The organism is Winogradskya consettensis (assembly GCF_018332715.1).
Lineage (GTDB): Bacteria > Actinomycetota > Actinomycetes > Mycobacteriales > Micromonosporaceae > Actinoplanes > Actinoplanes consettensis.
In genome coordinates this window covers 1-112,369 of the sequence record NZ_BOQP01000042.1, presented here as the reverse complement: position 1 = coordinate 112,369, position 112,369 = coordinate 1, and the positions used below count along the sequence as shown (strand labels likewise).

The window sequence follows — 112,369 nt, the reverse complement described above, 5'->3', positions numbered from 1 at the left end:
GCAATCCCCGCCCCCGAAGCCGACGTGGTGTCGCTACGTCGTTCGGTCGCTCCGGGCAGCAGCCCTGGCCTGGGGAAGCTTCGCACGCTGGACGGTTCTCGAAGGTGAACCGTGCACGCCGCAGGTGGGGGGTCAGACGTAGAGGGACGTGAAGGGGGCCCAGGGGAGGTTTCGGGCGATGCTGAAGAGGCCCCAGGCGGCGATGAAGATGCCCAGGACCGTGGGCGTGAGGGTCAGCTGGGGGATCTTCCAGCCGAAGACCCGTTTCGCGGCCCAGGCTACGTACATGTAGATCAGGAACGGGACGGCGAAGACGAACAGGGCGTGGTGGCGGGCTGCCGCCGGGATGTCGCCGTGGAGCAGGAACCAGGCCGCGCGGGTGCCGCCGCAGCCGGGGCAGACGAAGCCGGTGGTGTATTTCAGCAGGCAGGTGGGGGCTGAGCCCGCGTCGGCCGCTGCCGGATTCGAGGCGAGGGTGTAGCCGACCGCGCCTGCCATGCAGACCAACATCGCCGTGGGCGCCACCCAGAGCGGGGAGGACTGCCATTTCGACTGGATGAAGCGGGAGACCCGGTCCTGCTTCGGCGGCGGGTACGGCGGGTAGCCCGCGTAACCCGGATAGCCCGCCCACTCCGCGCTGGGGGGTGCGGGGGGCTGCGGGGTGGCCGTGCTGCTCATGGCGGCCACGGTACACCCGGCGCAACAGCGCAGCTGTCCACCGATCAGGCCTGGAGAGGGGCCGGGTCAGGCTTTGAGGGCGGCGGTGAGCGGGCCGGCCAGGTCGCCTCGTTCGGGTGGGCTGATCGCGGAGAGGCCGAGCCAGGACGCCAGGCGGCGGAGCTCGACCGCCAGGGCAGCGGCGGTCTCGCCGGGATCAGCGGCGGGTTCCTGCCAGGCTGCGGGGATCTGCAGGACGCCGGCCTTGCGATCGGCCTTGAGGTCGAGGCGGGCGGCAAAGGTGTCGCCGAGCAGGAACGGCAGGACGTAGTAGCCGTAGAGGCGCTGGGCCGCGGGGACATAGATCTCGATGCGGTAGTTCATGTCGAAGAGTCGCTCGGTGCGGGCCCGCTCCCAGATGAGCGGGTCGAACGGGCTGACCAGGGTGGCGGCCTGGACGCGGCGGGGCAGTTTCGCCTCGTGATGCAGGTAGGTGGGGGCTTTCCAGCCTTTGACCGTGACCGGGAGCAGGACCTTGTCCTCGACCAGCTCGGCGACGGCCTGCTTGAAGCCGAGGACCGGGAGGCGGAAGTAGTCGCGGAGCTCCCCCTCGGCGGCGACGCCCAGGGAGCGGGCCGCGAGCTCGACCAGCGCGCGGAAGGCGTCCTGCGGGTGCGGCGTCGGGGTGTCGAGGACCTTCCGGGGCAGAACGCGCTCGGTCAGGTCGTAGCTGCGGGCGAAGGAGCTCGTACGCGTGGCAGCGGTGATCTCGCCCGAGTAGAAGAGCCACTCGAGAGCCTGCTTGACCACCGACCAGTTCCAGCCCCAGTTGTCCTTGGCGCGCGGGACGTCGTGCTCGATCTCGGCGGCGGTGATCGGGCCCCGGTCGCGGACCTCCCCGAGGACGCGGGCGACCAGCTCGGGCTGCTGGGTGGCGATCCGGACCATGTTGCCCCAGGCGTAGTCCTTGGCGCGGGCCATCCGCCAGCGGAACAGCGGCTGGAGGTCGACGGTGATCAGCGATGCCTCGTGACCCCAGAACTCGAACAGCTCGCGCGGGTTGCGGTAGGCGGCACGCTCCAGCAGCGCCGGGTCGTACGGCCCCAGGCGGCTGTAGAGCGGCATGTAGTGCGCGCGCTGGAGAACGTTGACCGAGTCCATCTGGATCAGGTGGAGCCGGCGCAGGACGCGGCGCAGGTGGCGCAGGTCGGTGGCGCCGCCGGGTGCGCGGTCGGTGAAGCCCTGTGCCGCCAGCGTGATGCGGCGGGCCTGGGCGACGCTGAGGGATTCAGGAACGGCCATCGTCGCAGGAGATTAGCCCACGGGTACGACAAGACGCCCCGTAACCCGGTGGTGACACTGCCGCGGCGGGCGTACATCGTGGATCTGTAGGCTGCCGGGCATGGCTCTCGGCTTCGTCCGTCCCGCCCGTCCCGAGGACGCCGCGGAGATCGCCCGCATCCAGCTCACGACCTGGCGTACGGCATATCGGCGGATGTTCCCCGCCCACGTGCTCGCGAACCTCGACGAGGCCTACCTGGCCCGGGGCTGGGCCGAGGCGATCGACGCGACCCCGTCACCCCGCCACCGGGTCCTGATCGCCGTCGAGCAGAGCGAGAGCGCGCAGACCGTGATCGGTTTCGCCGCCTCCGGGCCCGCCGACGAGCAGGCGCTGGCGCCCGAGGAGCCGGCCCTCCCGGACAACGTCGCCGCGATCACCGATCTGCTGGTGGAGCCGCGGTGGGGACGCCGCGGCCATGGCAGCCGGCTGCTGCAGGCCACCGTGGACCTGTGGCGGGAGGACGGCTTCGTCTCGGCGGTGGCGTGGGCCTACGAGGCGGACGACGCGATGCGGAAATTCCTCGTGTCGGCCGGCTGGGAGCCCGACGGTGTCGGCCGGGCCCTCGACGTCGACGACATGCTCGTCAACCAGCTGCGGCTGCACGTCTCCCTGGAACAGGGGAGCTAGAGCAGGGGGTCCAGCCCGACGGTGAGACCGGGCCGGCTCTGGATGGTCCGGACGCCGAGCAGCACGCCGGGCATGAACGATGACCGGTCGAGGCTGTCGTGGCGGATCGTGAGCGTCTCCCCGGTGGTGCCGAAGAGCACCTCCTGATGGGCGACCAGGCCGGCGGCACGGATCGAGTGGACGCGTACGCCGTCGATCTCGGTGCCCCGCGCCCCCGACATCTCCTCCTTGGTGGCATCCGGCATGGGCCCCAGGCCGGCCTCGGCCCGGGCGGCGCCGATCAGCCGGGCCGTGTGCGAGGCGGTGCCGCTGGGGGCGTCGAGCTTGCGCGGGTGATGCTGCTCGATGATCTCGGCGGACTCGAAATACTTCGCCGCGCGGGCCGCGAACTGCATCATCAGCACCGCGCCGATGCCGAAGTTGGGGGCGATCAGCACGCCGACCTCCGGACGGTCCGCGAGCCACGCGCGGACCTGGCCGAGGCGCTGCTCGTCGAAGCCGCTGACCCCGACGACCGCGTGGATGCCCCGGTCGATGGCCCAGCGCAGGTTGTCCATGACAGCGTCCGGCGTGGTGAGGTCGACCAGGACGTCGGCGTCCGTGGTGTCTTCGAGCTTGTCGCCACGGACGACGGTGGCCACCAGCTCGAGATCGCCGGCCGCCTCGATCGCCTTGCACGCCTCGGAGCCCATCCGGCCCCGAGCTCCCAGAACACCCACTCGGATCGTCACGCGGACACCTTATCGGCAGCGCGACGGCGGGCCCACCACCGCTCGGCGAAGCCCACGAGCAGGAAGATGCCCGCTACGTACGCCCACCCGACCAGCACGTCGATGACGTAGTGCTCGCCGGAATACACCAGGGTGAAGGTCATCGCGAGCGGATAGGCGAGCAGCAGCGGCCACCACTTCTTCGCCACCATCGGCAGGAAGAACGAGACGGCCATCATGGCGTACGCCGTGTGCAGCGAAGGCATCGCAGCGACCGGGTTGGCAGCGTCGACCTGCAGCGCGTTGAGCGAGTTGCCGGCGCTGTGCAGCCCGATGGCGTTCCACCCGTTCGTCGAGATGCGCTCGACGTGCTGCGGGAGCTGGCCGTAGAGGGATGCCCACCACGGCGGCGCGGCCGGGTAGAGGAAGTACGTGATCAGGCCGAACAGGCTGAGCGTGAACCACCGGCGCATGAACCGGGCCCACAGCTCGCGCTGGCGCAGCCACAGCAGCACACCGATCGTGGGCACCGCGAGGAAGTGCGAGACGTAGACGAGCGAGACCACGACCTCCCACCACTGCACCACGTCGGGCCGGTAGAGGTGTTCCTGGAGCCACACCGTGGGGACCAGATCGCCGGTCGCCCAGCCGAACATCGCCTCGTCGGCGTGGATCAGCGGGTAGACGTGCGGCGCGAACAGGTCGTCGGCGTACGCGCGGGAGACGTTGTAGAGCACCAGCAGCAGCGCGATCGGCAGCCAGTCACGCAGGAAGAGCAGGTGCTGGCGCCAGGGCAGGTCGCTGCGCCACGCGATGGTGGCGAGCCACAGCCAGCCGAAGGCGATGAGCGGGTCGCTGGTCGGCACGCCGATGAAGTACGTGCCGACCGCGAAGAGCACCGCCCAGATGGACATGCCGATGATGCGGCGCTTGCGGCGAGCCGCAGGGGCCGCCGTTTCCTCGACGGGGGGCGGGGGGCTGACGACGGTCACGGGGTCCCAGGTTAGCTGGCGGCCGCGAAGGCGTCGTCGTCGAACGGCCCGACCACCGCAAGGGACATCGGCTGGGTGAACAGGTCGGCGGCGAGCTCGTTGCATTCCTGGAGGGTGACCTCGTCGACCCGGGCCAGCAGCTCATCGACGCCCATCAGGTCGCCGTAGAGCAGCTCGGACTTCGCGAGGCGGCTCATCCGCGAGCCGGTGTCCTCCAGGCCGAGGACGTACGAGCCCTTGACCATGCCCTTGCCCCGCGCCAGCTCGGCCTCGGTGATGCCGTCGGCTGCCACCGCGGCCAACTCGGCGCGGATCAGTTTCAGCACCTCGTCGGCCTTGCCCGGCGCGCAGCCCGCATAGACGCCGAAGAGGCCGGCGTCGGCGTACTGGCTGCCGTAGGAGTAGACCGAATACGCGAGCCCGCGCTTCTCCCGGATCTCCTGGAACAACCGGCTCGACATGCCCCCGCCGAGGACGTTGTTGAGCACGCCCAGCGCGAAACGCCGTTCGTCGTCGCGGGTGATGCCGATCCCGCCGAGGACGAGGTGGGCCTGCTCGGTGTCCCGGTTACGGACCACCGTCGCCGGGCGCTGCGTCTTGTGGCGGGTCGTCGAGCGCGGTTTCGCCTGCTCGGGCTCGTGATCGAGCGGACTGCCCGCAAGTGCTGCCCGGACGAGCTTGACGACCTTGGCGTGCTCGAGGTTGCCGGCCGCGGTGATGACGATCTCGGACGCTTTGTACCGGCTGCGGTAGAACCGGTTGATCTGCGTACGCGTCATCGGCGTGATGGTCTCCTCGGTGCCGGAGATCAACCGGCCCAGCGCCGTGCCCGGACCGAAGATCGCCTCGCTGAAGACGTCGTGCACCTCGTCACCGGGCTCGTCGTCGTGCATGGCGATCTCCTCGAGGATCACGCCACGCTCGGTCTCCACGTCGGCCGGGGCGAGCACCGAGTTGGCGACGGCGTCACAGAGCACGTCGATGGCGAGCGGCAGATCGGCGTCGAGCACCCGCGCGTAGTAGCAGGTGTATTCCTTCGTGGTGAAGGCGTTGGTCTCGCCGCCGACGGCCTCGATCTCCGCGGAGATGTCGAGGGCCGAGCGCTTCTCCGTGCCCTTGAACAGCAGGTGTTCGAGGAAGTGCGAGGCGCCGGACATCGCGGGCGTCTCATCGCGGGAGCCGATCCGGACCCACACGCCGAGTGCGGCGCTGCGGGTCGTCGGGATCGCCTCGGTGAGGATGCGCAGGCCGGACGGGAGAGTTGTCCGGCGTACACCGTCTTGCAGGGAATCGGTCCTCATCCGTTTGAGGGCGGCGGCGGGCCGGCCGGATGGGGTAGTAACGCGGGCAGGCCTTTCGGCCTGCCCGCGGTTAGTGCTCGTTGTCATGTGGTGATTAGCCGCGGTCTCCGCCGCGGTCACCGGCGGGACGGGCACGGCGGCGGCGAGGCTCGCCACCCTCGGCCCGGTCGCCACCACGCTCGGCGCGCGGGGCGCGCTCCTCGCGGGGCTTGTCACCATCCGCAGCGGCGGCGGGGGCGGCCGGAGCCTCCTCGCCCTCGGGGCGGACCTTGTCCAGGTAGATCTTGCCGCGGTTGTCGATGTCCGCGATCGAGACCTCGACCTTGTCGCCGACGTTGAGGAAGTCCTCAACCTTGTCGACGCGCTTGCCGTCGCCCACCTTGGAGATGTGCAGCAGGCCGTCGCGGCCCGGGAGCAGCGAGATGAACGCGCCGAACGCGGCCGTCTTCACGACCGTGCCGAGGAACTTGTCGCCCATCTTCGGCAGCGTCGGGTTGGCGATGGCGTTGATCCGCTCCACCGCGGCGTCGGCCGAGGGGCCGTTCGTCGCGCCGACGTAGATCGTGCCGTCGTCCTCGATCGAGATGTCGGCGCCGGTCTCGTCCTGGATGGCGTTGATCGTCTGGCCCTTCGGGCCGATGACCATGCCGATCTTGTCGACCGGGATCTTCACCGTGGTGACCCGCGGGGCGTAGTCACTCATCGTGGCCGGGCCCTCGATCGCCGCGGTCATCACACCGAGGATCGTGGCGCGGGCCTCGTGGGCCTGCTGCAGCGCACCGGCGAGCACGTCCGACGGGATGCCGTCGAGCTTGGTGTCGAGCTGCAGCGCCGTGACGAACTCGCTCGTGCCGGCGACCTTGAAGTCCATGTCACCGAACGCGTCCTCGGCACCGAGGATGTCGGTCAGCGCGATGTACTGGGTCTTGCCGTCGACCTCGTCGGAGATGAGGCCCATGGCGATGCCGGCGACCGGCGCCTTCAGCGGCACACCGGCGCTGAGCAGGGCCAGCGTCGAGGCGCAGACCGAACCCATCGAGGTGGAGCCGTTGGAGCCGAGGGCCTCGGAGACCTGACGGATCGCGTAGGGGAACTCCTCGCGCGACGGCAGCACGGGCACCAGTGCCCGCTCGGCCAGCGCGCCGTGACCGATCTCGCGGCGCTTCGGCGAACCGACCCGGCCGGTCTCACCGGTGGAGTACGGCGGGAAGTTGTAGTTGTGCATGTAGCGCTTGGACTTCTCCGGGGAGAGGGTGTCCAGGGCCTGCTCCATGCGCAGCATGTTCAGCGTGGTGACGCCCATGATCTGGGTCTCGCCACGCTCGAACAGCGCCGAGCCGTGCACGCGCGGGAGGATGCCGACCTCGGCACTCAGCGGGCGGATGTCACGCGGGCCACGGCCGTCGATGCGGACCTGCTCGCGTAGCACGCGCTGGCGCACCTCGGACTTGGTGACCGAGCGGAACGCCGCGCTGATCTCCTTCTCGCGACCCTCGAACTGGGCGTCGAGCAGCTCGTGCGCCTTGTCCTTGACCCGGTCGAGGGCCTCTTCGCGCTCCTGCTTGGCGGCGATCTTGAGGGCCTCGGCGGTCTCCTCGCGAACGGCCTCGACGACCGCGGAGTAGACGTCGTCCTGGTAGTCGAGGAAGACCGGGAACTCCTGGACCGGCTTCGCGGCGATCTCGGCCAGCTCGCTCTGCGCGCGGCACAGCTCGCGGATCGCGGGCTTGGCGGCCTCAAGACCGCTCGCCACGACCTCTTCGGTCGGCGCGGTGGCACCGGCGGCGATCAGCTTGACCGCGTGCGGGGTGGCCTCGGCCTCGACCATCATGATCGCGACGTCGTCACCGACGACCCGACCGGCGACGACCATGTCGAAGGTGGCCCGCTCGAGCTCCTCGATGGTCGGGAACGCGACCCACTGGCCTTCGATGTGCGCCACGCGGGTCGAGCCGACCGGGCCGCTGAACGGCAGGCCGGAGAGCTTGGTCGACATCGAGGCGCCGTTCATGGCGACGACGTCGTAGGGGTGCGCCGGGTCGAGCGTGAGGACGGTCTCGACGACCTGAACCTCGTTGCGCAGGCCCTTGGTGAACGACGGGCGCAGCGGCCGGTCGATCAGGCGGCAGGTGAGGATCGCGTCCTCGCTGGGACGACCCTCCCGGCGGAAGAACGAGCCGGGGATGCGGCCCGCGGCGTACATCCGCTCCTCGACGTCGACCGTCAGCGGGAAGAAGTCGAAGTGCTCCTTCGGGTGCTTACCGGCCGTGGTGGTCGAAAGAACGGTGGTCTCGCCCAGCTGGACGATGACCGAGCCGCCGGCCTGCTTCGCGAGCTTGCCGGTGGAGAAAGTGATCTCACGGGTGCCGAACGCCCCGTTGTCGATCACTGCGGTGCGAGATTCGGTGCCGAGAGCTTTCTGCTCTGTCATGTGGTGCGGTACTCCTTCGTCGAGGACCCGGCGGTCTCTACAGCGCGGTTGCAGCGTGGCCGGTCTTCGATCGAAGTGCCCGGGATTCTGGCCCGGGAACCACTACCGAGGACCGGTGCCGTCAGAAGAACTGTGGCCGCGCGGGTCCGTGGGTTGAAGCTCGGGGGAGCAGCCCCGTTGGGCTACTCCCCCGATCAAGCTATCGGCGCAGGCCGAGACGCTCGATGAGCGTCCGGTAGCGCGCGATGTCCTTCTTCTGAACGTAGTTCAGCAGGCGGCGGCGACGACCCACCAGAAGCAGCAGACCACGACGGCTGTGGTGGTCGTGCTTGTGCACCTTGAGGTGCTCGGTGAGGTCGGCGATCCGCTTGGTGAGCATCGCGACCTGAACCTCGGGAGAGCCGGTGTCGCCCTCCAGGGTCGCGTACTCAGTCATGATCTTGGTCTTGGTCTCTTGATCGAGCGCCATGTTCTCCGTGATTCTGTGTTGCCGATTGACTCGGGCGGCCGAGTGACTCGAATTGCACGAGTGACCCGGTTTCCTCGCGGCCCGCGGCGTCGGGCAGGCGGGCGAGACCCTGGATCGGATAAGCCGATCCGGTGTCAACCTTACCAGCCGATTAAGGCAGCAGCTCGCGGGTACGTTGCACGTCCTCGTTGATCTGGGTGATCAAGGGCTCGATGCCGGTATATGTCCGCTGCTCACGCAGGTGCGCCACGAAGTCGAGCTCGACCCGCTCGCCGTAAAGGTCACCGTCGAAGTCGAGAACATAGGCCTCGACCCGACGCTCAGTGCCGGAGAACGTCGGATTTGTCCCGATGGAAACCGAGGCCCGGTGCGACTCGGCACCCCGCCGCATCCAGGCCGCATAGACGCCGTCCGCGGGGATCGCCGCGTAGCGATGGCACATCAGGTTGGCCGTCGGGAAGCCCAGCTCCCTGCCACGCTGATCGCCCCGGACCACGACGCCGGCCAGATTGTGCGGGCGGCCGAGCGCGGCAGCGGCGGCGGCGACATCACCGGCGGCGATGCAGCTGCGGATGTAGGTGGAGGAGAAGACCAGCCCGTCAACGGTGACGAGCGGCGCCTCCTCGACGGTGTAGCCGAACGTGTTGCCGAGCTTCGCCAGCATCGCCAGGTCGCCGGCAGCCCTGTGCCCGAAGCGGAAGTTGTCCCCCTCGACGACCACCGCGGCATGCAGGGCCTCGACCAGGACGTCGTGCACGAACTCCTCGGGGCTCAGCCGCGAGAACTCCGGCGTGAACGGCACCACGCACAACGCGTCGACGCCCAGCTGCTCGATCAGCTCGGCATGCCGTGCCGGCTCGGTGAGCACCGCCGGGTGCGAACCCGGGCGCACCACCTCGGCCGGGTGCGGATCGAACGTGACCACGACGGACTGCAGGCCGAGATCGCGGGCCCGTTTCACGGCGTGCCCGATGATCGCCTGGTGCCCGCGGTGCACGCCGTCGTAGACGCCGATCGTCACCACGGACCGCCCGAAACCGCCCGGCACCGCCTCGTAGCCGCGCCACCGCTGCATCTCCGCGCCCTCCCCTGTGTGCCGACCGATTTCACCTGCGTCGACCAGGCGTAAGAGTATCGGTCTCCCGGAGTGCCTGAAACGCTACAGTTGATCCCGATATGAGAGTGGGCTTGAGCTATCTCGTCCCGATCGCTGCGGAGTGCATGTTCGCGGCTCTGTTCCTGCGGGCCGGACTCGGCTACCTGCGGCGACGCGACCCGTTGCAACGCGACGTCACTCTGATCTTCCTGCCGTGCACCCTCTGGTTCGCGGTCATCCTGCTCCAGCCGCTGGACATCGTGCCGCCACTGTGGGTGACCAGCATCACACTGGCCGTGCTGTTTGCGCAGTCCTACCTGACCGTACGGCTGGCGGCCCGGCTACGCGCTGTTCCGCGCTGGATGAACTGGGCGGCGCTGGCGGTTTTCGTCGGCACAGCGGCTCCGATCGTCGCCGTCTCAGGCGCGGTCGTCTACTGGCGCTGGACCCTTGCGTCCGCCGGCTTCGTGCTGATCGAGGTGGCCGCCGCCTGGTTGCTGTTCGGCAAGGCCCGGACCAGGACCGGCGCGAACCGGGCACGTCTGACCGCAGCCGCGGCGACCACGCTGCTGTTCGCCGCGATGATCTCCCTGCTCGGCGCGACTGCCATCATCCAGAAAGAGGACCAGTTCCTCGCGCCCTATCGCGCGCTCGGACTGATCTGCAGCATCGGTTACCTGATCGCCTTCGCCCCACCCCGCTGGCTGCGCCGGGCCTTCTCGGCCACCACCGCCCAGTCCGTCAGCGAACGTATGTTGCGGGCCCAGGTCGACTCCGCCGAGGAGGTCTGGCAGACCTACGCGGACATCATGCGCGTGCAGACCGGAGCGGACGCGGTTGCCGTACTGATGCCGCGCTCCGACGGTCTTCTCGCTCCGATCGCGTACGCGGGGCCCAGCATCCGTACCCCGGAAGAGCTCGGTTTTGACGATCTGACGCAGCTGATCCGCGCGGGTCAGCCCGCTCGGCTGCGTGAGGGCGGCGACGCGCTGGTCGAACACTACGGCGACGATCTGGGCGATGACTTCGTGACGTTGCTGAGCATGCCGGTGCCGCCGGACGCGGAAGGGGCGGTGCTGCTGTTCAACCGGCACCGGAGCCTGTTCAGCGACGACGACCTGCGGCTGTTCGCACTGCTCGGCGGGCAGGCCGGGATTCTCGCGGAGCGGATGTCCGTGGTGACCGCGCAGCGCCGGCTCGCGAACGAGCTGAGCAGTTCCGTGGAGGCGCTGACCCGGGCCAGCCAGGCGAAGAGCGCGTTCCTGGCGAACATGAGCCACGAGCTGCGTACACCTCTGAATGCGATCATCGGTTTCAGCGATCTGATGCGTCAGGAGGAGCCGGACGGTGACCGCCGCCTGGTCCCCGCGGACTGGGTCGAGCACATCCACACCAGCGGGCGGCACCTGCTCGGGCTGATCAACGACATTCTCGATCTGGCGAAGGTCGAGGCCGGGCGCCTGGAGCTGCGGCTGGCGCCGTTGCGCATCGACACGGCGGTGCAGGAGCTGCTCACCGGCCTGTCGCCGCTGCTCATCACGAAGTCGCTGACGGTGGTGACCGAGCTGTCGCCGGCCACCGCGAGTGCCGACCGGGTGCGGTTCCGGCAGATCGTGGAGAACCTGCTCTCGAACGCGATCAAGTTCACGCCGGAGGGCGGCCAGCTGACCGTCTCGACGGTTCGCGACGGCGAGAACGTCATCGTGACGGTCGCGGACGACGGTGTGGGCATCGCCGCCGAGGATCAGGAACGGGTCTTCGAGGAATTCCAGCAGGTCGGCGATCCGGACCGGCAGCGGGCGGGCACCGGGCTCGGGCTGGCACTGACAAAACGGCTGGTGGAGGCGCACGGCGGGGAGATCTCGCTGCGATCCGAGCTCGGCTACGGCAGTGCCTTCTCCGTACGCCTACCGGGCGCCGTCGTCGTCCAGTCCCTCACCTCCACCAGCTCGGGCGAGGGTGCCCGGGTGCTGCTGGTGGAGGACGACCCGCAGTCCGCCGAACTGTTGCAGACCCAGCTGGAGCACGCCGGATACCAGGTGGACGTGGCCGGGACGGGCGAAGCGGGCCTGACCGCAGCCGGCGCCCGCCCACCCGACGCGATCGTGCTCGACGTCGCGCTGCCCGGCATCGACGGCTTCGAGGTCATCCGGCGGCTCAAGGCCGACCGGCGCCTCGCCGACATCCCGGTCTTCTTCGCCACGATCATCGACGAGCGGCAGGCCGGGCTCGCGCTCGGCGCCCGCGACTACTTCGTGAAGCCGGTCGACCAGGCCGCCCTGCTCGGCGCGCTGGCCCGTTCGGTGGCCGCCCGCCCCGCCGCCCCGCGGGTGCTGGTCGTCGATCACGACGACACCATCCGGCAGGCGATCGAGGACGGCCTGCGGGCCGGCGGCGCCGACGTGGTGGCCGTGGCCGACGGGCACGACGGGCTGGCGATGAGCCGCGAGAGCCAGTTCGACCTGATCGTCTGCGACATGCAGTCCCCGGCCGTCGACGGCTTCAGCATGCTGGCGGCCATGGAGCAGGAGCCGTCGACCCGGCGGACCCCCGTGCTCGGGCTCGCGTCGACGGCGGGCGAGGCCTCCCTGGTCGCGACCGCGATGGCCGGCGGCATCGTCGCCGACGCGATGGCCGGGGGCGCCGGCTCCGAGAAGCTCGCTCCGCTGCTGGGCGTACGCGGTGCGGAAGACGTGGACGAGAAGGAGAGCCCGTGACGGCCGACAATCCCCGAATCCTGCTGGTCGAGGACGAGGAGCTGAACCGTACGCTGGTCAAGGCCGTCCTGGCCCGGGCCGCGATCGCCGCCGTACGCGACGCCGAGGTCCTGGACGCCTCCAGCCTCGGCGCGGCGCGCACCCAGCTGAGCAGCCAGGACGTCGACCTCGTCCTGCTCGACATGAACCTGCCCGATGGCAACGGCCTGTCCCTGGCGAGCGAGCTGGCCGCCGGCAAGGTCGGCGCGGGCCGCCGCAAGCCGAGCGTGGTCGCGGTGACGGCGAGCGTGCTGCCCCAGGACCGCGCGGCCGCCATCGAGGCGGGCTGCGACGGCTTCCTCGACAAGCCCTACGCCGCCGCGGACCTGGTCGCCGTCGTGGCCGAGCACCTGTCGAAGCGCTAGAACAACTTTTCGGCGAGCGCCGTCACTGCCCTGATCAGGGTGTCGCGGTGCCGGTTGACGCGTTCCGGGTCCGCCTTCACGTCGCGGATCTCGGGGGCCGTGGCGCTCCACGCCTGTGCCATCGACAGGGTCAGCATCAGGACGTCCATGGCGTACTCGGCGTCGACGTCGCGGGCCTCGGCGAGCTCTCCGGCCTTGGCCAGGTGTGCTGCGAGCTCGCCCGGGGACGCATTCGGGCGCTCCAGAGCCTTCCACTGGGTCAGTCGCACCAGACCTCGATCGGCGACGATCTGGTCGTACAGCGCGCCGATGTATCCGGGCAGGTCACCCGGGGTGAAGGGCACCAGCTCGGCCAGCACCTTGAGCCTGGCATCGAGGACCGCGTCGAAGAGCCCGTCCTTGGACCCGAAGTACGCGTAGATGGCCTGCTTGTTGGCCGCCGCCGCCGCTGAGATCCGGTCGACCCGCGCTCCGGCGAGACCGCGCTCGACGAACTCGTCGTAGGCGGCGTCCAGCAGTCGGGTTCTCGTCGCTGCGGAGTCGTATGCCACATCGTTGACTCTAAACCAACTACCTGGTTGACATGCCGGGGCATCGCGGCCTACCTTCAATCCAACCGGTTGGTTTATTTACCGCCGGTGGAAACGAACCACGACCGGGAGATCAGTCATGCCTCTGCTCACCACCCCTTTCACCGCGACATCGACCGCCATCGAGGTGCTGACCGGCGTCGACCTGGCGGGCCGCCGGGTCCTGATCACCGGGGGCGCCTCCGGAATCGGCTTCGAGACCGCGCTCGCCCTCGCAGGAGCCGGAGCGCACGTCACCATCGCGGCGCGCGACACCACCGCCGGCGAGAGCGCAGCCAAGGAGATCCGGACCCGCACCGGGAACGACGACGTCGACGTTCGGCACCTCGACCTGACCGACCTCCCCGGCGTCCGGGAGCTGGCCACATCGTGGGCGGGGCCGCTGGACATCCTCGTCAACAACGCGGGCGTCATGGCCCTGCCGGAGCTGCGGCGTAGCACCGAGGGCTGGGAGTTCCAGTTCGCGACCAACCACCTGGGGCACGCGGCACTGACGCTCGGGCTGCACGACGCGCTGCGGGAGTCCGGGTCGGCGCGGATCGTCTCGGTGTCATCGTCGGCGCATCTCATGGCGCCGGTCGACTTCGAGGACATCCACTTCCGCACCCGGGCGTACGAGGCGTGGACGGCCTATGGGCAGTCGAAGACCGCGAACATCCTGTTCAGCGTCGCGCTCGCGCAGCGGTGGGCCGCCGACGGGATCACCGCCAACGCGCTGCACCCGGGCGGGATCATGACGAACCTGCAGCGGCACCTCGACGATCAGCAGCTGACGTTCGTGGGAGCGAAGGACGAGACCGGCCGGACCCTCGAGGTGCCGCCCGGCTGGAAGACGCCGCAGCAGGGCGCCGCCACCTCGGCCCTGCTGGCGGGGTCACCGCTGGTCGCCGGGATCAGCGGGCGGTACTTCGACGATGCCAACGAGGCAGAGCCGGCGGCCGTCGCGCCGTACGCCCTCGACCCCGAGCTCGCCGACCGGCTCTGGATCGCCACAGCCGAGATGCTGAAGAACTGATCAGGCCGGGGCGAGCACGATCTCGGCGCGGGCCTTGCCGTCGCGCTCGGCGACGATCGCCAGGACGTTGCCGTCCGGGTCGAAGACGGCGTAGGGGCCCTCGATGCCCACCGGCTCGAGCGGGCCGCCGTGGCTGAGCGTGCGGGTCTCCTCCGGAGTCGCCTCGCGCTGCGGGAAGGTCTGGCGCGCAGCGTCGGCCATGGGGAGCGACACCACGTCCGGGGCGCGCTCCTCCAACTGCTCCAGAGTCGCTGCCTCGGCCAGGGTCAGATCCCCCACCGCCGTGCGCCGCAGCGCCGTGAGGTGGCCGCCGACGCCGAGCTTGGCTCCGAGGTCGCGGGCGATGGCCCGGATGTAGGTGCCGCTGGAGCAGGTGACGTCGACATCGACGTCGATCGCGTCGCCGGTGCGGCGGATGTCGAGCACGTCCTGGCGGAAGATCGTGACGCGGCGGGAGGCGAGCTCGACCTGCTCGCCGTCGCGGACCCGCTTGTACGCCCGCTGCCCGTTCACCTTGATCGCGCTGACGGCGCTGGGCACCTGGTCGATCTCGCCGGTGCGGGTGGCGAGCTCGGCCCGGATCGCCTCGTCGGTGACGTCACCGGTCGGGGCGGTCGAGGTCACGTCGCCCTCGGCGTCATCGGTGACCGTGGACTGTCCGAGCCGGATCGTGGCCGTGTAGCTCTTGCTGGAGCCGATGACGTACGTGAGGAGTTTGGTCGCCCGGTTGACCCCGATGATCAGCACGCCGGTGGCCATCGGGTCGAGGGTGCCCCCATGACCCACCCGCCGGGTCTTGGCGAGGCGCCGGATCCGGGCGACCACATCATGGGAGGTCATCCCGGCGGGCTTGTCCACAACGATGAGACCGTCGACGTTCACGGCTCCACCCAACCAGACGGCGCTCAGCGGGTCGCGCCCACCACCGCCCATCGGGTTCCGCGCCACCGTAGTAAGAGGGCCACGAGCCGGACGAGGGTGAACATCGCCAGGCCGGCCCAGATGCCGGGGAGGCCCCAGCTCAGGGCGTACGACAGCCAGATGAGCGGGAGGAAGCCACCCAGCGCGCCCACCAGGGTCATGGTGCGCAGGTAGCCGACGTCCCCGGCACCGATCATCACCCCGTCGAGGGCGTAGACCACGCCGGCGAACGGCAGCATCGCGACGAACCAGGGCCAGACGATCGCGGCCTGGTCGTGCACCGCCCGGTCCGCGGTGAACAGGCCGGGGATGATGCCGGCGCCGGCCGCGGCGAGGACCGCGAAGCAGACACCGGCGATCCCGCCGACGAGGGTGACCCGGCGGGCGACCTCCCGGGCGGCCGGTTCGTCACCGGCTCCGAGCGCGGCGCCGACCAGTGACTGGGCGGCGATCGCCACAGCGTCCAGGGCCAGCGCGGCGAAGAACCACAGTTGCAGGGCGATCTGGTGGGCACCGAGCGCGGCGACCCCGAAGCGTGCGGCGACGGCGGTGGCGGAGAGCCAGCACGCCTGGAAGGCCGCACCCCGGATGAGCAGGTCGCGGCCGAGGACCAACTGGTTCCCGATCACCGACGGTACGGGTCTCAGCGGCGCCCGTTCCGCGATGATCGCCCAGAGGAAGAGGCCACCGGTGATCGACTGCGCCGCGACGTTGGCGATGGCGGAACCGGTGAGCCCCCAGTCCGCCGCGTAGACGAGCACCGGGCAGAGCACCGCGGACAGGACGTTGGCGCCGAGCACGAAGTACAGCGGGCGGCGGGTGTCCTGGACCCCGCGCATCCAGCCGTTGCCGGCCGCGGCGAGCAGCAGGCCGGGGATGCCGAGAACCGCGATGCGCAGCCAGCCCGCGGCGGCGTGAGCGGCCTCGGGGTCGCTCGCGAGGGCTCGGGTCAGGGGACCGGCGAAGACCTGGGCGAGCAGAACCAGCACGACACCGGTGGTCAGGGCGAGCCAGGAGGCCTGCACACCCTCCTCGACCGCGGCGGTGCGGTCACCCGCGCCGAAGCGCCGGGCCGCCCGACCGGTCGTCCCGTAGGCCATCAGGGTGCCGAACCAGACGGCGAGCGACATCACCGTCCCGCCGACCGCGACGGCGGCGAGCGGCACGCTCCCGAGATGACCGACCACGGCCGTGTCGACGAGCACGTAGAGCGGCTCGGCGGCGAGCACGACCAGGGCGGGAAGGGCCAGGGCGGCGATGCGGCGGGTGAGGGAGCGGTCGATGACCACGGCGGGCGGGCTCATGAATTCTCATGATGCCCGCTGCGCCGTAAGGAGCGCAATGCACTCCAGCCAGTTACACCTCTACTGCCGGGTGTCCATCGACGTCTGCAGGGCACGGCGGAGCTGCTCGCGGGCCTCGTCGGCGGGCTGGGGCTTGGGCTTGGGCATGGCGGCCATGATGGCGGTCCTTCCACAGAAATCGGTCGGGGCGAGCGTCGCGTGGACCGGCCCGGGATCACCGGACGGGCGGTGCGGCAACGCGGGGAATCCCCATAGGTTGGCCCTCACTCATGGTCATGGTTGTGACCGTGCAAAAACCAAATCACCGTTCACCCAAGTTATCGTTAAGTCCCGCCCTTTGCGCAGCCCATCCCAGCCAACGGGACACAAAAACGCGAAAAGCCAGCCCGAAGGCTGGCTTTTCATTGACGTTAGTGCTGCTAGATAGATGTTTGCAGGGACAGCTGGTCACGCACAGTGGCCATTACATCACTCGGAGTTCCGTAACCTGTGAAACCGGCCGCTAACCGGTGACCGCCACCACGGAGAGCTACCGCGACGGCGCTGACGTCCACCGCACCCTTGCTCCGCAGCGACACCGCCCACTCGCCCTCGGCCACCTGCTTGACGACTACCGAGACGTCCGCCTCGGCTACGCAGCGCACGGGGTCGATCAGGGCGTCGAGCACATACGGCCGCTGCTCGTGCCTCGCCAGGTCATCGAGGGTCGCGTAGGTCCACACCAGGCCGAGCCCACCCGCGGCCTCGGGCTCCAGCTCGGCGCGTGCGAGCACATCGGCGAAGAGCTTCATGGCGCCGAAGGGCCGGCTGTCGAAGATGCGGCGGGAGATCTCGGCCGGACGCAATCCCGTCGCGATCAGCCGGGCGGCCATCTCGTGCACCCGCGGCGTGGTCATGTCGAACCGGAACGACCCGGTGTCGGTCGACAACGCGATGTAGAGACACTCGGCGATCTCACGGTCGAGCGGGATGTCGAGCCGGTCCAGCAACTGCTCCACGACCACGGAGGTCGCGGCGGCGTGCGGGTCGACCAGCTGCACCCCGCCGAAGCCGGTGTTGGAGGCGTGATGATCGAGAACGATGCTCTCGCGGGCGCGATCCAGCCGGTCGGCGAGCGCGCCCAGCCGCGACTCGGCAGCCACGTCGAAGATGATGAGCAGATCGGGGTCGGCCCAGGCCTCCCCCGCCGCGACGAGCAGGTCGAGACCGGGCATCGCCGCGAACGGCGCCGGGACCTCGAACTCACCGGGGAAGGTCGCCTGGATGTCCGCCACGCCCAGGCTGCGCAGCCCCAGCGCGAAGCCGAGCATGCTGCCGAGCGCGTCCCCGTCGGGGTTGACGTGACAGATGAGCAGCACACGGCCGCCCGGGGCCAGCTCGCGGACCATCCTGACGGCCGCGGACCACTCCGCGTCCGGGATGGCCGCGGGCAGCGCCCGGGCGACCGTGTCCGTCACCGTTTCTCCTCGGCGCCCACTCGCTCGTCGGCGTCCTCGTCCTCGTCGTCCGTCTCGGGCTTGTAGGGGTCGGCGTCACCGGCATACTTCTTGCCGGCGGCCAGCCGCTGCACCTCGGCATCGCGATGCCGGGCAGCCTCGAGCAGGTCGTCGATCTCCTTGACGTTGTCCAGGACGTTGTCCAGCACGAACGTGAGGCTCGGCGAGTGCCGCAGGCCCAGCGCGTGGCCGACCCTGGTTCGCAGCATGCCCTTGGCGCTGTCCAGCGCGGCCGCCGTCGAGGCCTGCTCGGTGGGGTCGCCGAGAACCGTGTAGTAGACGTGCGCGTCGCGCAGGTCTCCCGTGATCCGGGCGTCCGTGACGGTCAGCATGCCGAGCCGGGGGTCCTTGATCTCGCGTACCAGCGAGGCCACGAGCTCCTTGATCCGCTCCGCGTGCCGCCGCGCCTTGGCCGGGTCCGACATATCGCCACCTCCGACAACCTTGCCTGCGGGGCTGCACCAGCCCCGCCTAACCCTGGAAGCCTACCCATGCCCGAGCGGCGCCGAACGTCGCGCCTACCGGTCAATCCTCATCGGTGAACAGCCGGCGCTTCACCGAGAGAAGCTCGATCTCGGGCCGGCCCGCGATCTGGTTCTCGCAGGTGTCCATCACCGCCCTGGCCTGGGCCGCCTCGGCAGCGACCACGGCCACGCCGATCTCGGCCCGGCCCAGCAGGTCGTGCACGCCGACCTCCGCCACGCTGACCTCGAACTTGCGCAGCATGGCGATGATCGGCCGCACGTAGGAACGCTTCTGCTTGAGCGACTGGGAGTCACCGGGGAGCAGAAGATCGAATATCGCAGTCTCCGTATACATCAGCGAGCACGATACGCCCGCCGTATGACAAGATCAGCCCGATTTCCTCGCCACGACGACATCGCGCTCGATGCCCTGGTCGACGCGGTGGCTCAGCTCCTCGTAGGCGACCAGCTCGAGACCGTTGGCGAGCAGGATGTCCTCGGCCAGTTCGCGCTTGGCGACCTTGGTGTTCCAGGAGAGGCCGAGGGCTCCACCGGCACGCAGCAACGGCAGCCAGACCGGCAGCGCACGCTCCAGCAGGTCGAGCGGGCGGCGGTTGATGCCACCCTCGTCGTCGTAGCTGCCGTGCGCGACGCCGTACGGCAGATCCGCGACCAGCACGTCGGCACAGTTCGGCTTGAGCAGCCCGTCCAGGTGGGTGGTATCCGCGTTGAGCAGGGTCATCTTCTGCACGGAGCCGGCCTTGTGATCCTCCTTGCTGGCCGCGAGCGTGACCTCGAGGCGGCGGGCGGCGCGACGGCCCTGACGGCGTACCGGGACGAGATCCGCGGTGTGCTTGAGCCGCTTGCGCTTCAGCCAGGTCTGGAGGAACAGCTTGTACGCCTCCACGTCCTTGCCGTCGATCTCCACGCCCAGGGCGTCGTAGCCGTACATGAGGGCCTGGTTGAGCGTGGTTCCGCGGCCCGCCAGGGGGTCGCAGACGGTGAGCTGGGCGTCGAGCATGCGCGGCGCCGATGCGGACGCGAGCAGGGTCAGGTTGAGCAGGAGCTTGGTGAACTGCTCGTTGGTCTTGCCGGCGTACTTGGGGATGGTGATCAGGTCGCTGTCATAGCGGGCCAGCGGCTCCAGCGTGACCGGGCGCAGCAGATCCTCGTCGACCCGTTCGAACAGGGCGTAACCCGAGGACAGGTTCGAGAGGTACGCGACGTCCCGCGGGGCGAGGTCGCCCAGGAACGTGACGTAGCCGACGCCACCGATCGTGGTCTCCGCGACCTCGGTGAGCGGCGCCGAGAGGACCGGGGAGAACGCGGCCAGCTCCGCGCGGGAGAGGCGGCCGGCCTGGTCGGCGTAGACGCGGTTGGCGGAGGGTGCGAGCAGCAGGGCGTAGCGGGACATCCCCGTAGTAAAGACAACGGCCCCCGGTGCTTTCGCACCGGGGGCCGCACTGCCTTGCTGGGCGTTACTTGCTGGGCGTTACGCCCGCGGCTTCTCGCGCATCTCGAAGGTCTCGAAGATGTCGCCGATCTGCGGCGTGCCGAAGCCCGAGAACGTCACACCACACTCGAAGCCCTCGCGGACCTCCGTGGCGTCGTCCTTGAACCGGCGCAGCGAGTTGATCGTGACGTTCTCGCCAACCACGACGCCGTCGCGCAGAACGCGAGCCTTGGCGTTGCGCTTGATGAGACCCGACCGGACGATCGTACCGGCGATGAGACCGATCTTGGACGAGCGGAAGACCTCGCGGATCTCCGCCGTGCCCTGCTCGACCTCTTCGTACTCCGGCTTGAGCAGGCCCTTGAGCGCCGCCTCGATCTCCTCGATGGCCTGGTAGATCACGCTGTAGTAGCGGATCTCCACGCCGGCGCGGTCGGCGAGCTCCTTGACCTTGTTCGAGGCCCGGACGTTGAACCCGATGATCGTCGCCGTCTGGTCCGACGACGCCGAGGCCAGGTTGACGTCGCTCTCGGTGATCGCACCGACACCGCGGTGGATGACCTTGAGCTGGATCTCGTCCGGAATCTCGATCTTGAAGAGCGCGTCCTCGAGAGCCTCCACCGAACCGGAGGAGTCACCCTTGATGAGCAGGGTGAGCGAGGTCTTCTCGCCCTCCTTGAGCTGCTCCATGAGCGTCTCGAGAGTGGCCCGGCCACGCGAGTTGGCGAAGCTCGCCGCGCGGCGGCGTGCCTGCCGCTGCTCGGCGATCTGCCGCACCGTGCGGTCGTCCTCGGCGGCGAGGAACGTGTCGCCCGCGCCGGGAACCGAGGTGAGACCCAGGACCAGGACCGGACGAGCCGGCTCGGCCTCGGCCACGGTGTTGCCGTTCTCGTCGAGCATGGCCCGGACGCGACCGTGCGCGCCACCCGCCACGATCGAGTCGCCGGCCCGCAGCGTGCCCTTGTGCACCAGGACGGTGGCGACCGCACCGCGGCCCTTGTCGAGGTGCGACTCGACCACGACACCCTGTGCGGGGCCGTCGATCGGAGCCGTGAGCTCCAGCGACGCGTCGGCGGTCAGCAGAACCGCTTCGAGCAGCTCGTCGATGCCGATGCCAGGCTTGGCAGCGACGTTGACGAACATCGTGTCGCCGCCGTACTCCTCGGCGAGCAGGCCGTAGTCGGTGAGCTGCTGGCGCACCTTGTCGGGGTTCGCACCCGGCTTGTCGATCTTGTTGACCGCGACCACGATCGGGACCTCGGCGGCCTTCGCGTGGTTGAGGGCCTCGACCGTCTGCGGCATGACGCCGTCGTCGGCCGCGACCACCAGGATCACGATGTCCGTCGCCTGGGCGCCACGGGCACGCATGGCGGTGAACGCCTCGTGGCCCGGGGTGTCCAGGAACGTGATGGCCCGCTCGACGCCGTTGTGCTCGAAGCCGACCTGGTAGGCACCGATGTGCTGGGTGATGCCACCCGCCTCGCCGGCGACCACGTTGGTCTTGCGGATCGCGTCGAGCAGCTTCGTCTTACCGTGGTCGACGTGACCCATGACGGTCACGACCGGCGGACGGACGACGAGGCGATCCTCGGCCACAGCGGCATCGAGGTCGATGTTGAACTGCGCGAGCAGCTCACGGTCCTCGTCCTCGGGGCTGACGATCTGGACGTCGAAGCCCAGGTGCTCGCCGAGCAGCAGCAGCGTCTCGTCGGAGCACGACTGGGTAGCCGTCACCATCTCGCCCAGGTTGAACATCTCCTGGACCAGCGAACCGGGGTTCGCGTTGATCTTGTCGGCGAAGTCGGACAGCGAGGCGCCACGCGACAGCCGGATCTCCTGACCCGAACCGCGCGGAGCACCCGAGCTCATCTGCGGAGCCGACAGGTTGTCGAACTCTTGACGCCGCTGCTTCTTCGACTTGCGACCGCGTGTCGGCCGGCCACCGGGACGCCCGAAGGCACCCGCTGCACCGCCGCCACGGCCACGACCGCCGCCACCCGGACGTCCGGGAGCGCCGCCGACCGGGCCACCGCCACCGGGACGGAAACCGCCACCGGCACCAGCGCCACCGCCGCCACCGGGACCGCCGCGGTAGCCACCGCCACCGCCGCCGCCACCAGCGCCGCCGCGGTAACCGCCGCCACCGGCACCGGCACCTGCGCCGCCACCGGGACGGAAGCCGCCGCCGCCACCGGGACCGCCGGGACGACCGCCGCCGCCACCGGGACCGCCGGGACGACCGCCGCCACCCGGACCTGCCGGACGACCGGGGCGCTGCGACGGCATGGACGCCGGGCTGGGCCGCGGCGGCATGGAGGCAGGACTCGGCCGCGGCGGCATGCCGGGCTGGTTGGGCCGCGGCATGGACGCGGGAGAGGGACGGCCACCACCGGCACCGCCGGAGACGCCGAACGGGTTGTTACCCGGACCACGGGCCGGCGGACGCGGAGCGCCACCACCGGGAGCCGGACGGCCACCGGGAGCGGGCGCACCGGGAGCGGGACGCGTCGCGGCCGGGGAACCCGGACGCGGCGGAACCGAACCGGGACCCGGACCTGCCGGACGCGGACGGGTAGTGGGGTCGGCCGGGGGCAGCTGCGCCCGGCGCTCGGCGTCGCGGGTGCGGGCAGCCTGAGCTGCCTTGACCGCGGCTTCCTGCTCGGCCTTGAGGGCCGAGGCACGAGCCTCGGCGGCCGCGACCTCGATGTCGTGAGCGCTCGCCGGCTTGGCGACCGGGCCCGGCCTGGGACCGGGACGGCCGGGAACCGGCGGCTTGGGACCGGGCCGCACGGTGGCGCCCGGAGCGGGTGCCGGGGCCGCGGGCGCACTGGGCGCTCCCGGGACCGGCGCTGGCCGCGGCGGCTGAGGCCGCGCGGTCATCGGGTTGGCACGGGGGGCGCTGGGCGCGGGGGAACTCGCCGCCGGAGCAGCGGGCGCCGGAGCGCTGCTGTCCGCGTCGAGGGCTCCACGCAAACGCCGGGCCACAGGGGCCTCAACCGTGCTGGATGCGGATTTGACGAACTCGCCCATCTCCTTGAGCTTGGCGAGAACGGTCTTGCTGTCGACCCCGAGCTCCTTTGCGAGCTCGTGTACGCGGGCCTTGCCTGGCACTGCACTCCTCACTTTGAGGTCGTGCGAGCAGCAAGCACCCGCAGCGACCTCACTCGTGCACTAGAAGCCTGGTCATTTCAGGGACTTCATCGTGTGCTCATTGCGGTCGTCCTACCTTGCTGGGTCGTGACGAGGCGCCAACGCCTCGTCATCGGTCGTTCCACGCGGCATGACCGCGCGGATGTGCTCGGCAAGCAAGCCGGTGTCAGCAACACCGGTGAGACGCAACGCGCGCCCGAAGGCGCGTCGCCGCTCCGCTTGCGCAAAGCAGGCCGGCTCGGAGTGCACGTGTGCTCCCCGACCCGGCAATCGACGGTCCGGATCGGGCTGAAGCTGGAAAATGTCTCCTGCTTCGACCGCGATGAACCGCAGTAACTCCGTGGCCGGCGCGCGTAAGCGACAACCGATGCAGGTTCGCACCGGGCCAGCCGATGAAAAGTCTACTCCTCGCATGTCGGTCCCGCGTATCCGGTCAGCTTCCGGTCTCGGCGGCATCCCGCTCCGCGGCCGGCGCCGGCTCGTTGTCGGGCCGGATGTCGATGCGCCAGCCGGTCAGCCGGGCGGCGAGCCGAGCGTTCTGGCCCTCGCGCCCGATGGCCAGCGAGAGCTGGAAATCCGGGACGGTGACCCGAGCGGTCCGGGTGGCCGCGTCAACGACCTCCACCCGCAGTGCTTTCGCAGGTGAGAGCGCGTTTCCGACGAACTGCGCCGGGTCCTCGGAGTAGTCGATGATGTCGATCTTCTCGCCGTGCAGCTCGCTCATCACGGCGCGGACCCGCTGACCCATCGGGCCGATGCAGGCGCCCTTGGCGTTCACACCGGGGACCTTGGAGTGCACCGCGATCTTCGTACGGTGACCAGCCTCACGTGCGATCGCCGCGATCTCGACCGTGCCGTCGGCGATCTCGGGCACCTCGAGCGCGAAGAGCTTCTTCACCAGCGCCGGGTGCGAGCGCGAAAGAGTGATCTGCGGCCCGCGGAACCCCTTGGCGACGTGCACCACGATCGCGCGGATCCGCGACCCGTGGTCGTACGCCTCGCCGGGCACCTGCTCGGACTGCGGCAGCACCGCCTCGATCTTGCCCAGGTCGACGGTGACGATGCCCTTCTCGGCCCGCGCGGCGTCCGCCTGCACGATGCCGGTGATCAGGTCACCGTCGCGGCCTGCGTACTCACCGAAGTGGGCCTCGTCCGTCGCCTCCCGCAGCCGCTGCAGGATGACCTGCTTGGCGGTCATGGCGGCGATGCGGCCGAAGTCGTGCGGGGTGTCGTCCCACTCCCGGACCAGCGTGCCCTCGTCGTCGAGCTCCTGCGCGAAAACCTGTGCCGCGCCGTTCTTGCGGTCGATCTCCACCCGGGCGTGGGACTCGGATCCGTCCGTGTGCCGGTAGGCGGTCAGTAGTGCTGTCTCGATCGCCGCGAGGATCGTCTCGAACGGGATCTCCCGCTCGCGCTCCAGGGCGCGCAGCGCCGCGAGGTCGATGTTCACTTGTCCTCGCCCTCCCCATTCTCGTCATCTTCGTCGTCGTCATCTTCAAGATCGTCGTCGTCTTCGTCGTCCTCGTCGTCCGGGAAGACGGCCTCGTCGAGTCGTTTGAACTCGATCTGCACCTTGCCGGGACCGAGGTCCGCGAACGCCACCGGCCGGTCGCCGTCCAGCACGATGCCGTTGTCGTCGGCGGAGGTGACCCGGCCGGTCACCGACTTGCCCGCCACGGTGACCGTGACCAGGCGGCTCACGTTGCGCCGCCAGTGCCGGGGCAGGGTCAGCGGCCGGTCGATACCGGGCGATCCCACCTCGAGCTGGTATTCACCGGCGAGCACCTCGCCGCCGGCCTCCTCGGCCGCGTCGAGCGCGTTCGAGATCTCCCGGGACACCACCGCGACGTCGTCGAGGCTGATGCCCCCGTCGGCATCGACGAGCACCCGCACCACGTGCCGGCGGCCCGCCCGCGAAAGATTGACCTCTTCGAGGTCGTATCCCGCGGTGGCGATGACCGGCTCGATCACGGCACGGACCCGCGCACGGGCGGCCACCAGATCGATCCGTGGCGCCGTGGGCGCCTGAGTCTCGGGAGCGGCCTGATTGCCTCGCCCACCACCGGAGCGGCGATTCGTCGGCCGGGCACCGGCGCGACCACGCTGCGTCATCGGGCCCAACCCTTCTGCTTGAGTACGGCGGGTAGTGAACCGCCCGCCGGTCTATCACCGGCAACACCGGCACGCCACCGGGGCCAAATCCCCGGCAGCTGACGCAGAGCGTAACGCGCCACGCCAGGTGACCGGTTAGCGCCGCACCGAATCGACGCCACGCGCAGGTCAGCGAGCCCGGTTCGCTCGTGATGGTGTTGGATTGCCACGTGAGAAGACGTCAGGTTCTCGGCGCGGTCGCGGGCAGCGCCGGTCTCGCCGCTCTCACCGGCTGCGGGCTGTTCGGTTCCGACCCCGAGCCGGCCCCGCCACCGGACGCGCTGCAGCCCGTGCTGGACGAGGCGCTCACCCTGGCGGCCGCCTACGAACGAGCCGTCGTGGCCTCCCCCGATCTCGCCGCGCGCCTGTCGCCGATGGCGCTGGACCACCGGGCTCACGCGACCGAGCTGGCAAAGCTCATCGGTGCGACGCTGCCGTCGGGCGGTGCGTCGGGCCCGCCGACCGAGTCGGGCACCGACGCGCTCGCCGAGCTGCGCAAGGCCGAGCAGTCCGCGCTGAAGACCGCTACGGCGGCCTGCAAGGCCGCGCCGGGCGAGCGTGCCGCGCTGGTCGGATCGATCGCCGCGGCTCGGGCCGCCCATGCGGAGGCGCTGCGATGAGCGGCGAGATCGCGGCTGCGCTGGCGGCGGAAGAAGCGGCCATCTACGCGTACGGAATATTGGGCGTGAAACTGACCACCAAGGGTGACCTGACCGAGGCGCGGTCGTCCGAAGCGATCCACCGTGACCGGCGTGACGCCCTGGTCCTGACCCTCGCCGCACTGAAGGCGAGCACCGCCCCCGCCCCCGCCGGGTACGAGCTGCCGTTCGAGATCACCGACCGTGACACCGCCCTCAAGCTTGCGATCCAGGTCGAGGACGGCGTGGCGCAGGCCTGGCGGGCCGTGCTCCCGGTGACGCAGGACGGTGAGCGTGCGACGGCGTTGAGCGCGCTGACCGATGCCGCGGTCCGGGCGGCGCGCTGGCGGCGGCTCGGCAAGGTCAGCCCGGCGACCCTGGCCTGGCCGGGGAGACCCTGACCATGCCACCGGACGAGATCGATCTGGCCAACCCTCGCTGGCACCTGGCCGTGCGGCTGCGCGACGTCATCCTCAAACGCTGGTCCGCCGAGGTCCGGGCGGTCGGGGTCAACGGCTCGCTGGCCCACGGGGACGACACCACCAGCAGCGACGTCAACCTCGTCGTCGTGACCTACCGGGCGGGCGCCGGGCCGCGCGCCACCCGGCGGCGGGTCGACGGGATCCTGGCCGACCTGGTCGTCGTCACCGGGGACGAGGTGCTGCGGCGAGCCGCGGAGATCACCCCGCGCTGGCCGCTCGAGGCGGACAGCTGGCTGACCACCCGTGACCTCTACGACCCGCGGGGCTGGTTCGCCGACCTGCGCGAGGCGCACCTGGCCAAGCTCGCGTCGGCCCGGCCCGCCGAGTTCAGCACACCCGCCCGGAGCAACTGGTGCGTCGCGTCGGCCGCGCACGCCCGCGCCGAACGACTGGCCGAGTGGTACGAGACCGACACCGCGATGGTGCTGATGGCCGAGGCGCGCCTGCACACCGCGATGGTCGCGGGTCTGCTCGGCCGCACCCATTTCCGCAACCAGGCCGACGCTGTCCGGCGCAGCGGGCTGGCCGGCGCGGACATGACCGAGCTCGGCGCGACACTCAGGGCACAGGCGGACGAGCTCGCGGCCCGGGGCAGGCCCGTGGACGGCCCGCTCAGCGCCCTGTTCGAATAGCAACCCGATCAGATCGGACGCGCTCAGTGCGCTATTTGAACAGCAGCCCGATCAGGTACGTCGCCGCCGCGGCGGCCGCGCCGAGCAGGAGTTGCCGTGAGCCGCTGCGCCACCAGTTCTGCCGGGTGAACCGCGCGACGAGCACCCCGGCGGTGAACAGCCCGGCCCCGCCGACTGCCAGCGCCAGCCACAGCGAGTCGAAGCCGAGCAGATAGGTGAGCAGCGGGACCACCGCACCGATCGAGAAGCAGACGAACGACGAGAACGCCGCCGTCCACGGGCTCGGCAACTCGTCCGGGACGACGCCGAGCTCCTCCTGGGCATGCACGCGCAGCGCCTGCTCCGGGTTGTCCTTGAGCACGTCCGCCACCTGACGGGCCAGGTCAGCGGGGAGCCCGCGGGCGGTCCACATCTCGACGAGCTCGGCGGCCTCACCCTCCGGGTTGACCCGCAGCTCGTGCAGCTCCTTGTCGAGCTCGGCCGCCACCTGGTCGTTCTGGGTGCGCACGCTGGTGTACTCGCCGAGCCCCATCGAGATGGCGCCCGCGACCAGCCCGGCCACGCCGGTGAGGATCAGCGTGGGCCGGCTGACCCCGCCACCGCCGACCCCGGCGATCAGGGCGATGTTGGTGACCAGGCCATCCATCGCCCCGAACGTCGCAGCGCGCAGCCAGCCGCCCGAGACATCCGCGTGGTGGTGCGGCGCGACGGCGGAGATCGTCACGGCAGCGTCAGGATCTCGAACCCGTCCTCGGTGACCACGAGGGTGTGCTCGAACTGGGCCGTCCACCGGCGGTCCTTGGTGACCACGGTCCAGCCGTCGTCCCACATCTCGTACTCGTAGGTCCCGAGGGTGATCATCGGCTCGATGGTGAAGGTCATGCCGACCTCCATCACCGCGTCGAGCCGCGGGTTGTCGTAGTGCGGGATGTAGAGGCCGCTGTGGAAGGTCTCCCCGATGCCGTGCCCGGTGAAGTCGCGGACCACGCCGTAGCCGAAGCGGCGCGCGTAGGCCTCGATGACCCGGCCGATCGCGTTGATCTGCCGGCCGGGAGCCACGGCCCGGATGCCGCGCATCATCGCCTCGTGGGTGCGCTCCACCAGCAGGCGTGCCTCGTCGCTGACATCGCCAACCAGGAACGTGGCGTCGGTGTCGCCGTGCACGCCGTCCTTGAACGCGGTCACGTCGACGTTGATGATGTCGCCGTCCTCGAGCACCGTCGTGTCGGGGATGCCGTGACAGATGACCTCGTTGAGCGAGGTGCACGACGACTTGGGGAAACCCTTGTAACCCAGCGTCGACGGATAGGCGCCGTGATCGACGAGGAACTCGTGCACCACCCGGTCGATCTCGTCGGTGGTCACACCGGGCTTGCAGTGCTCACCCGCGAGCTGCGTGGCCTGAGCCGCCAGCCGACCGGCGACCCGCATCTTCTCGATCGTCTCCGCCGTCTGCACGTGCGAGCCGCGCCACTCTTTCGGGCGCTTCTTGCCGACATACTCGGGACGGGCGATCTGCGGCGGCACCGCCCGCCATGGCGAGAGCTTTCCCGGGGTCAGCGGGGCACGAACGGTCATGTCCCCAGACTATCGCCGCCTCCACGCGCGGCACCGAGGGTCCGGTATCGGATGTTGCCGCCCCGATGCCCCTGTGTAATCGTGTCAGCGTGGATCAAGACTTCTTCTCGGTCACCACCTCGGTGGCCGGCGACCTCGTCACCGCCGTGGTGACCGGAGAGGTCGACATGTCGACGGCCCACTCCATGGTCGAGGCTGTGACCGGCCAGGATGCCACCGCCGCGGTCCTCGATCTGCGTGGAGTCACGTTCTTCGACTCGGCCGCGATCCACGCCCTGGTCCGGCTGGCGGAGCGTTACCCGGACGCGCTGCGGGTGCTGCCCTCACCCCAGGTCCATCGTGTGCTCGACATCTCAGGCCTCAGCGATCAACCCTGGCTCACGAACGGTTGACCGGGCCGGTCTCCCGGCCCGGGCGACCATGCTCACGAACGGTTGACCGGCCGTCTGAGCGTCACCGAGGTGCCGCTCTCCGAACGAACCACCGAAAGCTCCGACAACGCGCCGATCAACGCCAGGCCACGACCGCGGAAGCCGGGCCCGGTCGCCGGTCGCCAGCTGCCGGTGTCACGCACCGTCGCCACCACGGCGTCGTCGACGAGAGACACCTCCACCGTGATCATCGGCTCGGCCGGCTCGATCGGGTGCTCGATCGCGTTCGCCGCCGCCTCCGACACCGCCACCGTCAGGTCGAAGATGTCGTTCTCCGACACGTCGTTGGCGGTGAGGAAATCCTCCAGCCGCTTGCGCAGCACACTGAGCCGGGTCGGATCGGCGGGCAGCCGCAGCACGAACTCACGCGGCTCGGTGGCCTGCACGGCCAGCAGCGCGATGTCGTCGCGGCGGGGGCGCGCGGCGGCCTTCGCCAGCAGGTTGTCCAAGAGATCCTCGACATGGTCGGCGGGCTTGGCGAGATCGGCACGGACCTCGGCGAGTCCGGTATCAATGCCTTGGCGCCGATCCTCCACCAAGCCATCGGTGTAGAGCAACAGTCTTTGCCCCGGCGCGAGCGTGGCCTGTCTGGTCGGGTAGTGCGAGCTGCCCAGCGCTCCGATGGGCGGACCGAGCGCGGCGGTGTAGAGAAACACCCCCTCCTCACCCGGCGTCGCGACCACCGGTGACGGGTGCCCGGCGGAGGAGTAGTGCAATTCCTGCGTACGCGGATCGAAGCGCACGCAGACGACCGTGGCGAACTGCCGCCGGCCCAGGTTGTCCACCAGCCGGTTGAGGCGGCTCAGGGCCTCACCACAGTCGAAACCCTCGAGGATGTACGCCCGGAGCGCATTGCGCAGCTGCCCCATCATCGCCGCGGCCTGCACCCCCTTGCCCACGACATCCCCGATGACCAGGAACAGCTGATCGCCCGGCGCGAGGATGACGTCGTACCAGTCACCGCCCACCTCGGCCTCGGTGCTGCCCGGCAGATAGCGACTGGCCACGATCGCGCCCGGGACCCGCGGCAGCGACTGCGGCAGGAGGCTGTGCTGCAGCGTGCTGGCGATCCGGTGCTCGGCCTCGTAGAGCCGGGCGTTCTCCAGCCGCAGCCCGATCAGCCGGGCCAGCTGGGTGAGCAGCACCGGTTCGGCCGGTCCGTCCTCGCCGGACCAGACGCTGAGCTCACCGAGCGTCGCACCGGAGGTGTCGGGCAGCGCCAGCACCGTGTCGGGCGTGGCCGCGTCGGGCGCGCCACCGTCCACTTCGGCGCGGGCCCCCGGCGCGGTCACCACGACCCGGCCGGCGGAGGTCATCGCCCGCACGTGCCGTGCCGCGACGTCGAGCACCTCGGCCGTGGTCCGGACGGTGTTGACCGCCGCGGCCGCGTCGACCAGGCCACGCAGGCGGCTGATGATCTGGCGCCGGAGCAGCCCCAGCTCCAGGTTGGCGCGGACCCGCGCGGTCAGGTCCCGCGCCGAGAACGGCTTGACCAGGTAGTCGTCGGCACCGGCGTCGAGGCCCTCGACCGAGGACTCCTCACCCGCGCGGGCGGAGAGGACGAGGATCGGGAGGTCACGCGTACGCTCATCGGCCCGCAACGCCTTGATCAGCGCGAACCCGTCCAGCCGCGGCATCATGACATCGGTCAGGACCAGGTCGAACTGCTCCTCGCGGGCCAGCGTGAGCGCCTCCCGCCCGTCGTTGACCGCCGTGACGTCCCAGTACGGCTGGAGCAGCCGCACCACGTGGTCACGCAGATCGGCGTTGTCGTCGGCGACGAGCACCCGCCCGCGACGCGCGTCCTGCACCGCACCGGGGACCGCCGGCGCCGGAGGCTCGGGAACGGACTCCCCCGACCACCAGTGCGCCTCCTCGACATAGAGCCGGCCATGATCGTCGGGGGCGACGGCGCCCGGCCGCTCGACGATCCGATCGGCCGGCAGATGTGCCGCGCCGAGCGGGACGCTGACCCGGAACGTGCTGCCCACCCCCGGCTCGCTCTGCGCGGACGCCGTGCCGGCATGCAGCTCGGCCAGCTCACGGACCAGGGCGAGGCCGATGCCCGTACCCTCATGACTGCGGGACCAGGCACCGGTGACCCGGTGGAAACGGTCGAAGAGCAACGCCTGATCGCCCGCGCTCACCCCGACGCCGGTGTCCGCGACCTCGAGCCACGCGGACCCGTCCCGCTCGCTCAGCCGGACCGTGATCCCTCCGGAGCGGGTAAACTTCACCGCGTTCGAGAGGAGATTGAAGACGATCTTCTCCCACATCTCGCGGTCGACGTGCACGGGCGCCGACAGCGGCGGGCACCGTACGTCGAGCGTCAACCCGGCCCGCTCGGCGGTGGCACGGAAGGCGCTGGCCAGCCGCGCGGTGTAGTCGGCCAGATCGGTCGGCTGATAGGCGGCCCGCATCCGCCCGGACTCGAGCCGGGAGAAATCCAGCACGGTGTTGACGAGCTTCAACAGGCGCTGACCGTTGCGGCGCATCGGCTCCAGCCGCTCACGCTGCCCGGCGTCGAGGCCGGGCATCGCGAGCAGATCCTCCAGCGGACCCAGGATCAAGGTCAGCGGGGTCCGGAACTCGTGACTGACGTTCGAGAAGAAACCGGTCTTGGCAGCGTCGAGCGCCGCCAGCTCCGCGGCACGCCGGCGCTCCTGCTCGTACGCCCGCAGGTTCGCCACCACCCGCGAGATCTGCGCCGTGGCCAGCAGCAGGAAGTCTTGGTAGCCGTCGTCCATCGCCAGGAAGCGGCTCACCCCGACGACCAGCGCGCCGATGTTGCTGGTGCCGATGCCGACGGGGAGCACGAGTGCCTGGTCAGCGGCGGTCGCCGGCGGGGGATGTGCCGCGTCGCTCACGCGTACGGTGCCGGTCTTGTCGGTCTTGATCGCGGTCTCCACCGCCTGCAGCGCCGCACCCCGCAGTGGCCAGATCGCGGCAGGCGGCACCCCGTAGGCACCGGACAACGTCAGTCCCCCGGCGCCGGGATCATCCAGATAGAGCGCCGCGAACGGCACATCCGCGTCGTTCTCCCCGAGAATCCGGGTGGCCCGCGCACCGAGCGCGGCCTGATCGGGCGCATCCGCCAGCCCGGACCCGAGCCGGCTGAGCGCCCGCACCCGGCGGCCACCGAGCACCCGCTGCGTGGTGTCGCTGACAATGCAGAAAACGCCGCCGACGGTGCCGTCCGCACGCCGGATCGGGTCGTACGAGACGTCGAAATAGGTCTCTTCGAGAAAACCGTGCCGTTCCAGCATGAACGGGTGATCGGAGGCCCAGAAAGCCTCGTCCGCCGTCACAACTCCGTCGAACAGAGCCTGCAGCACATTCCACGCCTCCGACCACATCTCCCGGCCCGGACGGCCGAGATGATCGGGATGTTTACTACCCATCGCGGGGATGTACGCGTCGTTGTAGAGCCCGCAGTATTCAGGTCCCCAGAAAATGACGATCGGGGCCTTGGACGCCAGCATCCGCGCCACAGCATTGGCAAGCTCAGCCGGCCAGGACGCGGGCACCCCCAACGGGGTCGCCGCCCAGTCCAGCCCGAGCATCCGGCGGCCCATCTCGCCACCCCGCTCGAACGCCGCCCGGAGCTGCACACCAACCGGCAGGGCGCTGGCCATCCATCCTCCGCACCGTCAACTGTCCGCAACAGAACCTGCACGGTAACCGTAGCTATCGTTGCGCGCGTGACAACCTCGGCCCTGGACCGCGCCCTGACCGAATCGTCCCTGCGGCCGCTGCCCGCTGCGGCGGCCGAGTTGCTCCTGATCACGAACGCCCAGCCGCGGCTGGCCGCCCATCTGCGGGCCGTCCACGACGTCGCGTGGACGCTGACCGACCGGCTCGGGCGCGGCCGCCCCGACCTGGAATTCGACACGACGTCGGTGCTGTTCGGCGCGGCCACCCACGACATCGGCAAGACGATCCACAGTTCCGAGCTCTCGCAGCCCGGTCATCTGCACGAGGACGCCGGGCGGGAGCTGCTCCTCTCGTACGGTGTGCCGTGGCACCTCGCACGCTTCGCCGGCACGCACGGATCCTCGTGGCATCCGGACAGCACCGGCGTGGATCTCGAGGATCTGCTGGTCAGCCTTGCCGACCAGGTCTGGAAAGGCGCCCGGGTCCCTGAGCTGGAGGAACGCGTGGGTTCGCAGCTCGGCGCGGCGCCGTGGGAGGCGTTCATGATCCTCGACGACCTGATTCAGGACGTGGCGGCCGGTGCCGACACACGGTTGGCCTTCCAGTCGGCCTTCCCGGTCTCCTAGACCGCCTTCGGTCGCTCAGACCGCCATTTTTGTACGCGCGGCAGCCTCGGTCAGAGCCGAAAAAGCACGCAGGTCGCCGGTGCGTTCGGGGTGCCACTGAACGCCGAGCTGGAAAGCCGGCCCGGTGCCCTCGATGATCTCCACGATCCGGTCGTCGGGACACCACCCGGTGATCGTGAACTTGCCCGGATCATCGATAGCCTGATGATGGAACGAGTTGACGGTGAGCCGCTCGCCCAGCAGCGAGAACGCCGCCGAACCCTCCCGGACCACCACATCGTGTCGCCCGAAAGAGGACGCATCCGCGGCCAGCGGGTCGGTGCCCGGAGCCGCCCGGTGCCGTTCATGACCGACCAGGTCGGGAAGATGCTGGTGCAGGGAACCGCCCGTGGCCACCGCCATCACCTGCATACCCCGGCACACCCCGAGCAACGGCAACCCGGAATCCAGCGCCGCCCGCATCAACATCAGCTCGGACGTGTCCCGCACGTTGTCAGCCTCCGTCGCCGGATGCTGCTCGGCACCGTACAGCGCTGGATCGACGTCCCCGCCACCACAGAAAACGATACCGTCCAGCGACTCCAGCACGTCGGTGCCCGGATCGTCAGGCGTGATCAGCACCGCACGCCCACCCGTGGCATGAACTGCCTTGACGTAGGACATCGGCAACATCCCCGCCAGGAGATCGGTGCCGCCATACTGGACATTCTGGGCGTACGAGGTCAATCCAATCAATGGCCTGCGCATTGCGGTGCCATCCTCCCCTTCGCGCCTTACCGGCGCCCGCTCGCCGCTTCCACGAACGCGCCGAAAATACGTTTGTCCCTGACAACCTCAGGGTGCCACTGCACACCAAGCACAAACCTCTTCCCAGGGTCTTCCACCGCTTCGATGAGCCCATCCCCCGCCCGAGCAGCAACGGTCAGAGAACCGGCATCAGCCACACCCTGATGGTGGTAACAATGCACACCCCGGTCATCCCCCATCAGCCCGGAAAGCCGACTCCCCGCCACAAAAGTCACCTCCTGCCGACCGTACGTCGCCGGCGCCGGCTGATGCCGCTCATGCCCCAGAACATCGGGAAGATGCTGGTGAAGGGCACCCCCGGCAGCAACGGCGAGCAACTGGATCCCCCGGCAGACCCCAAGAACGGGCAGGTCCCCCGCAAGCGCCGCACGCGCGAGCATCAACTCCCCAGAATCGCGCTCCGGCCTGGTCACCGTCCGCGGCCCAGCCTGCGCCCCGTAAAGCTCAGGCCCGACATCCGCACCCCCGGAAAGCACCAACCCGTCGAGTACGCCCACCACATCCGCATCCAGATCATCCGGCGGAAGCAGCACCGCCCGCCCTCCAGCCGCATTCACCGCCGCAACATAATCCTGAGGAATCAGAGCCGTCGGCAGGTCCGTCCAGACCCCCCACGTCGCAGACTCCACATAGGTAGTGATGCCAATGACAGGACGCATCACCCCAACCTAATCAACCCAGCCCCGAGATCAACCCACATCCCACCCCCGAGGCCCCAACCTGCCCCACGCCGGCGCGACTCAGGCGTCCCTCATCGGCGGGGTACCGGCGCCACTTGCGCGTTCCTTACCGGGCTGCCGGCGCCGCTCAGGTGTCCCTCATCGGGGTACCGTCGCGGCCCGCGTTCCTCCCCGGGCTGCCGGCGCGGCTTGAGCGTCCCTCCCCGGGCTGCCAGCACGGCTTGAGCGTCCCTCATCGGGCTGCCCGCACGGCTTGAGCGTCCCTCCCCGGGCTGCCGGCGCCGCTCCGGCCCTACCGGCGCGCGGCCGAACCGAAAAGCACCCAGCACGATCACGCTGCCACCCGACCTGGCCGAACAGCGGAGCGTCCTGCGGCTTCGACCACGGGTCAGGTAGCTGTGCGGCTGCGACCACGAACCAGGCCGGCACAAACGCACAGTCACCTGACGAGACCAACAAATGGCAGCTAACGCAACCGCATGATCGGCCGACGCACAATCGCGACCCCTGGGCCGGGTGCCGGCCCGAGCCGGACACACGCCGCCCAGGCCCCTGCGCGCCGTGAGTCATCCGCGGCAGATGACCCGACCTTCCGAGCCTCAGCGCAACCTGCTAAGTGACACCCCGTGACTTCCGCCTGATGACCTGATCATCGACGATCCACCCAAGCGAAAATCCCGCCGAATATTGCGCCGAAGCTCTGCAAGCCGCAACTTGCGGTGGTGCCGACTGTCAAGCACGAGTAATCATCGTTCAGCGCATGACATGCATGTTCTGACTGGGGTGACAAAGCGTGACAATCGCGCTTGCCGAGTACAAGCAGAAGTCGATGATCGCGTCGGCGCCGCTGTCGTCGGTCAGGTCCCGCCCGGTCATCCGGCGACAGTCATCGAGGGCCAGCCCACAGACCAGCCCACCGAGACCGGCCCCTGCCCGCGACCCACCCAAACCGGCCCCTGCCGCAACCCACCCAGACCAGCCCCGCCCGTAGCCGTAGCAAGCGCCGAATCGCGGTCCGACGATCCCCGCCGCCCCGATCCGACCCAGCCGGTCACCTCCAGCCAGGCACGACCCGCGACCCCGAGTCCGCCGGATATAAAGCTGGCCGCCCCAACGCGCGACGCCCAAGGCCAGATAGCGATCCAGCCGGGCCCAACGCGCGACGCTCCGGGCCGGACACGGAGTCAACCAGGCCCAACGCGCCACGCCCCAGGCCGGACACGGAGTCAACCAGGCCCAACGCGCCACGCCCCAGGCCGGACACGGAGTCAACCAGGCCCAACGCGCCACGCCCCAGGCCGGACACGGAGTCAACCAGGCCCAACGCGCCACGCCCCAGGCCGGACAGGGAGTGGGCCGGACAGGAAGTGGGCCGGGCACGGGCGCGCGGCGCCGCCTCGCTGGGCTGACGCCGCGCCCGGGCCCGTCCGACCCACCGGCACAGCGATCAAAGCGTGCACCGGCGGGGATTCGACCCCTGCACTCCCCGGTAAGGGAGCGTGCAGATCCGGTGCCCGCCGTTTGAACGCTCTAAACAAGGAAGCCCGAAGTTCCTACCGCTCCCGCTCAGGATGGATGCCGGGGCGGGCCCACATCGGACTCAGAGAGGCGTCACATAGGCGCCCGTGATTCCGCCGTCGACCACGAATTGCGAGGCCGTCATGAAGGAGGCGTCGTCGCTGGCGAGGAAGGCCACCGCGGCGGCGATCTCGTCGGGTTCCGCGAACCGGCCCATCGGGACGTGCACGAGGCGGCGGGCGGCGCGTTCCGGGTCGCTGGCGAAGAGCTCCATCAGCAGGGGTGTGGCGACCGGTCCGGGGCAGAGTGCGTTGATCCGGATTCCTTCGCGGGCGAACTGGACGCCCAGCTCACGGGTCATCGCGAGTACTCCGCCCTTGCTGGCCGTGTAGGCGATCTGCGAGGTTGCCGCGCCGAGCAGTGCCACGAACGAGGCCGTGTTGATGATCGAGCCCTTGCCCTGGCGCTGCATGTGCGGGATCGCGTATTTGCAGCAGAAGAAGACGCTCGTGGTGTTGACTCGGATGACCCGTTCCCAGGCGTCGATTCCGGTGACCAGGATCGAGTCGTCGTCGGGTGGTGAGATGCCCGCGTTGTTGAACGCGATGTCGACCCTTCCGTGCCGTTCCGCGACGCCGTCGAAAAGAGCGCGCACCGACTCCTCGTCGCTGACGTCGCACGCCACGAATTCGCCGCCGACCTCGTCGGCGGCGGCCTTGCCTGCGTCCTCGGAGATGTCCACGCACACGACTTTCGCGCCCTCGGACGCGAACCGGCGGGCGGTGGCCAGTCCGATGCCGCTGCCGGCCCCGGTGATGACGGCAACGCGATCCTGCAAACGCTCCACAGCCGACCCTCTCAGCTTTCCGTCGAGATGAACACGTTCTTGACATCGGTGAACCCGAGCACGGCGTCGGGACCGAGCTCACGCCCGAACCCGGACTGCTTCATGCCGCCGAACGGCGTCCAGTAGCGCACCGATGAGTGCGAGTTGACACTGAGGTTGCCGGTGTCGACGCCGCGCGACACGCGCAGCGCCCGGCCCAGGTCCCGGGTCCAGATGGAGCCGGAGAGCCCGTACTCGGTGTCGTTGGCCAGCGCGATCGCCTCGGCCTCGTCGTGGAACGGCAGCACGGAGATGACCGGCCCGAAGACTTCCTCCCGCCAGTGCCGGTCGCTCGCCGACTGCGCGAGCAGCACCGTCGGCGGGAACCACCAGCCGTCACCGTCGGGTGCGGTGCCGGTGAAGGCCACCTCGCCTTCGGCGGTGTACGACGCGACTTTCTCGCGGTGCGCGGCGGAGATCAGCGGCCCCATCTCCGCGGTGTCGAGCCGCGGATCCTCCACTCGGTACGCCTTGACTGCGGGCTCGAGCAACGAGAGGAACCGGTCGTACACGGAATCCTGGACCAGGAGCCGCGACCGCGCGCAGCAGTCCTGCCCCGCGTTGTCGAAGACGCCACCGGGGGCGCTCGCCGCGGCTTTCTCGAGATCGGAGTCGGCGAAGACGATGTTCGCGTTCTTGCCGCCGAGTTCGAGAGTCACGCGTTTCACCTGGTCGGCACAGCCTGCCATGATGGATTTCCCGACCCGGGTGGAGCCGGTGAAGCACACCTTGCGCACGGCGGGATGCGTGACGAACCGTTGCCCCACCACGTCCCCGCGCCCCGGCAGGACGGTGAAGACGCCTTCCGGGAGCCCGGCTTCCAGGGCCAGCTCCGCGAGCCGGAGCGCGGTCAGCGGCGTCAGCTCAGCAGGCTTGAGCACGACCGTGTTACCGGCTGCCAGGGCAGGCGCGAACCCCCATCCGGCGATCGGCATCGGGAAATTCCACGGCACGATGATCCCGACGACACCGAGTGGCTCGTGGAAGGTCATGTCGATGCCGCCGGCCACCGGGATCTGCCGACCGGTCAGCCGCTCCGGAGCCGCCGCGTAATACTCGAGCACGTCGCGGACGTTGCCCGCCTCCCAGCGAGCGTTTCCGATCGTGTGCCCCGAGTTGCGAACCTCGAGCTGAGCGAGTTCCTCGGCATGAGCGTCGACGACATCGGCGAAGCGGCGCAACAACCGGGCCCGATCCCCCGGCGCCACCTGCCGCCACGACTCAAAGGCCCGCTGCGCTCGCGCAATCGCGGCGTCAGCCTCAGCGATCCCATTCATGGGTACGCCCTGCAGCACCGCCCCAGTAGCAGGATTGATCAGGTCAAGACTGTCCACGCCCCACCTCCTCGAAGATCATCACACGCCCACTCCGTCCACGACCCCCACCGGCCCCGGCTCCACGACATCGCCCCGGCAGTCGCCGCTCGCAGGCCGGCAGTCGCCGCTCGCAGGCCGGCAGTCAGCGATCACAGGCCGCAGTCGGAAGCCAGAAATCGAAGCGATCACAGCCGCTCGAATCCGCGGCGCAGCTCCCAGTCGGTGACCGCCGCGTCGAAGGCCGTGAGCTCGATCTTGGCCATGTTGGCGTAGTGCGCGACCACGTCCTCGCCGAAAGCCGCAGCGGCCACCGGGCCGAGCTCCCACAGCTCCAGCGCGTCCCGCAACGTCGTCGGCACCCGGGGCGCCGAGGCGTCCTCATACGCGTTGCCTCTGAACTCGTCCTCCAGTGACAGCTCGTTCTCGATGCCGTGCAGCGCCCCCGCGATCAGCGCGGAGATCGCGAGATAGGGGTTCACGTCGCCGCCCGGCACCCTGTTCTCGACGCGCATGCCCTGGCCGTGGCCCGCGATCCGCAGGGCGCAGGTGCGGTTGTCGACGCCCCAGCGCAGTGCCGTCGGGGCGAACGAGCCGTGCTGGTAGCGCTTGTAGGAGTTGATGTTCGGCGCGAAGAGGAGGCTGAACTCGCGCATCGTGGCGAGAAGGCCGGCGAGGACCTGCTCCCCGATCGGCGACAGATGGGCCGGGCCGTCGCCGAGCATCGCCGAGCGGCCGTCCGCGCCGCGCAAGGAGAAGTGGATGTGGCACGAGTTGCCCTCGCGCTCGTTCGGCTTGGCCATGAAGGTGAGCGCCATGCCCTCCTGGGCGGCGATCTCCTTGGCGCCGTTCTTGTAGATGACGTGGTTGTCGGCGGCGGTGAGCGCGTCTGCGTACCGAAAGGCGATCTCGTGCTGGCCGAAGTTGCACTCGCCTTTGGCGCTCTCGGGCACGAGCCCGGCACCCGCCATGTCGTTGCGGATGCGGCGCAGCAGCGGCTCGACGCGTGCCGTCCCGAGCAGCGAATAATCCACGTTGTACTGATTGGCCGGGGTGAGGTCGCGGTAGTTCTTCGCCCACGCCTGTTCATAGGTGTCCTTGACCAGCAGGAACTCGAGCTCGGTGCCCGCGAACGCGGTAAGACCGTGCTCGGCGAGCCGATCGAGCTGACGGCGCAGGATCTGCCGTGGCGAGGCATAGACGGCCTCGCCATCGGTGGTCTCGAGGTCGGCGAGGACCATCGCGGTGCCGGGCTGCCACGGGACGCGGCGCAGGGTGGCAAAGTCGGGCTTCATGACGAAGTCGCCGTAGCCGCTGTTCCACGACGACATCGCGTATCCGTCGACGGTGTTCATGTCCACGTCGACGGCGAGCAGATAGTTGCAGCCCTCGCTGCCGCCGGACACCACCTCATCCATGAAGTAGCGGCCGTGCAGGCGCTTGCCCTGCAACCGCCCCTGCATGTCGGTGAGCGCGAGCAGGACGGTGTCGATGCTGCCGTTGTCGACGGCGACGTCGAGGTCCTCGATTTCCATGATGCAGTCCTATCGCAGGGGGCCGACAGTTTTCGGGGGCCGGGCCTGAAGCCCGGCCCCCGCGAACAAAGATCACTCCGGCGGGGCAGGCAGCGTCGGCTCGCCGTGCGCGGCTTTTTCGATCAGGTTCTGCTTCGGACCCGTGAACCATTTGCGTGCGCTCGCGAACCACCAGATCGTCGCGGCACCGACCACCACCAGGACGGCGATGATCGTGTAGTTGAAGTTGCTCGCGGTGATCGGACCGGCGGTGGGCAGCACGAAGAGCACACAGATGATCACCACCCAGACGATCGCGATCCAGCCGACCGGCGCGCTCCACTTGCCGAGATTCCACGGTCCGGGCTGGAAATCGGGACTCAACCGGCGGAGAAGCACCGGACCCACGTACGCGATGTAGAGACCGATGACCGCAATTGACGTCGCGGCGAGGTACGCGGTCGTGTTCCACAGCGACGGCAGAACCAGGATCGTGCTGATGGTCACACAGAGCCAGATCGAGTTGGTGGGCGTACCCGTGCGGGGGTTGACCTTCTTCCAGAGCCGCGAGCCGGGCAGCGCACCGTCACGCGAGAACGCGTACGCCATCCTGGAATTTGCCGTCACGGAGGCCATGCCGCAGAACCATTGCGCGACCATGCAGATGAGCAGCAGGAATGTCCCGAGATCGTGCCCCACCGCGTCGATGAAGATCTGCGCGGGCGGCAGCCCGAGGTCGGTGGTCCGCTCGGCCTCGTAGTCCTGGATCGACCACGTGATGGCGACGAGCAGCACGAACCCGGCAATCAACGAGACCACTACGGAGAGCACAATTCCACGTGGTGCAGCACGCGCCGCGTCATGGGTTTCCTCCGCGACGTGCGCAGAGGCGTCATATCCGGTGTACGTGTACTGCGCCATCAAAAGCCCGACGAGCACCGCGTACGCGCCGGCCCCCGTGAACGAGAAACCGGTCTGGTTCTGCACCTCGAAGAACACTTCCGAGATCGGCTTGTGGTTGTCCGGGACGACCGCCAGCACGACGACGATGACCGCGACACCCACGAGGTGCCACCACGCACTGACATCGGAGAGCATCCGCACCAGACTGACGCCGAACGTGTTCAGCAGGCCGTGCGCGATGATGATGACCAGGAAGATCAGGAAGGTACGCCCGGTCGTCACCTCCATGTCGAAAGTCAGACTCAGGAACGCGGCTGTCGTGATCGCCGCACCGAAGTCGATCGCCGCGGTGACAGCGACCTCGCCGAGAAAGTTGAACCAGCCCACGAACCAGGCCCACGCCGCCTTGTTGCGTTTGGCGAGCGCGGCGGCCCACCAGTAGAGGGCCCCGGCGGTGGGATAGGCGGAGCAGACCTCCGCCATCGCGAGGGCCACAAAGGTCACCATGACACCGACGAAGAGCCAGCCCAGGGTGATGGCGATCGGCCCGCCGGCGGTCATGGCGATCCCGTACGACGTGATGGCGCCGGCCAGGATGGAAATGATGGAGAAGGAGACCGCGAAGTTCGAGAAGCCGGACAGTCGGCGATGCAGTTCCTGCTGGTAGCCGAGCTGGGCGAGGCGTTCTTCGTCGGTACTGGGGACAGGGTCAGCACTCATCAAAGGCTCCCTAGACCGAGGGGCAGCTGTGACCTGGGCCACCGCCGTTCGGTGATGATCTACCCGCAGTGTTACCAACGTCAATGCGCTGAGTTAATTGCGTTGCCGCCCGCCGGGCACACCCCCACACTCGTAGACATGTCAGGGCAATGGAAGACGTGGTGCGGCATATGCCGCACAGCGCCAGACGGACGCAGACCGGCCTCAGCCGGTCGCCGTTCAGCCCTGCCGGTGTTCTGACGCTGCTTCCGACAGCGCGCGAGCCCTCGGCAGGCATCGCGAACACCGCCGGAGCCCCCTCGGCTCCCCACCCGCGGCGGCGCGGGGCGTGGTCACCTCTCTCCGACGCAGCTTCCGGCTGTGCCACGCGCCCGCCCCGCGCCCCGCATCTCCACCTCAGCACTTCACCTCAGGCAGGCTTCTTTACCGAAAAGTCCAAAAAATCTACAGCGGCGACTCTAGAAAATACGCCGTGACGGGCCTAACGTGATCTGGGTCGGCCACGCACAGCCGGCAGGTAACTGGCCAAGCAACTGGCCAGGCAACTGGTAGAGACGCTGAGTTGGCTAAGGAGGACGAGATACCGCAGCAACGCGCTTTCGTAACGTCCCCGACCCGACGAGAGGTGATCGCCGCCGATGCCCATCACCCAGGCCATCCGCTAGCGGCACGCAGGCGGAATGACCGAGCCGACGACGGTCGGCATCAGAATTGAACAGCCAAGGCCCCGGTAACCCGCCGGGGCCTTGGACTATGTCCGGGCCCCGTTACCACGCCCGCAATTAGCCCACCCATCCCCGCACCCCTTCGTCGGCAATCAACCCGGCCCCGACCATCCCCGCCCCCTCGTCGGCACCTCTCCCGGAAAGGCACCATGAGCAACGCTTTCGACGACGCGGATTTCCCTGCATACACCATGGGCCGAGCCGTGAAGATGATCGGCGTAACCCCCGCCTTCCTCCGCAGCCTCGGCACCGCCGGCCTGATCGAGCCGGAACGCTCCCACGGCGGCCACCGCCGCTACTCCCGCCACCAGCTCCACCTCGCCGGCCGGGTCCGCCAACTCCTCGACGACGGCGTCCTACTGGCTTCCGCCTGCCGAATCGTCACCCTCGAGGACCGCCTCGACGCCGCCCATCGCCACATCCTCACCCTCGGCGGCACCCTCACCCCGGACGACGATGCCAACACCCCCACAGCAACCCACCCCGACATCGCCACCCCGCAGTACTACTCCGCCCCACAGCCCAACCGCTCCCCCTCCTCCCCCTGACCGCCCCGGCCAACCCAGACCAACTCCCGACCAACCCCCGGCTGACTCTGACCGACCACCCCGACCACCCCCAGCTCACCCTGACCGAGCCCAGCCGACCCTGACCAACCGCCGACCACCCCCGGCCGGCCTCAGCTCAGCCCGACCGCGGTGAGACTCGCGTCCCAGAGCCGCCGTGCCCGCTCGGGGCTGGTCGAGCGCCCCGTGGCGGCGAACGGCCGGCGCCACGCGAAATACCCGCCCGGCACCAACGCTGCCGGATCGTTCGCCAGCCACAACAGCGTTTCCGCGCCCTCTTCCGCATCCCGGAACGCCATCGGCACCAGTTTCGCGAGCTCCCACAACGGACTCCGCCCGCCAAAACCGCTACGGACAAGACCGGGAAAGAAACAGGTCGCCACGATGTCGTACGCCGTCCAGCGCCGCGCCGCCTCAACAGTGAAGAGCAGATTGGCCTGCTTCCCCGCGCCGTAAGCCAGCCACCGGCTCATCTGCAGCCGCCCGGGCCGATTGACATCCAGCGTCCCCCAAGCCTCAGCCAGCGAGCCGGTCGTGACGATGCGAGCCGGCTCCGCCGGTGTCGCCGCCGCCCGCAGCCGATCGACCAGCAGATTGGCCAACAGGAACCCACCAAGATGGTTGACCTGCACACCGAGGTCGAACCCGTCCACGGTCCGGTGGCGGGCCCGCGCGAGCTGACCGGCGTTGTTGACGAGCACGTGGATCAGCTCGAGCTCGTCCGCCACCCGGCGCCCCACCTCCCGCACCTCGTCCAGGACCGCGAAATCCGCCCTGTACGCCGCCGGCGTCCGCCCGGAAGCCTCTCGCACCGTTTCGACCGCCGCCTGCAGCCGACCGGGATCGCGGCCCAGCAACACCACTTCGTCGCCACCGCGCGCCAACGCCGTCGCCCCGGCCAGCCCGATTCCCGAGCTGGCCCCCGTCACCACCACAGTCCGCCCCACCGGAGCATTCGACCATCCGCCCCCGGCTAGCGTTGCAGCCATGCCGAAGATCACCGCCGAACCCGCCACCACCAGGGGCGACGCGCGCGATGCCGCCCTCACTCGCATCCTGGGCGGCGCGGCGGGTGGCGCCGTCCTGGTGGGCGCGGCGGTCATGCTCGTGACGCTGGTCGCAAGCCCCGGATCGTGGCTGGCCGGGTATGTCAGCGAGACCGGGACCGCGGGACTTCGGTTCGCTGTCGCGTACCGAACAGGGCTGATCCTGCTGGCAGCCGGTGTGGCACTGCTGGGACTCGCCCTGCGACCCGCGCCCCGCCCCGTCGCCGCACTGCTCGGCGTGGCGGCCTTCCTGGCCGCAGTCTCAGGAGTGGTGCCGTGCACCAACCAGTGCCCACTGCCACCCTTTGAGCCGACGACCTTGAGCGATGTCGTGCACACGGCGGCGAGCATCATCGGGATGGTCATGCTGGCTGGCGTGATGGCCATGATCGGCTTCTCCTCTCTGCTCCGCTCACCGGCATTAACTCGCGCTCTGTCCTTCTTCGCCCCGGCCGTCGTGGCGTTCTTCCGGCCCGCATCACGTCGGCTCTCTGCCGTCGGCGCGACGCTCATGGTCCCGCTGGGTGCCGCCCTGGGCCTGACCATGCTTTTTGCCGGCCGAGGTCCGGTGGGCGCCATCCTGGAGCGGCTCGCCCTGACCGTTGCCGTCAGCTGGCTGATCGGGATGAGCCTCTTGACGATATTACGTTCTTCCGTAAAAGTGGAGTCATGGAGCCGATCGATTCCCCCTCACTCGAAAACCGGGTCACGGAGCTCGAACGACGCGTCACCGAGCTGATCAACGAAGCTCGGCCAAGCACCCCCACCCCACCCGGGGCCAGGCCCATCGACTTCTGGGCGCTCGACGGTCTACGGGCACGCGTCGACAAGGGCAGCGCCGGTGCCGTTGTCTACACGGGGACCGTCGACCTTCCGACCGGTGAGCACTACGACTGGCAGTTCGGCAACACCGTCGAGGACCTTCTCGAGGCCGACTGGTCCGACTGGGCATCGACGCTGGGCGCGCTCGGCCATCCGGTCCGGCTCCTGCTCCTGCGCCGGGTCCTGGCCGGCAGGCGCACGACTGCCGAGCTGGGTTCCGACGAGGCACTCGGCACCACCGGCCAGCTTTATCACCACCTCCGCCAGCTGGTGAACGCCGGCTGGCTCCACTCCTCCGCGCGCGGTCAATACGCAGTGCCCGGGGAGCGCGTCGTCCCCCTGCTGGTCGTCCTGTCCGGAGCAAAACCGTGATGGGACACCGTCCGGCAGGCGAGTGGGAGCGGGGCTGCGGGACCGGCGCCGGCATTCCAGGGGCGCAGCCATGAAAACCCGTGACGACCATTGGCGACGTCCGAGCCCGACACCCCGGCAGCGACGCAACGATCTGATCATCGGCCTGACGGTCACGGCCGTGGCGGTGCTGAACGTCTTTCTGGCCCGCAGCGTCGGATTGTTCGCCAGCGATTCCGCCCCGGCCCCCGCCGAGCAGGTTCTCTGGGCACTGGCCGTCACCTTGTCGCTCTGCTGGCGACGCCGCTGGCCCACCGCGATGGCGGTCACGATCGCGGTGGCATTTCTCGGCGGGCAGATGCGGGGCGCCCAGGAGCAGCAGCTCGCGTCCGGAGCCATCATCGCCGCGGTCTACACGCTCGGCGCCTGGGGACCCGATCGTCGCAGGTCGAAGGGCGTGCGGCTCGCGATCATCGGCTCGATGTTCGGCTGGCTGTTCCTGGCGTGGTTCCTCTCGCACGACCTGATGCCCGCCGACGGCCCGCCCGGGGCCTCCGGCGAGCTACCGCCCCTGCTGGCGAGTCTCATCAACCCCGTGATCGTCAACGTGGCGCTCTTCGGGTTCGCCTACACCATGGGTAATTCGGCCTGGCAGTCCGCGCGTCGCCAGCACCGGCTGGAGGAGCAGACGACCGAGCTGATCGCCGCCCAGTCCCTGGCCAACGAGCGCGCCGTCATCGAGGAGCGGCTCCGCATAGCCCGCGAGCTGCACGACGTGGTGGCCCATCACGTCTCCGTCATGGGCATCCAAGCCTCCGCCTGCCGACGGGTCCTCGACAAGGACCCGGGCCGGGCCCGGATCGCGCTGGCAGCAGTCGAGAGCAGCGCCCGGACAGCAGTGGACGAGCTACGCCGCATGCTCGGCGCAATGCGCACCGCCACCAGCACCGGCACCGGCACCGGCACCGGCACCGGCACCGGCACCGGCAGCATCGACGTCGCCGGATCGGCTGCCGGCGTGGACCGGGTGGACGAGCTCGTCGATCGAGTCCGTGATGCGGGACTTTCCGCCCGATATGCGACTTTCGGCGACCCCGTGACTGTTCCCGACTCGGTGTCGCAGGCAGCGTTCCGGATCATCCAGGAGGCGGTGACCAACATCTTGAAGCATGCACGGGCGACCACGGTCGACGTCCGGGTCCGCTATCTGACCGGCGAGCTGGAGGTCGACGTGGCGGATGACGGTCACGGCCAGGTGGGAGCCGCCACCACCAGCGGGATGGGCCTGATCGGTATGCGGGAGCGCGTCGCCGTGCACGACGGCACGCTGGAGATCGGGCCCCGCACCGACGGCGGATTCCGGGTCAGGGCGCGACTGCCCCTCCCCCGGGCCGCGGCAACGGCGACCGCAACGGCGACCGCAACCGCGGAGGCGAAATGATCCGGGTCCTGCTCGCCGACGATCATCACCTGGTCCGCACCGGTTTCCGCGTGATCCTGGAGATCGAGGACGACATCGAGGTCGTGGGCGAGGCGTCCGACGGGCTCGAGGCCATCGACCTGTCCCGCCGGCTGAAACCCGATGTCATCCTGATGGACGTCGAGATGCCCGGCATGAGCGGCCTCGAAGCGACTCGGCAGCTGACCGCCGAGGACGGCCCGGCGGTGCTGATCCTGACGACGTTCGACCGGGATGACTACCTCTTCGCCGCGCTGCGTGCGGGCGCGAGCGGGTTCCTGCTCAAGAACGACTCGCCGGAGGCGCTCACCGAGGCTGTCCGCGTGTTGGCCGCCGGGGAGGGGCTGCTGGCGCCCTCGATCACGCGCCGGGTCATCGAGGCGTTCGCGACCATCAAGGCACGCGACCGGGAGGCGACCCGGCTCGACGAGCTGACCCCTCGCGAACACGAGGTGTTCGTCCTGCTGGCCGGTGGGGCGACCAACGCCGAGATCGCGGCGGAGCTCCGGCTCGGGGAGACAACCGTGAAGACACATGTCAGCCGGGTGCTGATGAAGATCGGGGCGCGGGACCGGACCCAGGCCGTCGTCCTCGCATACGAGCTGGGGGTTGTACGTCCTGGAGGATGACCGTGTCCTCCGCGAGGAGGACACGGGTTGTCCTTCGCGCGCCGGACGCGGTGAGAGCCGAGCGGCCCTAGCGTGAGGACATGACCAACGTGCTGAGTGTCGACGCCGTCAGCCGCAGCTTCGGGGATCGTCAGGTGCTCAAGGACGTCTCGTTCCAGGTGGGCGCCGGGCGGATGACCGGTTTTGTCGGTGCCAACGGGGCCGGCAAGACCACCACCATGCGCATCATGCTGGGCGTGCTCGGTGCGGATTCGGGTGAGGTGCGCTGGCAGGACCGGCCGCTGACCCCCGCTATTCGCCAGCGCTTCGGCTACATGCCCGAGGAGCGCGGCCTCTATCCGAAGATGACCGTCGCCGACCAGATCGTCTATCTCGGCCGGCTGCACGGCATGACCGCGACTGCCGCCCGCCGGAGCACCGACGCCCTGCTCGAGCGGCTCAGCCTCACCGATCGCGGCGGCGATCTGGTGGAAAAGCTGTCGCTCGGCAACCAGCAACGGGTGCAGATCGCCGCTGCCCTCGTGCACGATCCCGAGGTGCTGGTGCTCGACGAGCCCTTCTCGGGGCTCGACCCGCTCGCGGTCGACGTGGTGGTGAGCGTGCTCCGCGACCGGGCAGCGGCAGGGGCTCCGGTGCTCTTCTCCAGCCATCAGCTCGACGTTGTCGAACGTCTCTGCGACGACCTGGTGATCATCGCCGACGGCACCATCAGGGCCGCGGGCAGCCGGCAGCAGCTGCGTGCGGATCACGCGTCGCCCCGGTTCCGGATCGAGGTCGACACCGATGCCGGTTGGCTGCGTGACCAGCCCGGCGTCGCTCTGATCGACCTCGACGGCGCGAGTGCCGTATTCGACCTGGCGTCCGACGCCGACGACCAGGAGGTCCTGCGCGCGGCTCTGGCTCGCGGAGCAGTCCGTGCCTTCGGGCCCGTTTCACCCTCGCTCACCGAGATCTTCCGGGAGGTCAACCAGTGACCACGTTCGCCGCTGCCAGGCTGGTCGCCGCCCGCGAGGTGCGGATGAAGCTACGCGACAAAACCTTCATCTTCAGCACCGTGTTCTTCCTGTTCATCGCGATCGCCAGCACCGTCGTGCCCGCCCTGATCGACGGCGGCGCCACCAAGGTCGCCGTCACTGACCGGGCCGCCGCGAGCGCGTTGCAGAGCCAGGGCTTCGAAGTGACCGCGGTGCCCGACGACGCCGCCGCCGAGCGCCTCGTCCGGGACGGCACCGTCGAAGCGGCCGTGGTCGCGGGGCCCCGGGTCCTCGCCATGGACGAGACGCCCTCCGATGTGGTCGAAGCCCTCAGCGTCGCCCCGCCGGTGCAACTCCTCAACCCGAGCGCGGTCAACCCGTTCCTGAAATTCGTGGTGCCGTTCGCGCTCGCGTTCCTGTTCTTCATCACCTCGTTCACGTTCGGCATGCAGATCGCCCAGAGCGTCACCGAGGAGAAGCAGACCCGCATCGTCGAGATTCTTGTGTCGAGCATTCCCGTCCGGGCGCTGCTCGCCGGCAAGGTGGCCGCGATGACCCTGCTCGCCTTCGGACAGATCGCCCTGGTCACGCTCGTGTCCTTCGTCGGGATGCAGGTCGCTGATGTGGACACCGCCGTGATCAGCCAGGTAGGTCCCGCGATCGGCTGGTTCCTGCCGTTCTTCGTCCTCGGCTTCGTGATGCTGGCGACGCTGTGGGCGGGTGTCGGAGCGCTCGCCGCCCGGCAGGAGGACATCGCCGGCGCCTCCACCCCGCTCCAGATGGTGGTCATGCTGCCGTTCTTCGCGGTCCTCTTTCTCACGGACAACGAACCAGTGATGCGGATCCTGTCCTACGTGCCGTTCTCCGCACCCATCGCGATGCCGGTCCGGATCTTCAACGGAGAAACAGCTGTGTGGGAGCCGGTGGCGTCACTGCTCCTGCTCGCGATCTCCGCGGCGGTCTTCCTCGGCATCGGCGCTCGGATCTACGAAGGATCCCTGCTCCGCACCAACGGCCGCACGTCCTTCGCCACGGCCTGGCGCAGCCGCTCCACCGTTTAGAAACCAGGCCACGCGACGGAGCCGCCCAAAAATCACGCCACGCGACGGAACCACTGAAAATCACGCCACGCGACGGAACCGTTTTAAAAATCACGCCACCCACGCGACGCAATCGCTCAACAATCAGGCCACGCGGCGGACGATCGCCAGCAGCGACTTCTCGACGTCCTCGATGGGGCGTTCCGGCTGGAAGACCAGCCAGTCCACCGCCACCACCAGGCCGACGCCGAAGAGTGCGGACGATGCCACCCGTACGTCCAGGTCCGCGGGTAGATCCCCGGAGGTCACCCCGGCCTGGACGGTCTCGGCGATGACTTCGATGGCCTGCTCGCGGAGCAGGACGAGCGTCTGCTGCCACTCCCGGTTGGTCCGCCACATCTCCGACAGCAGCAACTGTGCGAAAGCCCGGTAACGCCGGATGTACTCGAGTTCAGCTCGCACCAGGGCATCCACCGCTTCCCGGGGCGGCAGGCCGGCCACCGCGGTCCGGAAGGCCTCTGTCAGCAGGCCGATCCCGTGCCGCAAGAGCTCCTCGAACAGCGCCGTCTTCGACGCGAAGTTGTAGTAGACGGTCCCCTTGGCGACCTTCGCCCGACTGGCGATGTCATCGACGGTGGTCGCGGAGAAACCCTGCTCGGCGATCAACTCGACAGCTGCCTCGTAGAGACGCTGCCGCGTATCGGTACGCCTGCGGGTTCTGCCGTCCACGGTTGTCAGATCACCAGCTCCGGATGCAGGTCGGACGGGGTCAGGCGGCGCTTGCGATGGGCCATCACGATGGTGAGCGCGAGTGCGCCGGCGCCGTACGCGAGAAGCGCAAGGAATCCGGTGACCACCGTACCGTCCGGGCCCCCGTCGATCGTGTGGCGCATCGCCTCCACCACGTACGTCATGGGCAGCAGCGGGTGGATCGCCTGGAAGAACCCGGGCGTGGTCTGCACCGGATACGTGCCGCCCGACGACGTGAGCTGCAGCATCAGGAGCGCGAGCGCAAGAATCCGGCCGGCGGGTCCGAGCGCCGCACCGAGCAGTTGCATGATCGCGGCGAACGCGGTCGCGGTGGCCATCAGTAGTGCGAGCGTTGTCACGGGGTGTGCAGGGCTCAAGCCGAGACCGAACACAACAACGACGAAGAGCAGGAGCGCCTGCGCCAGTCCGATCGCCACGGCGGGCAGCAGACCCGCGAGGGAGACCCGATAGGAGGGCGCTCCCGAAACGATGTAACGCCTGTTCAACGGGCGCAGCACCATGTAGGTGATCATCGCGCCGACCCAGAGGGCAAGGGCCAGGAAGTACGGCGCGAAGCCCACGCCATAGGTCGCGGCCGGGTGGCGTACGGTCCGGTCCAATTGCACGGGGTTGCTGAGCAGGTCCGCGCGGTTCGACGGATCGTCACCGAACGACGGGATCTGGTCGGCGCCGTCGGTGAGCCCGGAGGCGAGCTGGGACGCGCCGTTCTGCAGGTCACCGAGGCCGTCCGCGAGCTGCTCGCCGCCGCTCTTCAACGTGACCAGACCGCTGTCGAGCTGACGGGCACCGGACCTGAGCTGGAAGATCCCGCCGCGCAGATCCTCGGCACCCGACTCGGCGGCGCTCGCCCCGGTGCTGACCTTCTTCGCGCCGGTGGCAAGCTGGCTGAGACCTGAGGCGAACCGGTCCACGGTCGAGCGGGCGGTCGCGACGTCATCCGCGAGGTGTGGTGCTTCGGCGGCTACCTTGCGCGCATCAGCGGCGACGGTCCTGAGGCGCTTGCTCAGGGCGTTCAGGTCGGAGTCCCGGATGGTCGACTGCACCCGCTTGGCATCCTTGACCAGCTGATTCGCGTACGCCCTGGCCTGCTCGACACCCGCGGTGTCATCCGGCAACCCGTTGAGGTATCTCTGCAGCCGCGTCGCATTCGTAACAGCGTCGTCCGCAGCATCGTCGAGCCGGTTGACGTTACGGGCGAGCAGGTCGGCGCCGTCGGCGACCCGGTTGGCCGCGTCCTCGATGACCTGGGCGTTCTCGCGCAGCAACGGGCCGGCCTTGTCCGCCACGCCGTCCACGACGTCGGAGAGCTGACGTCCGACGGCCGCGGCCTCCTGCGTACCCGTAGCAACCTGTGCCGCTCCCGCCTGCAGTGTCGCGAGTCCGTCGGCGAGGTCGTCCGCGCCCTTCGCGGCCGAGCCGAGACCGGTCGAGAGCCGGCCGGCGCCGTTCTCCGCATCGGAGATGCCACCGTTCAGCCGGTCAGCGCCCTTCTCGGCATCCGTCAGGCCATTGTCGAGCTTGTGCGCGCCGTCGGCGGCTTTCTGCGTCTGCGACTTGAGGTCGGTGAACCCGATCAGCATCTTGTCGAAGTAACCGGACTGCGCGGATTGCGCCGCTGCGGCCCGGACCTCGGCGAACGCGGTGCGCGAGAAAACGCCGGCGAGATAGTTGGTGGCGTCATCGTTGACGACGATGAGCTGCGCGGCCTTCGGGGTGGCGTCCTGGTCGGGGCCGGTCGTGAGGTTCGTGGAGAAGTTGCTCGGAATGCGCAGGGACAGCTGGTAACGGCCGTCGGCCAGGCCCGCCTCGGCGCCTTTCTCATCGGTCACATGCCAGTCGAAAACCTCGCGGTCGATCAGTTCCTTGGCAAGGTCCTGACCGGCCTGCACCTTTGTCCCGTCGGTTGCCGTGGCGCTGGTGTCCTCGACAACGAGCGCGGCCGGGATGTGGTTGAGCCGGCCATACGGATCCCAGAACGCATAGAGGTAAAGCGCCCCGTAGAGCAGCGGAATCACACAGATGACAACCAGGGCGGCGACCGGCAGCCGCCCCCGCAGGAAGCGGCGCAGCTCGAACCCTGCCAGCCGCATACTCGACAATCCGGTCATTTCGTGTTGCCCCCCTCGGAAGCACCCGGCTCGGAAACACCGGACCCGGAAGCACCGAGCCGCACCACGGTGGTAACTCGCGATTCGTCAATTTCCCGGGCGGTCAGCAACACCGCGATGCCATCCGACGCCACTTCACCGATCAGGCCCCAGAGCTGCTCGCGTTCGGCGGCGTCGAGGCCCTCATCGGTGGCGTCGAGCGCGATGAGCTGCGGTTGCGCGATCTGAGCCAGGACCAGGCCGAGAACCTGACGTTGGAACGGGCTCAAGGCAAAACCACGCGTTCCAGGATCGAGGCCTTTCAGATCAACCGGGGTCGCCGTCGAGCGCCCGACGAGCAAGGCCTTTTCCCGCACGTGTTCCGCGACGGTCAGCACAGATTCAGGCTCGGAAACGTCGGGCACATATCCGAGCGCCGCCGTACCCGTCAGGTCGACCTGGCCCGCGGAAAGCTTGAAGCGGCGCGCGAGCGCCAGCAGAACGGTGGTGCGCCCACTGCCGGGCGGCCCCACGATCGCGACGACATCGCCCGGGGAGGCCGAGACGTCCAGGTCGCGGAAGAGCCATCGGCGGTGGTGGCGGACGCCCGCCCCGCTCGCGTGGAGAACCGGCATGATGGACACCTTCGTTGAACTGACTGGTCAGTGCAAAAACATACTCCCGAAGGTCATCGATAGAACGCGCACGTGTCGCACCTCACCTGTAGACCGACCCCGTGCGAACCGGGCAGGATCGAGGCATGGTGACGCGATGGGGCATGACCGTTCCACTGGGCGGGGTTTCACTGGCCGGGCACGACTCGGTCTTCGCGACGTTGACCGAGGCCGGGTTCACCGACTTCTGGTCCAGTGAGGTCAATGGTGCCGACGCGTTCACGCCACTGACCCTCGCATCGGTCTGGCAACCACAGGCCCGCCTCGGCACCGCGATCGCGCCCGTCTTCACTCGCGGTCCCGGCCTGCTGGCGATGACCGCGGCAGCCCTGGCCGACGCCGCCCCCGGCCGGTTCCAGCTCGGCATCGGGGCATCCTCACCGGTCGTCGTCGGCGACTGGAATGCCGTCGACTTCACGCAGCCGTTCGCGCGCAGCCGCGATGTCCTGCGCTTTCTCCGAGCAGCCTTGGCCGGCGACATGGTCGACGAGACCTACGAGACATTCCAGATCCGCCGCTTCCGCCTGGAGCGCCCACCCGCGACGCCGCCCCAGCTCCTGCTCGCCGCTCTGCGCCCGGGAATGCTGCACCTCGCCGCCGCCGAGGCCGACGGCGTCATCCTCAACTGGCTGGCGGCAACCGACGTTCCCCAGGCCCTCGCCGAGGTGAAGACCGACAAACCCGATTTCGACGTGGTGGCCCGCATCTTCGTCTGCCCCACCGAGGACCACGAGTACGCCCGAACCGTCGGCCGGCGCATGATCGCCGCTTACCTGACAGTGCCGGCGTACCTGGAATTCCATCGCTGGCTGGGCCGCGAGCCGTCGCTCGGTCCGATGTGGAAGGCCTGGGCCGCGGGCGATCGCCGGGCCGCCCTGGCCGCCATCCCCGACGAGGTGGTCGACGAGCTGATCGTCCACGGCTCCCCGGCCGAGTGCCGGGCCCAGGTGAACCGCTACGCCGAGGCCGGCGTGACCGTCCCGGTCATGGCCCTGATCCCGACCCCCGAGCTGGAGAAAGACGCCCTCGGGGTGCTGACCGCCCTGGGCCGGAACTGAAAGAAGGCGCGCCCCGCAAGCGGAGCGCGCCTTCCCGGCAAGCCTGGTTGATCACTCGCTGTCGGCGAGGATCGCGTAGAGCTTGCGCTTGGTTTCGTTGAGGACCTCGAGGGCCTTCTGCCGCTGCTCCGGGGTGCCGTTGAAGCCGACCTGGCGCAGTGCACTCATGATGCCGACCGCGGCATCGCGGAAGTCCGCGACCTGCGACATGGTGTCGTCGCTGAACTGTGCCCACGGCGGGTTCTCCGCCGCGGTCTGGGCTTCCGGGCGCCCGTCCTCGGTGAGGGTGAAGCGCTTCCGGCCGCCGGTGGCCTCCGCCACGATCAGGCCCTCGTCCTCCAGGAGCTGGAGGGTCGGGTAGACCGAGCCCGGGCTGGGGCGCCAGATGCCGCCCGTGCGGCTCTCGAGCTCCTGGATCATCTCGTAGCCGTGCATCGGCCGCTCGAGCAGGAGCGCGAGCAGAGCCGGGCGGACGTTGGGCCGGCTGCCGCGGCCGCCGCGGCGTGGACCTCGAGGGCCGCCGCCATGACCTTCAGGTCCCCAGCCGCCGAAACCGCCGGGGCCGCCGAAGCCGCCCTGACCCGGACCGCCGAAGGGGAATCCGGGCGGGAACCCGAATCCGCGCATCCGACCCTCGTGCAGGTGACGCATGTGTTCGTGCCTCATGATTTTCTCCGATCAGTTGTCGATAGTTAGACGATATATCGGCAACGTGTCGGTGACAAGGGAGCACACGCAGGTTTTTCGATAGGGAGGGGCGGGTGAGGTGTCAGACGCCGTGAATCTGGCAATGTGTTACCCGTGCTGACTGTGCCCATCCGCCAACTCGGCGAGTCCGAGCGGGCCACGGTCGAGCGGATTCTCGACCAGGACCCTTACGCCGGCGCTCAGATCGCCGAGCGGGTAGCGGCCCACGGGCTCAACTGGTGGCGTTCCGACGGCCGCATCTACGGCTACGGCCCCGCGCGCCGCATCGAGTCGGTGTGCTGGTCAGGAGCGCATCTCGTCCCCGTGTGCACGACTCCCCCCGCAATCGCGGCGTTCGCGGAGCTGCTCGGCGCCGACCCCCGCATCTGCTCCTCGATCATCGGCCGCTCCGAAGCGGTCCTGGACCTGTGGGACAGGCTCGGCGGCCACTGGGGCCCGGCCCGCGACGTCCGCCCGCACCAGCCCCTGCTCGTCGCCGACCGGGAAGCACCCATCACCCCCGACCCCGACGTGCGCCTGGTCCGCTCCAACGAGGTCGACCAACTCTTCCCCGCCGCCGTAGCGATGTACACCGAAGAGGTAGGCGTCTCCCCCCTGCTCGACGACGGAGGCCGCGGCTACAAACGCCGCATCGCCGAACTGGTCCGAGGCAAACGCGCCTACGCCCGCTTCATCGGCGACCGCGTAATCTTCAAAGCCGAGCTGGCCATAGTCACCCGCCGCACCACCCAGGTCCAGGGCGTCTGGGTCGACCCCGAGTTCCGCGGCCAAGGCCTCGCCGCCTCAGCAATGGCCGCAGTAGTCCGCGACGCCCTCCAACGGGTCGCCCCCACCGTGAGCCTGTACGTCAACGACTACAACACCCCCGCCCGCCGCGTCTACGCCCGCTGCGGCTTCATCCAGCAGGGCAGCTTCGCGACCGTCCTGTTCTAAAACCGCTATAAGTACGCGCACCCCCTCCAACAACCGCAACCCCCAAGTCCCGAACCTCCCCCGCCAGGACCTGCCGGGTCAGGCCGGATGAACGCGACAACCGGCAACGGTGCACGCCCCCGCCTCACTCTCAGACGCCAGGTCCAACTACACGGTGTACATGGCCCGAGCCAGCGTCACTCTCCGCGGCCAGAACCTCTGCACGGTGCGAGACGCGCCCAGCGTCACTCTCTGGTACCCGGGCAGCCGCGCGGTGCAAGACCCGCCCGGCATCACTCTTTGACACAAGGGCAGCCGCGCGGTGCAAGACCCGCCCGGCGTCACTCACTGACGCCAGGGCCACCGCCAGGAGTTCCATCGCGGTCCTGGACCACCCGCCCCACCCGTGGAGCACCGAGCGCCACCCCGCTCTTGATCGTGCCCCTGGGACGTCGGACGCGTCATGTTCGCGATGGTCTCGTACCCGGCGATCAGCAGCACAGTCCCGATCAGCTCGTTCTTCCCGCCTGCCCGGTCCCACCCCAGGACCGCATCCTGTTCACCACTCAGCTGTCGCCCGCAGACCGCCCTGACCTCGCAGGAACGCAAAGGGCGCAGCCCCCACCGGGGATGCGCCCTAGAGCCGTTGCCGAATGGATCAGTGCACGGTGACCTGGGCGCCGGGAAGAAGGTCACGCAGCTCGTCGGGGAGCTCCGCGCCCATCTGGTCGGCCAAGCGCAGGGCCTCCTCGACCAGGGTCTCCACGATGATCGATTCGGGGACGGTCTTGATGACCTGGCCCTTCACGAAGATCTGGCCCTTGCCGTTGCCGGATGCCACGCCGAGGTCGGCCTCGCGGGCCTCGCCGGGTCCGTTGACGACGCAGCCCATGACCGCGACGCGCAGCGGGACCGGGAAGCCTTCGAGCGCGGCGGTGACCTGCTCGGCGAGGGTGTAGACGTCGACCTGGGCGCGGCCGCAGGAGGGGCAGGAGACGATCTCGAGGCCACGCTCGCGCAGGCCGAGGGACTCGAGGATGCCCTGGCCGACCTTGATCTCCTCGACCGGCGGGGCGGAGAGGGAGACGCGGATCGTGTCGCCGATGCCCTCGGCCAGCAGGGCACCGAACGCCACCGCGCTCTTGATCGTGCCCTGGAACGCCGGGCCGGCCTCGGTCACGCCGAGGTGCAGCGGGTAGTCGCACTGCTGGGCGAGCAGCCGGTAGGCGCGGATCATCACGACCGGGTCGTTGTGCTTGACCGAGATCTTGATGTCGCGGAAACCGTGCTCCTCGAAGAGCGAGCATTCCCACAGGGCCGACTCGACGAGCGCCTCGGCGGTCGCCTTGCCGTACTTCTCGAGCAGGCGCTTGTCGAGCGAGCCCGCGTTGACCCCGATCCGGATCGGGGTGCCGGTCGCGGAGGCCGCCTTGGCGATCTCCTTGACCTTGTCGTCGAACTGGCGGATGTTGCCCGGGTTGACCCGGACCGCCGCGCAGCCGGCGTCGATCGCGGCGAAGACGTACTTCGGCTGGAAGTGGATGTCAGCGATCACGGGGATCTGCGACTTCTTGGCGATCGCGGGCAGCGCCTCGACGTCGTCCTGGGACGGCACCGCGACCCGGACGATCTGGCAGCCCGAGGCGGTGAGCTCGGCGATCTGCTGGAGCGTGGCGTTGACGTCGCTGGTCAGCGTGGTGGTCATCGACTGCACGCTGACCGGCGCGCCGCCTCCGACGAGCACGCCACCGACGTTGATCTGACGGCTGAGACGGCGCTGTGCCAGCGGCGGCGGGGGCACAGCGGGCATACCGAGACTGATTGCGGTCATTTCACACTCACCTGGAGAAGATCGAGATCGGGTTGACGACGTCGGCGGTGATCGTCAGCAGCGTGAACGCGCCACCGATCAGGATGACCGCATATGTCAACGGCATGAGCTTGTAGTAGTCGACGCGGCCGGGGTCCGGCTTCTTCAGACGAGCGTAGAGCCACGATCGGAATCTCTCGAACCAGGCGATCGCGATGTGACCACCGTCCACCGGCAGCAACGGCAGCAGGTTGAAGAGCCCGATGAAGACGTTCAATGAGATGAACACCCCCAGGAACACCTCGGGCACACCACGCTCGATGGCCTCGCCGCCCAGCCTGCTGGCGCCGACCACACTGATCGGGGTGTCGGGGTCACGTTCGTCACCGGTGATGGAGTGCCAGAGCGCGGGGATCTTCTCCGGGATGCGCCCCAGCGCCGCGAACGACGCCTTCACGAGCGTCCAGCCGTATTCGAAGCTCTTCGGCACGGCTTCGCCCGCGTTATAGGTCACCAGGCCGGGAACCGTGATGTCCGGGCCGATACCGGCCACTGCGACCTCGGTCACCTTGCCGTCCGGGTCGTCGATCGGGGCGCGCTGGCCCAGGATCAGGTCGACCGAGGTGGTGGCCGCGGTGCCGTCGCGGGTGTAGCCCACCGGCACGGAGCCCTTGGGCAGCGACCGGATCACATCGGTGAGCTGGCCGTAATTCTGGATCGCGGTGGTGCCGACGCTGGTGATCACGTCGCCGCGCTGCAGTCCCGCCACTGCGGCGGGTGCCTTCGGGTCGGATGCCGCGCAACCGGCTTCGGAGATCACGATCTGCGCGCACTCGCCGATGGTGATCCGGGCGGGCTGCGCACGCTGCTCGGCCGCGGTGTCCGGGTAGGCAGGGTTGGGCAGACCGACGAAGATCGCCATGAACCACGTGGCGACGATCGCCAGGATGAAGTGGGTGATGGAGCCCGCTGACATGACGACCGTCCGCTGCCAGAGCGGGAATCGCCACATAGCGCGCGGCTGGTCCTCGGGCAGGATGTCGTCATCCTGCGGTGTCATGCCGACGATCTTGCAGAAACCGCCGAGCGGGATGGCCTTCAGGCCGTATTCGGTCTCGCCCCGGTGGAACGAGAAAATCGTCGGACCGAAGCCGACGAAATACTGCGTCACCTTCATACCGAACCGCTTGGCGGTGATCATGTGGCCCAGCTCGTGCAGGCTCACCGAGATCAGGATCGCGAGCGCGAACGCCGCCGTCCCCAACCAGTACAGCATCAGGCTCCTTCAGCCGCAGTCGCGATCATTCGCTGTGCCTGGGCCCGAGCCCACGCCTCCGCGGCGAGCACCTCGTCGACGGTACCCGGTGGGCCGAAATCGGGGGCCGCCGCGAGCACCGCCGAGATGGTGTCGACGATGCTCAGAAAAGGTAGCCGACCGGACACGAACGCGGCCACACACTCCTCGTTGGCGGCGTTGTAGATCGCGGGCCGGCAGTTGCCCTCGCGCCCGGCAGCCTTGGCCAGCTCGACGGCGGGGAACGCCTCGTTGTCGAGCGGGCGCAGCTCCCAGTTGTGCGCGAGCGTCCAGTCGACCCCGGCGGCCGCTCCGGGCACCCGATCGGGCCACGCCAGCGCCAGTGCGATGGGAAGGCGCATGTCGGGCGGGCTCGCCTGCGCGAGGGTCGAGCCGTCGGTGAACTCGACCAGCGAGTGCAGCACCGACTGCGGGTGCACCATGACCTCGATGTCGTCGTAGGCCACGTCGAACAACTCGTGCGCCTCGATCACCTCGAGCCCCTTGTTGACCATGGTGGCCGAGTTGATGGTGACGACCGGGCCCATGTCCCAGGTCGGGTGTTTGAGCGCCTCGTCGGGTGTGACGTTCGTCAGCTCGCTGCGCCGCCGGTCGCGGAACGCCCCGCCGCTGGCGGTCAGCACCAACCGGCGCACCTCCCGCTCGCTGCCGCCCCGCAGGCACTGGGCCAGCGCGGAGTGCTCCGAGTCGACGGGGACGATCTGCCCCGGCCGGGTCACTGCGGCCTTGACGAGCGAGCCGCCGGCGACGAGGGACTCCTTGTTGGCCAGCGCCAGGGTGTGCCCGGCGCGCAGCGCGGCGAGTGTCGGAGCAAGCCCGAGGCTCCCCACCACCCCGTTGAGCACGACGTCACAGGGCCACTGGGCGAGCTCGGTCATCGCCTCCGGCCCCGCCACGATCTTGGGCAGCTTGAAGTCACCGGTGGCCCAGCCCCGCTTCTGCGCCTGCGCGTAGAAGGCGAGCTGGAGATCCTGCACCACGCTCGACCGGGCCACGCCGACGACGTCGACCGCCAGCTCCAGCGCTTGCGCCGCGAGCAACTCGACATTGCCCCCGCCGGCGCCGAGCCCGACGACCCGGAACTGATCCGGGTTACGCCGCACTATGTCGATGGCCTGGGTGCCGATTGACCCGGTGGAACCGAGCAGGACGAGCTCTCGCATGACTGACATCTTCCCGGACGCGCGCTCGTACCCGCGCACCCCCTGTGGATAACTCAGGGAGTCGCAGGCCGGATGCCGGAAGAACTGGCAGCGGGCAGTTCCGCTGCCGGGGTCGCGCCGCGGTTGTGCAGGATCGTGCGCAGGTCGCTCAGCTGCTCCGGGGACAGGCCGGCGGTGGGGATCGGAACGAACTGGGACTTGTTGACCCGGATCAGGATCTGGTCGCGGAGTTCGTCGATCCCGGTCACCGCCGCCCAGCTCCAGTTCGTCGTGGCCAGGTCGCTCATCGTGGTGAAGCCGGTCTCGGTGAAGGTGTACGTCAAGGGGCGCGCCACCAGCCGTTCGCTCACGCCGACCGCCCGCCGGACCGCGATCACCGGGCAACCCACAGCCAGGAACAGCCCGAGGACGACGTCGACCACCGAGAGAAAAACATCACCGCTGAGCAGCGGAAACGTGACCACTCCGACGGCTGTCACCACGCCGCCGACCCAACGGACCAGCATGATGCGGGAACGCGAGACGTGCCGGACGGCGGCGGCTAGGAGGCGGCGATCCGGCTGTGCTTGGAAAGTCAGCGACACGGGTCGGGATCGTAGCGGCCCGCGGGGTATATGAGGGGGCATGCGGAACCTGCTGCGAAAACTGGCACTGCCCTTCCGCCCGTTACGCGGGCGCGACCTGGCGTTGCATGCAGCTGCTGTGACTTTTTACGCCGGAATCGCCGTGGTTCCGGTCGCGCTGCTCGCCATCTGGATCACGGGGCTGATCGCGGGGGCGGACCGCGTACGAAATCTGACCGGGCGCACGATCGCCGCCTTGCCGGACTCCATCGGGGCGCCGCAGGCGCTCGACCGCCTGATAGACGCGGGCCTGCACCTGACGCCGGTCCTTGCCCTGGCGAGCCTGCTGCCCGCGACTCTCTACGGCGAGGGGCTGCGGCGGGCCTTCGTGTCCCTGCGCGAGCCGGGTGAGTCACTCGTGGGATGGCGTGGCCGCCTGCTCTGGTTGCCGCTGCTGGCCGCTGCGCCCGCACTGCTGCTGAGCCTGTTTCTCGCGCTTCCGGTCACCAGCGGACTATGGGTACGCGGCGGCTGGTACTCGGTAGCCGGACTGATCCTCTCCTTCCTGGCGACCTGGCTGGTTCTGACGCCCGTGGTGATCTGGGTCTACCGCGGGGTCGCACCCGGGCGTCCCGAATGGCTCGCGACCGTGCTCGTCGGGTCGTTCACCGCCGCGAACCTCGCGGGATTCCTGCACGGTTTCGTGCTGTTCTGTTCGCTGCCGCTCGACCTGGGCGTGCCGTTCGGCGGCTTCACCGAGATCGGCGGGATGGTCGCCGTCGGTCTCTGGCTCTACCTCTTCCACGTGATCGTGCTGGCCGGTTACGCCGCGACGCAGAGTGCCAGCACCTATCAGCGGGCTAGACGGGCACGGACTGCTTCTCCGCTGCCGGATCCGCGCTCTCGTGAATCCCGTAGCGAGAGTAGAAACGGCCCAGAACACCCGGAGCCCACCAGTTCCACCGGCCCAGCAACCGCATCGTCGCCGGCACGAGCAACGCCCTGACGAGCGTCGCGTCCACCAGGATCGCCACGATCATGCCGACACCGATGGTCTTGATGACGGTCACCCCGCCGGTGGCGAAACCCGCGACCACGGTGATGAGCAGCAGCGCCGCGGCCGTGATGATGCCACCGGTGTGCTGCAGCCCGGTGGCGACCGCAGTCGTGTTGTCGCCGGTGCGGTCCCACTCCTCCCGCACTCGCGAAAGCAGGAACACCTCGTAGTCCGTGGCCAGCCCGAAGAGCACGGCCAGCACCAGAATCATGTTGCTGGGCTCGATGAAACCCGTGGACTCGAAACGCAGCAGGCCCTCGAGATGCCCGTCCTGGAAGATCCAGACGACCACGCCGAAGGACGCGCCGATCGAGACGACGTTCATGAGCACAGCTTTGATCGGCAGCAGCACGGACCCGAAGGCCAGGAAGAGCAGCACCATCGTGGCGACCGCCATGATCAGCGCCATCCACGGAAGGTGCGCCGCGAGGCTTTCGAGCAGGTCGAGGTCGATCGCCGGCGGCCCGCCGACGAGGACTCCCGGGCCGGCCAGATCGCGGATCTCCGACACGAGCTCGCGCGCCCCGGCCCGGCTCAGATCGTCCGGGTAGCGGACCGTGATCAGCGAGGCCGTGCCCCGCTGAGCGGTGACCGTTGCGCTCGTCACGTCGGGCAGGGCCGAGACCTGGCTGGTCAATCCGTCGGCGGGCCCCGGGACGAAGACGGTGATCGGGCTCTCACCACCGCCCGGGAAGTCGGCGGCGAGCCGCTCGCCGACAACTCGGGCCGCGCTGCCGGCGGGAAGGACCCGCTCGTCGAAACCGCCGAACTCGACACGCAGGAAGGGCACGGCGAAGGCTGCCAGGACGGCGAGGACGCTCACGGCGTACCAAACAGGTCTCTTCATGACGCTGTGCGCGAGGCGCGCCCACGCGCCTGAGCCTTCCCTCCGCTCGCGCTGGGGCAGTGGGATGCGCAGTTTGTCGATGCGATGCCCGAGCAGGGACAGCGCCGCGGGCAGAACCGTGAGTGCCGCCAGCATGGCCACGAGAACGGCGGCCATGCCCCCGATGGCCATGCCACCCAGGAAGGGCTGCGGGAAGATCAGCAGGCTGGAGAGCGCCAGGACGATGGTCAGACCCGACACCGCGACCGTACGCCCGGCCGTCGCCACCGTGATCCGGATCGCGGCGGGCACGTCCTCGCCGCGCGCCAGCTCCTCGCGGAAGCGGCTGACGATGAACAGCGAGTAGTCGACGGCCATGCCCAGCCCGAGCAGGGTGATCACGTTGATCGCGAAGACCGAGATGTCGGTGAAGGTCGTGAGCGCGCGCACGGCCACGAACGATCCGAGAATGGCAAGACCCCCGATGACCAGGGGTGACAGGGCCGCGATCAGGCCCCGGAAGATCAGCACCAGCAGCACGAGCAGGACCGGCAGCGAGAAGATCTCGGCCCGGGTGATGTCCTTCTCGGTCTGGGTGTTGGCCTGATCGGTGAACGCGACCAGCCCGCCGACCTGCGTTTTCAGCCCGCTCGCGGAGAATCCGGGCTCGACGCGGTGATAGGCGGCCCGCTTGGCGTCCTCGTCAGCCGAGCGCAGGTAGATGGCCGCGTAGGTGGCGTGCTTGTCGGCACTGACCAGGGCGGGAGGGGCCTGCGCGTCGGTGTAGGCGGCGACCTGCTCGACATCGTCGGTCTGCGACCGGGTCAGCGCGACGGCCTCGGCGACCGCTGTGCGGAATGTCGGATCATCGACTGTCATCGCGTCGCTGGACCACAGCACGATGAGATCTGGGTCATGCTGCCCGAGCTCTCGCGCGATGCTCACTGCGGCCCGATTCGACTCGCTGCTCAGATTGGCGTAGCCCCCGCCGGTGAGCGCGCCGAACACGCCCGCACCCCAGGTCGCACCGGCGACGACCACGGCGCACGCGGCAGCCACGACCCACCAGCGGACCCGGACGACCGCTTTGCCCCACCATCCGAACACGTGTTCTTCTTACCCGGTCCGGACCCGGTTCGCGACCCTGGGTCATAAGTCCGATTGGCCGGGAACGGCGGCTACTCCGACGCGCTAAAGTCGGCGCTCATGAACGCTCTGCCGTCGCGCGCTGACGTAGTGATCATCGGATCGGGCCACAACGGCCTGGTCTCCGCGGTGCTGCTCGCCCGCGCGGGGCTCTCCGTGGTGGTTCTGGAGGCAGCCGATCAGCTCGGCGGCGCCACCCGCACGGAGCACCCGTTCGCCAGGGTTCCCGGTCTCGGCCAGTCGACCGGCTCCTACCTGCTCGGTCTCATGCCGCCTGAGCTGCTGAAACTCCTCGACGTCGACATCCCCGTGCTGCGCCGTGATCCGCATTACTTTCTCCCGACCCCGGGCGGCCCGGGCGCGCCTTACCTGCTGTTCGGCACCGACCGCGAGGCCACGCGCGCCCAGATGGAGAAATTCTTCTCCCCCCGCGACATCGCCGCGGACGAGGCGCTCCAGGTGGAGATCGCAGCACTGCGCGCCGACCTGGCTCCTTCCTGGCTGCAGGAGCCCGGGTCCGTCGAGGACATCGCCGACCGGCACATCCGGCCGCAGCTCCAGAGCACGTTCATCGACCTCGTGCGCGGCTCGGTCGCCGACTATCTCGCCCGCTTCGGGTTCAAGAGCGAGCTCCTCATGAGCATGTATGCCGTCACCGACGGGCTCTCCGGGCTGAACGCCGGCCCCGATGACCCTGGCACCGGCCACAACTTCCTGGTCCACAACATGTGCCGCCTCCCGGGTGCGGACGGCACCTGGATGATCGCGGCGGGCGGCATGGGCAGGGTCTCCCAGACCTTCGCGTCCGCGGCACGCTCGGCGGGTGCTCAGATCTTCACGGGTACGCCGGTGAGCGCTGTGACGGTCGACCACGGCGCAGCAAGCGGTGTGGCACTGGCCGACGGCCGGACGATCACCGCTCGCGTGGTCCTGGGCGCCTGCGACCCCTACCAGCTGATGTCACTCGTGCCCGAGGGCGCGCTACCGGCCGAGCTGACGTCACGCATGGAGTCGGTGCGGCGCACGGGCACCACGCTCAAGCTCAACATGGCTCTGTCGGGTCTGCCGCAGTTCTCCTGCCTGCCCGCCGACGCCGCCTCCCCGTTCGGCTCGACGATCCACCTGCTGCCCGGTTCAGCCGGGCTGGCAGGCCTCGCCGAGTCGGATTCGCCGATGGCCGCGCTGCGAGCCATGTGGGCGGATGTCCAGGCGGGCCGCCTGCCCGCCGAGCCGACCATGGAGTGGTATCTGCACACCACCGTCGATCCGTCCCTGCAGGACGAAGCCGGCCACCACTCGTCGGCGCTGTTCGTGCAGTCGGTGCCCTACCAGCCGGCGGGCACCACCTGGGACGACGCGCTCCCGGGTTACGTGGCCCAGCTTCTGGAGATCTGCGACCGCTACGCCCCCGGCACGTCGTCGCTGGTCGCCGACGTGATGCCGCTGACCCCGCCGGGCATCGAGAAGCACTTCGGCATCACCGGCGGCCACATCCACCACGTCGACAACACGGTGTCGTTCAACGAGCGCATGCCGTACGCAACCGGCCTGGACGGGCTGTATGCGGGCTCGGCAGGCGCCCACCCGGCAGGAAGCGTCATCGGCGCCGCCGGCCACAACGCCGCCCAACGGATCCTTGCCGACCTAGCCGGTTGAACGGCTGGCCGGTTGAACGGTTGAACGGCTGGCCGGTTGAACGGCTGAGCGGCTGGCCGGCGTCAGGCGGGCCCCAGCAGGCCGGTGAGGACGTCGGCGAGGACGCTCTCGAAACGGCCGCCGGGATCCGGGGCCGTGGGCGTCATGCCGGCCAGAGCCGCCGTCAGGTACGGGTGGCCGCCCGCGGCTATCGCGTGTGCGAGATAGGCATCCGGCCGACCGGCAGCGCGCGCCGGTCGAGCGGCACGGCCGGCATCTTCTACGGCGCGGGCCGGACGTTCAACGGCGCCGATCTCGTTGAGCGCGAACGGCGCCGTGGTCGCGTTCATGACGGCGAACGCTTCGAGCTTGCGCGCCGGCGCTGCCGGATGATCAGCGAGCAGCGCGCGGACAGCGAATCGCACGGAACCTGGTCCTGGTGTTCCACGGTCCGGCCAGACCGGGGACAAAACCGGGAATTCACCGGACGGTCCTTCGACACCCTGACCGATGACGGCGCGGCGGTGGTCGCTTATCTGGACGGCTACAAGCGCAACTGGAACGACGCTCGCCGGGCCAGTTTCTTCCCAGCGCGGAAGGCGAACATCGATGACGTCGGCTTCCTACGCGCGGTGATCCGGAAGCTGACGGCCGGCTACGGGATCGATCCGGGGCGGGTCTTCGCCGTGGGCTACTCCAACGGCGGGCAGATGGTGATGCGCCCGGCCCATGAGGTACCGGAGCTGATCGTGGGTACGGCGGTCTTCGCAGCGACCATGCCCGCGCCGGAGAACTTCCTGGTGCCGCCGTCGACACCGGTCCCCATGCCCGTGCTGCTGATCCACGGGACGAAGGACCCGATCGTCAGCTACGAGGGCGGCAAGATGAGCTGGTGGGCACGGACGCTGTTCAAGGTAGGCGGCCGTGCCCTGTCGATGCCGCAGACCGCGCACTACTTCGCCAACCGCAACGGCATCACCACCCCGCCAACCACCACGCCCCTGCCGACCGGCACAAACCCGCCCCAGCCCAGCGGCACAACCGCGACCACGCCCACCGATACAGACTCGACCACGCCCACCGGAACAGGCGCGACATCGCCCACCGGAACAGGCGCGACGTCGCCCGGCGACACAGACTCGACCACGGCCGCCGGCACAGGCACCACGGCGGGCGACGTCACAGCCGCCACGTCGGTTGGCCGCGCAGGTGCCACGTCGGTGGAGCGCACGCGATTCGGCAGGAGGGACGGCTACCGGTGGTGCTCTACACCGTGCACGGGGGTGGGCACACCGTTCCCGGGCCGCGGAAGGCGCCGGCGCTGATCGGCAGGACCAATCAGGACGTCAGTGCCGCAGAGCTGTTTGGTCGGTTTTTCGGGGTGTCGGGGTGACCACTCACTCAGGATGAAGGGCTCGGGGATCCGTCAAGGAGCCGCCAGGCGACTGGATTCCCGGGCCCGGCCTCGGTGGGAACTGCGGTCAGCATCACCCACCGAGGCACGACATCCGCTTTCAGGCTTCTGTCTTTCAGGCCTCTGTCTTTTCGGTCTCGTGCTTCTCGGCCCTGATTTTGTGGCCGACGCTGGTGAGACACCTCCCGCTGGGGAGGTCGAACTTCCAGCCGTGCAGCTGGCAGGTCAGGACGTTGCCGTCGACGATGCCGAAGCGGCTGAGGTCTGCTTTGAGGTGGGGGCAGCGGCGCTGGACGGTCCAGTCGCCGAACTGGGTGTCCTCCGCATCGACCTCCTTCTCGTGCTCGTCATACCAGCCCTCCGCGTATTGGAGGCGCTCCTCGCTGAGGCATTTGAAGAAGGCGTAGACGAACTCGTTGTACTGCCCGATGCGGGCCGCGGAGAAGCGGCAGGAGAGGAAGAGGGAGTTGACCCAGTCGCCCTCGTCGATGTAGATCAGGTGCTCGATCAGCTCGCGCTGGGTGCGGAAGCGGTAGCGGACCTTCTCGTCGGCGTAGGGGCGGACCTGCTTGCCGGGGAAGTCGACGACGATCGACTCGACCGAGGTGCCGTCATAGCTGACCAGGTCGAAGCGGACCGGGCCGCCGACGCCCTTGGCCATGTAGATGGATTCTTCGAGGAGCGGCTCGATGCGCTTCTTGAGGGCGCCCAGCACGTCGATCTCGGGGTGGCGCCAGGAGGCCTTCTCGGCGGCGATGACCGGGGCCTTGCGCTCGCGCATCTCCTCGAGGTGGGCGGTCTTGTTGGCGAAGAACTCGTCGACGTCCGTCGGGTGCGTGGTCTCGACGCTCGACGGCGCTTCGGCGCCCGCCATGGTGAGCTCGGACACGCTGCCCGGGAGCAGGACGACGCCGTTGGTGCCGCCGACCTTCGCATACTCGCTCATGAAGACCGACTGGTCGGGGAAGATGTTGCCCTCGTCGCCGTGGATGTCGTTGAACTGCCACAGGTCGTCGTCGAGGAAGCACGGCGGGCCGGCGATCGGGAAGACGTGGTCGGCCTTCAGATCGTCGATGTAGCGCCAGGTGCGGTCGAACTGACGGTCGCGCTTCTGCTTGCCGAACGCGGTCTTGGCGGCGTTGGGCAGCTCGTAGACCATCGGATACCAGATGGCGCCGGAGAACTGCAGCATGTGGGCGTGCACGTGGCCCAGCTCCGCGAAGACGGACAGGTCGCTCGGCCTCGCGTCGTTCTGGTTGAGCACGCGGATGCCGTCGTGCTCCACCCAGAGCGAGGAGTCGCCGATCGGGCCGTCGGTCGGGCTGATCAGGGCCTGGATCATGACCTTGAGGCCGCCGTCGAGCTCGTGGACCTGGTTGGACTTCGTCCGCAGGAAGCTGGTGAAGCCCAGGGCGCGCAGCTCGTCCTCGAGCTGGCTGGTCGGATACTCCGGGAGGAGCACCGTCGCCTTCTTGTTGACGAACTGCGTGAGATGCGCCGCGTCGAAGTGATCCCGGTGCAGGTGGGAGACATAGAGGTAGTCGACGTCGCCCAGGGTCTCCCAGTCGAGCAACGAGTTGTCCGGGAAGGGGAACCATGACGCGAAAAACGCCGGGTTGACCCACGGGTCGCACAGAATGCTGCCCGCGCCCGTGTCGATCCGCATACTGGCGTGGCCAGTGCCCGTGATCCGCACCGTCTCTACTCCCTCGGCTGGCGTCCATCTCCGACGGGATCGAAGGTACCGGGTCCCGCTTCGGAAAGCGCGCGCGGAGCCGCCGCCTGTGGATAACTCGCCCGGGTACACTGAGGCGGCTTAGGAGATCGTTTTCTTCGGGAGGACCGAGTCGTGGCTGAAGAGCCGGTTTACGCGCCTGACCAGCTCAAGCCGGGCAACCGCAAGCGGGCCCGCACCGGCGCCCTGGTGTCGGCCGCCGTCTTGCTGCTGATGCTGTGGGGCAACCACGAGGGCAACACCGAGAACATCTACCTCATCGGCACCGCCGTTGCGCTAGTGCTGGCCGTCCTCGTCGACATCGTGCTGCGCCGCAACGGTCTCAAGCCCGAGGACCAGTAAGCCGTCACGGCATGACAAAGGCCCGGTGTCTCCCCTGGAGAAGCCGGGCCTTTGCTGTGGTCACGGTCAGCGACGTCGCAGGAGGATGTCCTTGACCTCGCGCAGCGCGCCGTCGACCTCGGCCTCGAAGTAACCACCCGGGACCAGGCCGAACTGCAGCGTGTCGAGCTCGTTCTCGGGAACGGGCATAGGACCGCGGCCGGTCATGGCCTGCAGGATGCTCTCGAACAGCCGGTCGACCTGCATAGGGTCGTAGCCGCTGCCGAAGCGTCGGGGCTGGAACGTGCGGCGCAACTGGTCCACCCGGTGGACCTCGGGGCTGCCGCCGGGGCCGGGGCCACCGCCCATGCCGGCCGGGCCGCCGCCCATCGGGGGGCCGCTCACCTGAGGGGGACCGCCCATGCCACCGGGACCGCCGCCCATGGTCGGGGCGCTCATCGGGGCCTGGCCGCCGCCGAAACCGCGATCGCGGTCCGGCAGGCGCATCTCGGACGTCATCTCCGACTTGCCGTGCCGGCCCGGCTCGAACTGGTCGTACCCACCGGTGTCGTACCCGCCGTTGTCGTAGCCCTGCGGGGGCTGCTGACGCTGCGGCGGTTGCTGCTGCTGGCCGTAACCCTGATCTTCATAGCGGCCGTACGGATCCGGCGCCGGCATCGGCGGGCGCTGCGGCATCTGCTGTGGCTGGAGACGGTCTTCCTGCATGTACGGGTCCCGGGCGTACTGGTCCTCGCGGCCGTACTGCTCCTCGCGCGCGTACTGGTCCTGCTGGCCGTACTGACCCTGCTGCTGGCCGTACTGATCGTCACGGGCGAACTGGCGGTCGTCGCGGACGGGTGCGGTCAGGCGCTCGGTGGGCGGCGCGGATGTCGGCGGGCCGGAGCGGCCCATGGCCTGACTCATCCGGTCGGGGTTCATCCGGTCGGCCATCCCACCGCGCATCGGCTCGGGGGGCATGCCGCCGCGCATGTCGTCGGGCGGGCCGCCGCGCATGGGCTCCGGCTGCATGCGGACCTCGGGTGCGCGGCCGCCGCGGTCCTCGAACTCGGCGAGCTGCCGCTCGACCCGGTCGAGGTGCAGGTCGACCTGCCACTCGTCGTAACCGCCGAAACGGACGCGGAAGACGACGTCGTGTACCTCTTGGGCGCCGACGGGTGCGCCGGTCTGCTCGCCGGCGAGGGTGGCCTCGACGCGGTCGAGGAAGCCGTCGACCTCGTCCACCTTGTAGCCGCGGCGCAGTGCGCGACGGCGGAAACGCTGCCCCTGACTCGTCACAACGTCTCCCAAATTCGCATCCGCTGGGGCATGGGCCCAGTCATCGTGCCACCTCCGCGTCGGCGGCGGAGCCCCCTGCGTCCACCGCCGTGAGCTCACTCGCGGCCAGCTGGCCGCATGCACCGTCGATCTCCTGGCCGCGGGTGTCGCGGACCGTGGTCGACACGCCGGCCTCGCGCAGCCGGCGGACGAACTCCCGCTCGACAGGCTTGGGGCTGGCGTCCCACTTGCTTCCCGGGGTGGGGTTGAGCGGGATCAGGTTCACATGAGCCAGCTTGCCGCGAAGCAGCTTGCCAAGCAGGTCGGCACGCCAGGGTTGATCGTTTACGTCCCTGATCATCGCGTATTCGATGGAGATTCGACGCCCGGTCTGCGCCGCGTAGTCGAAGGCGGCATCGAGCACCTCGGCCACCTTCCAACGCTGGTTCACCGGCACTAGCTCATCGCGCAGATCATCATCGGGGGCGTGCAGGGACAGCGCAAGGGTCACCGACAGCTTCTCGGCGATCAACCGGCGCATAGCGGGCACGAGCCCCACGGTGGAGACCGTGATGTGCCGTTGTGAGAGCCCGAGGCCCTCCGGCGCGGGCGCGGTGAGGCGCCGGACAGCCTCGAGAACGCGAGGGTAGTTGGCCAGTGGCTCGCCCATACCCATGAAAACGACCCGGGACAGCCGCGGCGGGGAACCGGTGACCGCACCCGACGCCGCGACCCCTGCCAGGTAGACGACCTGGTCGACGATCTCGGCGATCGAGAGGTTGCGGGTCAGCCCGGCCTGGCCGGTGGCACAGAAGGGACATGCCATGCCGCAACCCGCCTGGCTGGACACACAGGCCGTGATCCGGTCGGGATAGCCCATCAGCACGCTCTCGACCATGGCACCGTCGTGCAGGCGCCACAGCGTCTTGCGGGTCGCGCCGTCGTCACAGGCCATCTCGCGCTGCGGGGTGAGCAACGTGGGGAGCAGGTCACCGGCGAGCTGGTCGCGGGTGGCAGCCGGCAGATCGGTCATCGCCTCGGGATCACGCACGAGACGGCCGAAGTAGTGGGTGGAGAGCTGCTTGGCCCGGAACGCGGGGAGGCCGAGCTTGGTCACGGCCGCTTGGCGGCCCGCCAGGTCCAGATCGGCGAGGTGACGCGGCGGCATGGTGACGCGGCGGCGCGTGGAGACCGCATCAGGGGTGTCGGGGCTGGTCGGGATGACCGGAAGAATCGTCATGGCCCGTCAAGTCTCCCACGTCCGCAACACATGCCTACCCCGGCGGCGCGATGATCGAGAGCAGCAGGTATGCCGCGGGGACCGCGAACAAGATCGAGTCGAGCCGGTCCATCAGGCCGCCGTGCCCCGGCAGCAGGTTGCTCATGTCCTTGATCTTGATGTCGCGCTTCAGCATGGACTCGGCCAGATCGCCCGTCACCGCCGCGACGGAGATCACAGCTCCGAACAGAATGCCCCAGTAGAACGGCACATCCAGCAGGAAATACAGCAGCAGAGCGCCACCGACCCCCGCCGCGAAGATGGACCCGGCGAAGCCCTCCCAGGACTTCTTAGGGCTGATCGAGGGGGCCATCGGGTGCTTACCGAAGAACACGCCTGCGGCGTAGCCACCAGTGTCGGAAAGCACAACACAAAGAAGCGTGCACAGTACGCGATCGGCCCCGTCGAGCTCCGGTTTACCGAGAAGCACGCCAAAACTGAGCAGGAACGGCACGTACACGGCGATGAGGGCCGCCGCGCTCATGTCCCGCCGGAATCCGTTCTTGTGCTCGCTGAACCGCCACACGAGCGTGGCCAGCAGCGTGGCCGCCAGACCGAGCAACAGCTCGTCAGGGCCGTAGAACCAGGCGAGCCCGGTCATCAGCAGCCCACCGGCGAGCAGCGGGACCAGGGGCGGGAACGTCTCCGCCACCTTGAGCGCCCGAACCATCTCCCAGATGCCGACGCCGATGGCGAGCGCGATCACACCGAGGAAGGCGGGCTTCCAGAGAAAGAGTGAGGCGAAGACGACCAGGACCATGCCGGTGCCGACCGCGATCGCGGCGGGCAGGTTGCGGCCCGCACGTCCGTTCGCCTTGGCCGGTTTGCCGTCACGCCCGGCGCGCCGTTTGCCGGGACCGCGGCGTGGGGTCTCATCAGCTGCTTGTGCCGCGGCTTCGGCCTCGGCTGCGGTCAATTCCCACTCTGCCTGCGAGGTCGAGGTCGCTGCGGTGGGTGCGGCCCAGTTGGGTTCCGACACAGACCCTCCCGTACGCCCTGAGCCCGGTCCTTGCCGGGGAGCCCACGACGGTTCAGGGGGCTGCGAGCCCCGGACAGCGCCGGTGGTGTCGGAGTGTTCCTGGCCTGTGGGCGTACCCCAGGAAGGGGCCGGCGCGTCGGATGGTCCTGACGCCCGGCCACCGGTTGAGGGATGCCCGCCACGGGGCTCGAGGTACGACATCAGACCTCGAGGAGCTCGGCTTCCTTGTGTTTGACGAGCTCTTCGATGATCGCGACGTAACGCTGCGTGGTGTCGTCCAGCTCTTTCTCGGCGCGGCGGCCGTCGTCCTCGCCGACGTCGCCGTCCTTGACCATGCGGTCGAGCTGTTCCTTGGCCTTGCGGCGCACGTTGCGGATCGCCACGCGCCCCTCCTCGGCCTTGCCACGCGCGACCTTGATCATCTCGCGACGTCGTTCCTCGGTCATCTGCGGGAGGTGGATCCGCAGCTGGTTACCCTCGTTGTTCGGGTTGACGCCGAGGTCGGAGTCGCGGATGGCGCGCTCGATCGGGCCGATCTGGGACGCGTCGTAGGGCTTGACGATCACCATGCGCGGCTCGGGCACGCCGATCGACGCCATCTGCGGCACGGGGGTCGGAGCGCCGTAGTAGTCGACGACGATCTTGGAGAACATCGCCGCGTTGGCACGACCCGTACGGATCGCGGCGAACTCCTCCTTGGCGTGCTCGACCGCGCTCTCCATCTTCTCTTCGGCCTCGAAGAGGGTCTCGTCGATCACCGCTCCGTCGCCTCCTTGTTTCGTGTGATGAATCCGGTGGGGTTTGTGGCGGGCGGATCAAGCGGTGATCAAGGTACCGATCTTCTCGCCGCTGACGGCTCGGACGATAGTCTCGTCCCCCTGGGCCCCGAAGACGAGCATCGGCAGGTTGTTCTCTTCGCAGAGACTGAAAGCCGCCTGGTCGGCGACCCGCAGACCCTTCTGAAGGACGCCCGCGAACGTGATGTGGTCGATCTTGCGAGCATCGGGATCGGTACGCGGGTCCGCGGTGTAGACACCGTCGACGCCGTTCTTGCTCATCAGCACCAGATCGGCGTGGATCTCCAGTGCGCGCTGGGCCGTGACCGTGTCGGTGGAGAAATACGGCATACCCGCGCCGGCGCCGAAGATGACAACGCGGCCCTTCTCGAGGTGCCGGATGGCGCGCAGCGGAATGTACGGCTCCGCGACCTGGGCCATCGTGATCGCGGTCTGTACCCGCGTCTCGATGCCCTCCTTCTCGAGGAAGTCCTGCAGGGCGAGGCAGTTCATCACCGTGCCGAGCATGCCCATGTAGTCGGCGCGGTTGCGGTCCATGCCGCGTTTCTGCAACTCAGCACCGCGGAAGAAGTTTCCGCCGCCGACCACCACGGCGACCTGCACACCACGACGAGTCACGGTGGCGATCTGCCGGGCGATGCCCTGCACCACATCGGGGTCGACGCCTACCGCGCCGCCGCCGAAGACCTCGCCGGAGAGCTTGAGGACGACACGTCGCGGCCGTTCGGGCCGCGGTGAGGGGACCTCTCCCACCTTGGCAGTCTGCTCGGTGACCATCGTCATGCCGACCTCGCCCTTCCTTCGCTAACAGGAGACCTTATGTGACGGGGAGGCCGGGCGCTTGTCCAGCGTCCGACCTCCCGCGCAGTTCGCTCGGCTGCTGGATTACTCCTGGCCGACCTCGAACCGGACGAAGCGCGTGACTTCGATGCCGGAGGCGGTGGCGACCTGCTTGACCGTCTTCTTGTTGTCGGTGACCGACGGCTGCTCCAGCAGGACGTAGTCCTTGAAGAAGGAGTTCACCCGGCCCTCGATGATCTTGGGCAGCGCCTGCTCGGGCTTGCCCTCCTCACGAGCGGTCTCCTCGGCGATGCGGCGCTCCGACTCGACGGTCTCGGCGGGCACCTCATCACGGGTGAGGAACTTCGGACGCATCGCGGCGATCTGCATGCCGACCGCGCGGGCGTCGTCGTCGCCGGCCTCGTCGGACTTGCCCGTGTACTGCACGAGCACGCCGACCTGCGGCGGCAAGTCCTGCGCCTTGCGGTGCAGGTAGACCGCGACGGTGCCGTCGAGCTCGACGAACCGGTTGACAACGATCTTCTCGCCGATCTTGGCGGAGAAGTCCTGGATGAGGTCGGCGACCGGCTTGCCGTCCTCGAGCGTCGAGGCGAGCAGCGCGGCGGCGTCGGCGAGCTTGTTCTTCACGCCGTGCTCGACCAGCTGCGCGCCCAGGGCGACGAAGTCGGGGGTCTTGGCGACGAAGTCGGTCTCGCAGTTGACCTCGAGCAGCGCGTTGCCGAAGTGGCTGACGATGCCGTTGGCGGCCGTGCGACCGGCCCGCTTGCCGACGTCCTTGGCACCCTTGATGCGCAGGAACTCGACGGCCTTCTCAAAGTCACCGTCGGACTCGTCAAGGGCCTTCTTGCAGTCCATCATGCCGGCGCCGGTGAGGTCGCGGATCTTCTTCACGTCCGCGGCGGTGTAGTTGGCCATGACTCTCTCTGATCCTCTGAAGTCTTTGTCTGGGGGCCGGCCGCCTGACGGCGGCCGGCTTCCTACAGGACTTACTCTGCCGCGGACGCGACCGGCTCGGCCGGCACCTCGCTGGCGACCGGGGCCTCGGCGGCGGCCGGAGCCTCAGCCGTGTTGGGCACCTCGGGGGCAGCGACAACAGCAGCGGACTCGCCGTCAGCGGCCTTCTTCTCGGCGCCCTCGTAGAGGTCGCGCTCCCACTCGGGCAGCGGCTCGCCGGCGGCGACAGCAGCAGCCTCGGGCTTCGCGTCGTCGTTGCCGCGGTTGCGGCCCGAACGGGCGATCAGGCCGTCGGCCACGGCGGTGGCGACAACCCGGGTCAGCAGCTCGGCCGAGCGGATCGCGTCGTCGTTGCCCGGGATCGGGAAGTCGACCTCGTCGGGGTCACAGTTGGTGTCGAGCACCGCGATGACGGGGATGCCCAGCTTGCGGGCCTCGTCAACGGCGATGTGCTCCTTCTTGGTGTCCACGATCCAGACCGCCGACGGGATCTTGGTCATGTCCCGCAGACCACCGAGGGTCTTGGTCAGCTTCTCCTTCTCGCGCGAGAGCTGGAGGGTCTCCTTCTTGGTGTAACCGGCGGCGGTGCCGCTCAGGTCACCCAGAGCCTCGAGCTCCTTCATGCGCTGAAGGCGCTTGTACACCGTCTGGAAGTTGGTGAGCATGCCACCCAGCCAGCGGTGGTTGACGTACGGCTGGCCGACGCGGGTCGCCTGCTCGGCGATCGCCTCCTGCGCCTGCTTCTTGGTGCCGACGAAGAGGATGTGGCCACCCTCGGCGACGGTGTCGCGGACGTACGCGTAGGCCTTCTCGATGTACTCGAGGGTCTGGCGCAGGTCGATGATGTAAATACCGTTGCGCTCGGTGAAGATGAAGCGCTTCATCTTCGGGTTCCAGCGCCGGGTCTGGTGCCCGAAGTGGACACCGCTTTCCAGCAGCTGACGCATGGTCACTACGGCCATGGTGAATTGCTCCCTGTTTTCCCTGGTTGTCACGCTCACCGGCGGTGGGCGTCCTGGCGCCCGGTCGCCGGCCCAGGGCGGACCCGAAGTGATCGGGACCAGGGAGGGCCGTCGCTGCCGGCTGATCGACCACAACGGTGATCGGACACGGCACGTGCAGAGGGCGCGCGAGGTCGACCGCACGAGGCGGTCGCCAGCGATAAGCATACGCCGTGGGCGCCGGGGCTCGCTTCCGGGCGGCTGTGCCGCTGGTTACGCCCCTCGGCCGCCGCTCGTGCGCCCTTCGTCCGCCTTGATCAGGCGACGCCGAGGCCTGCGGCCAGCAGCAGAAGCAGGCCGACCGGGAGGTAGGCCAGCGGCGGGCGCAGCCAGGCCTCACGGGTGCCGGCACGACCACCTGCAGCCAGCGAATACAGCCCGGTGCCGGTGAGCGGGAGGCCGAGGGTCAGGAGCACGGCGGGTACGACACCGCGCGCTGACGGGTCGTCCACGAATGTCGCTTGGACCAGCAGGAGAACGGAAGGGACAAGAAGGATGACCGTGACTACGGCGAACACAATGGCCGAAACCGGGCGGCTCGCGCTGTAGACGCTCTCCGGACGGCTCTCCTGACGGCCGGCCACCGGGACCATGCTGGTCGGGTCGTTGAAACCGCCGTCCCCACTGGGACGGACCGCGGGGTACTCGGGTCCGCGCACCGGGATGCGGATCTGACCGGATTCCGCGGGCGACGGGGGTGGTGCGGCATGGCTGCCCGTGCCCGGCTCTGTCAGAGGCTTCGCGTACGGGTCGGCGGGGCGCTGATCCGGCAAGCGGAACGCGCCGCTGGGCCGCTCGTGCACGCCGGAGTCGTACGAGCTGGCACCCGGATTCTGGGCGGCGAATGAGCCGGAGGTGTCGGGCGAGCGCTGACCCGCGTACCAGCTGGGCTCCGGTTCTTCGGCGTACCGGCGATGTGCGTCCACGACTGTGCACCGTAGGTGACAGGGAGGCGTCCTGCCAGCGCTGAGGCCATATCACCTTCTGAAGATCACTTTGCGTTATCCACAGTTGCGTTCTGTCCACAGCCTGGACACCGCCAGGTTCGGACCGGCTTCGAAAGTCCGCCAGGGTCGCCCCATGACGAACGAACGACGGGCGGTCGGCGACTACGGGGAACGCCTCGCGGAACGCCACCTCTGCGATCAAGGCCTGGTGGTGCTGGCCCGCAACTGGCGCTGCAACGAGGGCGAGGTCGACCTGATCCTGCGCGACGGCGACGACGTCGTCTTCTGCGAGGTGAAAACGAGACGCGGGCCGGCATTCGGGAGCCCGGCGGAGGCGATCGGCCCCGCGAAGATCCACCGTCTGCGTCACCTGGCGGCGCGATGGCTCCAGGAGACCCCGGTGCACCCACGCGAAGTCCGCTTCGACGTGGTCTCGGTCCTCCCCCAGCCCAAAGGCCCCGCCAGGATCGACCACCTACGCGCGGCCTTCTGACATGAGCTACGCAAGAGTGTTGTGCATCGGCCTGGTCGGCGTCGAAGGTCACCTCGTCGAGGTCGAGGCGGACCTGTCACTCGGCCTGCCCGCCCTGGTCCTGACCGGCCTACCGGACGCCGCCCTGAACGAGGCCCGCGACCGGGTCCGTGCCGCGATCGTCAACTCCGGGCAGCGCTGGCCCAATCGGCGCATCACCGTGAACCTGCTGCCCGCCACCCTTCCCAAGCAGGGAAGTGGCTTCGACCTAGCGATCGCCTGTGCCCTCCTCGCGGGGGCCGGCGAGCTTCCCCTCGCGCCGATTCAGGGTGTGGCCGTGCTGGGCGAGCTGGGACTCGACGGCACGGTGCGGCCCGTTCGCGGGGTCCTGCCGATGGTCGCCGCGGCAGCCGCCGCCGGCGTCACCCAGGTCGTGGTGCCCCAGGGCAACGCCCGTGAAGCGACGATGGTGCCCGGGCTCACCGTGCGGTCCGTCGACTCCCTGCACCGCCTCGTCGCCTTCATCCGCGGCGAGTCGGAGTTGCTCGACCCACCGCCGGACCTCCCCGACCCGGTCATGACGGGCCCTGACCTCGCCGACATCGCCGGGCAGGACTTCGGTCGCTACGCCCTCGAGGTCGCCGCGGCCGGTGGCCACCACATGTCGATGATCGGCCCACCCGGAGCCGGCAAGACCATGCTCGCCGAACGCCTCCCGTCGATCCTCCCGGAGCTGGACGACGCATCAGCCCTGGAGGTCACCGCGCTGCAGTCCATCGCCGGAGTTCTGCCACCCGACGGCAGACTGATCAGGCGGCCACCGTTCCAGGCTCCCCATCACAGCGCCAGCCTGGCCGCCCTGATCGGCGGCGGGTCCGGCATAGCCCGGCCGGGCGCGCTCTCGCTGGCCCATCGCGGTGTGCTCCTGCTGGATGAGGCACCGGAGTTCGCCAACGCCACCCTGCAGGCGCTGCGCCAACCGCTCGAGAGTGGCCGGGTCATCCTGGGGCGCGCCCGCGGCAACACCGAATATCCCGCTCGCGTCCAGGTCGTGATGGCGGCCAACCCGTGCCCCTGCGCAAACCCGGCCGGTGATCAATATTGCCAGTGCAGCGCGCTCGCACGGCGCCGTTACCTGAGCAAACTCTCCGGTCCCCTGCTCGACCGGATCGACATCCAGATCAAACTCCAGCCCGTCCGCGCCATCGAGCTGATGACGCCTTCGGCACCCGCCGAGCCGTCCGCGACGGTCGCCGCCAGGGTGGCCGACGCCAGAGCCGCGGCCGCAGCCCGGTGGGGCGCGTACGGATGGCGCCTCAACGCCGAGGTGCCCGGGCCTGAGCTGCGCCGCCCACCGTGGCGACTCGCCCCGAAGAACACGGCTTCGCTACGCGTACGGCTCGACCGCGGCACCCTCTCGGCCCGCGGCTTCGACCGGATCCTTCGTCTCGCCTGGACGGTCGCGGACCTCGACGGGCGGGACAGCCCCCGCGGCTCCGACGTGAACGAAGCCGCACAACTCAGATTGGGAGACGCCCATGATCGGCAAGCCCGTTCCTGAACCTCATATCCCCGCCCTCGCCAGGACTGCGGTGCCCAGCCTGGGCATCTGGCCCCGGCCGCTACCGCCGCCGGTCACCCCTTCCGGGCCGCAACCCGTGACCGCCGACCATGGCGAGTGGGCATGAGCATCGGCGACGGCGGTGACCGGCTGGCCAGGGTGGCGTTGACCTGGCTGACCGAGCCCGGAAACCGGGTCGTGTGGCAGCTCGTGCAGGCGCAGGGTGCCGAGGACACGCTCAAGCAGATCGTCGACGGGGACGTTCCGGACGCTTCACTGCGCACGGCGGTGGTCGCCCGTGCCGGGCTCGGCGATCCGCGACGCGTGGCCGAGGTGGCGTTGCGCAGGGGCGAGCGGCTCGGCGCCCGGGTCGTGACGCCGTCCGATGACGAGTGGCCGGCCCGGGTGGAGTCGCTGGCCACTTTGGAACTGGACATTCCCGGGCGGTTCAACCGTGATGTACGCCCACCGCTGTGCCTGTGGGTGCGCGGCGGGCGGCCCCTCGGGGAGGCGCTGGATCGATCGGTGGCGATTGTCGGGGCTCGGGCTGCTACGCCTTATGGCGTACATGTGACCGAAGACCTTGCTTTCGGCATCGCCGAGCAGGACTGGACGATCGTGTCGGGCGGTGCGTTCGGCATCGACGCGGCCGCCCATCGCGCGGCGTTGTCCGCGGGCGGATCCACGATCGCGGTGCTGGCCTGTGGCGTCGACCGGCCCTACCCGATGGGCAACGCGGCCCTGTTCGAGCGGATCGCCGACTGCGGCCTGCTGATGAGCGAGTGGCTGCCCGGCGCGGACCCGCTGCGCCACCGCTTCCTGATCCGCAACCGCGTGATCGCCGCGGCCGCCGTGGGCACCGTGGTCGTGGAGGCCGCGGCCCGCAGCGGCGCCATGCAGACGATGAGCCGCACGGTCGCCCTGAACCGGCACGCGATGATCGTCCCCGGCCCGGTGACATCGGCGATGTCCGTGGGCTGCCACGAACTCCTGCGTCGCTACCCGCAGACCCGGGTGGTCACGACCGTGGCCCACGTGCTCGACGAGATCGGAAAGATCGGCGAGTACATCGCCGAACCGGCACGCGTCGCGGGCCACACCCGCGACGACCTCGACGAGGAGAGCGCACTGATCCTCGAAGCGATGCCGCAGCGCGGCACACTGGGCCCGGAACAACTCGCGGCCCGGGCCGGCCTGGCACTGCGAACGGTCCTGCAACGCCTGTCGCTCCTGGAAACGCTCGGCCTGCTGACGCGCCGAAATGACGGCGTGGCGTTGCTGCCCGCCGCTCGCCAGGGAGCTGAGCGCACGGCGATGCCACCACCGTCACCCTTGTCCGCACCCGCGAACGGTGAGGTGGTCAAGGCCAACCCCGAAGGGCAGCCTTCACCCGCGGATTAGCGCCCGCCTGACCTGCCGGGGTCCCGCGACCGCCGCCCACATACGGACGACCGTCGCGGGATCACCCGCCAAGCACTACGCCTCGGTCTCGTCGGCGTCGCGGCGGTGGACCTTCATCCACGCCTCGACGTCCTCGGTCAGCCATACCTTGCCCTGCGCGAGATCTGCCACCGGCACGGGGAAATCAGCCCGGCTGGTGATCTGGTAAGCCCGTTGCCGGCTCACCCAGCCCAATCGAACCCGGATCTCGTGCGCACCCATAAGTCGGATCGCCTTAGCCACATGATCGACCGTAGGCGTATGACTATAAGTCGCGGGTCAACTTCCTCCAAGTCAGCTTGCTCAGTGCAAACTATTTCCCAACGCCGCCAACCCCGCTGACCAGGTTCCGAGCCCGTCGATTCCCGAATTTCCTCAGACCACACACCACAGGCGGGCGATGAACCCTCCCGGTTTGGTCACACTCAGCTTTCCAGCATCCCGGCGAAATCCGGGGCCCCTACCGAGCCACCATTTCCGACCGACAACTCATCCCACTCACCCGTTCGCGCACCGGAAACGCCGCTCCATCCGTTGACTGCCACACCAAGCGCCTCACCCACCGCGTTCGCGGCGCCACCTTCCCACCCCATGATCTGCGTCGCTACCAGCACACAGGCCTGCGCCCGGCCTTTCTTGCCAGCCCGACGCTTCCTCGCGCTCACCAAACCGGAGGCCGGCGTCGAGCCTTCTTCCCAGCCCGGCGGGTGCCCGCTTTACCGACCCGACGGCTGGCGTCCGGCTTTTCGCGGCTCGACTCCTCTCACCCTTACCGACCCGCGATCAGAAAGGGCCACACCTCGAAGCCGACGCTTCCGCGGCAACACGACCGTCATCCCGCCAAGCCCACCCTTGAATTGCTGGTCCAACCCCACTTGGCGATGCGTGCGGCCGAACACCCTTGCACGAGATCGAGATCAATCCCCATTGATCTCGTCCTCGATGCGCCCACAAAAACCCGACATAGCCCCCATCCCAGCACCCGAGTTGAGGCTGTCCGGCATCCCCATCCGCGCCAATCCCAGCCGGCGGACCCGAACCCGTTCCGGCCAAGCCCCACAGGCCACCGCCTGCCAAGTGCCAAATCCGACGGCGCACAATTTCTGACCCGATCGGGCGACATGCGATCCGCGCACGAACAGCCCCAGTTCGCGCCGCGGGAGTGCTGGCCGACCCCGACCCCGACAGTCCGGGCGGCTTGGCCATGGCGCCGCAGACGGGCAGCCTCCGCACTGTTCCGCTCACGTCGGGGATACGACAGCGGCCGTGATCCACTCGCATTCGGCGCATGAGAGCACCCCAGCAGGGCAGAAGACGCCCCATGAAAATTCGCCCAACGCCTGCAGGCCGCCTCGCACTCGCATCCACGCCACCCGATGCAACGGCTTAGGCACCCCCCGCCTGGACCACTCCGGCGTTACGAGCTCCGACCGCCCCGAAGCTGCCCACAGCGACCACGTCGGCGCCACACGCTGCGCCCATCTCGGCACCGCGTAAAGCAACGACCTCGGCGCCGCTTGAGCCGACCATCCCAACGCCGCTCCATCAGCCCGCCTGAGCGCCGCTCAAAACGACAACCCAGCGCCACTCGGTCACGCCACTTCGGCGCCACTCGATCAGGCCACTTCGGCGCCACTCAACAAGGCCGACTCGGTGCCGCTCACAGGCCGATATGGCGCCACTTAACAAGGCCGACTCGGTGCCGCTCACAGGCCGATATGGCGCCGCTCGACAAGGCCGGCTCGGTGCCGCTCGACAAGGCCGGCTCGGCGCTGCCCCGGCTGATCTGGAGGTGGCGCCGAAGGGTCCGGTGAAGAAGGCTCCATAAGGCTGGCTGGTGCCGCCAAGGGTGACAACCTCGGCGTCCATCGGCGTGAGAGCCTCAGCGCCACTCCAGATGACGGCCGTAGCTCCATGAAGGCCGTGGCCGGTTGAAGGCCGTAGCGACTCGGGAAAGTCAGCGCTACCGGCGCGAACGGCATCAGCAGCGACAGCAACTCTCGCGTCCGTCGGGGCGTTAGCGTTGAAAAGACGCCACCAGCGGCGGGGCATTTGCCCGCGTAGTCGGCGCTGGTGCTGGCGGGGCTTTGCCCACAGCTGGCGGAGGGAAGGCGGGGCCGTACGTGGTGAGAATTCTTTCCGATCGACCAGAGCACCGGATCGAGCACCTCGGCCGCCGACCGACGTGGAGCTGCGTGGCCTGTATGCAGCCGTGGCCGTGTGCGCATGCGAAGGGTGAGTTGCTGATCGAATTCGAGCGCTTTCCGTCGAGTTTGCTGGTCTACATGTCGGCGTACATGACGGAGGCGCTCGAGGATCTCGCTGGGCCGGAGAGCATGCTGCCGCCGCCGGATCTTTGGGATCGGTTTCTTGGCTGGATCGATCCTGGACCGCCTCGGCCCACGTTCCAGGACTACGTCGCCGGCAGATCGGACCCGCTTCGTTCCGCGTGAAGCAACGTGAAGCACGTGAACCAGACGTGTAGCCACGGCCCAGCCGCGCCAGGACGGCGAACTCCGGAAGTCGCAAGCGGAAGCCCGCGCTCGTGCGCTAGGAAAAGCTGCTGTGCGGGGCGGATCTTCCGGTTTGAGTGAACGAGAGTGCTGGGCCGACGGCGGTCGGGTTTGGGGGCTCGACCGCCGTCGCCTGCCACCCGATCAAGCTCGGCCTTCTCAGCGTGGCTGGTTTATTGTAGCGACATCCTGCGGTACGTACAATGCTATGGAGCATCGTGACCACGTACCGTGTTAGGCATGATCGATCCTTCGGCTGACCGTGCCGTCTTCCGGCAGCTTGCCGATCTGTTGCGGAGTCAGATCGAGGGTGGAGAGTTGGCGCCGGGCGAGCCTTTGCCCAGTGAGTTGCGGTTGGCTCAGGAGCACGGGATCAGCCGTACGACGGTGCGGCAGGCCATTGGGCAGTTGCGCACCGAGGGGCTCGTTACCGTTGACCGGCCTCGGGGGACGTTTGTCCGGGTGCCGGAGCCGGTGGAGGTCATCACGCTCGGGCGGGGTGAGCTCGCGAGTGCTCGCATGCCTACGGATGCCGAGCGTAGGACCTATCGCCTCGGTGAGGGTGTGCCGGTCATCGTGATCACGGCCGCTGACGGCTCGACTGCCGTTCACCCCGCCGATCGCGTTCAGGTCACCCGTCCCTGACGAGAAGGGACACCGCGGCCAAAGCTCGGCCGCACGAAAACCGGCCAGGTAAGAACAGGCCGAACCAGACCGAGCCGAGCAAAAACCGGCCGGGCCAGGCCCAGCCGAACAAGAACCGGCCGGGCGAGAGCCAGTCGAGCAAGAACCGGCCGGGCGAGACCCAGCCGAGTAAGAACCGGCCCGGTCAGGCTCAGCCGAACCAGACTCAGCCGAACCAGGCTCAGCCGAAGCCGTGAGACCCGATTCCGAAGGCCGGCCCGCCATGGTCAGGCCCGGTTGCGGCGACGGTAGCCGTCGGCGGGGTTCCAGGACTCGATGACCAGGTGGTCGGGTGGGGTGCCCAGGTAGGTCAGTGACAGCTCGGTGATGTCCACGCGGAAGTAGCCCGCGCCGGGGAACGGGTTGTCGGCCGGGGCGGGGATCTCCACCGCGACTCCCGCGAGCTTGGCGTCGCCCGGCCACTGGTCGGGGTTTGCTGCGGGGGGTTCCAGGGTGGGGCTGTGGATGGCGATCCTGGGATCGCGGCGGATGTCGAGGAGCTTGAGCGAGCCGCCCATCGAGCCGAACGTTGCTGCGGTTTCGCCCGCAGGACTGTCGGGGAGCTGCTCGAACTTCAGCTCTGTGGCGCTGATCCGGGGTGCGCCGTCGCGGCGGAGGGTGGCCATGGTTTTGTTCGTGCCGGCGTCGAAGCGGGCTCTCACCTTGGCGGCGAGGTCCGGGTGTTCCTTCTCGATCTCGTGCCAGTTCGCCATGGCCCCGACCCTAGAGCCGGGGTCTGACAAAAATGGACGGTCACCAGAGGTCGTACTGCTCCCGGGCGAGCGTGAACCCGTGCCCCGAGACCACGTTCTCGCACTTCACGGCCTTCGGTTCGCTGGTGCACCGCAGGTTGCCGGCTTGCCGGGACTGCCCGTACCCGAGGATCGGCCCGGCGGACTGCAGGACCGAGTCGCCTGCGCACAGGAATGAGGCGTCGGCGTCGGCGACGGTCAGGGCGAACCCGTACGCAAGGTCGCAGTCGGGCGGCTTCGAGGGTGGGAGCCAGGATTTTCGATTGATGTCGCAGCGGGCCTGTGTTGCGGTGAGGTAGCAGCCGATGTTGCCCGACGGCATCGTGAAGCCGCCGGACGGCGCATCCCCCATGGCCGCGCTGGCCTGTGGGGCCTCCGGCGCGGGAGAGGCACAAGCAGTGGTGAGGGCAGCCAGGAGGATCGCCGCACCGGCCGTACGCAAGCGCCTCACAACCGGCGATGATAGGCAGGTGGAGCAAGAGCGATGAGTACGCGCGAAACCCATCAGGCGCTTCCGCCCGCGATGCGGCAGGCCGTGGACGACTTCGGGTTGCATCTGTCGCGGGTCGACAACAGATCGGCCCACACCGTACGCGCGTATGTCGGTGACGCCGTCTCGATGCTCGACCATGCCGCCGCGGCCGGTTGTGCCGCGCCCGCGGATCTCGACATCACGGTGTTGCGTGGTTGGCTTGCTCGGATGATGGCCGGTGGCGCAGCGCGGACGTCGCAGGCTCGCCGGGCCGCGGCAGCTCGCACGTTCACCGCGTGGGCTCATCGGAACGGACTGTGCTCCTCCGATGTGGGGGCGCAGCTGGCGAGCCCCAGAGCACATCGCGATCTTCCGACGGTGTTGCGCGCCGATCAGGCCGCCGAGCTGGTCGGCACGACGACCGACGCCCATGGCGTACGCGACAAAGCAGTCCTGGAACTCCTCTACGCGACGGGCGTACGCGTAAGCGAACTGTGCGGCCTGGACCTGACCGACGTGGATGAGAGCCGCCGGGTCGTCCGCGTCTTCGGCAAGGGCGCGAAGGAGCGTGCCGTTCCCTACGGCCTGCCGGCTCAGCGGGCGCTCGACGAATGGCTGCGTGACGGCCGCCCGAAGCTCGCGCACCCGGGCACGGACAGCGCGCTGTTTCTCGGGGCTCGTGGGGGCCGGTTGCAGCAGACGGTTGTGCGGAGGATCGTGCGGACGGCGGCTCAGCTGGCCGGTCTCCCGCACACCAGCCCGCACGATCTGCGGCACTCGGCGGCGACGCATCTGCTCGACGGGGGTGCCGATCTGCGGGCCGTGCAGGATCTGCTGGGGCATTCGTCGCTGTCGAGCACGCAGATCTACACCCATGTGTCGACCGAACGGTTGCGAGCGGCGTTCGAACAGGCTCACCCGAGAGCTTGACGAATCGTTCAGTCCGCAACCCCGCGTCGCGTACGATCGCAGCGTGAGCGCCGGAGATCCGCCCCCGCCCATCCCCGGAGCCCGTCTCCTCTTCTCGCTCGACCCCGGCATCGCCTACCTCAACCATGGCTCCTTCGGCGCCGTGCCGATCGGGGTGCAGCGCGCTCAGCAGCGGTTGCGGGACGAGGTCGAGCGTAATCCGATGACGTTCTTCGGGTCGACCGGGCTGATGGACCGGATCGTCCACACGCGACGGCACATCGCGCAGTTCCTCGGGGCCGATCCGGACGGCAGTGCGCTCGTGCCGAACGCCACGGCCGGGGTCTCGATGGCTCTGCAGACCGTCCGGTTGCAGCCCGCCGACGAGGTGCTGCTCACCGATCACGGTTACGGCTCGAACGAGCTGGCCGCCAAGCGTCAGTGCCGGCGGGACGGGGCGACCGCGCGCACGGTCCCGTTGCCGCTCGCGGCGTCGGATGCCGAGGTCGTGTCGCGGATCAAGGAGGCACTGCGACCGGGCAGGACCAAGCTGCTCATCGTCGACCAGATCACGTCGCCGACCGCCAAGGTCCTGCCGGTGCGGGAGATCGTCGCCGCCGCCCGGGAACACGACATCCCCGTCCTGGTCGACGCGGCGCACGCCCCCGGCACGTCCCCGCTCGAGGTCGACAGCATCGGCGCCGACTTCTGGGTCGGCAACCTGCACAAGTGGGCATTCGCGCCGCGGGGCACCGCCCTGCTGAGCGTCGCCCCGCAGTGGCGGCGCCGAATCGAGCCGCTGGTCGTCTCGTGGGAGCAGGACGAGGGCTTCCCCGTCAACGTCGAATTCCAGGGCACGCTCGATTACACCGCTTGGCTTGCCGCCCCGACGGGCCTGTTCACCATGCGCACGCTCGGCGTCGAGACCATCCGCCGGCACAACGCCGAGCTGGCTTCCTACGGTCAGCGGGTTGTAGGTGCCGCCCTCGGCCTCGCACCGACCGACCTGCCCGACCCCGGAGCGCCGGAGGCCGCCATGCGGATCCTGCCGCTGCCCGCCGGGGTGGCCACCACCAAGCCGGAGGCCACCGCCCTGCGCCAGCACATCGCGGACAAGCTGGCCATCGAAGTGGGCATGAACGCCTGGGGCGGCCGCTGCTGGCTGCGCCTCAGCGCCCAGATCTACAACCGGGCCGAGGAGTACGACCGCCTCGCCGAACGCCTCCCCGGCCTCCTGACCAGCCACCGTCAGTAGGCGAGCGGCAGCATCCCGGCCCGTCACCGACATGCTCAGTAGAGAAGCCGGACGCCGAAGAGCGACAGCGGGTTCAGATAGACGGCACCGCGCCGAAGCCCCCAATGCAGACAGGCGGCCACCGGGCACCCGGCGTGCCCGGACGACAGGGTGCCGATCTCCTGGCCCGCCGCGACCCGGTCACCGACCCGCACGGGCCCGAGCGTCAACGGCTCGTAGGTGGTGCGTAGCCCGTCGGCGTGCGTGATGCTGACGACGCCCCGCCCCGCGATCACTCCGGCGAACACGACGGTGCCGGCCCCGGCGGAGTGCACCGGTGTGGCGGGCACTGCCGCCAGGTCGACCCCGCGGTGCCCGGCCAGCCAGGGCTGGGCGGGTGGCGCGAAGGGGCGAGTGACCGAGGGCGGAACGATCGGCCAGGCAAAAACCAGTAGGAGCGACCACAGCAAAGTCATGCCGGCAATCATGCCGAGAATGCCGGCCGCCTGCGGTAACCCCTGTGGATAACCAGCTGCCCTGTGGAAAAAGCGGGTCAGCCGCCGAAGCCCGGCTCGTCCGGCAACGAGATGTCCGGCTTCTCGAGCTCCTCGACGTTCACGTCCTTGAACGTCATAACGCGAACATTTTTCACGAAACGAGCGGGCCGATACATGTCCCAGACCCACGCGTCATGCATCTCGACCTCGAAGTACACCTCGCCGTCGGAGTTGCGCACGTGCAGGTCCACCTGGTTGGCCAGGTAGAAGCGGCGCTCCGTCTCCACCACGTACGAGAACTGGCGGACGATGTCGCGGTACTCCCGGTAGAGCTGCAGCTCCATCTCGGTCTCGTACTTCTCGAGATCCTCTGCGCTCATCGCTTCTCGCCCTCCATGGCCTCATCTTCCCCCACCGGCACCGGCGGCCGAGGCTGCTCGCCCGACGCCACGCCGACGGTACCCTCACTGTCCGCCCACAGCATCAGCGGCACGGCCTCCGGGGAGGCCGAAGACGCCGAAACAGCAACGGGACGCCGCGCCCGGGGAGGCCTATTACCCCGCCCCGATGCCGCAGCAACGTTCACATATGAGAAACGGTGCTCCGCGCACGGCCCTCGCGAGGTCAGCGCCGCGCTGTGCTCCTCGGTGATGTAGCCCTTGTGCACCGCGAAACCGTAACCGGGGAACTTGTCGTCGAGCTCGACCATCAGCCGGTCCCGGGTGACCTTGGCGAGCACGCTGGCCGCCGCCACGCAGGCCGCGACCCGGTCGCCCTTCCAGACCGCCAGACCGGGGGCGTTGAGGCCGTCGACCGGGAAGCCGTCGGTCAGCACGTAGTCGGGGGTGGCCGTCAACGAGGCCAGCGCCCGGCGCATCGCGGCGAGGTTGCAGACGTGCAGACCGCGCGCGTCGACCTCGGTGGCCGGGACGATCACGACGGACCAGGCCAGGGCGCGCTTGACCACCTCGGCGTAGACACGCTCGCGGGCGGCCGCGGTGAGCAGCTTGGAGTCGGCCAGCTCATCGATCTCGCCGCGCTTGCCCTCGGGCAGGATGCACGCACCCGCGACCAGCGGCCCGGCGCATGCGCCACGGCCGGCCTCGTCGGCTCCGGCGACGTTACGGAAGCCGCGGCGCTGCAGGGCACGCTCGAGCGCGTAGAGGCCGCCTTCACGGCGGACCACGGTGCGGGGAGGGGCGAGCATCAGGCGACCTTGCGGACCAGGTCGGCGAGCCGGTCCGGGAAGAGCTGCTCGGTGGAGGCCTCGATCTCGGCGGCCGTCCACCAGCGGCTCTCGGTGATGGTCTCCTGCTCGTCCGCGTCGTAGCCGGCGGTGGAAACCTCCCACCGCGGCACCCGGTGGACGAAGAAGTGCTGGTCCTGCCGGTAGCTGCGGTTGCGATAGCTGAACTCGGCCACCTCGTGATGCACGGACTCGCCCAGCTGCGCGGGGTCGACCCGCAGCCCGGTCTCCTCGAACAGCTCACGGGCCGCGGCCTCGGCGTGCGTCTCGCCCTCGTTGAGGCCGCCGCCGGGCGTGAACCACCAGCGCTCGCCGGGCCGGGCCGGGTCACCGCCGTGCATCAGCAGAACCCGGTCCTGGCCATCGAGGAGAAGCACGCGTGCGGCGCGCCGGTCGACGTGTGTCACCACGCAAGCCTATTGCGCCGGACATCGATCTTGAGGGCGGGTGCCCCGGGGCTCATTTGGCCGGTGTCGCGTCCGGGACACCGTCGAACGGCTTCGGCACGGTCAGCCAGGTCGCGCGGCCCACCGGCCAGAAGATCGTGAAGGCCCGGCCGACGATCGAATCGGACTTGATCGTGGCTTCCTGGATGTTCTCGGTCTGCTCCCAGTGCTCCAGGGAGTCGCCCGAGGCCGAGCGGTGGTCACCCATGACCCACAGCCGGCCCGCCGGCACGGTGATGTCGAACGGCTCGTCCGCGGCGGGGTCCTGGGTGCCGCTGTCATCGGTGTAGATGTACGGCTCGTCGATCGAGTGCCCGTTGATCATCAGGCGCTGCTGGGTGTCGCAGCAGACCAGGTGGTCGCCGGGGACACCGATGATGCGCTTGATGAAGTCCTCGCCCTCGGTGCCGCTCTGCCAGTCCGACGGCGCCTTGAAGACCACGATCTCGCCCCGGCGGGGCTCGCGGAAGTCGTAGACGAGCTTGTTGACCAGCACCCTGTCCCAGATGTTGAGGGTGTGCTCCATCGAGGGCGACGGGATGTAGAAGGTCTGCAGGACGAAGGCCCGCACCAGGACCGCGACGAGAATCGCCACGCCCACGAGGATCGGGAGCTCACGCCAGAAGGAATTACCGCTCTTCTCGGCGGCGGTCTGGTCGTCAATCACGACCGGAGCCTACGTCGCCGGAGCCTCGAGCACAGTCCGGAACGCGCGGATACGCCGACACTTAGCAGGAACGGCAGCATTACGGCCGTGCTGGCCGGATCGAGCTCCGGCTCCGGCTTCGCGCCGAGCGGGGCCGATCCGACGGGGTGCGCGGTCGCATACTCCTGCCAGACGTCGGGCACAGGAAGGCTGGTGAACCGGCTCGTGGGCCACACCACGACGAAGGCCCGGCCGATGACGTTGTCGATCGGCACCGGCCCCTGACAGCGGGCGTCCTGCGACACCAGCCGGTGGTCGCCCATGACGAACATCTCACCCGCGGGGACGGTCACCTCGGTGAATCGGCGACTGCTGCACTGCCGGGGGTTCGGCGGCTGATCAAGAGGCGAATTCTCATCGATGTACGCCTCGTCGATCGGCTCGCCGTTGACCGTGATCCGGCCTTTCTCGTCGCAGCAGGCGACCTTGTCGCCCGGCAGGCCGATCACGCGCTTGATGAAGTCACGCTCGCCGGGACGGCTGACACCCACGAGGTCGCCGATCGTGCGGCCGAGCTTGGCGCCGAACGCGTTGCTGACCGGGGTGCTGGGCTGCTCGGGCGCCCAGTTGTCGGTGCCGCGGAAGACGACGATCTCGCCCCGGAGCGGGTCGCGCATGTCGTAGACGACCTTGTTCACGAGGACGCGGTCGTTGATGAGCAGGGTGTTCTCCATCGAACCCGACGGGATGAAGAACGCCTGGACGAGGAACGTGCGGATCAGCACGGCCAGGCAGAACGCCACCACGAGCAGCAGCGGAAGCTCCTGCCAGAGCGGCATCTCCTTGCGACGGATCACCCGCCCGCGGCGCCGTCCGGAGGAGGAGCCTCGATACCCCTGCATCGGTTCCACGCTACGTATCTCCCGCCGCCGTCCGGGCGAATCAACCCGGATACAGCACTACCGCCCGAAAGTTCCCGTGGGGAACCTGTCAGGCGGTAGTGCGAATGGCCCACCAGCGCGGCGAACGCCACGTTGGCCCTGATTCCCATCCGTCACATGCGCAAGCCTAGTGCTCCTGCGCAGGAACCGTCAGTCCGAGTGAACGTACGGCTCGGACGACCGAGGAGTTCAGTTGGCGGTCTGCTTCTCGCGGAGCTCCTTGATCTTGGCCTTCTTGCCACGGAGCTCGCGCAGGTAGTAGAGCTTCGCGCGGCGCACGTCACCACGGGTCACGACCTCGATGCGGTCGATCTGCGGGCTGTTGAGCGGGTAGGTCCGCTCGACACCGACGCCGAAGCTGATCTTCCGGACCTTGAAGGTCTCCCGCAGGCCACCGTTCTGGCGGCTGATGACGACGCCCTGGAAGACCTGGACACGGGAACGGTTACCTTCGACGACCCGGGCGTGCACGCGGAGCGTGTCACCGGCGCGGAAGTCGGGAATGTCGGTGCGCTGCGACTGGAGGTCGAGTGCGTCCAGCGTGTTCATCGCTGCATCCTCGTGCTACTCAAAGCGCACCGGGAGTTCGATGCGCGATTGGGGTGGTTCTGAACCCGGCCCGGCAGGCCGGGATCCTCATCTGCCCACCCACGGCGTGGGAGACAAATGGCAACCTCACTACTTTGCCACACCCGACCCCGGGATCCGAAATCCGGCGCCCTCGATAGCCGCCCGGTCCAACTTACCGATCTTCTCGGGCGGGTAAGCCTCGAACAGGTCGGGACGCCGCGTCGCGGTCCGCAGCAGGGACTGCTCACGCCGCCACCGGGCGATTTTCCCGTGGTCGCCGGAGCGCAGCACCTCGGGGACGTCCAGGCCGTCCCACGACGCCGGCTTGGTGTAGACGGGGGCTTCGAGCAGCCCGTCGGAGTGCGACTCCTCGGTCAGCGAATCCGCGTTGCCGAGCACCCCGGGCAGCAGCCGGGTGATCGCCTCCATGATCACGATGACTGCGACCTCGCCGCCGAACAACACGTAGTCACCGAGTGAGACCTCACGGACCGGCATCGGAGCGGAGTCGAGAACCCGCTGGTCGATGCCCTCATAGCGGCCGCACGCGAACACGAGGTGCTCCTGCGCGGCCAGCGCGGCAGCGTCCGCCTGGGTGAACGGCTTCCCGACCGGCGACGGCACCACCAACAGCGACGACGGCGACGCGACGGCGGAAAACGCGGCAGCCCACGGCTCGGGTCGCATCACCATGCCGGGACCGCCGCCGTACGGGCTGTCGTCGACCGTCCGGTGCACGTCGGAGGTCCAGGTGCGCAGATCGTGCACGGAGAGATCGAGGAGTCCGGTCCCGCGCGCCTTCCCGATCAGCGAAAGGTCCAGCGGCGAGAAGTAGTCCGGGAAGATCGAGATGATGTCGACGCGCACTGCGGGGGCACACCCTTACAAGTCGAGCAGGCCCTCGGGCAGGTCGACGACGATCCGGCCGGCGGCCAGGTCGACCGTCGGCACCATCGCGCTGACGAACGGGATGAGCGCGGTGCCGCCCGCGGCCTTCTTCAGGACGATGAGGTCGGAGGAGGGCGCGTGGTCGATCCGGTCGACCCTGCCCAGCTCCACGCCGTCCAGGTCGACCACCGCGAGGCCGGCCAGCTGGTGGTCGTTGAACTCGTCCGGGTCGGTCGGCGCGGGGATCTCGGCGCTGTCGATCTGCAGCATCACGCCGCGCAACGCCTCAGCGATGTTGCGGTCGTGCACGCCCTCGAACTGGGCGATGATCTTGCCCTGGTGCCAGCGCAGCGACTCGAGAGTCAGCTTGCCGGGCACCTGGTAGGCGACGCCTGCCGGGGGCGTGGCGTGCGCCGGGGCGGCGTTCACCCGGCGGTCCCGAGGGACCTCCGTGGCGAACGTCGACCCGGCGGAAAATCTCGCCTCTGGATCATCGGTCCGGACAGTCACGAGGACCTCCCCACGAATCCCGTGGGGCTTACCTATCTGACCGATAACCAGCAGCATCGTGACGACAGCCGATCAGTACGCGTCGACGATGTCGACGCGGATACCGCGCCCACCGATCGACCCGATGACCTGACGCAGCGCCTTGGCCGTGCGACCGCCACGCCCGATGACCGTTCCCAGGTCCTCGGGGTGCACGCGCACCTCGAGCCGCTTGCCGCGACGCGAGTCGACCATGCGGACCCGGACGTCGTCCGGGTTGTCGACGATGCCCTTGACGAGGTGCTCCAGCGCAGGCCGGAGCGCCCCGTCAGCTCGCGTCGGCGCCGGCACCGGCCGGGTCCTTCGCGTCTGCGGCTACAGCCTCACGGTTCGGCTCGGCCGGGTCGACAGCCTTGGTGTCGCTCGGGCGACCCTCGGCAACCTCGGGCGCGGCCGGGGTCTTGTCGGCGTCGGCAGCCGGCTTCTCAGCCTTGGCCTCAGCGGCGGGCTTCTCAGCCTTGGCCTTCTTCGGGGTCGACTTCGCCGGGGTCTCGGCGATTCCGGCAGCGGCCTTCGCCTCAGCCTCGTAGGCCGCCTGACGGTTGGCCTTCTCGGGCGCGACCAGGAGCGGCGGCGGGGCCGGGAGGCCCTTGAACTGCTGCCAGTCGCCGGTCTTCTCGAGGATGCGCTGCACGGCCTCGCTCGGCTGCGCGCCGACGCTCAGCCAGTACTGCACGCGCTCGCTCTTGACCTCGATGACCGAGGGGTCGAACTTAGGCTGGTAGATGCCCACGTACTCGATGGCGCGGCCGTCACGCTTGGTGCGTGAGTCGGCGACGACGATGCGGTACTGCGGGTTGCGGATCTTGCCCATCCGCAGGAGCCGGATCTTTACGGCCACGGTTGTTTCGCTCCAAGTAATGACGTGGGTGAGCCGAACGGAACCCACGTGGGGATGCGGGACCGAATGTCTCGTGGACTGGCGACGTGAGAAGGGTTAGAGGGCGCTGCTCACGTGCCGGATACCAGTTGTCCATTCTGCCAGACGAGCAGCCACGCACGCCAACCGGGCCGGGAAACACCACAATCAAGATCAAAAGGATCATGTCGTATCTGGTTGCATGGCACTGACCGCAGTTCCCACCGAGGCCGCGCCCGACCGGCCAAGGCGCCGAGGGCGCCAGAACAGCCGCCCGGCCGCTTCATCCTGAGTGAGTGGTGAAAACCTCAGACCAAGGTCAGAGCCGCGGGACCGGAGGGCGGTCCCAGCCGGTGGGTAGATCCGTGATGGCCTGCCAGGACGGGTCGGGCTCGAAGTCGGTCCAGGTGCCGTCGAACGGGAAATCGCCAGCTTCTATCTGCTTGATCACACGCAGGCCCTCGGCCCGCAGGGCGTCCTCGTCGTGCACCCAGTAGTGGTCGGGGACGGCGAGCCGCTCGGCGAGCTCGTCCTCGTCCTTCCACTCCCAGGTGCGATCCGGGCGCACCACGATGTCGAGGTCCTGGTCGATCACGTCGACGCCGGCCAGCTCACCGTCGTCCCAGCGCAGCGCCCGCTCCTCCAGGTTGACGTACCAGAACTTGAAGTGCTCCTGCTCGTCCTGAAAGAACCAGACTGAGTGGTCGGCGCCGGGCGGGATGAACTTGAGCAGCCCGGGGCCCTGCCAGACGGACGGGACGACCCGGACGGGCTGCGTCACCCACTCGGTGAACGGCATGTCACGGATGCCGCGCCCGTCCAGCGTCTCCTCCACGATCACCGTCGTGCCGCGGGTCAGCCACAGCAGCAGCCCCCGCTCGTCGTCCGAGACGACCCGGCAGGGCCGCACCGAGGCGAGGCGCGGCCCGTCGATGTTGCGGTAGAGAAAGACCGTGCCCGGGGCGAGCATCAGTACGCGCGGGCCAGGATCGCCTGCAGCTCCGGCTCGTCGTCGGAGTCGGGCATGGTGCCGTCGACGCGGGTCAGGCACCGGACGGTGATCGCCTTGCCGTTGGCCTTCTTCTCGCCCTCGGTGCCGACCGACGCCCACGGCACCCGGGCCCAGCCGGTCTGCGCGGCGTCGATCGCCTCGTCCAGGGTCTTCACGTCGACCGTGTTGGCCTCGCGGAAGGACAACGCGTCGTCGTAGAGGCGCTGCTGGTCGGCCTTGAGCGCGGCCACGACGTCGTTGACGACCTCACCGAGCGCGATCGGCGACTTGGTGCCGTCGATCCGGCGTGCCACGACGGCGTTGCCGTTGGCCAGGTCGCGTGGGCCGACCTCGATGCGGATCGGGATGCCCTGCAGTTCGGCGTCGACTGCGCGGCGGCCGAAGGGGATGTCGGCACGGTCGTCGAGCTTTACGCGTACACCTGCTGATTTGAGCTCGTCACGCAGCTTGACCGCCGCCTCGGTGACGCCCTCGCCGGCCTTGACCACCATGACCTGGGCCTGGATCGGGGCGATGTTCGGCGGCAGCCGCAGGCCATTGTCGTCGCCGTGCACCATGATCAGCCCACCCATCATCCGGGTGGAGGTGCCCCACGACGTGGTCCAGGCGTGCTCGACGGCACCGGCCTGGGACGTGTAGGTGATATCGAACGCCTTGGCGAAATTCTGCCCGAGCTCGTGCGACGTGCCCATCTGCAGCGCCTTGGTGTCGCCCATCATGGCCTCGACGGTCATGGTGTTCGTCGCGCCGGCGAACCGCTCGCCCTTGGTCTTGCGGCCGGGCACGACCGGGATGGCCAGCATCTCGACCATGAACTCCTCGTAGACCGTCTTGTGGATCAGACGGGCGTACTCCCGGGCATTCTCCTCGCTGACGTGGGCCGTGTGGCCCTCCTGCCAGAGGAACTCGGTGGTGCGCAGGAACGTGCGGGGCCGCAGCTCCCAGCGCACGATGTTGGCCCACTGGTTCAGCAGCAGCGGCAGGTCACGGTAGGAGTCGACCCACTTGGCCATGAACTCGCCGATGACGGTCTCGCTGGTCGGGCGGACCACGAGGGGCTCGGCGAGCTGCTTGCCACCCGCGTGGGTGACCACGGCGAGCTCCGGCGAGAAGCCCTCCACATGCTCGGCCTCACGGCGCAGGTAGCTCTCCGGGATGAAGAGCGGGAAGTACGCGTTCTCCGCGCCGGCTTCCTTGATGCGGGCGTCCATGTCCGCCTGCATGTGCTCCCAGATGGCGTAACCGGCGGGCCGGATCACCATCGTGCCCCGCACCGGACCGTTGTCCGCCAGCCGAGCCTTGTTGATCAGGTCCTGGTACCAGCGGGGAAAGTCTTCCGACCGGGGGGTGAGCACGCGAGCCATGACCCAGCATCTTAGTCGCGTCCCGACTGCAACCCGGCCAGTGGGCTTCCCGTGTCCCTGTATGAAGGGCGGTGACCATGACCGAGGAGCGGGTGGACGCGTTCGACGCGTTCTACCGGGACACCTCACGGCGGCTGCTGCGCTATGCGTACGGGCTGACGGGAGACCCGGCCGAGGCGCAGGACCTCGTCCAGGAGGCGTACGCCCGGGCATGGCAGCGCTGGCGCAAGTTGCCGGGCTACGACGACCCGGAGGCGTGGCTGCGGCTGGTGGTCAACCGGCTGTCGACGGACCGGTGGCGACGGCTGCGCGTACGCCGTGCCCACAGCGCCGCCGCCGCACCCCTGCCACCGGCCGACCCACCGTCGGAGGACACCGTCGTGCTCGTCCGGGCCATGCGCACGCTCCCGGAGGCCCACCGCCACGCCCTGGCCCTGCGCTACCTGCTGGACCGCTCGGTGGCCGACATCGCCGCCGAGACGGGTGTCCCGGAGGGCACGGTCAAATCCTGGCTGTCCCGCGGCCGGGCGGCGCTCGCCACCGCGCTCAACCTGGACCCGGCACCCGAACCCGTCCGGTCAACCGAGCCGTCACCCCCGGGAGGAGCCCGCAATGTCCACTGACCTCGACGAGATCTTCGCTGCTCTCACCCACCAGGCCGACGGGGTCCCGCTGGGCCCGCCGGTCGCCGCCCGCCGCCGCGGCGACCAGATCCGCCGCACCCGCTTCGCGGTCACCGCGGTGACCGTCGTGGTCTGTCTCGCCTTCGCGGGTACGAGCTTCGCGTGGCGCAACCACCACACCGCCCCCGCCGCGCCGACCTGGAGCCTCGCCGAGGTCGGCTCCCCCCGGCCCTTCGGCGTGCGGGTGACCTACGCCTCGACGGCCGTGTCCACGAAGGCCGTCTTCACGGCGTGGCGCGGGCTGGACGGCGTAGTCGGGGTCTCCGCGGCCGACCTGCACACCGGTGCGGCGACGTGGCTGCGGAAGAGCCTGGGAACGTTCGACAGGCTCACCGGCGTCGTCGCGCTGCCCGCGGCGGTACTGGTCAACGTCCGCGGCGAAAGGGGCAGCACAATGTACGTGCTCGACCCCGCCACGGGCAGGGAACGCTGGCATGTCCCGTACGCCGCCGCCGACGACCTCGTCTACTACAACGACCTCGTGGTCATCCAGTCGGCGGTGACCGGCGAGACCCGCGCCCTGGCCTGGTCCGACGGGACGACCCGCTGGACCCTGCCTGCCGCGGCGGACCGGGCACAGCGGACCCTCGGCATGCACGTGCGCTCCGACGAGATGTCCCTGACGTTCACCGACCGCACCCTCATCCAGATCACCCGCTCCGGCAAGGTCGAATACCGCGACGCCGGCACCGGCACGCTCCGGGGCACAGCCGCAGCCGTCGTGCCGGCGGGGACCCCGGTCGCGTACGAGGGAATCGTCTTCGTCCCCGGAACCGGCTTCACCCCGGGCACGACGCAGATCGTGCGGACCGAACCGGCCGACCCGCAGCCCCGCCCCATCTACGAATCGTTGCCCAACCACCACATCGATGCGATCGCCCCGTGCGGCGACCGGCTCTGCCTCACCGTGACGCCACCCGACCGCAGCGCCGTCCTCACGACGATCGGCCCCGGCTTCGGCAGCACGGACTGGCAGACCCCGGCCACCCCCGACGCGACGCTCGTGCGGACGCTCGGCGACCGTATCCTGGTCACCGGCCCGGCCGAGAGCATCCTCTACACAACGGACGGCAGGAAGATCACGGCGGCCGCCCACATGTCCTGGATCGACAAGGACTCGCTGCTGGCCCTCCCCGGCCCCGAGGGCGGGGAAATAGTCAGGATCTCGGCCCTCACCGGCGCCCGCCAGGTCCTCGGCACGATGGCCCCGGCGGACAATGCCTGCGCTTGGACCACGGACCGTCTGGCCTGCCCCGACGAGACCGCCCTGCGCATCTTCTCGCTCGCTTAGGCCGCGCCCTGCCTAGCGGACGACCCGGCCCTTCAGGACGATCCGCTCGGGGGCACGAACCACGCGGAGGTCACTCCGGGGATCCTCCGGATAGACGACCAGGTCGGCGAGGCCACCCTCGACCAGTCCGGGGAAGCCCAGCCACTCCCGGGCCCGCCAGGACGCCGACGCCAGCACCTCCTCCGCGGGGATGCCCGCCTCGTGGAGCAGCAACATCTCCTCGGCGGCGAGCCCGTGCCGGATGCTGCCGCCCGCGTCGGTGCCGACGAAGATGGGTACGCCGGCCTCGTACGCAGCGGCGACCACGGCCGGGAACCCGTCGCGAAGGGCGAGCATGTGGTCGGCGTACCCGGGGAACTTGGGTCGGGCCTGGTCTGCGATCTTGCCGAACGTCCTGATGTTGATCATCGTCGGCACCAGCGCGGTCCCCCGCCGTGCCATCTCGTCGATCAGGTCGAGCGACAACCCGGTGCCATGCTCCACGGAGTCGACACCCGCGCGAACCATCAGCGCGACACCCTCCTCGGAGAACGTGTGCACGGCCGCCCGCGCTCCGGCGGCATGCGCGGCCTCGACCGCGGCGGTCATCGTGGCGGCATCCCACGAGGGCGCCAGATCCCCCACGCCCCGGTCGATCCAGTCCCCCACCAGCTTGACCCACCCGGTCCCGGCCTTCGCCTGCGCAGCCACGGTCTCAGCAACCTGCCCGGCCGCCACCTCGACCCCGATGTCCCGCAGATATCGCCGCGGCGGAGCCACATGCCGCCCCGCGCGCACCAGCCGGGGAATCTCCGGCTCGTCATCCAGCTCCGGGTACGGATACGGCGACCCCGCGTCCCGCAACGCGAGCACTCCCGCATCACGGTCCTGATAGGCCAGCCCCCGCGCCTCATCGACACTCTCGATGGGCGAAGCGCCGTACCGGATCCCCAGGTGACAGTGCGCATCCACCAGCCCCGGCACCACCCACCCGCCGGTGCTCACGGTCTCGGCATCCCGGACCGGCTCGAACGTCACCCGATCCCCGACCATCCAGAGATCCCGAACCTCACCGTCCGGCAGAACGACCCCACGCACATGCAAAGCCATGCGTAAGTCCTACCCGATCCCCGCCAACCGCGCCCGCCGCTGAGCCGTCAACGCCGGAAGGTCGAGCGTCACCGGCCACGGCCACTCGAGGTCGACGCGGCCTACCCGGGGTGAACTGGACCAACACTCCCCGTCCGAGCCGGGAATGTGCTCGGTGAACGTCATGCGCTCACGGAGCGGGTCGATCACCCAGCGCCGGGGGGAGCCTTTGAAGGCGCAGTTCTCGCCGATCGATCCCGGCGACAGGATCGTGACCGCCAGCAGGACGTCATTCAGCGGTTCGCGCACGACCACGACGTCAGGACGTAGCTCGTTGCGGTGATCCACTGCAACCGACAGGTCAGGAACCACACAAACGTCATCAGGCTGGCTCGCCTCGAGAGCGGTAACCAGCCTGACGCGAACCCAGAGACGAAAGACTTCGGCGCGACCCAGGTCGTCACGGTAACGCAGAGCGGCAGCCATCGATCCCCCTAAGGATGCGGACTGCCGCTCACGTTACTAGCTATGAGACTACCTGTCACCCAGCAAGAGCTACTTCTTGTCGTCGTCGCGCTTGGGGTTGCTGAGTTTGTTGAAGTCGAGCTTGGGGAGCTTGAAGCCCGGCGGGAGGCCGGGGGCGCCGCCGAGGGCGTTGGGGTCCATGCCCGGGGGGAGCTGGGGCATGCCGCCCGGGAAGCCGGCCGGCATGCCGCCGCCGACGCGGGGGCGGTTGCCGCCCTTGGTGCCCTTGCGCTTGTTCTTGGGGCTCTTGGTGGCCTTGCGGCGGTTGCCGCCGGGGAGGCCCATCATGCCGCTCATCTGCTTCATCATTTTCTGGGCTTCGACGAAGCGGTTGAGGAGCTGGTTGACATCCATGACCTGGACGCCGGAGCCGCGGGCGATGCGGGCGCGGCGGGAGCCGTTGATGATTTTGGGGTTGGTGCGCTCGCCGGGGGTCATGGAGCGGATGATGGCGGTGACCCGGTCGAAGTGGCTGTCGTCGAGCTCGGCGAGCTGGTCCTTCATCTGGCCCATGCCGGGCATCATGCCGAGGATGTTGGCGATGGGGCCCATGCGGCGGACGGCGATGAGCTGGTCGAGGAAGTCCTCCAGGGTGAAGCTTTCGCCACCCATGAGCTTGGAGGTCATCTTTTCTTTCTGATCCTCGTCGAAGGCCTGTTCGGCCTGTTCGATGAGGGTCAGGACGTCGCCCATGCCGAGGATGCGGCTGGCCATCCGGTCGGGGTGGAAGACGTCGAAGTCCTCGAGCTTCTCGCCGGTGGAGGCGAAGAGGATGGGCTGGCCGGTGACGTGGCGGACCGAGAGGGCCGCACCGCCGCGGGCGTCGCCGTCGAGCTTGGAGAGGACGACGCCGGTGATGCCGACGCCGTCGCGGAAGGCTTCGGCGGTGCTGACGGCGTCCTGGCCGACCATGGCGTCGATGACGAAGATGACCTCGTCGGGGTCGACGGCGTCGCGGATGTCGCGGGCCTGCTGCATCATCTCGGCGTCGATGCCGAGGCGGCCGGCGGTGTCGACGATGACGATGTCTTTGGCGGTGCGCTTGGCGTGCTCGATAGAGTCCTTGGCGACCTGGACCGGGTCGCCGACGCCGTTGCCGGGTGACGGGGCGTAGACGTCGACGCCGGCCCGGCCCGCGAGGACCTGGAGCTGGTTGACCGCGTTGGGGCGCTGGAGGTCGGCGGCGACCAGCAGGGGCTGGTGGCCCTGGCCCTTGAGCCAGCGGGACAGCTTGCCGGCGAGCGTGGTCTTACCGGAGCCCTGGAGGCCGGCCAGCATGATCACGGTCGGGGGGTTCTTGGCGAACTGCAGGCGGCGCCCCTCGCCACCGAGGATGGTGATGAGCTCCTCGTGGACGATCTTGATGATCTGCTGGGCGGGGTTGAGCGCCTCGGAGACCTCGGAGCCGCGGGCGCGCTCCTTGAGGTTGGCGATGAACTGCTTGACCACGGGCAGCGCGACATCAGCCTCGAGCAGAGCGAGACGGATCTCGCGCGCGGTGGCGTCGATGTCGGCGTCGGTGAGCCGGCCCTTGCCCCGGAGCTTGGTGAAGATGCCGGAGAGGCGGTCACTCAAGTTGTCAAACACGGCACAACTTCCCGTTGGTCGAAAGGGAGGAGAGGCCCAAGCCTAGCCGCCCGCCGCCGGGCTCACCGGTTCCGCATCCGGTACGTCTTCTTCGCGGCCTCGATCCGGTACTGGGTGCGGGTTCCGGGGGCGAGCCCCTTCTTCGCCTTGCCGTAGAGGTAGATGCCGCCGCCGACCACGATCGCGCCCACGATCAGGTACGCGAGGGCGCCCACGAGCCAGTGCAGGACCGACACGGCGATCCAGCCCACCACGATCACCCCGGCGACCATCGCCACCACGTACGCAACTGCCTTACCCATGGGGAGTCCTCCAAGAAGTCAGGCCTCCACCATCCTCCCCCGGCGCAAGCCCCCGCATCAGGGACGCACCCGTAGGGGTGGGCAGGCCGCGGTTCCGCCGTCATGAAGACCGTAAATCGCGTATACCGCATGTAACGGGTGAAAACCGCATAGCACAGATGTCCGGAAAGACGCCATTGACCGCAACCAACCGGGTGACCGCGACGTTGAGGCACAGGAACCCCGGGCGGCTGAGCCGATCAGCCCCGACGACATCCGGCGGAAGGACGAACTCGTGCCCTTGCGGCGGATCCTACGAATGGCACCCTGGCAGGTCCGGTCACGCATCCTGGCCGGCGTGCAGCGCCGGGTGCTGCCCCGGGTCTCCGAGGACCAGCGGCTCGGCATGGCCCGGCGGATCGTGTCGCTGTCACACCCGCCCCGGCTGCCGCTCATGCGCACGGCCGAGGCCGCCGTCACCATGCGGGTCCGCACCGGCCGGGGCTGGGTGACCGCCCGGCGTGACCCGGCGGCGAGCCCGGCGGGCGTACGCCGGGACAACCTCGACAGGGTCGTCGCCGCCCTCGACGAAGCGGGCATCGACTGGTTCCGCATCCCCGCCAAGTCCCTGCGCACCACCGCCGTCGCGGTGCTCGTGACCGACCGCGCGGCCACGATCCGCCTGCTGGAGGCGCTCACCACCGGCACCGGCCTGATGGACGTCGTGAAGCCGCGCAAGGCCAAGAACCGCAAGACGGCCGAGGTGCTGCGGGTGTGCTGGCCGGTGACCGACCCGAACGGCAGCCTGGTGCTGGCCACGGACGTGGGCTGCGAGATCGAGTTCTGGGCGGAGCGCGACGGTGTCCTGGCCGGCCCGCGTCCCAACCCGATCGCCGACGTGATCGCGCTGGACGAGCCGGTGGTGCACGCGAGCGAGTCCGCGTTCGGGCCGTTCAGCTCGCCGCACGACGTCTCGGCGTACCGGACGAAACAGATCTTCACCATGCCGGGCCCGGACCGGATCGCCTTCCCGATCGATGTGGTCTACACCTGGGTCGACGGCAGCGACCCGTCCTGGCAGGCCCGCAAGGCCGCGGCCCAGGGTACGAACGCCTGGCTCGACACCGGCAGCCGCCTGGCCCACAACAGCGCCCGCTACACCTCCCGCGACGAACTGCGCTACTCCCTGCGTTCGCTGCACTGCTTCGCGCCCTGGGTCAACCACATCTACCTGGTCACGGACGATCAGGTGCCGGACTGGCTGGACACCGCGCAGCCGGGGCTGACCCTGGTGAGCCATCGGGAGATCTTCGGTGACACCGGGCGGCTGCCGACGTTCAACTCGCAGGCCATCGAGTCACGCCTGCATCGCATCCCGGGTCTCAGCGAGCACTTCCTCTACCTCAACGACGACGTGTTCCTGGGCCGGCCGCTGAGCCCGGACCTGTTCTTCACGCCGGGCGGGCTGACCCGGTTCTTCCCGTCGAGCGCGCAGGTCGACTCGGCGCCGCGGCGGCCCGACGACCCGCCCGCGGACTCGGCCGGAAAGAACAACCGCGAGCTGATCCGTACGGCGTTCGGCCGCGTCCTGACCCGCAAGATGATGCACACTCCGCACCCGTCGCGGCTGAGCATCATCACCGAGATCGAGCAGCGGTTCACGGAGTACGTGACCGCGACCGCCGGGCATCAGTTCCGCCACCCCGAGGACATCGCGCTGCTCTCGTCGCTGCAGCAGTACTACGCGTACCTCACGGGACGCGCGGCGCCGGGGACGGTCGCCTACATGTACGCCGACCTGGCCAACCCGGCGACCCCGTTCAAGCTCGCCCGGCTGCTGCGCCACCGCGACCTCGACACGTTCTGCCTGAACGACACGGACTCCGACGAGGCGGTGGCCGTCGAGCAGGCGGCCCTGCTCGGCGAGTTCCTGCCGGCCTATCTGCCGTTCGCCTCCCCGTACGAGCGGGACGCCGGTCCCCCGGTCCGCCCGCAGGCCGACCGTCGCGCGGAGATCCCGAGCCAGAGCGGCGGCCAGGCCCCCACCAACACGCCCGTCGCCTGACGGGGATCCGCAGAAGGAGATCTCGCTCGTGAGCTTCGACGTCGCCATCCTCGGCCTCGGCTACGTGGGGCTGCCCCTGGCCCAGCAGGCCGCCCGGGCCGGTCTGTCCGTGCTCGGCTTCGACGTGAACGCGGCGGTGGTCGAGGCGCTCGACGCCGGCCGCTCCCATGTGGACGACCTGTCCGACACCGACATCGCCGAGATGCTGACCCGCGGGTTCGGCGCCACCACGGACGAGCGGCTGATCGCCACGGCGGCGGTCGCGGTGATCTGCGTACCGACGCCGTTGTCCGAGGGTGACGGCCCGGACCTGCGCGCGGTGATCGGCGCCACCGAGGCGGTCGGGCGCAACCTGCGGCCCGGCATGCTGGTCGTGCTCGAGTCAACGACCTACCCGGGCACGACCGACGACGTGGTGCGCCCGCTGCTGGAGCAGTTGTCCGGCCTGACCGCGGGGGTCGACTTCCACCTGGCGTTCTCGCCCGAGCGGATCGACCCCGGCAACGAGACGTGGGGTGCGCACAACACCCCGAAGGTGGTCGGTGGCACCACGCCGGCGTGCACCGACCGGGTCGCCGAGTTCTACGGACGGTTCGTCGAGACGGTCGTACGCACCCGTGGCACCCGGGAGGCGGAGACCTCGAAGCTGCTGGAGAACACGTACCGGCACGTCAACATCGCGCTGGTCAACGAGATGGCCCGGTTCTGCCACGAGCTCGACATCGATCTCTGGGACGTCATCCACGCCGCGTCGACCAAGCCCTTCGGCTTCCAGGCGTTCTACCCGGGTCCGGGCGTGGGCGGGCACTGCATCCCGATCGACCCCAACTACCTGAGCCACAACGTACGCAGCAAGCTCGGCTACCCGTTCCGCTTCGTCGAGCTGGCCCAGGAGATCAACGCCACGATGCCGGCGTACGTAGCCCGGCGCGCCCAGAACCTCCTCAACGCCGACGGCCAGGCGCTGCACGGCGCCCGGGTGCTGCTCCTCGGTGTCACGTACAAGCCGAACATCGCCGATCAGCGCGAGTCGCCGGCCACCCCGCTCGCCCGGCACCTGGCCTCGCTGGGTGCGGTGCTGACGTACCACGACCCGCACGTACGCGAGTGGAGCGTCCCGCGCACCGACGACCTCGAAGGCGCCGCGGCCGCCGCCGACCTGGTGATCCTGGTCCAGCAGCACCGCGAGTACGACGCGGATCACCTGGCGAGCATCTCGAAGCGCTTCTTCGACACGCGGGGTGTCACCACCAGCCGGGAGGCGCACCGGCTGTGATCGAGACGAGCACCGCGACCCGGCCCCGGACCGGCCTCACCGTCGCCACGAAGACGCCGCCCTCGAGGCATCGTCGCGACATCGAGGGGTTACGCGCGGTCGCGGTGCTCCTCGTGGTCGCGTACCACTGTGATCTGTCGTTCTTCTCCGGCGGTTATGTCGGGGTCGACGTCTTCTTCGTCATCTCCGGCTTCCTGATCACCGGGTTGCTGCTGCGGGAGGCGGACCGGACCGGCCGGATCTCCATCCCGCGGTTCTACGCCCGGCGCGCCCTGCGGCTGCTGCCCGCCTCGGCGGTCGTCGTCGTGGCCACGGTGATCGCGTCCGCGCTGTGGCTGCCGCCGCTGCGACTGGCGAGCATCGTGTCGGACGCCCTGCACACCAGCGTGTACGCGATGAACTGGCGGCTCGCGGCGGTCGGCACGGACTATCTGAACGCCGATGCCGACCCCTCGCCGTTGCAGCACTTCTGGTCGCTGGCGGTGGAGGAGCAGTTCTACCTGCTCTGGCCGCTGCTGATCATCGCGTTCAGGGCGAAACGCGCGCAGGCCGGCGTACTCATCGCATTGACTGTGGTTTCGCTCGGTCTCTCGCTGTGGCAGACGCGGGCGAACGCAGGCTGGGCGTATTTCGGCGCGCACACCCGGGCGTGGGAGCTGGGCGTGGGCGCCTTGCTCGCGGTCTTCGCGCTACGGCTCCCGCGGTGGTGCGTGCCGGCCGGTCTGCTCGCGGTCGCTGCCTCCGCACTCGTCTTCACGGCACAGACCCCCTTCCCCGGGTACGCCGCCCTGCTCCCGGTTCTCGGCACGGCAGCGGTCATCGCCGGCGGCACGGGGAATCCGGCGGGGATCCTGGGCCACCCCGCGTTGCAGGGGATCGGGCGGCTGTCGTACTCCTGGTATCTCTGGCACTGGCCGACGTTGATGATCGCCCCCGCGATGCTCGGCCGCCCGCTCGCCGGCTGGGAGAACGTGCTGGTCGCGCTGGGCGCACTCGTCCTGGCCATGTTCACGTACGCCCTCGTCGAGAACCCCGCCCGCCACCTGACCGGCCTGCGGAACAACCCGTGGCGCGGGATCGCCGCCGGGCTGGCGATCTCGCTGCTCTGCGCCGGGCTCTGCGTCGCGGTCCGCGTCACGGCGGACCGGGCCCGGGGCGTCAGCACGTACCAGGCGAGCGCCCTCGACGACTCGACGGATCTCGGCCGGGACATCGCCGCGAGCGTCGCCATGCCCGCCGTCCCGGCCAACCTCACCCCGGCGCTCGAGCGGGTCGCCGAGGATCTGCCGCACTTCTACCAGGAGGGCTGCTCGGGCACGTTCTCCGACGCCGAGGTGAAGAAGCCCTGTGCGTACGGCGATCTGACGTCCCCGACCACCGTCGTGCTCTTCGGTGACTCCCATGCCGGCATGTGGTTCCCGGCGCTGGAGAAAGCGGCCCTGGAACGGCACTGGAAGCTCGTGATCGTCACCAAGAGCGCGTGCACGGCAGCCGACGGCATGATCTTCTCCCCGCAGCTGAAACGGGAGTTCACGGAGTGCGTGGAGTGGCGCAGAAGTGCCTGGGAGTACGTCCGTTCGCTGCACCCGGCGAAGATCCTGCTGTCGTCGACCTATCCCAGCAATGAGCTACTCGATGTGCCCGGCACGCAGGACGAGGCCTGGGTGAGCGCCTGGCAGCGTTCGGTGCAGGCGCTGTCCGCCCCCGGCACCGAGGTCTACTTCATGACCGACACGCCGTGGCAGGCCGGGCCTGTTCCGGAGTGCCTGTCCGCGCACATGAACTCCCCCGCCGCGTGCGGACGCAGCCCGGAGATCGCGCTGGCGCTGCCCGACCGGCGGCAGCTGGTCGCCGAGGCGGTCCGCGAGGCCGGCGCGGTCGTCATCGACCCGGTCAAGTGGTTCTGCACGCCGGCCTTCTGCCCGGTGATCGTCGGCAACGTGCTGGTCTACCGCGACCAGCACCACATCACGACGGCTTACAGCGAGCTGCTCGCCCCTCAACTCGGGGCGGCACTCGCAGCATCCTGAAAAAGCACCTCATCGAAGGGCCCGGCGCAGTTTCAAAGCCGCCGGGCCCTTCTTTGCACCATGTCCGCAACCGGGTGGGAAACCGTCCCGCAACCGGCCTGCGGCAGGCACCCGATCGGCAACTCAGCACTCACGCCAAGGCACCCGAACGGGCATCAGCGACTCCTGGAACGGCCCGAATGGAATGGCGTAACGGCGAACAAGCGCCGCTGCGGAGTTCTCCGAAAGGTCGTGACCCGTGCAGAAGAACCAGACCCTGGTCCGTCGCCTCGCCACCCTTGCTCTGATCCCCGTCGCCGCGTTCATCGGCCTGGCCCTCGCCGCTGCTCCCGCCGAGGCCGCGCCGGTCTCCACCGCCACCCTGCAGACGCAGATCGTGAAGCTGTCCAACACGCAGCGCGTCAAGGCCGGCTGCAAGGCGCTGAAGGTCAACACCAACCTGCTGCGCGCCGCCCGCGGCCACAGCAAGTACATGGCCACCAGCGGCTCGTTCAGCCACACCGGCGCCCGCAACTCCACGTTCGTCACCCGCGCCAAGAACGCCGGTTACACCGCCGCCCGCAGCGAGAACATCGCGTACGGCTACCGCAGCGCCGCCGAGGTCGTCAACGCGTGGATGAAGTCGCCGGGCCACCGTGCCAACCTGCTCGACTGTGGTGCCAAGACGTTCGCCGTCGGCGTCATCTACGCGTCGAACGGCAACCCGTACTACACCCAGGACTTCGGTAGCCGCTGATCTTTCCCCTCCCCCGTGACCGGCCGGCATGCCCCCGCATGCCGGCCGGTCCTTTTCTGCTACACGGAGACTTTCGCCCCGCTGCGGGAGTACGACAACACGGCGTGCCGGCCGATCAGGTGCGGCTCCGAGACGAGCCCGGTGATGTTCTCCGTCCAGCGCCGCACCGCGTCCTGCTCGTCGGCGCGGTTCGCGTCGTCGAGCACGATCGTGGCGGTCGGGGCGAGCTTGCTCTCCATCGCGTGCAGTGCCGGGAACCGTGCGTCCGGGCCGGTCGCCGCGGGCGGGCCGTCGATCACCAGCAGGTCGACGTCGCGGACGTCCTTGAGCTGTTCCCGGTCGTACCACTGGTACGCGCGCCCGTCGAGCAGCAGCTCGGTCAGCGGAGCGGTCCGCACCTCGACCACCGCGCCGAGCCCGTGCGCCTCGAGCATCGTCCGCGTCCTGGCGGCGTAGTCCTCATCGTGGTCGAGCGAGATCAGCCGGCCGCCGATCTTCTCGAGGGCGTAGCCGAGCCACACCGACGACGTACCGCTGCCCAGCTCGACCACCAGCTGCGGCTGATGCAGCCGGACGATGTGCAGCAGCTCCAGCAGGTCCGTCGGGTTGAGCGCGAAGTCACCGGACGACGGCATCGGCGCCCGCGGCGTGAACTCCTGGAACAGCTGGAACATCGCCTCGAACTCGCGGCTCTGCGAACGCAGCAGCAGATCGTGGCCGTGCCCGTTCTGCCGCAGCCCCCGCGTGATGGTCCGGCTCAGGTCCTGATGCCGGTCCCCCGCGGTCAGCCGCTCCTTCTCCACGGTCGCCACGACCCGGCGCTGCATCTGCTCCACGACCGTGCGCAGGTCACGGTTCGCGGCCTGGTTGGCGCGGTGCATCCCGCCCATCCAGCGCGAAAGGTGCAGGATGCCGAGGAGCACACCGAGGAGCAGGGCGGCCACGAGGGACACGGCGAGTCCCTGATGGCCCGTCCCCGCCGCCGTCCAGATGCCCGCTACGAGCACGACGACCAGCATGAGAACCACCACCTGCGGACGGGTCAGGCTCTGCAGCCGTACCGTCAGCCGACCGCCGAACCGGGTCAGGCTGCTCATTCTTCAAGACCTCCGAGGTGCGCTGATTCAACACGACGCCTAACGGCGCCGACCACCCGCCCGTTACGCGTGGGTGGGTTCGGGTGTGCGCTGCGCGGGTGCTGACGTACGCGGCGCGTGCACCAGCCCCGCGATCCGATCGACGAAGAGCTGCGGGTGGTACGCCTTGGTGATCACGGCCCGCGCCCGTCGGCTCTGCTCCGCGAAGAGCACCCGGTCCTTGGTGTAACGCCTGATCAGCCCGTCGACCTCGTTCGGCGCACAGTAGACGGCCGCGTCCCCGAAGACCGCGGCGTGCCGCTCCTGGGTCAGCACCACGCACCCCTGCCCGGCCGCCTCCAGCGCGGGACGCGAGAACGTCTCGATCGCTTGCGGATGCGGGAAGTGCAGGTAGAAGTCGAGCTGGTGCAGGAAGGTGCGCAGGTCCAGGTCCGTGGCCTCGTAGACCAGGTGGGAGCGGGGACCGTTCAGGACCATGTCGGTACGCGGCCAGTCCGGCAGCCGCACCCGCACGTCCGCCGCGCCCAGCTCGTCGTAGACGTAGAGCGCCTCCCGGGTGTCCCGCGGCCACACGCCCTGATCGCACAGGTCGGTGCCGACCACCGGCAGACCCGGCCCGGCACCGGTGCGGACCGCCGTCCAGCGCTCGGTGCCGATGACGGTCGGCAGGTCGTACGGCGTCAACTCCACCGCCGGCTTGTACGCGCGCAGCACCGCCCGGATCTCCGGGTCCTGCGGGCACCACACCGGTTGCACCCCGAACAGCCGGGCGGCGACGCGCGTGCAGTCCGCCACGTCGTAGCGGTTGTCGAGGTTGTCGAGGCGTACCGGAGCCTGATCAGCGACCACCAGCATCTGCCGTGGCCGGAGCAGATAGTCGTCACCCTCGGCGAACTGGAGCACCGCGGCGTGCCGCACGATCAGCAGCGCCGTCTCCACGGCCTCGGCCGGCAGCACCTGCGTGATCCGGCCGTCGTTGACCATCGCCTGGATCTGCGAGTTCAGCGGATACCGCCGCCGGGCCATCGGGCGCAGCGACTCGATGTGCAGCACGGCGACACGCAGACCCCGGTCGACCAGCGTCTGGATCTCCTCGATCGCCGACAGTTGCGGGCCCTGCAGGAAACGCCAGTCGCCGGCGAGCACGACGTCGTACTCGGGGCGGGCGGGGGCTTCGCCGCGGGCGTACCGAAGATGATCGGGTGCCGCGAACTGGCGCTCGCCACCCTCGCGTGGCAGGTACGGCTTGGCCCCCTGGGAGGCGATCCGGCCGTGCCATTGCTGATAAGCCGACGAGTACGCCACCCGCGCCGGATGCATCCAGTAGGCGCGGATCTCGGAGCGGGACAACGAGCCGTACGACAGCCGGATCAGCGCGAGCGGCTCGGTGTCGAGGTGCCGCACCGCTCGCTCGCCGAAGACCGCGCGCATCCGTCCGATGTACTCGGAGTCGGCGGCCTTGCGTACCTGGTCGAAGTAGCCGATCCGGTCCATCACCTGCGAGCGGCGGAACACCAGCGACGACGGGTTGAACCGGCCCCGCCGCACGGCCGGGCGGGTCAGCACGAGGTCGTCGGTGACGCCGAGCCCGTCGCTGGTCGTGGCCACGATGCGGGTGTCGTCCAGCATCGGGCGCACCTGCAGCTCGAGCCGGCGCGGATGGGACCAGTCGTCGGAGTCCTGGAACGCGACGAACTCGCCCTCGGCGGCGTCCAGCCCGGCGTTGCGGGCCGCGTACGTTCCCTGGTTGCGAAGCTGTTTGACCAGGTGGATCCGCGGTCCGAGGGTCATCGCGCGGCGCAGCACCTCGTCGAACTCCGGCGGTGACGCGTCGTCCACGATGATGATCTCGACGTTGCGCCAGGACTGCGCGAGGATCGAGCGCACCGCGGTGATCAGACCCTCACCCGGGTGGTACGCCGTGACGACCACCGAGACGCGTTGCGGCTCCTCCACCGGCGCGGCCTCGGCGGCGACGGTCAGCCGGTCGAACGCGGGCAGCCCGAGCACCGGCTGCGGGCCCTCGGCGGGTTCCAGCGCCGGGTAGGGCTTCGGCATGAGCCGCTGGAAGGCCGCCAGCCAGGGCGCGACCGGCTTCGCCCCACCTTCGAGGAACGGATTGACCACGTCGATCTCGAGGTCACTGCGCACTGCCGGACTTATTGATCGGTACGCCGTGAGCAGCTCGCGAGCTGCTTCCGCGCCCCGCCACGAGAACGTGAGCTCGGCGTGCAGACCCTGGTGCGAGCCGGGTACGCCGTTCGCGCCGAGGCTCGCTCGCATCAGTTCGTAGATGGCCAGGGCGTCCGTACGGTCCCCGGGCAGCATGTCCTGAAGCGCGAGCGTCTGGGCGAGCCCGGCCACCACCGAGGGCCGGACGCCCCCGGCGATCCCCTTGAACCAGCGCACGTCCTTGTTACGCGCGGCAATGATCAACTGTTCGTACGTCGCCCCGGACCCCCGCAGCGCCGTGTACGCGATGAGCCGTCGCATCTCCAGCGACCGGAGCCGGACCGCGGTGGCCGGCATAGCCCGCTGAACGTGGTACCGGGCGACCCTCAGGTAGTCGTCGAGCAGACCTGCTGGTTCCCCCATGGTGCAACTGACCTCTTCGCTCCGGCCGCTATGTCGCTATAGGCAACGCCCCTGCTCGTGGCGAGGTGACGTGGAACCGGTCGCATCTTCATGGAAGCGCTCCCATTGTGCATCGACGTTCATCGTTCTAACGTGTTACCACCCCGTTACAAAAGGAGATGGGCATGAAGAGACGACTAGCCACCCTGGCCGCAGCGGCGCTCGCAGCCGTCGCTTCCGTCCTGTTCGTGGTGAATCCGGCCTACGCCGCCGCCGGCCTGCACGTCAGCGGCACGAACATCGTCGAGGCGAACGGCCAGCCATTCATCATGCGCGGTATCAACCACGCCCACACCTGGTACACCAACCAGACCTCGTCGTTCGCCAACATCAAGGCCACCGGCGCCAACACCGTCCGCGTCGTCCTCAGCGGCGGCCGCTGGACCGCCAACACGGCCACCGACGTGGCGAACGTCATCACCCTCTGCAAGACCAACAAGCTCATCTGCGTCCTCGAGAACCACGACACCACCGGGTACGGCGAGGACAGCGCGGCGTACACCCTCGACCAGGCCGCGAACTACTGGATCGGCCTCAAGAGCGTGCTGGTCGGCCAGGAGGACTACATCGCCATCAACATCGGCAACGAGCCGATCGGCAACACCAACCCGTCCCAGTGGACAGCGGCAACCACCGCCGCGATCCAGAAGATGCGCACCAACGGCTTCCAGCACCTGCTCATGATCGACGCCCCCAACTGGGGCCAGGACTGGAACTACGTCATGCGTGACAACGGCCAGACCATCCTCGACGCCGACACCCAGCACAACACCGTGCTCTCGATCCACATGTACGCCGTCTTCAACACCGCCGCCTCGATCGTCTCCTACCTGGACACGTTCAAGGCCAAAGGCTGGCCGCTGGTCATCGGCGAATTCGGCTGGCAGTTCGCCTCCGGTGAGGTCGACGACCAGACCCTCATGGCCGAGGCCGACGCCCGCGGGCTCGGATACATCGGCTGGTCCTGGGCCGGCAACACCGACCCGATCCTCGACATGACCGTCAACTTCGACCCCACCCAGCTCACCACCTGGGGTCAGCGCATCATCAACGGCCCGCACGGCATCAAGGCCACCGCCAAGCAGGCCACGATCTACGGCACGTCGCCCACCACTCCCCCCACGACGACACCGCCCACGACCACGCCGCCCACCACCACGCCGCCCACCACCACGCCGCCGCCGGCTGGGGTCAGCTGCACCCCGGCGTACTCGATCACCGGGCAGTGGCAGGGCGGGTTCCAGGGCGAGGTCAAGGTCACGGCGGGCAGCACGGCCATCAAGACCTGGACTGTCACCATGACGTATGCCAATGGGCAGAGCGTGTCCCAAGCCTGGAATGCAACCGTGTCCTCAAGTGGGTCTGCGGTTACCGCTCGCAACGTCAGCTACAACGGTGCCCTTGCTGCTGGCGCTTCCACGACGTTCGGGTTCCTTGGGTCGTGGAGCGGGACCAATGGCGTTCCTGCTCTGACCTGTGCTGGGACTGCATAGGCTTTCTTGCGCTGGGACGGGTGAGGGCCGGGATGG

At 69.2% G+C, this 112,369-nt stretch carries 105 protein-coding genes and 2 pseudogenes; 36 read left to right on the top strand and 71 right to left on the bottom strand.

The annotated features are described in order from the left end of the window. Positions 1-132: 132 nt before the first annotated feature. On the bottom strand, positions 133-678 hold the full coding sequence (locus tag Aco04nite_RS34980; RefSeq protein WP_213001513.1) for a DUF2752 domain-containing protein: 546 nt from the start codon (positions 676-678) through the stop codon (positions 133-135). Positions 679-744: 66 nt separating this feature from the next. Then, positions 745-1,959, bottom strand: coding sequence for a winged helix-turn-helix domain-containing protein (locus Aco04nite_RS34975; RefSeq protein ID WP_213001512.1), 1,215 nt, complete (start codon positions 1,957-1,959; stop codon positions 745-747). Between the two features lie 100 nt (positions 1,960-2,059). Between Aco04nite_RS34975 and Aco04nite_RS34970 the strand changes: the two genes are divergently transcribed. Continuing rightward, positions 2,060-2,626, top strand: coding sequence for a GNAT family N-acetyltransferase (locus Aco04nite_RS34970; protein ID WP_213001511.1), 567 nt, complete (start codon positions 2,060-2,062; stop codon positions 2,624-2,626). Here the strand turns inward: Aco04nite_RS34970 and dapB are convergent. The 6 genes from dapB to Aco04nite_RS34940 form a co-directional block, all read right to left on the bottom strand. Beyond that, complete coding sequence (gene dapB, locus Aco04nite_RS34965) at positions 2,623-3,357, bottom strand: 4-hydroxy-tetrahydrodipicolinate reductase (RefSeq protein WP_280519439.1); 735 nt, start codon at positions 3,355-3,357, stop codon at positions 2,623-2,625. The genes Aco04nite_RS34970 and dapB overlap by 4 nt on opposite strands. Next, positions 3,354-4,328 (bottom strand): phosphatase PAP2 family protein, encoded by a 975-nt coding sequence (locus Aco04nite_RS34960; protein ID WP_438874967.1) that lies wholly within the window; start codon positions 4,326-4,328, stop codon positions 3,354-3,356. Before Aco04nite_RS34960 ends, dapB begins: the two co-directional genes overlap by 4 nt. Positions 4,329-4,339: 11 nt before the next feature. After that, positions 4,340-5,629, bottom strand: coding sequence for a M16 family metallopeptidase (locus tag Aco04nite_RS34955; protein ID WP_244876508.1), 1,290 nt, complete (start codon positions 5,627-5,629; stop codon positions 4,340-4,342). Positions 5,630-5,723: 94 nt separating this feature from the next. Continuing rightward, positions 5,724-8,060 carry a polyribonucleotide nucleotidyltransferase gene (locus Aco04nite_RS34950; protein WP_213001508.1) on the bottom strand — a complete coding sequence of 779 codons (2,337 nt, stop codon included), beginning with the start codon at positions 8,058-8,060 and terminating at the stop codon, positions 5,724-5,726. Positions 8,061-8,259: 199 nt separating this feature from the next. Continuing rightward, entirely contained in the window at positions 8,260-8,529 is a 270-nt protein-coding gene (gene rpsO, locus Aco04nite_RS34945) for a 30S ribosomal protein S15 (RefSeq protein ID WP_023561775.1), read from the bottom strand. A 151-nt stretch (positions 8,530-8,680) separates the two neighbouring features. Then, complete coding sequence (locus Aco04nite_RS34940; RefSeq protein ID WP_213001507.1) at positions 8,681-9,604, bottom strand: bifunctional riboflavin kinase/FAD synthetase; 924 nt, start codon at positions 9,602-9,604, stop codon at positions 8,681-8,683. Positions 9,605-9,711: 107 nt separating this feature from the next. Here Aco04nite_RS34940 and Aco04nite_RS34935 point away from each other — a divergent pair, with 107 nt between their 5' ends. Continuing rightward, positions 9,712-12,342 (top strand): hybrid sensor histidine kinase/response regulator, encoded by a 2,631-nt coding sequence (locus tag Aco04nite_RS34935; RefSeq protein ID WP_244876511.1) that lies wholly within the window; start codon positions 9,712-9,714, stop codon positions 12,340-12,342. Then, on the top strand, positions 12,339-12,746 hold the full coding sequence (locus Aco04nite_RS34930; protein ID WP_203838675.1) for a response regulator: 408 nt from the start codon (positions 12,339-12,341) through the stop codon (positions 12,744-12,746). The genes Aco04nite_RS34935 and Aco04nite_RS34930 overlap by 4 nt, the downstream gene beginning before the upstream one ends. Here the strand turns inward: Aco04nite_RS34930 and Aco04nite_RS34925 are convergent. Continuing rightward, positions 12,743-13,297, bottom strand: coding sequence for a TetR/AcrR family transcriptional regulator (locus Aco04nite_RS34925; protein ID WP_213001505.1), 555 nt, complete (start codon positions 13,295-13,297; stop codon positions 12,743-12,745). The genes Aco04nite_RS34930 and Aco04nite_RS34925 overlap by 4 nt on opposite strands. 118 nt (positions 13,298-13,415) lie before the next feature. Between Aco04nite_RS34925 and Aco04nite_RS34920 the strand changes: the two genes are divergently transcribed. Further along, entirely contained in the window at positions 13,416-14,351 is a 936-nt protein-coding gene (locus tag Aco04nite_RS34920; RefSeq protein WP_213001504.1) for an SDR family NAD(P)-dependent oxidoreductase, read from the top strand. Here Aco04nite_RS34920 and truB read toward each other — a convergent pair whose 3' ends face one another. The 11 genes from truB to rimP all read right to left on the bottom strand — a co-directional run bounded on the left by truB (position 14,352) and on the right by rimP (position 25,251). Further along, positions 14,352-15,284 carry a tRNA pseudouridine(55) synthase TruB gene (truB, locus tag Aco04nite_RS34915; protein WP_213001503.1) on the bottom strand — a complete coding sequence of 311 codons (933 nt, stop codon included), beginning with the start codon at positions 15,282-15,284 and terminating at the stop codon, positions 14,352-14,354. Then, complete coding sequence (locus tag Aco04nite_RS34910) at positions 15,257-16,576, bottom strand: MATE family efflux transporter (RefSeq protein ID WP_213001502.1); 1,320 nt, start codon at positions 16,574-16,576, stop codon at positions 15,257-15,259. The genes truB and Aco04nite_RS34910 overlap by 28 nt, the downstream gene beginning before the upstream one ends. Positions 16,577-16,636: 60 nt before the next feature. Continuing rightward, complete coding sequence (locus tag Aco04nite_RS34905) at positions 16,637-16,843, bottom strand: hypothetical protein (RefSeq protein WP_213001524.1); 207 nt, start codon at positions 16,841-16,843, stop codon at positions 16,637-16,639. Between the two features lie 152 nt (positions 16,844-16,995). After that, positions 16,996-18,033, bottom strand: coding sequence for a DHH family phosphoesterase (locus Aco04nite_RS34900; protein WP_244876507.1), 1,038 nt, complete (start codon positions 18,031-18,033; stop codon positions 16,996-16,998). After that, entirely contained in the window at positions 18,030-18,497 is a 468-nt protein-coding gene (gene rbfA, locus Aco04nite_RS34895; RefSeq protein WP_203838672.1) for a 30S ribosome-binding factor RbfA, read from the bottom strand. Before rbfA ends, Aco04nite_RS34900 begins: the two co-directional genes overlap by 4 nt. Before the next feature lie 100 nt (positions 18,498-18,597). Beyond that, positions 18,598-18,891: a DUF503 domain-containing protein gene (locus Aco04nite_RS34890; RefSeq protein WP_213001501.1), complete on the bottom strand. Its 294-nt coding sequence runs from the start codon at positions 18,889-18,891 to the stop codon at positions 18,598-18,600. Positions 18,892-18,924: 33 nt separating this feature from the next. Next, positions 18,925-19,950, bottom strand: a complete 1,026-nt coding sequence (locus Aco04nite_RS34885; RefSeq protein ID WP_213001500.1) for a TRM11 family SAM-dependent methyltransferase — start codon at positions 19,948-19,950, stop codon at positions 18,925-18,927. A gap of 78 nt (positions 19,951-20,028) precedes the next feature. Continuing rightward, complete coding sequence (gene infB / locus Aco04nite_RS34880) at positions 20,029-23,100, bottom strand: translation initiation factor IF-2 (protein ID WP_213001499.1); 3,072 nt, start codon at positions 23,098-23,100, stop codon at positions 20,029-20,031. A 111-nt stretch (positions 23,101-23,211) separates the two neighbouring features. Beyond that, positions 23,212-23,553: a YlxR family protein gene (locus Aco04nite_RS34875; protein ID WP_213001498.1), complete on the bottom strand. Its 342-nt coding sequence runs from the start codon at positions 23,551-23,553 to the stop codon at positions 23,212-23,214. A gap of 19 nt (positions 23,554-23,572) precedes the next feature. Continuing rightward, a complete protein-coding gene (gene nusA, locus Aco04nite_RS34870; RefSeq protein WP_203838667.1) occupies positions 23,573-24,589 on the bottom strand; it encodes a transcription termination factor NusA in 1,017 nt (338 codons plus the stop codon). Then, positions 24,586-25,251, bottom strand: a complete 666-nt coding sequence (gene rimP / locus Aco04nite_RS34865) for a ribosome maturation factor RimP (RefSeq protein ID WP_213001497.1) — start codon at positions 25,249-25,251, stop codon at positions 24,586-24,588. The genes nusA and rimP overlap by 4 nt, the downstream gene beginning before the upstream one ends. A gap of 209 nt (positions 25,252-25,460) precedes the next feature. On the opposite strand from rimP, the gene Aco04nite_RS34860 reads away from it, so the two are divergent. Genes Aco04nite_RS34860 through Aco04nite_RS34850 form a run of 3 tightly spaced genes read left to right on the top strand, consistent with a single transcriptional unit; the run spans position 25,461 to position 27,042 of the window. Further along, positions 25,461-25,910, top strand: a complete 450-nt coding sequence (locus Aco04nite_RS34860) for a hypothetical protein (protein WP_244876506.1) — start codon at positions 25,461-25,463, stop codon at positions 25,908-25,910. Continuing rightward, positions 25,907-26,329, top strand: a complete 423-nt coding sequence (locus Aco04nite_RS34855; RefSeq protein ID WP_213001496.1) for a DUF4439 domain-containing protein — start codon at positions 25,907-25,909, stop codon at positions 26,327-26,329. Before Aco04nite_RS34860 ends, Aco04nite_RS34855 begins: the two co-directional genes overlap by 4 nt. Positions 26,330-26,331: 2 nt before the next feature. Beyond that, entirely contained in the window at positions 26,332-27,042 is a 711-nt protein-coding gene (locus Aco04nite_RS34850; protein ID WP_213001495.1) for a nucleotidyltransferase domain-containing protein, read from the top strand. A gap of 31 nt (positions 27,043-27,073) precedes the next feature. Here Aco04nite_RS34850 and Aco04nite_RS34845 read toward each other — a convergent pair whose 3' ends face one another. Together Aco04nite_RS34845 and map are read right to left on the bottom strand one after the other, a co-directional pair. Next, positions 27,074-27,766, bottom strand: coding sequence for a VIT1/CCC1 transporter family protein (locus Aco04nite_RS34845; protein ID WP_213001494.1), 693 nt, complete (start codon positions 27,764-27,766; stop codon positions 27,074-27,076). Next, positions 27,763-28,620, bottom strand: coding sequence for a type I methionyl aminopeptidase (gene map, locus Aco04nite_RS34840; protein ID WP_213001493.1), 858 nt, complete (start codon positions 28,618-28,620; stop codon positions 27,763-27,765). The genes Aco04nite_RS34845 and map overlap by 4 nt, the downstream gene beginning before the upstream one ends. Before the next feature lie 89 nt (positions 28,621-28,709). Here map and Aco04nite_RS34835 point away from each other — a divergent pair, with 89 nt between their 5' ends. Further along, positions 28,710-29,012, top strand: a complete 303-nt coding sequence (locus tag Aco04nite_RS34835) for an STAS domain-containing protein (RefSeq protein WP_244876505.1) — start codon at positions 28,710-28,712, stop codon at positions 29,010-29,012. Between the two features lie 32 nt (positions 29,013-29,044). Here the strand turns inward: Aco04nite_RS34835 and Aco04nite_RS34830 are convergent, their stop codons facing one another. Then, positions 29,045-32,686 (bottom strand): SpoIIE family protein phosphatase, encoded by a 3,642-nt coding sequence (locus Aco04nite_RS34830; RefSeq protein WP_244876504.1) that lies wholly within the window; start codon positions 32,684-32,686, stop codon positions 29,045-29,047. Positions 32,687-32,752: 66 nt separating this feature from the next. Between Aco04nite_RS34830 and Aco04nite_RS34825 the strand changes: the two genes are divergently transcribed. Next, positions 32,753-33,331 (top strand): HD domain-containing protein, encoded by a 579-nt coding sequence (locus Aco04nite_RS34825; protein WP_213001491.1) that lies wholly within the window; start codon positions 32,753-32,755, stop codon positions 33,329-33,331. Positions 33,332-33,346: 15 nt separating this feature from the next. Here the strand turns inward: Aco04nite_RS34825 and Aco04nite_RS34820 are convergent, their stop codons facing one another. From Aco04nite_RS34820 to Aco04nite_RS34795, 7 genes are all read right to left on the bottom strand, one after another. Further along, complete coding sequence (locus Aco04nite_RS34820) at positions 33,347-34,078, bottom strand: gamma-glutamyl-gamma-aminobutyrate hydrolase family protein (protein ID WP_213001490.1); 732 nt, start codon at positions 34,076-34,078, stop codon at positions 33,347-33,349. A 26-nt stretch (positions 34,079-34,104) separates the two neighbouring features. Beyond that, complete coding sequence (locus Aco04nite_RS34815; protein ID WP_213001489.1) at positions 34,105-34,797, bottom strand: gamma-glutamyl-gamma-aminobutyrate hydrolase family protein; 693 nt, start codon at positions 34,795-34,797, stop codon at positions 34,105-34,107. 774 nt (positions 34,798-35,571) lie between these two features. Beyond that, on the bottom strand, positions 35,572-35,694 hold the full coding sequence (locus Aco04nite_RS49800) for a hypothetical protein (RefSeq protein WP_280519428.1): 123 nt from the start codon (positions 35,692-35,694) through the stop codon (positions 35,572-35,574). 724 nt (positions 35,695-36,418) lie between these two features. Further along, positions 36,419-37,183: a 3-oxoacyl-ACP reductase gene (locus Aco04nite_RS34810; protein WP_213001488.1), complete on the bottom strand. Its 765-nt coding sequence runs from the start codon at positions 37,181-37,183 to the stop codon at positions 36,419-36,421. Positions 37,184-37,194: 11 nt separating this feature from the next. Continuing rightward, positions 37,195-38,556 (bottom strand): aldehyde dehydrogenase family protein, encoded by a 1,362-nt coding sequence (locus tag Aco04nite_RS34805; protein ID WP_213001487.1) that lies wholly within the window; start codon positions 38,554-38,556, stop codon positions 37,195-37,197. Between the two features lie 167 nt (positions 38,557-38,723). Further along, positions 38,724-40,070 carry a glutamine synthetase family protein gene (locus tag Aco04nite_RS34800; RefSeq protein WP_213001486.1) on the bottom strand — a complete coding sequence of 449 codons (1,347 nt, stop codon included), beginning with the start codon at positions 40,068-40,070 and terminating at the stop codon, positions 38,724-38,726. A gap of 72 nt (positions 40,071-40,142) precedes the next feature. Continuing rightward, positions 40,143-41,672, bottom strand: coding sequence for an amino acid permease (locus tag Aco04nite_RS34795; RefSeq protein WP_213001485.1), 1,530 nt, complete (start codon positions 41,670-41,672; stop codon positions 40,143-40,145). A gap of 874 nt (positions 41,673-42,546) precedes the next feature. On the opposite strand from Aco04nite_RS34795, the gene Aco04nite_RS34790 reads away from it, so the two are divergent. After that, on the top strand, positions 42,547-42,945 hold the full coding sequence (locus tag Aco04nite_RS34790; protein WP_213001484.1) for a MerR family transcriptional regulator: 399 nt from the start codon (positions 42,547-42,549) through the stop codon (positions 42,943-42,945). A 131-nt stretch (positions 42,946-43,076) separates the two neighbouring features. Here the strand turns inward: Aco04nite_RS34790 and Aco04nite_RS34785 are convergent, their stop codons facing one another. Then, positions 43,077-43,898, bottom strand: a complete 822-nt coding sequence (locus tag Aco04nite_RS34785; RefSeq protein ID WP_213001519.1) for an SDR family NAD(P)-dependent oxidoreductase — start codon at positions 43,896-43,898, stop codon at positions 43,077-43,079. A gap of 52 nt (positions 43,899-43,950) precedes the next feature. On the opposite strand from Aco04nite_RS34785, the gene Aco04nite_RS34780 reads away from it, so the two are divergent. The 6 genes from Aco04nite_RS34780 to Aco04nite_RS34755 all read left to right on the top strand — a co-directional run bounded on the left by Aco04nite_RS34780 (position 43,951) and on the right by Aco04nite_RS34755 (position 49,305). Then, positions 43,951-44,748, top strand: coding sequence for a DUF998 domain-containing protein (locus tag Aco04nite_RS34780; protein ID WP_213001483.1), 798 nt, complete (start codon positions 43,951-43,953; stop codon positions 44,746-44,748). After that, a complete protein-coding gene (locus Aco04nite_RS34775; protein ID WP_213001482.1) occupies positions 44,679-45,203 on the top strand; it encodes an ArsR family transcriptional regulator in 525 nt (174 codons plus the stop codon). The genes Aco04nite_RS34780 and Aco04nite_RS34775 overlap by 70 nt, the downstream gene beginning before the upstream one ends. 70 nt (positions 45,204-45,273) lie before the next feature. Next, on the top strand, positions 45,274-46,623 hold the full coding sequence (locus Aco04nite_RS34770) for a sensor histidine kinase (RefSeq protein WP_213001481.1): 1,350 nt from the start codon (positions 45,274-45,276) through the stop codon (positions 46,621-46,623). Further along, on the top strand, positions 46,620-47,270 hold the full coding sequence (locus Aco04nite_RS34765; protein ID WP_213001480.1) for a response regulator: 651 nt from the start codon (positions 46,620-46,622) through the stop codon (positions 47,268-47,270). The genes Aco04nite_RS34770 and Aco04nite_RS34765 overlap by 4 nt, the downstream gene beginning before the upstream one ends. 80 nt (positions 47,271-47,350) lie before the next feature. After that, positions 47,351-48,244, top strand: coding sequence for an ABC transporter ATP-binding protein (locus Aco04nite_RS34760; RefSeq protein ID WP_213001479.1), 894 nt, complete (start codon positions 47,351-47,353; stop codon positions 48,242-48,244). Beyond that, the gene (locus Aco04nite_RS34755; RefSeq protein ID WP_213001478.1) at positions 48,241-49,305 is read left to right on the top strand and encodes an ABC transporter permease; all 1,065 of its coding nucleotides are present in this window, start codon (positions 48,241-48,243) and stop codon (positions 49,303-49,305) included. Before Aco04nite_RS34760 ends, Aco04nite_RS34755 begins: the two co-directional genes overlap by 4 nt. A gap of 123 nt (positions 49,306-49,428) precedes the next feature. Here Aco04nite_RS34755 and Aco04nite_RS34750 read toward each other — a convergent pair whose 3' ends face one another. From Aco04nite_RS34750 to Aco04nite_RS34740, 3 genes are read right to left on the bottom strand one after another with little or no spacing between them, the layout of a single operon-like run. Next, on the bottom strand, positions 49,429-50,013 hold the full coding sequence (locus tag Aco04nite_RS34750) for a TetR/AcrR family transcriptional regulator (RefSeq protein WP_213001477.1): 585 nt from the start codon (positions 50,011-50,013) through the stop codon (positions 49,429-49,431). 5 nt (positions 50,014-50,018) lie between these two features. Continuing rightward, positions 50,019-52,163 carry a YhgE/Pip domain-containing protein gene (locus Aco04nite_RS34745; RefSeq protein ID WP_213001476.1) on the bottom strand — a complete coding sequence of 715 codons (2,145 nt, stop codon included), beginning with the start codon at positions 52,161-52,163 and terminating at the stop codon, positions 50,019-50,021. Continuing rightward, complete coding sequence (locus Aco04nite_RS34740) at positions 52,160-52,777, bottom strand: ABC transporter ATP-binding protein (RefSeq protein ID WP_213001475.1); 618 nt, start codon at positions 52,775-52,777, stop codon at positions 52,160-52,162. The genes Aco04nite_RS34745 and Aco04nite_RS34740 overlap by 4 nt, the downstream gene beginning before the upstream one ends. A gap of 143 nt (positions 52,778-52,920) precedes the next feature. On the opposite strand from Aco04nite_RS34740, the gene Aco04nite_RS34735 reads away from it, so the two are divergent. Further along, positions 52,921-53,874, top strand: coding sequence for an LLM class F420-dependent oxidoreductase (locus Aco04nite_RS34735; protein WP_213001518.1), 954 nt, complete (start codon positions 52,921-52,923; stop codon positions 53,872-53,874). Positions 53,875-53,925: 51 nt separating this feature from the next. Here the strand turns inward: Aco04nite_RS34735 and Aco04nite_RS34730 are convergent, their stop codons facing one another. Next, a complete protein-coding gene (locus Aco04nite_RS34730) occupies positions 53,926-54,540 on the bottom strand; it encodes a PadR family transcriptional regulator (RefSeq protein WP_213001474.1) in 615 nt (204 codons plus the stop codon). Between the two features lie 135 nt (positions 54,541-54,675). Here Aco04nite_RS34730 and Aco04nite_RS34725 point away from each other — a divergent pair, with 135 nt between their 5' ends. Beyond that, complete coding sequence (locus tag Aco04nite_RS34725) at positions 54,676-55,515, top strand: GNAT family N-acetyltransferase (protein ID WP_213001473.1); 840 nt, start codon at positions 54,676-54,678, stop codon at positions 55,513-55,515. 637 nt (positions 55,516-56,152) lie between these two features. Here Aco04nite_RS34725 and ispG read toward each other — a convergent pair. Genes ispG through Aco04nite_RS34705 form a run of 4 tightly spaced genes read right to left on the bottom strand, consistent with a single transcriptional unit; the run spans position 56,153 to position 60,366 of the window. Beyond that, on the bottom strand, positions 56,153-57,325 hold the full coding sequence (gene ispG, locus Aco04nite_RS34720) for a flavodoxin-dependent (E)-4-hydroxy-3-methylbut-2-enyl-diphosphate synthase (RefSeq protein ID WP_203838641.1): 1,173 nt from the start codon (positions 57,323-57,325) through the stop codon (positions 56,153-56,155). 7 nt (positions 57,326-57,332) lie between these two features. Beyond that, the gene (locus tag Aco04nite_RS34715; RefSeq protein ID WP_213001472.1) at positions 57,333-58,580 is read right to left on the bottom strand and encodes a M50 family metallopeptidase; all 1,248 of its coding nucleotides are present in this window, start codon (positions 58,578-58,580) and stop codon (positions 57,333-57,335) included. Further along, the gene (gene dxr / locus Aco04nite_RS34710; RefSeq protein ID WP_213001517.1) at positions 58,580-59,791 is read right to left on the bottom strand and encodes a 1-deoxy-D-xylulose-5-phosphate reductoisomerase; all 1,212 of its coding nucleotides are present in this window, start codon (positions 59,789-59,791) and stop codon (positions 58,580-58,582) included. The genes Aco04nite_RS34715 and dxr overlap by 1 nt, the downstream gene beginning before the upstream one ends. A gap of 44 nt (positions 59,792-59,835) precedes the next feature. Next, positions 59,836-60,366, bottom strand: a complete 531-nt coding sequence (locus tag Aco04nite_RS34705) for a YcxB family protein (protein WP_213001471.1) — start codon at positions 60,364-60,366, stop codon at positions 59,836-59,838. A gap of 118 nt (positions 60,367-60,484) precedes the next feature. Between Aco04nite_RS34705 and Aco04nite_RS49230 the strand changes: the two genes are divergently transcribed. Continuing rightward, a complete protein-coding gene (locus Aco04nite_RS49230) occupies positions 60,485-61,351 on the top strand; it encodes a YhjD/YihY/BrkB family envelope integrity protein (protein WP_498370769.1) in 867 nt (288 codons plus the stop codon). On the opposite strand, the pseudogene Aco04nite_RS34700 reads toward Aco04nite_RS49230, so the two are convergent. Next, positions 61,320-63,173 (bottom strand): annotated as a pseudogene (locus Aco04nite_RS34700) (MMPL family transporter); the annotation flags it as partial. The gene Aco04nite_RS49230 and the pseudogene Aco04nite_RS34700 sit on opposite strands and share 32 nt — an antisense overlap. A gap of 261 nt (positions 63,174-63,434) precedes the next feature. On the opposite strand from Aco04nite_RS34700, the gene Aco04nite_RS34695 reads away from it, so the two are divergent. Both Aco04nite_RS34695 and Aco04nite_RS49795 read left to right on the top strand, forming a co-directional pair. After that, positions 63,435-65,030 carry a phytoene desaturase family protein gene (locus Aco04nite_RS34695; RefSeq protein WP_213001469.1) on the top strand — a complete coding sequence of 532 codons (1,596 nt, stop codon included), beginning with the start codon at positions 63,435-63,437 and terminating at the stop codon, positions 65,028-65,030. A 173-nt stretch (positions 65,031-65,203) separates the two neighbouring features. Beyond that, the gene (locus tag Aco04nite_RS49795; RefSeq protein WP_213001468.1) at positions 65,204-66,334 is read left to right on the top strand and encodes a CE1 family esterase; all 1,131 of its coding nucleotides are present in this window, start codon (positions 65,204-65,206) and stop codon (positions 66,332-66,334) included. Positions 66,335-66,538: 204 nt separating this feature from the next. Here the strand turns inward: Aco04nite_RS49795 and Aco04nite_RS34685 are convergent, their stop codons facing one another. Beyond that, positions 66,539-68,119 carry a Rieske 2Fe-2S domain-containing protein gene (locus Aco04nite_RS34685; RefSeq protein WP_213001467.1) on the bottom strand — a complete coding sequence of 527 codons (1,581 nt, stop codon included), beginning with the start codon at positions 68,117-68,119 and terminating at the stop codon, positions 66,539-66,541. Positions 68,120-68,272: 153 nt separating this feature from the next. Here Aco04nite_RS34685 and Aco04nite_RS34680 point away from each other — a divergent pair, with 153 nt between their 5' ends. Next, a complete protein-coding gene (locus Aco04nite_RS34680) occupies positions 68,273-68,500 on the top strand; it encodes a DUF2631 domain-containing protein (RefSeq protein ID WP_213001466.1) in 228 nt (75 codons plus the stop codon). A gap of 66 nt (positions 68,501-68,566) precedes the next feature. Here Aco04nite_RS34680 and Aco04nite_RS34675 read toward each other — a convergent pair whose 3' ends face one another. The 8 genes from Aco04nite_RS34675 to Aco04nite_RS34640 all read right to left on the bottom strand — a co-directional run bounded on the left by Aco04nite_RS34675 (position 68,567) and on the right by Aco04nite_RS34640 (position 76,491). Next, positions 68,567-69,775 carry a DivIVA domain-containing protein gene (locus Aco04nite_RS34675; RefSeq protein ID WP_213001465.1) on the bottom strand — a complete coding sequence of 403 codons (1,209 nt, stop codon included), beginning with the start codon at positions 69,773-69,775 and terminating at the stop codon, positions 68,567-68,569. Positions 69,776-69,815: 40 nt separating this feature from the next. Further along, on the bottom strand, positions 69,816-70,994 hold the full coding sequence (gene rlmN / locus Aco04nite_RS34670) for a dual-specificity RNA methyltransferase RlmN (RefSeq protein WP_213001464.1): 1,179 nt from the start codon (positions 70,992-70,994) through the stop codon (positions 69,816-69,818). Between the two features lie 34 nt (positions 70,995-71,028). Beyond that, positions 71,029-72,012, bottom strand: a complete 984-nt coding sequence (locus Aco04nite_RS34665; protein WP_438874966.1) for a phosphatidate cytidylyltransferase — start codon at positions 72,010-72,012, stop codon at positions 71,029-71,031. A gap of 200 nt (positions 72,013-72,212) precedes the next feature. Then, complete coding sequence (gene frr, locus Aco04nite_RS34660) at positions 72,213-72,770, bottom strand: ribosome recycling factor (RefSeq protein WP_213001462.1); 558 nt, start codon at positions 72,768-72,770, stop codon at positions 72,213-72,215. A 57-nt stretch (positions 72,771-72,827) separates the two neighbouring features. Next, positions 72,828-73,592 carry a UMP kinase gene (gene pyrH, locus Aco04nite_RS34655; protein WP_203838626.1) on the bottom strand — a complete coding sequence of 255 codons (765 nt, stop codon included), beginning with the start codon at positions 73,590-73,592 and terminating at the stop codon, positions 72,828-72,830. A gap of 102 nt (positions 73,593-73,694) precedes the next feature. Then, complete coding sequence (gene tsf, locus Aco04nite_RS34650) at positions 73,695-74,525, bottom strand: translation elongation factor Ts (protein WP_203838625.1); 831 nt, start codon at positions 74,523-74,525, stop codon at positions 73,695-73,697. A gap of 71 nt (positions 74,526-74,596) precedes the next feature. Further along, the gene (gene rpsB / locus Aco04nite_RS34645; RefSeq protein ID WP_213001461.1) at positions 74,597-75,526 is read right to left on the bottom strand and encodes a 30S ribosomal protein S2; all 930 of its coding nucleotides are present in this window, start codon (positions 75,524-75,526) and stop codon (positions 74,597-74,599) included. Between the two features lie 296 nt (positions 75,527-75,822). After that, positions 75,823-76,491, bottom strand: a complete 669-nt coding sequence (locus tag Aco04nite_RS34640) for a hypothetical protein (RefSeq protein WP_213001460.1) — start codon at positions 76,489-76,491, stop codon at positions 75,823-75,825. A 154-nt stretch (positions 76,492-76,645) separates the two neighbouring features. Between Aco04nite_RS34640 and Aco04nite_RS34635 the strand changes: the two genes are divergently transcribed. The 3 genes from Aco04nite_RS34635 (at position 76,646) to dprA (ending at position 79,946) form a co-directional block, all read left to right on the top strand. Beyond that, the gene (locus tag Aco04nite_RS34635) at positions 76,646-77,005 is read left to right on the top strand and encodes a YraN family protein (RefSeq protein WP_213001459.1); all 360 of its coding nucleotides are present in this window, start codon (positions 76,646-76,648) and stop codon (positions 77,003-77,005) included. A gap of 1 nt (position 77,006) precedes the next feature. After that, the gene (locus Aco04nite_RS34630) at positions 77,007-78,545 is read left to right on the top strand and encodes a YifB family Mg chelatase-like AAA ATPase (RefSeq protein WP_213001458.1); all 1,539 of its coding nucleotides are present in this window, start codon (positions 77,007-77,009) and stop codon (positions 78,543-78,545) included. A gap of 123 nt (positions 78,546-78,668) precedes the next feature. Beyond that, positions 78,669-79,946 (top strand): DNA-processing protein DprA, encoded by a 1,278-nt coding sequence (gene dprA / locus Aco04nite_RS34625; RefSeq protein ID WP_213001457.1) that lies wholly within the window; start codon positions 78,669-78,671, stop codon positions 79,944-79,946. Positions 79,947-80,021: 75 nt separating this feature from the next. Here the strand turns inward: dprA and Aco04nite_RS34620 are convergent, their stop codons facing one another. Beyond that, the gene (locus tag Aco04nite_RS34620; RefSeq protein ID WP_203838713.1) at positions 80,022-80,207 is read right to left on the bottom strand and encodes a DNA-binding protein; all 186 of its coding nucleotides are present in this window, start codon (positions 80,205-80,207) and stop codon (positions 80,022-80,024) included. 2,018 nt (positions 80,208-82,225) lie between these two features. Here Aco04nite_RS34620 and Aco04nite_RS34615 point away from each other — a divergent pair. Next, complete coding sequence (locus tag Aco04nite_RS34615; RefSeq protein ID WP_213001456.1) at positions 82,226-82,438, top strand: hypothetical protein; 213 nt, start codon at positions 82,226-82,228, stop codon at positions 82,436-82,438. A gap of 300 nt (positions 82,439-82,738) precedes the next feature. Further along, complete coding sequence (locus Aco04nite_RS34610) at positions 82,739-83,143, top strand: GntR family transcriptional regulator (protein WP_203838618.1); 405 nt, start codon at positions 82,739-82,741, stop codon at positions 83,141-83,143. A 266-nt stretch (positions 83,144-83,409) separates the two neighbouring features. On the opposite strand, the gene Aco04nite_RS34605 is transcribed toward Aco04nite_RS34610, so the two are convergent. Together Aco04nite_RS34605 and Aco04nite_RS34600 are read right to left on the bottom strand one after the other, a co-directional pair. Beyond that, positions 83,410-83,895 carry a pyridoxamine 5'-phosphate oxidase family protein gene (locus Aco04nite_RS34605; RefSeq protein WP_213001455.1) on the bottom strand — a complete coding sequence of 162 codons (486 nt, stop codon included), beginning with the start codon at positions 83,893-83,895 and terminating at the stop codon, positions 83,410-83,412. Positions 83,896-83,935: 40 nt separating this feature from the next. After that, entirely contained in the window at positions 83,936-84,385 is a 450-nt protein-coding gene (locus tag Aco04nite_RS34600; protein ID WP_213001454.1) for a DUF6636 domain-containing protein, read from the bottom strand. Positions 84,386-84,418: 33 nt separating this feature from the next. Here Aco04nite_RS34600 and Aco04nite_RS34595 point away from each other — a divergent pair, with 33 nt between their 5' ends. Continuing rightward, positions 84,419-85,336 (top strand): tyrosine recombinase XerC, encoded by a 918-nt coding sequence (locus tag Aco04nite_RS34595; RefSeq protein WP_213001453.1) that lies wholly within the window; start codon positions 84,419-84,421, stop codon positions 85,334-85,336. A gap of 43 nt (positions 85,337-85,379) precedes the next feature. Then, positions 85,380-86,570: an aminotransferase class V-fold PLP-dependent enzyme gene (locus Aco04nite_RS34590; protein WP_213001452.1), complete on the top strand. Its 1,191-nt coding sequence runs from the start codon at positions 85,380-85,382 to the stop codon at positions 86,568-86,570. 35 nt (positions 86,571-86,605) lie between these two features. On the opposite strand, the gene Aco04nite_RS34585 is transcribed toward Aco04nite_RS34590, so the two are convergent. The 13 genes and pseudogenes from Aco04nite_RS34585 to proS form a co-directional block, all read right to left on the bottom strand. Next, positions 86,606-87,037, bottom strand: a complete 432-nt coding sequence (locus Aco04nite_RS34585) for a M23 family metallopeptidase (RefSeq protein ID WP_438874965.1) — start codon at positions 87,035-87,037, stop codon at positions 86,606-86,608. A gap of 65 nt (positions 87,038-87,102) precedes the next feature. Next, on the bottom strand, positions 87,103-87,426 hold the full coding sequence (locus Aco04nite_RS34580) for a DUF2469 domain-containing protein (RefSeq protein WP_067505225.1): 324 nt from the start codon (positions 87,424-87,426) through the stop codon (positions 87,103-87,105). After that, positions 87,423-88,253 carry a ribonuclease HII gene (locus tag Aco04nite_RS34575; protein ID WP_213001450.1) on the bottom strand — a complete coding sequence of 277 codons (831 nt, stop codon included), beginning with the start codon at positions 88,251-88,253 and terminating at the stop codon, positions 87,423-87,425. Before Aco04nite_RS34575 ends, Aco04nite_RS34580 begins: the two co-directional genes overlap by 4 nt. Further along, positions 88,253-88,699 carry an NUDIX hydrolase gene (locus tag Aco04nite_RS34570; RefSeq protein WP_213001449.1) on the bottom strand — a complete coding sequence of 149 codons (447 nt, stop codon included), beginning with the start codon at positions 88,697-88,699 and terminating at the stop codon, positions 88,253-88,255. The genes Aco04nite_RS34575 and Aco04nite_RS34570 overlap by 1 nt, the downstream gene beginning before the upstream one ends. A 52-nt stretch (positions 88,700-88,751) precedes the next feature. Next, positions 88,752-89,405, bottom strand: a complete 654-nt coding sequence (gene lepB / locus Aco04nite_RS34565; protein ID WP_203838609.1) for a signal peptidase I — start codon at positions 89,403-89,405, stop codon at positions 88,752-88,754. After that, positions 89,402-90,286 (bottom strand): signal peptidase I, encoded by an 885-nt coding sequence (lepB, locus tag Aco04nite_RS34560; RefSeq protein ID WP_213001448.1) that lies wholly within the window; start codon positions 90,284-90,286, stop codon positions 89,402-89,404. Before lepB (Aco04nite_RS34560) ends, lepB (Aco04nite_RS34565) begins: the two co-directional genes overlap by 4 nt. Before the next feature lie 228 nt (positions 90,287-90,514). Beyond that, the gene (rplS, locus tag Aco04nite_RS34555; RefSeq protein ID WP_203838607.1) at positions 90,515-90,874 is read right to left on the bottom strand and encodes a 50S ribosomal protein L19; all 360 of its coding nucleotides are present in this window, start codon (positions 90,872-90,874) and stop codon (positions 90,515-90,517) included. A gap of 129 nt (positions 90,875-91,003) precedes the next feature. Further along, positions 91,004-91,762, bottom strand: a complete 759-nt coding sequence (gene trmD / locus Aco04nite_RS34550) for a tRNA (guanosine(37)-N1)-methyltransferase TrmD (protein ID WP_213001447.1) — start codon at positions 91,760-91,762, stop codon at positions 91,004-91,006. 15 nt (positions 91,763-91,777) lie between these two features. Continuing rightward, positions 91,778-92,347: a ribosome maturation factor RimM gene (rimM, locus tag Aco04nite_RS34545; RefSeq protein ID WP_213001516.1), complete on the bottom strand. Its 570-nt coding sequence runs from the start codon at positions 92,345-92,347 to the stop codon at positions 91,778-91,780. A gap of 18 nt (positions 92,348-92,365) precedes the next feature. After that, the gene (locus Aco04nite_RS34540; protein ID WP_015624940.1) at positions 92,366-92,623 is read right to left on the bottom strand and encodes an RNA-binding protein; all 258 of its coding nucleotides are present in this window, start codon (positions 92,621-92,623) and stop codon (positions 92,366-92,368) included. Positions 92,624-92,729: 106 nt separating this feature from the next. Further along, a pseudogene (rpsP, locus tag Aco04nite_RS34535) lies at positions 92,730-93,173 on the bottom strand (30S ribosomal protein S16); the annotation flags it as partial. A gap of 337 nt (positions 93,174-93,510) precedes the next feature. Beyond that, positions 93,511-94,164, bottom strand: a complete 654-nt coding sequence (locus Aco04nite_RS34530; protein WP_213001515.1) for a ribonuclease FAU-1 family protein — start codon at positions 94,162-94,164, stop codon at positions 93,511-93,513. After that, positions 94,161-95,567, bottom strand: a complete 1,407-nt coding sequence (gene proS / locus Aco04nite_RS34525) for a proline--tRNA ligase (RefSeq protein WP_213001446.1) — start codon at positions 95,565-95,567, stop codon at positions 94,161-94,163. Before proS ends, Aco04nite_RS34530 begins: the two co-directional genes overlap by 4 nt. A gap of 77 nt (positions 95,568-95,644) precedes the next feature. On the opposite strand from proS, the gene Aco04nite_RS34520 reads away from it, so the two are divergent. Further along, a complete protein-coding gene (locus Aco04nite_RS34520; protein WP_213001445.1) occupies positions 95,645-96,190 on the top strand; it encodes an RNA polymerase sigma factor in 546 nt (181 codons plus the stop codon). Next, on the top strand, positions 96,180-97,541 hold the full coding sequence (locus Aco04nite_RS34515) for an outer membrane protein assembly factor BamB family protein (protein ID WP_213001444.1): 1,362 nt from the start codon (positions 96,180-96,182) through the stop codon (positions 97,539-97,541). Before Aco04nite_RS34520 ends, Aco04nite_RS34515 begins: the two co-directional genes overlap by 11 nt. A gap of 12 nt (positions 97,542-97,553) precedes the next feature. Here Aco04nite_RS34515 and Aco04nite_RS34510 read toward each other — a convergent pair whose 3' ends face one another. The 4 genes from Aco04nite_RS34510 to Aco04nite_RS34495 all read right to left on the bottom strand — a co-directional run bounded on the left by Aco04nite_RS34510 (position 97,554) and on the right by Aco04nite_RS34495 (position 101,023). Beyond that, positions 97,554-98,630 carry an amidohydrolase family protein gene (locus Aco04nite_RS34510; protein WP_213001443.1) on the bottom strand — a complete coding sequence of 359 codons (1,077 nt, stop codon included), beginning with the start codon at positions 98,628-98,630 and terminating at the stop codon, positions 97,554-97,556. A gap of 9 nt (positions 98,631-98,639) precedes the next feature. Beyond that, a complete protein-coding gene (locus Aco04nite_RS34505) occupies positions 98,640-98,918 on the bottom strand; it encodes a hypothetical protein (RefSeq protein WP_213001442.1) in 279 nt (92 codons plus the stop codon). Positions 98,919-99,164: 246 nt separating this feature from the next. Continuing rightward, positions 99,165-100,721, bottom strand: a complete 1,557-nt coding sequence (gene ffh, locus Aco04nite_RS34500; protein ID WP_213001441.1) for a signal recognition particle protein — start codon at positions 100,719-100,721, stop codon at positions 99,165-99,167. A 62-nt stretch (positions 100,722-100,783) separates the two neighbouring features. Next, positions 100,784-101,023: a hypothetical protein gene (locus Aco04nite_RS34495; protein WP_203838599.1), complete on the bottom strand. Its 240-nt coding sequence runs from the start codon at positions 101,021-101,023 to the stop codon at positions 100,784-100,786. Positions 101,024-101,321: 298 nt separating this feature from the next. Here Aco04nite_RS34495 and Aco04nite_RS34490 point away from each other — a divergent pair, with 298 nt between their 5' ends. The 4 genes from Aco04nite_RS34490 to Aco04nite_RS34475 all read left to right on the top strand — a co-directional run bounded on the left by Aco04nite_RS34490 (position 101,322) and on the right by Aco04nite_RS34475 (position 107,109). After that, on the top strand, positions 101,322-103,067 hold the full coding sequence (locus Aco04nite_RS34490; protein ID WP_213001440.1) for a stealth family protein: 1,746 nt from the start codon (positions 101,322-101,324) through the stop codon (positions 103,065-103,067). Between the two features lie 28 nt (positions 103,068-103,095). After that, positions 103,096-104,343, top strand: coding sequence for a nucleotide sugar dehydrogenase (locus tag Aco04nite_RS34485; protein ID WP_213001439.1), 1,248 nt, complete (start codon positions 103,096-103,098; stop codon positions 104,341-104,343). Then, complete coding sequence (locus Aco04nite_RS34480) at positions 104,340-106,373, top strand: acyltransferase family protein (protein ID WP_213001438.1); 2,034 nt, start codon at positions 104,340-104,342, stop codon at positions 106,371-106,373. Before Aco04nite_RS34485 ends, Aco04nite_RS34480 begins: the two co-directional genes overlap by 4 nt. Before the next feature lie 238 nt (positions 106,374-106,611). Then, positions 106,612-107,109: a CAP domain-containing protein gene (locus Aco04nite_RS34475; RefSeq protein ID WP_244876502.1), complete on the top strand. Its 498-nt coding sequence runs from the start codon at positions 106,612-106,614 to the stop codon at positions 107,107-107,109. A gap of 59 nt (positions 107,110-107,168) precedes the next feature. Here the strand turns inward: Aco04nite_RS34475 and Aco04nite_RS34470 are convergent, their stop codons facing one another. Both Aco04nite_RS34470 and Aco04nite_RS34465 read right to left on the bottom strand, forming a co-directional pair. Next, positions 107,169-108,206 carry an O-methyltransferase gene (locus Aco04nite_RS34470; RefSeq protein ID WP_213001437.1) on the bottom strand — a complete coding sequence of 346 codons (1,038 nt, stop codon included), beginning with the start codon at positions 108,204-108,206 and terminating at the stop codon, positions 107,169-107,171. 63 nt (positions 108,207-108,269) lie between these two features. Beyond that, positions 108,270-110,801: a glycosyltransferase family A protein gene (locus tag Aco04nite_RS34465; RefSeq protein WP_213001436.1), complete on the bottom strand. Its 2,532-nt coding sequence runs from the start codon at positions 110,799-110,801 to the stop codon at positions 108,270-108,272. A gap of 164 nt (positions 110,802-110,965) precedes the next feature. On the opposite strand from Aco04nite_RS34465, the gene Aco04nite_RS34460 reads away from it, so the two are divergent. Then, a complete protein-coding gene (locus tag Aco04nite_RS34460) occupies positions 110,966-112,333 on the top strand; it encodes a cellulase family glycosylhydrolase (RefSeq protein ID WP_213001435.1) in 1,368 nt (455 codons plus the stop codon). Positions 112,334-112,369: the final 36 nt, after the last annotated feature.

Coding starts and splice junctions, on each gene's coding strand:
- Aco04nite_RS34980 (WP_213001513.1), bottom strand. CDS start 678: ATGAGCAGCACGGCCACCCCGCAGCCCCCCGCACCCCCCAGCGCGGAG.
- Aco04nite_RS34975 (WP_213001512.1), bottom strand. CDS start 1,959: ATGGCCGTTCCTGAATCCCTCAGCGTCGCCCAGGCCCGCCGCATCACG.
- Aco04nite_RS34970 (WP_213001511.1), top strand. CDS start 2,060: ATGGCTCTCGGCTTCGTCCGTCCCGCCCGTCCCGAGGACGCCGCGGAG.
- Aco04nite_RS34955 (WP_244876508.1), bottom strand. CDS start 5,629: ATGAGGACCGATTCCCTGCAAGACGGTGTACGCCGGACAACTCTCCCG.
- Aco04nite_RS34950 (WP_213001508.1), bottom strand. CDS start 8,060: ATGACAGAGCAGAAAGCTCTCGGCACCGAATCTCGCACCGCAGTGATC.
- rpsO (WP_023561775.1), bottom strand. CDS start 8,529: ATGGCGCTCGATCAAGAGACCAAGACCAAGATCATGACTGAGTACGCG.
- Aco04nite_RS34940 (WP_213001507.1), bottom strand. CDS start 9,604: ATGCAGCGGTGGCGCGGCTACGAGGCGGTGCCGGGCGGTTTCGGGCGG.
- Aco04nite_RS34920 (WP_213001504.1), top strand. CDS start 13,416: ATGCCTCTGCTCACCACCCCTTTCACCGCGACATCGACCGCCATCGAG.
- truB (WP_213001503.1), bottom strand. CDS start 15,284: ATGGGCGGTGGTGGGCGCGACCCGCTGAGCGCCGTCTGGTTGGGTGGA.
- Aco04nite_RS34910 (WP_213001502.1), bottom strand. CDS start 16,576: ATGAGCCCGCCCGCCGTGGTCATCGACCGCTCCCTCACCCGCCGCATC.
- rbfA (WP_203838672.1), bottom strand. CDS start 18,497: ATGTCGGACCCGGCCAAGGCGCGGCGGCACGCGGAGCGGATCAAGGAG.
- Aco04nite_RS34890 (WP_213001501.1), bottom strand. CDS start 18,891: ATGTATACGGAGACTGCGATATTCGATCTTCTGCTCCCCGGTGACTCC.
- Aco04nite_RS34885 (WP_213001500.1), bottom strand. CDS start 19,950: ATGTCCCGCTACGCCCTGCTGCTCGCACCCTCCGCCAACCGCGTCTAC.
- Aco04nite_RS34875 (WP_213001498.1), bottom strand. CDS start 23,553: ATGCGAGGAGTAGACTTTTCATCGGCTGGCCCGGTGCGAACCTGCATC.
- rimP (WP_213001497.1), bottom strand. CDS start 25,251: ATGACGCAGCGTGGTCGCGCCGGTGCCCGGCCGACGAATCGCCGCTCC.
- Aco04nite_RS34855 (WP_213001496.1), top strand. CDS start 25,907: ATGAGCGGCGAGATCGCGGCTGCGCTGGCGGCGGAAGAAGCGGCCATC.
- Aco04nite_RS34850 (WP_213001495.1), top strand. CDS start 26,332: ATGCCACCGGACGAGATCGATCTGGCCAACCCTCGCTGGCACCTGGCC.
- map (WP_213001493.1), bottom strand. CDS start 28,620: ATGACCGTTCGTGCCCCGCTGACCCCGGGAAAGCTCTCGCCATGGCGG.
- Aco04nite_RS34830 (WP_244876504.1), bottom strand. CDS start 32,686: ATGGCCAGCGCCCTGCCGGTTGGTGTGCAGCTCCGGGCGGCGTTCGAG.
- Aco04nite_RS34820 (WP_213001490.1), bottom strand. CDS start 34,078: ATGCGCAGGCCATTGATTGGATTGACCTCGTACGCCCAGAATGTCCAG.
- Aco04nite_RS34815 (WP_213001489.1), bottom strand. CDS start 34,797: ATGCGTCCTGTCATTGGCATCACTACCTATGTGGAGTCTGCGACGTGG.
- Aco04nite_RS49800 (WP_280519428.1), bottom strand. CDS start 35,694: ATGACCGGGCGGGACCTGACCGACGACAGCGGCGCCGACGCGATCATC.
- Aco04nite_RS34800 (WP_213001486.1), bottom strand. CDS start 40,070: ATGGAAATCGAGGACCTCGACGTCGCCGTCGACAACGGCAGCATCGAC.
- Aco04nite_RS34795 (WP_213001485.1), bottom strand. CDS start 41,672: ATGAGTGCTGACCCTGTCCCCAGTACCGACGAAGAACGCCTCGCCCAG.
- Aco04nite_RS34790 (WP_213001484.1), top strand. CDS start 42,547: ATGAGCAACGCTTTCGACGACGCGGATTTCCCTGCATACACCATGGGC.
- Aco04nite_RS34780 (WP_213001483.1), top strand. CDS start 43,951: ATGCCGAAGATCACCGCCGAACCCGCCACCACCAGGGGCGACGCGCGC.
- Aco04nite_RS34775 (WP_213001482.1), top strand. CDS start 44,679: ATGGAGCCGATCGATTCCCCCTCACTCGAAAACCGGGTCACGGAGCTC.
- Aco04nite_RS34770 (WP_213001481.1), top strand. CDS start 45,274: ATGAAAACCCGTGACGACCATTGGCGACGTCCGAGCCCGACACCCCGG.
- Aco04nite_RS34765 (WP_213001480.1), top strand. CDS start 46,620: ATGATCCGGGTCCTGCTCGCCGACGATCATCACCTGGTCCGCACCGGT.
- Aco04nite_RS34760 (WP_213001479.1), top strand. CDS start 47,351: ATGACCAACGTGCTGAGTGTCGACGCCGTCAGCCGCAGCTTCGGGGAT.
- Aco04nite_RS34745 (WP_213001476.1), bottom strand. CDS start 52,163: ATGACCGGATTGTCGAGTATGCGGCTGGCAGGGTTCGAGCTGCGCCGC.
- Aco04nite_RS34740 (WP_213001475.1), bottom strand. CDS start 52,777: ATGCCGGTTCTCCACGCGAGCGGGGCGGGCGTCCGCCACCACCGCCGA.
- Aco04nite_RS34735 (WP_213001518.1), top strand. CDS start 52,921: ATGACCGTTCCACTGGGCGGGGTTTCACTGGCCGGGCACGACTCGGTC.
- Aco04nite_RS34730 (WP_213001474.1), bottom strand. CDS start 54,540: ATGAGGCACGAACACATGCGTCACCTGCACGAGGGTCGGATGCGCGGA.
- ispG (WP_203838641.1), bottom strand. CDS start 57,325: ATGACCGCAATCAGTCTCGGTATGCCCGCTGTGCCCCCGCCGCCGCTG.
- Aco04nite_RS34715 (WP_213001472.1), bottom strand. CDS start 58,580: ATGCTGTACTGGTTGGGGACGGCGGCGTTCGCGCTCGCGATCCTGATC.
- dxr (WP_213001517.1), bottom strand. CDS start 59,791: ATGTCAGTCATGCGAGAGCTCGTCCTGCTCGGTTCCACCGGGTCAATC.
- Aco04nite_RS34695 (WP_213001469.1), top strand. CDS start 63,435: ATGAACGCTCTGCCGTCGCGCGCTGACGTAGTGATCATCGGATCGGGC.
- rlmN (WP_213001464.1), bottom strand. CDS start 70,994: ATGACGATTCTTCCGGTCATCCCGACCAGCCCCGACACCCCTGATGCG.
- pyrH (WP_203838626.1), bottom strand. CDS start 73,592: ATGACGATGGTCACCGAGCAGACTGCCAAGGTGGGAGAGGTCCCCTCA.
- tsf (WP_203838625.1), bottom strand. CDS start 74,525: ATGGCCAACTACACCGCCGCGGACGTGAAGAAGATCCGCGACCTCACC.
- rpsB (WP_213001461.1), bottom strand. CDS start 75,526: ATGGCCGTAGTGACCATGCGTCAGCTGCTGGAAAGCGGTGTCCACTTC.
- Aco04nite_RS34635 (WP_213001459.1), top strand. CDS start 76,646: ATGACGAACGAACGACGGGCGGTCGGCGACTACGGGGAACGCCTCGCG.
- Aco04nite_RS34630 (WP_213001458.1), top strand. CDS start 77,007: ATGAGCTACGCAAGAGTGTTGTGCATCGGCCTGGTCGGCGTCGAAGGT.
- dprA (WP_213001457.1), top strand. CDS start 78,669: ATGAGCATCGGCGACGGCGGTGACCGGCTGGCCAGGGTGGCGTTGACC.
- Aco04nite_RS34620 (WP_203838713.1), bottom strand. CDS start 80,207: ATGGGTGCGCACGAGATCCGGGTTCGATTGGGCTGGGTGAGCCGGCAA.
- Aco04nite_RS34610 (WP_203838618.1), top strand. CDS start 82,739: ATGATCGATCCTTCGGCTGACCGTGCCGTCTTCCGGCAGCTTGCCGAT.
- Aco04nite_RS34605 (WP_213001455.1), bottom strand. CDS start 83,895: ATGGCGAACTGGCACGAGATCGAGAAGGAACACCCGGACCTCGCCGCC.
- Aco04nite_RS34595 (WP_213001453.1), top strand. CDS start 84,419: ATGAGTACGCGCGAAACCCATCAGGCGCTTCCGCCCGCGATGCGGCAG.
- Aco04nite_RS34585 (WP_438874965.1), bottom strand. CDS start 87,037: ATGATTGCCGGCATGACTTTGCTGTGGTCGCTCCTACTGGTTTTTGCC.
- Aco04nite_RS34580 (WP_067505225.1), bottom strand. CDS start 87,426: ATGAGCGCAGAGGATCTCGAGAAGTACGAGACCGAGATGGAGCTGCAG.
- Aco04nite_RS34575 (WP_213001450.1), bottom strand. CDS start 88,253: ATGCTCGCCCCTCCCCGCACCGTGGTCCGCCGTGAAGGCGGCCTCTAC.
- lepB (WP_213001448.1), bottom strand. CDS start 90,286: ATGCAGGGGTATCGAGGCTCCTCCTCCGGACGGCGCCGCGGGCGGGTG.
- rplS (WP_203838607.1), bottom strand. CDS start 90,874: ATGAACACGCTGGACGCACTCGACCTCCAGTCGCAGCGCACCGACATT.
- proS (WP_213001446.1), bottom strand. CDS start 95,567: ATGGCTCGCGTGCTCACCCCCCGGTCGGAAGACTTTCCCCGCTGGTAC.
- Aco04nite_RS34520 (WP_213001445.1), top strand. CDS start 95,645: ATGACCGAGGAGCGGGTGGACGCGTTCGACGCGTTCTACCGGGACACC.
- Aco04nite_RS34515 (WP_213001444.1), top strand. CDS start 96,180: ATGTCCACTGACCTCGACGAGATCTTCGCTGCTCTCACCCACCAGGCC.
- Aco04nite_RS34510 (WP_213001443.1), bottom strand. CDS start 98,630: ATGGCTTTGCATGTGCGTGGGGTCGTTCTGCCGGACGGTGAGGTTCGG.
- Aco04nite_RS34495 (WP_203838599.1), bottom strand. CDS start 101,023: ATGGGTAAGGCAGTTGCGTACGTGGTGGCGATGGTCGCCGGGGTGATC.
- Aco04nite_RS34490 (WP_213001440.1), top strand. CDS start 101,322: ATGGCACCCTGGCAGGTCCGGTCACGCATCCTGGCCGGCGTGCAGCGC.
- Aco04nite_RS34470 (WP_213001437.1), bottom strand. CDS start 108,206: ATGAGCAGCCTGACCCGGTTCGGCGGTCGGCTGACGGTACGGCTGCAG.
- Aco04nite_RS34465 (WP_213001436.1), bottom strand. CDS start 110,801: ATGGGGGAACCAGCAGGTCTGCTCGACGACTACCTGAGGGTCGCCCGG.
- Aco04nite_RS34460 (WP_213001435.1), top strand. CDS start 110,966: ATGAAGAGACGACTAGCCACCCTGGCCGCAGCGGCGCTCGCAGCCGTC.